This is a genomic window from Virgibacillus halotolerans, from assembly GCF_016908515.1.
Lineage (GTDB): Bacteria > Bacillota > Bacilli > Bacillales > Amphibacillaceae > Virgibacillus_M > Virgibacillus_M halotolerans.
On record NZ_JAFBEA010000004.1, the window covers coordinates 115,344 to 230,686 of the forward strand.

96 protein-coding genes and 1 pseudogene (1 of these 97 only partly in view) are annotated in these 115,343 nt (G+C 38.0%); 11 read left to right on the forward strand and 86 right to left on the reverse strand.

All coding sequences use genetic code 11. The features are described 5' to 3' along the window. Positions 1-4 precede the first annotated feature (4 nt). From lacD to JOC34_RS11815, 31 genes are all read right to left on the reverse strand, one after another. The gene (gene lacD, locus JOC34_RS11665) at positions 5-967 is read right to left on the reverse strand and encodes a tagatose-bisphosphate aldolase (protein WP_205136941.1); all 963 of its coding nucleotides are present in this window, start codon (positions 965-967) and stop codon (positions 5-7) included. A gap of 3 nt (positions 968-970) precedes the next feature. After that, positions 971-2,122: an N-acetylglucosamine-6-phosphate deacetylase gene (nagA, locus tag JOC34_RS11670; RefSeq protein WP_205136942.1), complete on the reverse strand. Its 1,152-nt coding sequence runs from the start codon at positions 2,120-2,122 to the stop codon at positions 971-973. A 14-nt stretch (positions 2,123-2,136) separates the two neighbouring features. Beyond that, the gene (locus tag JOC34_RS11675; protein WP_205136943.1) at positions 2,137-3,312 is read right to left on the reverse strand and encodes an SIS domain-containing protein; all 1,176 of its coding nucleotides are present in this window, start codon (positions 3,310-3,312) and stop codon (positions 2,137-2,139) included. Positions 3,313-3,394: 82 nt separating this feature from the next. Beyond that, the gene (locus tag JOC34_RS11680; protein WP_239544336.1) at positions 3,395-4,111 is read right to left on the reverse strand and encodes a GntR family transcriptional regulator; all 717 of its coding nucleotides are present in this window, start codon (positions 4,109-4,111) and stop codon (positions 3,395-3,397) included. A 282-nt stretch (positions 4,112-4,393) separates the two neighbouring features. Further along, positions 4,394-5,359 carry a formylglycine-generating enzyme family protein gene (locus tag JOC34_RS11685; RefSeq protein ID WP_205136944.1) on the reverse strand — a complete coding sequence of 322 codons (966 nt, stop codon included), beginning with the start codon at positions 5,357-5,359 and terminating at the stop codon, positions 4,394-4,396. 11 nt (positions 5,360-5,370) lie between these two features. Continuing rightward, entirely contained in the window at positions 5,371-6,231 is an 861-nt protein-coding gene (locus tag JOC34_RS11690) for an EamA family transporter (RefSeq protein ID WP_205136945.1), read from the reverse strand. Positions 6,232-6,285: 54 nt separating this feature from the next. Then, positions 6,286-7,746, reverse strand: coding sequence for an arylsulfatase (locus JOC34_RS11695; protein ID WP_205136946.1), 1,461 nt, complete (start codon positions 7,744-7,746; stop codon positions 6,286-6,288). 30 nt (positions 7,747-7,776) lie between these two features. Further along, positions 7,777-8,766 carry a LacI family DNA-binding transcriptional regulator gene (locus JOC34_RS11700; RefSeq protein WP_205136947.1) on the reverse strand — a complete coding sequence of 330 codons (990 nt, stop codon included), beginning with the start codon at positions 8,764-8,766 and terminating at the stop codon, positions 7,777-7,779. Between the two features lie 147 nt (positions 8,767-8,913). After that, positions 8,914-10,659 carry a glycoside hydrolase family 35 protein gene (locus tag JOC34_RS11705; RefSeq protein WP_205136948.1) on the reverse strand — a complete coding sequence of 582 codons (1,746 nt, stop codon included), beginning with the start codon at positions 10,657-10,659 and terminating at the stop codon, positions 8,914-8,916. Positions 10,660-10,672: 13 nt separating this feature from the next. Then, positions 10,673-11,935, reverse strand: coding sequence for a Gfo/Idh/MocA family protein (locus JOC34_RS11710; RefSeq protein ID WP_205136949.1), 1,263 nt, complete (start codon positions 11,933-11,935; stop codon positions 10,673-10,675). 35 nt (positions 11,936-11,970) lie between these two features. After that, positions 11,971-12,819, reverse strand: a complete 849-nt coding sequence (locus JOC34_RS11715) for a carbohydrate ABC transporter permease (protein WP_205136950.1) — start codon at positions 12,817-12,819, stop codon at positions 11,971-11,973. A gap of 15 nt (positions 12,820-12,834) precedes the next feature. Beyond that, positions 12,835-13,719 carry a carbohydrate ABC transporter permease gene (locus JOC34_RS11720; RefSeq protein WP_205136951.1) on the reverse strand — a complete coding sequence of 295 codons (885 nt, stop codon included), beginning with the start codon at positions 13,717-13,719 and terminating at the stop codon, positions 12,835-12,837. Between the two features lie 132 nt (positions 13,720-13,851). Then, positions 13,852-15,216, reverse strand: a complete 1,365-nt coding sequence (locus JOC34_RS11725) for a carbohydrate ABC transporter substrate-binding protein (protein ID WP_205136952.1) — start codon at positions 15,214-15,216, stop codon at positions 13,852-13,854. A gap of 76 nt (positions 15,217-15,292) precedes the next feature. Beyond that, entirely contained in the window at positions 15,293-16,216 is a 924-nt protein-coding gene (locus tag JOC34_RS11730; protein ID WP_205136953.1) for an ROK family protein, read from the reverse strand. Between the two features lie 340 nt (positions 16,217-16,556). Next, entirely contained in the window at positions 16,557-17,144 is a 588-nt protein-coding gene (locus JOC34_RS11735) for a CalY family protein (RefSeq protein ID WP_205136954.1), read from the reverse strand. Positions 17,145-17,241: 97 nt separating this feature from the next. Then, positions 17,242-21,354, reverse strand: a complete 4,113-nt coding sequence (locus tag JOC34_RS11740) for an endo-alpha-N-acetylgalactosaminidase family protein (RefSeq protein ID WP_338062672.1) — start codon at positions 21,352-21,354, stop codon at positions 17,242-17,244. Between the two features lie 839 nt (positions 21,355-22,193). Further along, positions 22,194-23,546 carry a glucose transporter GlcP gene (gene glcP / locus JOC34_RS11745; RefSeq protein ID WP_205136955.1) on the reverse strand — a complete coding sequence of 451 codons (1,353 nt, stop codon included), beginning with the start codon at positions 23,544-23,546 and terminating at the stop codon, positions 22,194-22,196. A gap of 279 nt (positions 23,547-23,825) precedes the next feature. Then, on the reverse strand, positions 23,826-24,584 hold the full coding sequence (locus tag JOC34_RS11750) for a sugar phosphate isomerase/epimerase family protein (protein WP_205136956.1): 759 nt from the start codon (positions 24,582-24,584) through the stop codon (positions 23,826-23,828). Positions 24,585-24,655: 71 nt separating this feature from the next. Beyond that, positions 24,656-25,624, reverse strand: coding sequence for a sugar phosphate isomerase/epimerase family protein (locus JOC34_RS11755; RefSeq protein WP_205136957.1), 969 nt, complete (start codon positions 25,622-25,624; stop codon positions 24,656-24,658). A gap of 191 nt (positions 25,625-25,815) precedes the next feature. Beyond that, positions 25,816-26,853 carry a Gfo/Idh/MocA family protein gene (locus JOC34_RS11760; protein ID WP_205136958.1) on the reverse strand — a complete coding sequence of 346 codons (1,038 nt, stop codon included), beginning with the start codon at positions 26,851-26,853 and terminating at the stop codon, positions 25,816-25,818. A 4-nt stretch (positions 26,854-26,857) separates the two neighbouring features. Beyond that, the gene (locus tag JOC34_RS11765) at positions 26,858-27,889 is read right to left on the reverse strand and encodes a Gfo/Idh/MocA family protein (RefSeq protein WP_205136959.1); all 1,032 of its coding nucleotides are present in this window, start codon (positions 27,887-27,889) and stop codon (positions 26,858-26,860) included. A 13-nt stretch (positions 27,890-27,902) separates the two neighbouring features. After that, positions 27,903-28,622 carry a ThuA domain-containing protein gene (locus tag JOC34_RS11770; RefSeq protein WP_205136960.1) on the reverse strand — a complete coding sequence of 240 codons (720 nt, stop codon included), beginning with the start codon at positions 28,620-28,622 and terminating at the stop codon, positions 27,903-27,905. Between the two features lie 28 nt (positions 28,623-28,650). Beyond that, positions 28,651-29,472, reverse strand: coding sequence for a carbohydrate ABC transporter permease (locus JOC34_RS11775; RefSeq protein ID WP_205136961.1), 822 nt, complete (start codon positions 29,470-29,472; stop codon positions 28,651-28,653). Positions 29,473-29,485: 13 nt separating this feature from the next. Next, a complete protein-coding gene (locus JOC34_RS11780) occupies positions 29,486-30,808 on the reverse strand; it encodes an ABC transporter permease subunit (protein ID WP_205136962.1) in 1,323 nt (440 codons plus the stop codon). 121 nt (positions 30,809-30,929) lie between these two features. Further along, the gene (locus JOC34_RS11785; RefSeq protein ID WP_205136963.1) at positions 30,930-32,237 is read right to left on the reverse strand and encodes an ABC transporter substrate-binding protein; all 1,308 of its coding nucleotides are present in this window, start codon (positions 32,235-32,237) and stop codon (positions 30,930-30,932) included. Between the two features lie 105 nt (positions 32,238-32,342). Continuing rightward, a complete protein-coding gene (locus tag JOC34_RS11790) occupies positions 32,343-33,095 on the reverse strand; it encodes an SDR family oxidoreductase (RefSeq protein ID WP_205136964.1) in 753 nt (250 codons plus the stop codon). A 14-nt stretch (positions 33,096-33,109) separates the two neighbouring features. Beyond that, positions 33,110-34,093 (reverse strand): LacI family DNA-binding transcriptional regulator, encoded by a 984-nt coding sequence (locus JOC34_RS11795; RefSeq protein ID WP_205136965.1) that lies wholly within the window; start codon positions 34,091-34,093, stop codon positions 33,110-33,112. A gap of 175 nt (positions 34,094-34,268) precedes the next feature. Further along, positions 34,269-35,570, reverse strand: a complete 1,302-nt coding sequence (gene melA, locus JOC34_RS11800; RefSeq protein ID WP_205136966.1) for an alpha-glucosidase/alpha-galactosidase — start codon at positions 35,568-35,570, stop codon at positions 34,269-34,271. 90 nt (positions 35,571-35,660) lie between these two features. Beyond that, on the reverse strand, positions 35,661-36,491 hold the full coding sequence (locus JOC34_RS11805; RefSeq protein ID WP_205136968.1) for a carbohydrate ABC transporter permease: 831 nt from the start codon (positions 36,489-36,491) through the stop codon (positions 35,661-35,663). Continuing rightward, positions 36,491-37,330 (reverse strand): carbohydrate ABC transporter permease, encoded by an 840-nt coding sequence (locus JOC34_RS11810; RefSeq protein WP_239544353.1) that lies wholly within the window; start codon positions 37,328-37,330, stop codon positions 36,491-36,493. Before JOC34_RS11810 ends, JOC34_RS11805 begins: the two co-directional genes overlap by 1 nt. 139 nt (positions 37,331-37,469) lie before the next feature. After that, a complete protein-coding gene (locus tag JOC34_RS11815) occupies positions 37,470-38,726 on the reverse strand; it encodes an ABC transporter substrate-binding protein (RefSeq protein ID WP_205136970.1) in 1,257 nt (418 codons plus the stop codon). Positions 38,727-38,911: 185 nt separating this feature from the next. Between JOC34_RS11815 and JOC34_RS11820 the strand changes: the two genes are divergently transcribed. After that, entirely contained in the window at positions 38,912-39,802 is an 891-nt protein-coding gene (locus JOC34_RS11820) for an AraC family transcriptional regulator (RefSeq protein ID WP_205136971.1), read from the forward strand. A gap of 89 nt (positions 39,803-39,891) precedes the next feature. On the opposite strand, the gene lacZ is transcribed toward JOC34_RS11820, so the two are convergent. The 6 genes from lacZ to JOC34_RS11850 form a co-directional block, all read right to left on the reverse strand. After that, positions 39,892-43,014: a beta-galactosidase, LacZ type gene (gene lacZ / locus JOC34_RS11825; RefSeq protein WP_205136972.1), complete on the reverse strand. Its 3,123-nt coding sequence runs from the start codon at positions 43,012-43,014 to the stop codon at positions 39,892-39,894. Between the two features lie 537 nt (positions 43,015-43,551). Continuing rightward, positions 43,552-44,376: a carbohydrate ABC transporter permease gene (locus JOC34_RS11830; protein ID WP_205136974.1), complete on the reverse strand. Its 825-nt coding sequence runs from the start codon at positions 44,374-44,376 to the stop codon at positions 43,552-43,554. Next, positions 44,369-45,244 carry a carbohydrate ABC transporter permease gene (locus JOC34_RS11835; protein ID WP_205136975.1) on the reverse strand — a complete coding sequence of 292 codons (876 nt, stop codon included), beginning with the start codon at positions 45,242-45,244 and terminating at the stop codon, positions 44,369-44,371. Before JOC34_RS11835 ends, JOC34_RS11830 begins: the two co-directional genes overlap by 8 nt. Before the next feature lie 45 nt (positions 45,245-45,289). Next, positions 45,290-46,567, reverse strand: a complete 1,278-nt coding sequence (locus JOC34_RS11840; RefSeq protein WP_205136976.1) for an ABC transporter substrate-binding protein — start codon at positions 46,565-46,567, stop codon at positions 45,290-45,292. Between the two features lie 143 nt (positions 46,568-46,710). Continuing rightward, entirely contained in the window at positions 46,711-48,495 is a 1,785-nt protein-coding gene (locus JOC34_RS11845) for a sensor histidine kinase (protein WP_205136978.1), read from the reverse strand. Positions 48,496-48,502: 7 nt separating this feature from the next. Further along, entirely contained in the window at positions 48,503-50,059 is a 1,557-nt protein-coding gene (locus JOC34_RS11850; RefSeq protein ID WP_205136979.1) for a response regulator transcription factor, read from the reverse strand. A gap of 288 nt (positions 50,060-50,347) precedes the next feature. Here JOC34_RS11850 and JOC34_RS11855 point away from each other — a divergent pair, with 288 nt between their 5' ends. Genes JOC34_RS11855 through JOC34_RS11870 form a run of 4 tightly spaced genes read left to right on the forward strand, consistent with a single transcriptional unit; the run spans position 50,348 to position 55,052 of the window. Beyond that, positions 50,348-51,529 (forward strand): galactokinase, encoded by a 1,182-nt coding sequence (locus JOC34_RS11855; protein WP_205136980.1) that lies wholly within the window; start codon positions 50,348-50,350, stop codon positions 51,527-51,529. Continuing rightward, positions 51,530-52,534: a UDP-glucose 4-epimerase GalE gene (gene galE / locus JOC34_RS11860; RefSeq protein WP_205136981.1), complete on the forward strand. Its 1,005-nt coding sequence runs from the start codon at positions 51,530-51,532 to the stop codon at positions 52,532-52,534. It begins immediately after the preceding gene. Further along, on the forward strand, positions 52,531-54,021 hold the full coding sequence (galT, locus tag JOC34_RS11865) for a UDP-glucose--hexose-1-phosphate uridylyltransferase (protein ID WP_205136983.1): 1,491 nt from the start codon (positions 52,531-52,533) through the stop codon (positions 54,019-54,021). The genes galE and galT overlap by 4 nt, the downstream gene beginning before the upstream one ends. Beyond that, positions 54,021-55,052: an aldose epimerase family protein gene (locus JOC34_RS11870; protein ID WP_205136984.1), complete on the forward strand. Its 1,032-nt coding sequence runs from the start codon at positions 54,021-54,023 to the stop codon at positions 55,050-55,052. Before galT ends, JOC34_RS11870 begins: the two co-directional genes overlap by 1 nt. Before the next feature lie 392 nt (positions 55,053-55,444). Here the strand turns inward: JOC34_RS11870 and JOC34_RS11875 are convergent, their stop codons facing one another. From JOC34_RS11875 to xylA, 4 genes are all read right to left on the reverse strand, one after another. Then, entirely contained in the window at positions 55,445-56,611 is a 1,167-nt protein-coding gene (locus JOC34_RS11875; RefSeq protein WP_205136985.1) for an ROK family transcriptional regulator, read from the reverse strand. Between the two features lie 191 nt (positions 56,612-56,802). After that, positions 56,803-58,137, reverse strand: a complete 1,335-nt coding sequence (locus tag JOC34_RS11880) for an MFS transporter (RefSeq protein ID WP_205136987.1) — start codon at positions 58,135-58,137, stop codon at positions 56,803-56,805. A 224-nt stretch (positions 58,138-58,361) separates the two neighbouring features. After that, positions 58,362-59,861: a xylulokinase gene (gene xylB, locus JOC34_RS11885; protein ID WP_205136988.1), complete on the reverse strand. Its 1,500-nt coding sequence runs from the start codon at positions 59,859-59,861 to the stop codon at positions 58,362-58,364. Positions 59,862-59,871: 10 nt separating this feature from the next. Continuing rightward, complete coding sequence (xylA, locus tag JOC34_RS11890) at positions 59,872-61,197, reverse strand: xylose isomerase (protein WP_205136989.1); 1,326 nt, start codon at positions 61,195-61,197, stop codon at positions 59,872-59,874. Between the two features lie 156 nt (positions 61,198-61,353). On the opposite strand from xylA, the gene JOC34_RS11895 reads away from it, so the two are divergent. After that, the gene (locus tag JOC34_RS11895) at positions 61,354-61,968 is read left to right on the forward strand and encodes a YesL family protein (protein WP_205136990.1); all 615 of its coding nucleotides are present in this window, start codon (positions 61,354-61,356) and stop codon (positions 61,966-61,968) included. 41 nt (positions 61,969-62,009) lie between these two features. Here JOC34_RS11895 and JOC34_RS11900 read toward each other — a convergent pair whose 3' ends face one another. The 3 genes from JOC34_RS11900 to JOC34_RS11910 all read right to left on the reverse strand — a co-directional run bounded on the left by JOC34_RS11900 (position 62,010) and on the right by JOC34_RS11910 (position 65,124). Then, the gene (locus tag JOC34_RS11900) at positions 62,010-62,831 is read right to left on the reverse strand and encodes a carbohydrate ABC transporter permease (protein WP_205136991.1); all 822 of its coding nucleotides are present in this window, start codon (positions 62,829-62,831) and stop codon (positions 62,010-62,012) included. Positions 62,832-62,845: 14 nt separating this feature from the next. Continuing rightward, a complete protein-coding gene (locus JOC34_RS11905) occupies positions 62,846-63,724 on the reverse strand; it encodes a carbohydrate ABC transporter permease (RefSeq protein WP_205136992.1) in 879 nt (292 codons plus the stop codon). A 101-nt stretch (positions 63,725-63,825) separates the two neighbouring features. Further along, on the reverse strand, positions 63,826-65,124 hold the full coding sequence (locus JOC34_RS11910) for an extracellular solute-binding protein (protein ID WP_205136993.1): 1,299 nt from the start codon (positions 65,122-65,124) through the stop codon (positions 63,826-63,828). A 155-nt stretch (positions 65,125-65,279) separates the two neighbouring features. Here JOC34_RS11910 and JOC34_RS11915 point away from each other — a divergent pair, with 155 nt between their 5' ends. The 3 genes from JOC34_RS11915 (at position 65,280) to xylE (ending at position 69,994) form a co-directional block, all read left to right on the forward strand. Then, positions 65,280-66,476: an ROK family transcriptional regulator gene (locus JOC34_RS11915; RefSeq protein WP_205136994.1), complete on the forward strand. Its 1,197-nt coding sequence runs from the start codon at positions 65,280-65,282 to the stop codon at positions 66,474-66,476. 224 nt (positions 66,477-66,700) lie between these two features. Next, positions 66,701-68,314, forward strand: a complete 1,614-nt coding sequence (locus JOC34_RS11920; RefSeq protein ID WP_205136995.1) for a glycoside hydrolase family 43 protein — start codon at positions 66,701-66,703, stop codon at positions 68,312-68,314. Between the two features lie 270 nt (positions 68,315-68,584). Continuing rightward, positions 68,585-69,994, forward strand: a complete 1,410-nt coding sequence (gene xylE / locus JOC34_RS11925; RefSeq protein WP_205137121.1) for a D-xylose transporter XylE — start codon at positions 68,585-68,587, stop codon at positions 69,992-69,994. Positions 69,995-70,256: 262 nt separating this feature from the next. Here the strand turns inward: xylE and JOC34_RS11930 are convergent, their stop codons facing one another. Next, entirely contained in the window at positions 70,257-70,934 is a 678-nt protein-coding gene (locus tag JOC34_RS11930) for an N-acetylmannosamine-6-phosphate 2-epimerase (RefSeq protein WP_205136996.1), read from the reverse strand. Positions 70,935-70,950: 16 nt separating this feature from the next. Beyond that, the gene (locus tag JOC34_RS11935; protein ID WP_205136997.1) at positions 70,951-72,501 is read right to left on the reverse strand and encodes a maltose/glucose-specific PTS transporter subunit IIC; all 1,551 of its coding nucleotides are present in this window, start codon (positions 72,499-72,501) and stop codon (positions 70,951-70,953) included. 111 nt (positions 72,502-72,612) lie between these two features. Here JOC34_RS11935 and JOC34_RS11940 point away from each other — a divergent pair, with 111 nt between their 5' ends. After that, positions 72,613-73,443 (forward strand): SIS domain-containing protein, encoded by an 831-nt coding sequence (locus JOC34_RS11940; protein WP_205136998.1) that lies wholly within the window; start codon positions 72,613-72,615, stop codon positions 73,441-73,443. Between the two features lie 231 nt (positions 73,444-73,674). Here JOC34_RS11940 and JOC34_RS11945 read toward each other — a convergent pair whose 3' ends face one another. The 27 genes and pseudogenes from JOC34_RS11945 to JOC34_RS12075 form a co-directional block, all read right to left on the reverse strand. Further along, the gene (locus JOC34_RS11945; protein WP_205136999.1) at positions 73,675-74,049 is read right to left on the reverse strand and encodes a hypothetical protein; all 375 of its coding nucleotides are present in this window, start codon (positions 74,047-74,049) and stop codon (positions 73,675-73,677) included. A 141-nt stretch (positions 74,050-74,190) separates the two neighbouring features. Beyond that, positions 74,191-75,891, reverse strand: a complete 1,701-nt coding sequence (locus JOC34_RS11950; RefSeq protein WP_205137000.1) for an ABC transporter permease — start codon at positions 75,889-75,891, stop codon at positions 74,191-74,193. Then, a complete protein-coding gene (locus JOC34_RS11955; protein WP_205137001.1) occupies positions 75,888-77,009 on the reverse strand; it encodes an ABC transporter ATP-binding protein in 1,122 nt (373 codons plus the stop codon). Before JOC34_RS11955 ends, JOC34_RS11950 begins: the two co-directional genes overlap by 4 nt. 14 nt (positions 77,010-77,023) lie before the next feature. Next, on the reverse strand, positions 77,024-78,052 hold the full coding sequence (locus tag JOC34_RS11960) for an ABC transporter substrate-binding protein (RefSeq protein ID WP_205137002.1): 1,029 nt from the start codon (positions 78,050-78,052) through the stop codon (positions 77,024-77,026). A 228-nt stretch (positions 78,053-78,280) separates the two neighbouring features. After that, a complete protein-coding gene (locus JOC34_RS11965; RefSeq protein WP_205137003.1) occupies positions 78,281-79,057 on the reverse strand; it encodes a sugar phosphate isomerase/epimerase family protein in 777 nt (258 codons plus the stop codon). 50 nt (positions 79,058-79,107) lie between these two features. Continuing rightward, positions 79,108-80,427 carry an MFS transporter gene (locus JOC34_RS11970; RefSeq protein WP_205137004.1) on the reverse strand — a complete coding sequence of 440 codons (1,320 nt, stop codon included), beginning with the start codon at positions 80,425-80,427 and terminating at the stop codon, positions 79,108-79,110. Positions 80,428-81,009: 582 nt separating this feature from the next. After that, positions 81,010-81,251: pseudogene (locus JOC34_RS11975) on the reverse strand (LUD domain-containing protein); the annotation flags it as partial. Between the two features lie 9 nt (positions 81,252-81,260). Beyond that, complete coding sequence (locus JOC34_RS11980) at positions 81,261-82,112, reverse strand: protein phosphatase 2C domain-containing protein (RefSeq protein ID WP_205137005.1); 852 nt, start codon at positions 82,110-82,112, stop codon at positions 81,261-81,263. Between the two features lie 54 nt (positions 82,113-82,166). Further along, a complete protein-coding gene (locus JOC34_RS11985) occupies positions 82,167-83,117 on the reverse strand; it encodes a sugar phosphate isomerase/epimerase family protein (protein ID WP_205137006.1) in 951 nt (316 codons plus the stop codon). Between the two features lie 61 nt (positions 83,118-83,178). Continuing rightward, positions 83,179-84,309 (reverse strand): ABC transporter ATP-binding protein, encoded by a 1,131-nt coding sequence (locus tag JOC34_RS11990; protein WP_205137007.1) that lies wholly within the window; start codon positions 84,307-84,309, stop codon positions 83,179-83,181. A 4-nt stretch (positions 84,310-84,313) separates the two neighbouring features. After that, positions 84,314-86,008 carry an ABC transporter permease gene (locus tag JOC34_RS11995; RefSeq protein WP_239544337.1) on the reverse strand — a complete coding sequence of 565 codons (1,695 nt, stop codon included), beginning with the start codon at positions 86,006-86,008 and terminating at the stop codon, positions 84,314-84,316. Positions 86,009-86,085: 77 nt separating this feature from the next. Further along, positions 86,086-87,123: an ABC transporter substrate-binding protein gene (locus tag JOC34_RS12000; protein WP_205137008.1), complete on the reverse strand. Its 1,038-nt coding sequence runs from the start codon at positions 87,121-87,123 to the stop codon at positions 86,086-86,088. Positions 87,124-87,222: 99 nt separating this feature from the next. Then, positions 87,223-88,227, reverse strand: coding sequence for a LacI family DNA-binding transcriptional regulator (locus JOC34_RS12005; RefSeq protein ID WP_205137009.1), 1,005 nt, complete (start codon positions 88,225-88,227; stop codon positions 87,223-87,225). Positions 88,228-88,780: 553 nt separating this feature from the next. Next, the gene (locus JOC34_RS12010; RefSeq protein WP_205137010.1) at positions 88,781-89,011 is read right to left on the reverse strand and encodes a phage holin; all 231 of its coding nucleotides are present in this window, start codon (positions 89,009-89,011) and stop codon (positions 88,781-88,783) included. A 13-nt stretch (positions 89,012-89,024) separates the two neighbouring features. Continuing rightward, complete coding sequence (locus tag JOC34_RS12015; RefSeq protein ID WP_205137011.1) at positions 89,025-89,327, reverse strand: hemolysin XhlA family protein; 303 nt, start codon at positions 89,325-89,327, stop codon at positions 89,025-89,027. 110 nt (positions 89,328-89,437) lie between these two features. After that, positions 89,438-90,523: a hypothetical protein gene (locus JOC34_RS12020; protein ID WP_205137012.1), complete on the reverse strand. Its 1,086-nt coding sequence runs from the start codon at positions 90,521-90,523 to the stop codon at positions 89,438-89,440. 46 nt (positions 90,524-90,569) lie between these two features. Next, positions 90,570-92,165 carry a right-handed parallel beta-helix repeat-containing protein gene (locus JOC34_RS12025; protein WP_205137013.1) on the reverse strand — a complete coding sequence of 532 codons (1,596 nt, stop codon included), beginning with the start codon at positions 92,163-92,165 and terminating at the stop codon, positions 90,570-90,572. Positions 92,166-92,308: 143 nt separating this feature from the next. After that, complete coding sequence (locus tag JOC34_RS12030; RefSeq protein ID WP_205137014.1) at positions 92,309-92,746, reverse strand: hypothetical protein; 438 nt, start codon at positions 92,744-92,746, stop codon at positions 92,309-92,311. After that, positions 92,743-93,060, reverse strand: a complete 318-nt coding sequence (locus JOC34_RS12035; protein ID WP_205137015.1) for a sigma factor-like helix-turn-helix DNA-binding protein — start codon at positions 93,058-93,060, stop codon at positions 92,743-92,745. Before JOC34_RS12035 ends, JOC34_RS12030 begins: the two co-directional genes overlap by 4 nt. Before the next feature lie 141 nt (positions 93,061-93,201). Continuing rightward, positions 93,202-93,840, reverse strand: a complete 639-nt coding sequence (locus tag JOC34_RS12040; protein WP_205137016.1) for an RNA polymerase sigma factor — start codon at positions 93,838-93,840, stop codon at positions 93,202-93,204. Between the two features lie 420 nt (positions 93,841-94,260). Next, on the reverse strand, positions 94,261-94,950 hold the full coding sequence (locus tag JOC34_RS12045; protein ID WP_205137123.1) for an MgtC/SapB family protein: 690 nt from the start codon (positions 94,948-94,950) through the stop codon (positions 94,261-94,263). A gap of 47 nt (positions 94,951-94,997) precedes the next feature. Beyond that, the gene (locus tag JOC34_RS12050) at positions 94,998-95,798 is read right to left on the reverse strand and encodes an HAD-IIA family hydrolase (protein WP_205137017.1); all 801 of its coding nucleotides are present in this window, start codon (positions 95,796-95,798) and stop codon (positions 94,998-95,000) included. 194 nt (positions 95,799-95,992) lie between these two features. Next, positions 95,993-96,727 (reverse strand): glycerophosphodiester phosphodiesterase, encoded by a 735-nt coding sequence (locus JOC34_RS12055; protein ID WP_205137018.1) that lies wholly within the window; start codon positions 96,725-96,727, stop codon positions 95,993-95,995. 36 nt (positions 96,728-96,763) lie between these two features. Continuing rightward, complete coding sequence (locus JOC34_RS12060; RefSeq protein WP_205137019.1) at positions 96,764-98,128, reverse strand: ABC transporter substrate-binding protein; 1,365 nt, start codon at positions 98,126-98,128, stop codon at positions 96,764-96,766. A gap of 105 nt (positions 98,129-98,233) precedes the next feature. After that, positions 98,234-99,043: a carbohydrate ABC transporter permease gene (locus JOC34_RS12065; RefSeq protein WP_205137020.1), complete on the reverse strand. Its 810-nt coding sequence runs from the start codon at positions 99,041-99,043 to the stop codon at positions 98,234-98,236. After that, the gene (locus JOC34_RS12070; RefSeq protein ID WP_205137021.1) at positions 99,043-99,936 is read right to left on the reverse strand and encodes a carbohydrate ABC transporter permease; all 894 of its coding nucleotides are present in this window, start codon (positions 99,934-99,936) and stop codon (positions 99,043-99,045) included. Before JOC34_RS12070 ends, JOC34_RS12065 begins: the two co-directional genes overlap by 1 nt. 511 nt (positions 99,937-100,447) lie before the next feature. Then, the gene (locus JOC34_RS12075; RefSeq protein ID WP_205137022.1) at positions 100,448-101,224 is read right to left on the reverse strand and encodes an endonuclease/exonuclease/phosphatase family protein; all 777 of its coding nucleotides are present in this window, start codon (positions 101,222-101,224) and stop codon (positions 100,448-100,450) included. 108 nt (positions 101,225-101,332) lie between these two features. Here JOC34_RS12075 and JOC34_RS12080 point away from each other — a divergent pair, with 108 nt between their 5' ends. Further along, positions 101,333-101,899, forward strand: a complete 567-nt coding sequence (locus JOC34_RS12080) for a glycerol-3-phosphate responsive antiterminator (protein ID WP_205137023.1) — start codon at positions 101,333-101,335, stop codon at positions 101,897-101,899. 110 nt (positions 101,900-102,009) lie between these two features. On the opposite strand, the gene JOC34_RS12085 is transcribed toward JOC34_RS12080, so the two are convergent. The 13 genes from JOC34_RS12085 to JOC34_RS12145 all read right to left on the reverse strand — a co-directional run. Beyond that, positions 102,010-103,308, reverse strand: a complete 1,299-nt coding sequence (locus JOC34_RS12085; RefSeq protein WP_205137024.1) for an ABC transporter substrate-binding protein — start codon at positions 103,306-103,308, stop codon at positions 102,010-102,012. Between the two features lie 137 nt (positions 103,309-103,445). Next, a complete protein-coding gene (locus JOC34_RS12090; protein ID WP_205137025.1) occupies positions 103,446-104,711 on the reverse strand; it encodes an ABC transporter substrate-binding protein in 1,266 nt (421 codons plus the stop codon). A gap of 54 nt (positions 104,712-104,765) precedes the next feature. Then, on the reverse strand, positions 104,766-106,058 hold the full coding sequence (locus JOC34_RS12095) for an ABC transporter substrate-binding protein (protein ID WP_205137026.1): 1,293 nt from the start codon (positions 106,056-106,058) through the stop codon (positions 104,766-104,768). Positions 106,059-106,106: 48 nt separating this feature from the next. Next, complete coding sequence (locus tag JOC34_RS12100) at positions 106,107-106,916, reverse strand: carbohydrate ABC transporter permease (RefSeq protein ID WP_205137027.1); 810 nt, start codon at positions 106,914-106,916, stop codon at positions 106,107-106,109. After that, positions 106,913-107,809 carry a carbohydrate ABC transporter permease gene (locus tag JOC34_RS12105; RefSeq protein ID WP_205137028.1) on the reverse strand — a complete coding sequence of 299 codons (897 nt, stop codon included), beginning with the start codon at positions 107,807-107,809 and terminating at the stop codon, positions 106,913-106,915. The genes JOC34_RS12100 and JOC34_RS12105 overlap by 4 nt, the downstream gene beginning before the upstream one ends. Before the next feature lie 50 nt (positions 107,810-107,859). Beyond that, positions 107,860-108,726, reverse strand: coding sequence for a fumarylacetoacetate hydrolase family protein (locus tag JOC34_RS12110; protein ID WP_205137029.1), 867 nt, complete (start codon positions 108,724-108,726; stop codon positions 107,860-107,862). A gap of 26 nt (positions 108,727-108,752) precedes the next feature. Further along, entirely contained in the window at positions 108,753-109,508 is a 756-nt protein-coding gene (locus tag JOC34_RS12115; protein WP_205137030.1) for an SDR family NAD(P)-dependent oxidoreductase, read from the reverse strand. 25 nt (positions 109,509-109,533) lie between these two features. Beyond that, entirely contained in the window at positions 109,534-110,703 is a 1,170-nt protein-coding gene (locus JOC34_RS12120; RefSeq protein WP_205137031.1) for a M20 family metallopeptidase, read from the reverse strand. A 19-nt stretch (positions 110,704-110,722) separates the two neighbouring features. Further along, positions 110,723-111,820 (reverse strand): Gfo/Idh/MocA family protein, encoded by a 1,098-nt coding sequence (locus JOC34_RS12125; protein WP_205137032.1) that lies wholly within the window; start codon positions 111,818-111,820, stop codon positions 110,723-110,725. A 13-nt stretch (positions 111,821-111,833) separates the two neighbouring features. Further along, entirely contained in the window at positions 111,834-112,985 is a 1,152-nt protein-coding gene (locus JOC34_RS12130) for a mandelate racemase/muconate lactonizing enzyme family protein (RefSeq protein WP_205137033.1), read from the reverse strand. Positions 112,986-113,014: 29 nt separating this feature from the next. After that, a complete protein-coding gene (locus tag JOC34_RS12135; RefSeq protein ID WP_239544339.1) occupies positions 113,015-114,304 on the reverse strand; it encodes an aspartate aminotransferase family protein in 1,290 nt (429 codons plus the stop codon). Between the two features lie 34 nt (positions 114,305-114,338). Beyond that, positions 114,339-115,100, reverse strand: a complete 762-nt coding sequence (locus tag JOC34_RS12140) for an IclR family transcriptional regulator (protein WP_205137035.1) — start codon at positions 115,098-115,100, stop codon at positions 114,339-114,341. Between the two features lie 91 nt (positions 115,101-115,191). After that, positions 115,192-115,343: the final stretch of an MBL fold metallo-hydrolase gene (locus JOC34_RS12145; protein WP_205137036.1), read on the reverse strand. Its footprint extends 718 nt past the window's final position; only the last 152 of its 870 coding nucleotides appear in the window; its start codon lies beyond the right edge, outside the window; its stop codon occupies positions 115,192-115,194.

Genomic DNA, 115,343 nt, shown 5'->3' on the forward strand with positions numbered 1-115,343 from the left:
TCAATCAATATCCACTATGCGAAGCAGTCTCTTTAAGTACATCATTTAACTCTGTAATATTGTTTTTACCTTCTTTCCGTAACCACTCTCCTGCTGCTTTTTCGCCTGCTTCTTTATACAAGTGTGCTGCGCCACTCCAAGTTGCTCTTCCGCATAAAACACCATGAAATGCTGCGTTAGCGTCTTTGGCGAATTGCAATGTCTCCTGAAATAATGCTGCGCTTACCCCAGCACTAAGGAAAATATATGGGATATCGCTCACATCGCTTTGTTCCTTGAAAAATACTGCCGCTTCTTCTTTTGAATGAACATGTTCACCTTCACCGTAACCTGCAACATAATTCATATTAACTGGCACTTCGACTTTTAATACATCTACTTTGAATCTTTCATCTGAAAAATGTTTCATAGATTCAATTACTTTATGTGGTTTTACTTTCGCATAATCCTTGCCCTTTGTATCCGGAATTTCTTCAGCATATGTTAATATCTCCAGGAAAAATGGAACATCCTCAGCAAGACATTCGGAGCCGATTCGTTCAACAAATACATCTTTTCGATCATTCACACCGCTATGATCATCGATATCATGATAAATTAATATTTTGATGCCATCTGCACCTTTTTCCACAAGTTTTTTTACAGACCAATCTGGAAGCAAGCTTGGAAAACGCCCCCTCTCAGTTGTGTCATAACCTGTTTTTTCATAAGCAACCAACAAGCCACAACTTTCATCCTTACTTTCAACTGCAGGCCAGCCATATTCAGGGTCCAGTAAAATAGCAGATGCATGGGGAGTTAAATTTTCTGATACCAATTTTTTAAACGATTCAATTTGTTCTTTGGATGTATCTTCTCCCATCATTCGTTTCAAAGCGCCCCTTTGATCAATCGCCAGTGCACTAAAATATCCCTGTTCATTCATTAATTTTTTTAACCTTTTCGTTTTCAATTCACTATTTCTCATGCTTCATCCCTCTTTCTCATACTTTATTTCCCCTGCAACAGCGGTTGTCTGCACTTCCAGGTCCTTATTCAGCACTACATAATCTGCTAGTTTCCCAGCCTTGATGCTACCTAAATCTGCATCTCTTCCAAGACTCACAGCAGGGGAAAGTGACCCACGATGCCACACTTCTGCTAACGACTTATCACTCCATACATGCAGATTTTTAACGCCATCAATTAATTTCAATGTACTCCCTGCAAGTGAGCCTGTTTCGGTTCGGGCTACACCACCCTGCATCACAACCGGGAATTCACCGAGATGATAATCCCCATCTGGCATTAATCCAGCCTGCATGCAATCCGTAATCAGCACGAGTTTGTCATCTTTGACATGGAGTGCAAGCTTGGCGATATCCGGATGGACATGATAACCATCGCAAATCAATTCTGCAAACGCACGTTTATCTGTGAGCGCAGCACCTGCAACACCTGGTTCACGGTGATGCAGTCCTGACATTCCATTGAATAAATGTACATAGTTCCGCGCACCAGCATCCACCGCAAGAATACAGCAGTCATGACTCGCATCCGTATGTGCAATGCTTGCCAACACACCCGTACTACTTACATAGCGAATAAATTCCTCCGAACCTGCTCTTTCGGGTGCCAGCGCAATTTTCACAATCATATTCCCGGCAAGTTCCTGCCAATGATCAAACTCCTGTCTACTTGGATCACGGAAGTAGTCCGGATTTTGCGCACCTTTATGCTTTTCCGTAAAATAAGGGCCTTCTAGAAAAATCCCTTCCGATTGCGCACCAGATAAGCCTTTTTCAACCGCTTCAACAACCGAGATAAGCGCCCGATCGAGTGCCTCCTTATCCGATGTCAATGTCGTTGGCAAAAATCGTGTCACTCCAAGTGATAGCAATACTTCCGACATAGCTTGAATACCATCTGGATCACCGTCCATGACATCGCTACCTTTGAGGCCATGAATATGTGTATCAAATAGTCCTGGCGCAATGGTGAAACCACTCCAATCCATGACTTTTGCATCGGGTGGCACGGTCTCCACAAAAGTACCGAAACGCCCGTTTTCCACACATAGATAGTCAGCAGTATTTTCTTCATTCTCCAGCAAAAATTGATCCGCTTTTATATAGTAATTCATATGCCAAGCTTCCTTTACCCTTCATATTCATGAATCGTAACGCCCTGCACAACCCGACTGATCGCCCCGGTTGGACTCGGATTATCTGGTGTTATACCCAGTTGTAATGACTTTTTCATTGCTAGCACTTGCGCGAAAATAATATATAAAAGTGCTAAACTGAAATCGCTTTGCAGTCTTTCTTCACTGTAATTTACCGGGATCGTCCAATCAGCAAGTTCCTCAACTGCTTCATCTTTTTTCTCCGTTAGCGCGATCACCTTCATACCGGAATCGCCTGCAGTCAATTCCCTTAAGATATCCAGATCATATTTTCTTGTGTACGGGTTCTCTGACATGAAAATAACGACAGCTGACTTTTCATTTAAGATGGACTTCGGACCATGTCTAAATCCTAATGAAGACTCATTTAATGCAACTACTTTTCCAGCTGTTAGTTCAAGCATTTTTAATGATGCTTCATGTGCTAACTGCGAAAGTGATCCTGAGCCTAGATAAACAATCCGATCAAAATCAAAAGTTAAAATATCATCAACCTGGTCTGCGACTGTTTCCACAAGTCTTTCCGCATTATCAATGACTTGTTTCGTTCCATCACCGGTAAATGGTTTTGTACTGAAAATTTGATGTGCTGCGATCATCATACAAGTGAAACTACTTGTCATCGCTAGTGATTTATCATTGGACTTTTCCGGCATTAATACCGTAATACTTTGATCATCATGCTGAATGTTTTGTGCCAGTTGCCCCTCTTTATTACAAGTGATCACCACCTGGTAAAAGTCCTTAATAAGTTTTTGTCCTAAAGCCACTGTAGCCAAGCTTTCTGGGCTATTTCCGGAACGTGCAAAGGAAACCATGATGGTTGGAACATCCGCGAATAAATATTCTGTTGGATTAGAAACGATATCAGTCGTTGCGATCGCTTCAAATTGTACTTTATCACTGTTTTGTCTATTCAATTCCGGTGCAAGCGTGTCACCGATAAATGCAGATGTTCCCGCCCCTGTAAGGATTACGCGTACTTGGTCATGCTTTGCATAAATAGATTCCACAAATTCATTTAATACTTCTTTCTGACTAAAAAGTGTTGTAACTAGTTCCTGCCAGACAGCTGGTTGGTGGTGAATTTCTCCTGCAGTATGTACTGCATTTTTTTCTTCTATTTCTTTTGTTGTTAAATGAAACATATGATATCCTCCTCGTGGTTATGTTGTCATAACCAGTTACTTTATTAAAAAACGCTATTCAACTTTCATTCAATAGCGTCTGTTACGTTAATTCAACCGTGTAATCAAACTTATCTCCACGTGCTACACTTACCGTATATTCAATCAAAAGTTCATCCTGGTATGCGTATCGTTTGATCAGCATCGCCGGGTGTTCTGCATACATCTTCAAGTGCACCGCTTCTTCTTCCCTTGTCATCGTTGCGGAAAAGCGTTCTATCGCTTTGGTTACGCCAACTGAATAGTCATCATAAAAAATGTCGTACATCGGTCTTTCCATTAAATCCGCTTTTGTTAAACCCGAAAAGACTTTTTTCGGTACATAAGAAGTCTCATACATAAGCGGTTCACCATCTGCAAGACGCAGACGGACAAATTGAAATACCTCATCATAAGGATGAAGCCCCATTTTATTGGCCAGTTGTTCCTCCACCGCTATTTCACGGAATGACAACACCTTTGTTGCTGGCTGCTTGCCCATTGCTTTCATTTCTTCGGTAAAACTGTAAAGCTTCACGAGATTTTGATTATATGATTTTGAAGCTACGAAAGTTCCCTTGCCATGCAGTTTGTAAATATAACCTTCCCGTTCCAATTCTTGTAATGCCTGCCTTATAGTTATGCGGCTTAATTCATATATATCACATAATTCTCGCTCAGATGGCAATTTCTCATTTTCAAGATACTGCTGTGTCTTTATCTTTTTAATCAAATCGTCCATCAATTGTAAATAAAGTGGGACCTTATTTTTTTTGTCCAAAAGTTATGATACACCTCCCCGGTGGTTATAACCAGTTAATTTTAGTATAGATGATCAATTTTAAAATGTAAAGGTATATTAAAGAAATACACAGGTGATTAAGAGTTTTGATAATGATCATCCATTATCGCTGAATGGGGACCATCCAACCGCTCACAATATCTATGTAGTTGCTGATTTTATTTTACCATATTGATTGTTAGGTTAATAGAATAAATGTTCGAATTATGAATAAGATCCTTGAATCTACGTTATTCTGTAAATTCAAGGATCTGCTGTCATTTATTGAGGATCCCGCACACAACGAAACCCAATATTTCCAGTAGAGCTATCGGGTGTATTTGAGGTACGGGCAGCTACTCTGTATCTATTACAGTAGGAATAATGGCACAAGTAAGACCCACCTCTTATTACACGAGCATCGCCCGTCTCCGGGCCCTTCGGATTATTACGCCCACCACGTCTGTGAATATTCTTACTAAACCAATCGCTACACCATTCCCAAACATTGCCGGACACATTATATAAACCAAAACCATTCACCGGAAAAGTTTTAGCTGGTGCTGTTCCTATATAACCATCATCTTCCGTATTGGTTTCGGGAAAGTTTCCCTGCCAAATATTACATTGATGCACGCCATCAGGTGTTAGTTCATCCCCCCATGGATACGTTTTCTGTTCCAATCCGCCCCGTGCAGCAAATTCCCATTCCGCTTCGGTGGGCAGTCGCTTCCCTGCCCAGTCACAATAGGCTTTAGCGTCATTCCAGGAAACATGGACAACCGGGTTATCCATCCGAGCTTCAATCGTGGAATCTGGTCCTTCCGGGTGATTCCAATCTGCCCCTTCAACCACCCACCACCACTCGTTTCCTTGTACCTTTTGCTTTACTTTGTCTGCCATTTTCTGGCTAACAAACTGGTAAAAGACAAATGACCAGCCATATTGCTCCGCTTCAGTTTTATAGCCAGTGGCATCGATAAAAGCTTTGAACTGTGCATTCGTTACTGTGTGCGTATCTATATAAAATGGATCTACTTTTATTTTTCGGATCGGCCCTTCCCCATCTGCGGGGAAACCTTCCTTCTGATTAGTTCCCATCATAAAATTCCCACCTGGTATGTAAACCATGTCTTCATATGAAAATGGCTTATCAGAAGCTTTCACATTTGCTTGAGTAGTTAACACCTCTTCTACAATGGTTGAGCGGCTTACCGTACAACAATGCAATTGCTTTGGTTCATTCATGCATATCCCCCCTAAGACAAGGCAACTGCGATAATACCAACTACCATAATCCCTGCCGCTATAATTCTACGTTTACCAAATCCTTCAGATAATAAAACGGTCCCCATAATCGCACCAAAGAGAATGCTTAATTCCCGCACTGGTGCCACATGGCTAACAGGTGTAAAAACCATCGTTGTCAAAATAAGGATATATGCAAGCGGGTTTAAAATCCCGACACCTATTGCTTCTTTTCGATGCTGCTTCCAATCGGATCGAACTGCTTTCCAATTACGTTTGGCAATCGGTGACAGTAACAATAATTGACCAATAATGCTTCCATAGTTGAGCAATAATGGTGGCACTAAAAATACATCCACGGCGCCTTTATCCAAGAGTGTATACCCAGCGATCATCACACCGACAAGTGCTCCATAGGCTAGTGGTATTATCGCATTTGATTGTGTAAAGATGTGGAGACCTCCAGTAATAATAAAGACACTTAAAACAATCAGGGCAATACCTGTTATCCCAAGCGGAGTTAGCCGCTCATCATATAGAAAAACTGCACTAATTGCCACCAGCATGGGACCAGTCCCCCTGGCTATTGGATAGATCAAGGAAAAGTCTCCTATACTATATCCCTTTTGCAAGGTCAATGAGTATACCAAATGAATAACAGCACTACCGGCAATCATACCAATTCCTATCCACCCAATATTAATCTCCTGGTAAATCAATACAAAAGTTACAAATGGTGCATAAATAATCGCACTGACAGCTGTATACAGCCATACAAAAGCAGTGCCGCCTTTTGACCGTTTCGCCAAATAGTTCCATGTTGCATGCATACAAGCTGAAATAATAATTAAACCAAATGCCAGTAACGACATGAAGAGAATCCTCCCACTGAAATGGTTCGCTGTTCCTTTTGTTCTTACATCAATTTATGGAAGAACGTGACGCATTGTTGGACGTACAGTTTGACCAACAATTAACTTTCTCCCGTCTGTGTATCCCTCTTCTCTCCCATTCAATTCTTTAATCAGTTGCTCTCTACGCACTTGAATGCATCGCTGCTGATCATCATTCTGAACAAGATTATACAACTCCTGGGGGTCCTTGTTTAAATCGAAAAATTGTTCTTCCCCCGTTTGCGAAAACCAAATATATTTCTCTTTCCCATCTGTAATATAGTGAAAGGAATCCTGGCCATATTCATGTTCCCCATGGATATACTCCCTCCACGAAACCTCTTTTTGGTTTTGAATCAATGGTAAAACACTACTGCCTTCAACCGTTTTTGGAATAGCTACATTTACTGCATCCAGCAATGTCGGCATAATATCTCTCAGCTCGACAACTTCCTCCACCATCGTATGCTTTTCTATATTCAAATGATTACCCGGATCAGAAATAATAAAAGGAACGTTAGCACTGCCTTCATAGGGAAGTGATTTCCTAAATAAGTGGTGATCACCAAGTAATTCCCCATGATCCGACACAAACAAAATAACTGTATCCTCATAAACACCATATTCCTGCATCGCATTCAGAAAGCGCCCGATTTGATGATCAATATGGGTAATTAACGCATAATAAGCTGCCTGCGCATGTTTCATTCGCTTCTTCGGAACAATTCCTCTATCTGTAACCGGGTTTAGACCCGCACGTTTTTCATCTTCTACATCTGCCCAATCCCCAATCGGCGGATTTGGTAAATCCAGATCACAGTACATATCGTAAAATACTTCCGGTGGATCAAACGGCGGATGCGGTTTGACAAATGACATGTTTAAAAAGAAAGGTTTGGTTGGATCCCTTCGTCTTAGAAAGTCAATCGATTGTGACGTTACCCAGTTTGTTGGGTGCAAAGCCTCTGGCAAATGCCATGGACGGGCAACTGTCGAAGCATTACAATCCAGTCCCAGATCGGTCAAATCCGCATGGGATCCACTTCTTTCTCTGAGCCACGGCAAATAATCATCCGTTTGCTCGAATGATTCGGCTGTTTTTGTATTAAACTTAAACCGGTTATAGTGCATATAGCCGTCATGCAGCATTACATTGTGGAAGCCACATAAATTCCTCGTTGGATACACATGCATTTTACCGATTGCTTGCGTATGATAACCTGCCTTTGCAAATTCACCGGCGATAGTATGTTCATAATCCCAAGGTATTTTATCCTCATATCCGACTCTCCCTGTCGACGTTTGCGACATGCCTGTCAGCACTGAAGCCCTCGCCGGGACACAAGAGGGGGTAGCAGCATACGCATTTTTAAATAAGGCACCCTCTCTTGCCAGTTGATCCAGGTTTGGCGTATCCACTGTTGGATGATCCATGATACTTAAGCAATCGGCACGCATTTGATCGACCATGATTAATAAGACATTCGGCTTCATCTTGCACAACTCCTTTAAGCAAATACCAGATTACTTTACACTCTTTCGAATAACAAGCTTCGTTGCAACAAACACCTTTTTCGCAATCTTCCTGCCTTCCAGTCTTTCCAGCAATGTATCAACTGCGGTTTCACCCATAATTTCTGTATATACTTTTATTGTGCTTAAGGACGGGTAAACATATTTGGAAATGGACATGTCATTAAGTCCAATCACACTTACTCGCTCTGGCACGGCAATATCTGCCTCATGCAAAGCACGTAGGCTACCGATGGCCATAACATCACTACTCGTAAATATTGCAGTCGGTAAATTGTCACCTAACTCTTCAATCGCCTGGGCCATCAAACGATAACCATCTTCTACTGAGAAAGGTCCAACATAAACAAAACGCTCATCGTAGAGGTTCTTTTCACGCATATAATTCACAAAAGTTTTTTCACGTAAATCCTCTAGTGGTTTTGTCTCCCCTTTAAAAATCTCTCTCCCCCCAATAAAGCCGATTTCTTCATGCCCCGTCGAAATGAAGTAATCAATGACACGTTTTGTCGCTCGCTCAAAATCAATCACGACTGCATCAAATTTATCGTCGTCCGGACTATAATCAACAAACACAACTGCTGGATTAATGGCCGTTAGTTCCCTCACCTGTTGATCACTGAACTTCCCAACCGCAATAATTCCTTCAATTTCATTCGGATCAATGTCATCGATATTATTAAAAAAGTAAATGTCAGGATTGATATCAAGCTGTTTACAACGAGCCTCAATCCCAAGTCTTATCGATAAATAATATAAATCGTTAAGTTCTTCCTTTTCTGTATACCAATGAACTACAGCAATCTTTTGTCCCGTATATCGATTGGTGGCCTTTTTACGATAAGACAATTCTTCCGCTGCTTCAAATACCTTTTTCTTCGTTTCATCTGCGACAGATAAACTCGCATCATAATTCAGGACCCGTGATACAGTTGCTGGTGATACACCCGCCTTCTGGGCAATATCTTTTATCGTTGCCACTCACAAGACCTCCTTTCTAAATGAAAAAATATATAAATGTTATCAAACAATTCCTGTTATTATCTTACCATTTATTGATAGGTCTGTAATGACAGACCTATCCTATATAGAAGGTAATAAAGGGCAGTAGAAATACCGCCCTTTTGCTTAACCTAACTTATGTGTATCTATCAAAGCAATTTCCGACTTGTTCGTGCCATGTAATTCGAAAATAATGACTTCATTTTTGCCCTTTTTCAATAATGGTCCAGGTAAATAGAGCGTTTCCTGTGGCCCGATTTCCCAGTAACGTCCCAGGTTAAAGCCATTGACAAAAACATTTCCTTTTACCCAGCCTGGTAATTCCACAAATGTGTCGCCTATTGCCTCAACTTCAAAGGAACCCCGATAAAACATCGGTTGGTCAAACGTTTGTTTAGCCGCCTTTTCAAAGGATAATTTCTCTAAATTGTCCATTGGTAATGAAAAAATGGTCCAATCAAATAAAAACTGCCGTTCAAACCGTACACCTTCAGTAATTCCCTTTGGATCATGCATCATTGGACCATAATTAATCCTTCCCATATTTTCCACAAGCAGATCAAGCTGGATCCCTTCCTCGGGTACTTCAATGATAATCGTATTATTTTCCCAGCGATCGATTACCCCTTTAAATTCCTGATTCACATAGACAAGTGCACGATCACGGACACCTTGTATGGTTAACGGGGCTTTTCCCAGTGGGCCTTTTATGAAAGTACGGTACAGTACAAAACCATAGTCTTGGCCCAGCTTTTCCATTGTTTCCGGATGTATTTTTTGCACAGGTTTGCTAATATTTTCCAAAGTGTCAAACAAGTTAACCGACTCCTGCATTTTAACAATGCCATAGTCCTTCTTAGGAATGGGGGCAGGTAAAACAAGTTCACCCAAATCCTTATGACTGGAAATGGCTTCCCTTACCGCATGAAACTTTGGTGTCAGATCACCCGTCTCACTTATTGGACAATCATAATCATAACTCGTAATTGTCGGTGCATATTGATCATCATAATTGGCACCATTATAAAAGCCAAAATTCGTGCCGCCATGAAACATATAAAAGTTAACAGAATCCCCATTCTTAAGCATTTGCGCAAATGTATCTGCTGCCTCCTGTGGATCACGTGTATGATGTTCCTCGCCCCAATGATCAAACCAGCCATTCCAATATTCCATGACAATATTCGGTGTGTTTGGGAAATGTTCCTGCAATTTCGCAAAAGATTCCTCTGGTTTTGAGCCAAAGTTTACGGTTGCTAAGACATTTTCAACGGTACCACCCTGAAGCATTAAATCTGTAGGGCCATCTGAGGTGAATAGCAGCACATCCATCCCCCTGTTCAACATCGCTTCTTTTATGTAATTTAAATAGTGCTTATCATTTCCATAGCTGCCATATTCATTTTCAATTTGCATCGCAATGATTGGTCCACCATTCGTTTGCAATAAAGGTTTTAGTCTTGCTAGTAATACATCATAATAGTGATCTACTTTTTGCAAATAAGTCTCATCGTATGACCGAATTTGCATATTGCGATCAGCTAGTAGCCAAGAAGGTAGACCACCAAATTCCCACTCTGCACAAATATACGGACTAGGGCGTGCAATAACATATAACCCTAATCGTTCTGCAATCCGGATAAATTCCTCTACATTGGCAATACCGCTAAAGTTAAATTTACCCTCTTTAGGTTCATGAAGATTCCAAGGGATATATATTTCAACACAGTTAAAACCACAAGCCTTTAATTTCAGCAAACGATCTTCCCAGTATTCCGGGACAATCCTGAAATAATGGATTGCACCAGAAATGAGTTGGATGGCTTTCCCATTCATTTGTAGTTCTTTCCCATGTACCGTTAATTTTGACATGATTTTATGCCTCCTATGCTTCTGCTTTTCTATTAAAATAACTATCAATATCAATTACCTTGCCTGAATTACGTCTAGAAGCTTCCGCAGCAAAAGCTAATAAATGACTTTCCAATGAAACAGCAGCAGAGGATTTGCTATCATCACCTTGATCGCTCCTGACTTCACGTAAAAAGTCTCTGACAATCGCTTCGTCACCACCGCCATGTCCGCTCTGCGGTTGATTTAAATGGGTCACCGTTTCATGTTTCGTTAGAAAGTCAAAAACCGATATCTCATTTTCATCCATTTTCCCTCTAATTTCTCCCTTTGTACCCATAATCTGTACGATTCTAGTTTGCTCTCTAGTGAATCCACACATGCTAAAGGTTGCTGTCGCACTATTTTCAAATTCCAGATTTACAACTTGGTGATCAACAACATTGTTATCTGAGCGATACACACACTTCCCGTAATCGGTTGTATTTAATGCATGGATAATTCCTTCTCGAGAATGGTCTGAAGTGAATTTCTTCGCCCAGCCTTTTCCTTCACCCAAATAATATCTGCCTGCATGAAACGGACATTCGTTTTCGATTGGGCAGCCATCCAAACAACGTAATGGGCCTCCCTCAGGGGCATTCGATTCCTTGAAATGCATCAGCGATCCGAATGAACTGACATGCTTACACCTTTGATTCATCAAATACATTAATATATCCATATCGTGGCAGGATTTTTGCAAAATCATTGGACTTGATTCATCACTATTGTTCCAATTCCCCCGAACAAAGCTATGTGACATGTGCATTATTTCCACATTCTCATTCAGCTGAATCGAAACAATATCGCCAATATCACCATCATCTATGATCTTTTTAATCGTTTGCCAAAATGGTGTATATCGTAGTACATGGCAAATAGTTAACAATTTTTGATGCCTTTTCGCCGTCTCCACCATCGAAATACATTCTTCAGGATCAGGTGACATCGGCTTTTCCAATAGTACATGGTAGCCATTTTCAATTGCTGCAATAGTAGGTTTATAATGTTCGCGATCTAGCGTACATACAAAGGCAACCTCTGCATCAATATTGTCCCGAAGCATCGCTTCCCATGATGCATAACACTGGTCATCTGTGAGCGCATGATTGCTGGCAAATGCTTCTCTCCTTTCCTTATTTAACTCAGCAACAGCGACAAATTCTAATTCATGTGGATAGTTATTGGCATAAGGGGCATAGGCTCTCGCCCCCCTATCACCTGCTCCAATTAATATAGCTTTCGTTTTTTTCAAGGTAAACTTCCCCTTTCAATATAGCTTCTAACATGTTATCCTTTCAATCCGCCCATAGACATACCTTCCGTCAGCTTCTTCTGTGTTAGTGCGTATAGTGTAACGGTTGGTATGAGCACGAGTACAAGCCCCGCAAATAACGCTCCCCAATCTGTAGCAAATCGTTGTACTTCCATTAAATTTGCCAGACCAACAGGAATCGTCTTCTTTTCATCACTTGATAATAAAACAAGCGCTAATGCATATTCATTCCAAAATGTGAAGAAGTTGAAGATAACAACTGTTAATATACCCGGTTTTGCAAGTGGAGCTATGATCGTTAACAAGGTACGGAAATAACCACAACCATCAATTGCTGCAGATTCTTCATATTCTTTTGGAATGGAGCGCATAAATCCTGTTAATAGATAAACAGAAAAAGGCAGCGCACCAGCAGCATAAACCACACTAAGCCACAAACGATTATCCAGCATTTCTAAGTTATTCATCATAAGAAACAAAGGAATCATAATATAGACAGGTTGAATAAATAGGCCAGCCATATAAAAGTTGTGCAGAAATCTTCTTCCTTTAAAATCAAATCGCGCCAAAACGTGTGCAGTTGGTACGACTAAAATAAGCAATATAACCATGGATAGCGCTGTAACCAGAAAGGAGTTTAATATATATTCACCCATACTCGCTTCTGTGAAAGCACGAATAAAGTTATCAAAGCGTAGCGCTGTAGGCAACGCCCATGGACTATCGAGTATTTCCTCATTGGATTTAAAGGAAGCAATTATGTTCCAGACAAGCGGATAAACAAATATGACTGTCGCTATTAATAAAATAATGCGCATGATCCACTTTGATTTTTTGCCATTTCCCTGATTATTTTTTGCCATTGTTATCCCTCCTGTCTATTCTGTTTCCTGTTCTGTCAATTTGTTACTAATAAATGCAAGGATAATCGCGATAACAAAGACGACTACTGCGATTGCCATTGCATAACCAAAGTTTGCATTTACAAAGGCCTGCTGATACATATACGTCAGCGCCACTTGTGAAGAATTATTGGGACCGCCGGACGTCATCACCGTAACAAGCACAAAACTGATATTCAATACACCATTAATACTAAAGATAATCGTAATCCGAATAATTTCCCACAGCATCGGGATGGTAATTTTAATAAACTGTTGAAAACCGGTTGCACCGTCAATCGAAGCGGCTTCATACAATTCTTTTGGAATGCTATCCATCCCGGCTAAATACATCACCATATAATAACCAACAGCCTGCCAGACCATCACTAAAGCAATTGCCCACAATACCGTGTTCTTATTTCCCAGCCATGTGAGGGCAAACTGATCTAAACCGATTGCTGTCATAATTTCATTCACAATTCCCATATTCGGATGATAAATAAACGCCCAAAGAATCCCGATAACAACAAAGGAAAGGATACTTGGAAAGAAGAAAATTGTCCGATATAAATGCTTTTCTTTCAATTCGCCAAATGAAAGCATCGAGGCAAAAATGAGTGATAATAACAACGTAATAACCGGTACAACCAACATTAGAAATCCAGTGTTCTTTAAAGACTTAAGAAATACATCATCTTTAAATAGTTCAATAAAGTTGGCAAAACCAACATATTCATCACCGCTGCCAAATCCGGAACTACTGAATAAAGATTTGAAGAATACTTGGGTAACCGGATAAACGATAAATATGGAAAAGATAATCAATGTCGGTAAAATACATAACAGTATGAACCCTTTTTGTCTGTTATCCTTCTTCATTTCATACACCTGCTTTTGTATCCCTGTCCATGTTTACATGGCAAGGTTTAATTGGAAAACTATGTAATACTTTTGAACAACATTAAAAAGAATCAACCCTAATCAGTGCATAGATTAGGGTCTGAACTTTTCTTACTCCATTTTTTCCTGTACTTGTTTATACACATCGTACATCTTATCTGCCCACTGTTCTGTCGTCATTTCTTTATTCATCACACTTGCCGCTTGATCAAATAAAGTATCCCTCGGTTCCACATTGACTCCTTTTGGTACGGGTGCAAAGTTTCCGGATATAGAATACATATCAGACTCTACTGCATTAAATACATTGTACGATGATTCTGATAGACTCTCTTCCACTAAATCTGACGCCCCATCTATAGCCATAGGGGCTTTAGTGATCTCCCCGTTTAATTTGATACTATCCTCTGTATACATAAATCTTAAAAATTCCTTTGCCAGCTCAGGATTATCTGCTTCAGCTGGAATATACATTTGTTCGATCGAATTCAGTGCAAGCTGCTGGTCTTCCCCATCAAAGTTTGGAATACCGAGGAAACCGAATTCAAATCCATCTTCCATTGGGGCACCTTCCATTTCGCCCTCAAACCAGCTGCCATTCGGAATAAACATGGCATCCCCTTTTACAAATGAAGTTTGTGACTGCATATGATCTAATCCGACAGTTCCATTCATTAATCCATTATCCGCTGAAGCAATTTTTTCAAAGATATCTAAAGCTTCAATCGCAATATCTGATTTCCAGAATTCCGGATCATAATTCAACATTTGGTCTAAAGCCTCTTCACCACCAAGGGAATATACTGCAGGGATCAAAATTTCTTCTAAGTACCCTGGATCTGTACCTTGGTAAGTAAATAGGGCACGGTCATTATCTTTCGCTGTATCATTTAAAGCAAAGAAATCATCCCATGTTTCTGGTGTTTCAATATCCTTTTCATCAAATAATGTCTTGTTGTACCAAAGTCCCATCACGTTATAGTTGTATGGCGCAAGGTAAACTTTGCCATCATCGTATGGAGACATATATACGGAATCCAATACACCTGGAAGTACTTTATCTTTCAATGGTTTATCATCATCCAATGCATCGCCTTCAAATACATCAGAAAGGTCGGTCAGTCCGTGTTCCTTAATTAATCCTTGTGTCACACCAGATGGATCTGTTTGGTTTAAATAAACCAAATCCGGTGGGTTTCCTGCAATAATTTCCGGGCGAATTAATTCACCAATATCCGGATTAGAAGTAATTGAAATTTCCGTGTCCGGATATTCCGCTTCAAATTTTTCCGCAAGTTGTTCCCAGTACTTACCGCCATATCCACCTTCAAAAACGGCAAGTTCTAATTCCCCTTCCAGCTTAGAATCTCCTTTATCCTTTGCCTCACCATCACTTTTTTTATCACCACCACAACCCGCTAATACCAAAGTTAAAACAGCTAATAATAATGTCATCTTGCTTACGAACGATTTCATATGACTCTTTTCCCCCTTTTTAAGTGAAATTCTGATGGATTACTGAGCTACTATTGTAATTATTGCACCTCCTTCACTATGATTGTAATAGTAAATTAGAGCCGCCCATTCCCTTTAGACCAGCTCCAACAATGCCTGAGTCCCCTTTTAATTTACTCCTTTGCATTCGTGCTAACGCATGCTTTTGCTCGGATATTACATAATGACTTACCTTTTCCCTTACTAAATCTAGTAAATAAGGATGATGATTCATCACGCCCCCACCAAAGATGATCTTATGTGGGTCTAACAAACAAATAATCGAATAGATGCCATGTGCCAAAGATTCTACTACTTCATTCATAACGCTCTGGGCATTCTCATTTCCATTTTCATATGCCTGGAATAAATCCCCTGTTTTTAAATAAGGTTGTTTTAAATCCTTTTGAGCACGCCGCTCGATAGATGGCCCAGAAGCAGTCTCCTCCAGTGTTTGCACGCCTTTTTTCGATGACTTAGAAAGTACAGGAAACAAACCTATCTCTCCTGCAAAACCGGCGCCACGTACAAATGAACCTTGCTGAATAATAGAACATGATATTCCTGTGCTGACGGTTACATAAACAAACGTAGCATCCTCGGATACATTAGAAATTTTCCATTCTGCAAAAGCCGCCATATATACATCATTATCAATCACGATATTTTCAATAGAAAAGTAGTCTCGTAATCTTTCAACAATCGGAAAGTTTCTCCATGGCAGGTTATTTTGAAATACCGCTACGCCCTTTTCACGATCCACTTTTCCAGGAACTCCAATTCCCATTCCTTCTATCATGCTTATATGCAAAGTTGCATTTGCCAAAACCTGTTCAATACTATTGACGACCTGCATAAACATCTGTTCTTTGTCCACTGTATTACTTGGCACTTCTACACGTTCTACAACATTTCCTTGTTCATTTATAATTACTGTTGCAATTTTGGTGCCACCAATATCAACACCCAATCCATATTTCATCCAGAGTCACCTCATTATATCTTTCTCAGCGCAGCCTATGTTTGCGCTTTCAACATCACACAAAAAAAACAATTAGTAAATATATTTAATAAAACATTTACTAATTGTTTTCTATGATACCATAGCCTTATTTATTTGTCTATAAAATTTTCAGTTATTACGATTAATTTTTTTAAAAATTTACTTACCTAGATTTATTGCCACTTCTTAATCAATGAATCAGCAGCATCCACAAGTGCGTTATAAGCCATTCCATTTTTTCATGTAATGCACCTCATCCATATTCATGTAGATATACGTAGAGAGAGAAAAAGTTTTTCTCTCTCTACTAATCTAGTATTTATTTTTCCCCACCTGTTGATTGTTCGGCATTGAAAGTCCACGCAAGTTCCAGCGAATCGCCTTGAAATTGGTTTTGGTCTTCATCACTATCTTTGAAATTAAATTTAACAACGAGATCATCCGACGAACCTGCTGGTAATCCCTTTTCCCCTATAGATGGATAAAATATATGCTCATTTACTGCTTCAGGGCTCATTTCTTTTAACTCAGCCAAAGTTGTCTTATAAATAACTTCATCTATCTTATCCGCATTATATAAAAATTCCACTTCGATATGTTCCCCAAAATCCGCTGTATTGTCACCCTTTGCATCGGTAACGTCATAATCTGTTTCTAGGAAGACCTTGTCAATATCCAATGAACCACCGTTCTGCAGTTCAAAATCACGAATGACGTAATCCCCTGGCTTAAGATCACCTACATCGATAATGGTTGTAGGTTCAACCGACAGATCCAATGTTCCTGCGGCAAATGTGTTGGTTGTTTCCTCACTGGAACTGAAGTAAGCATATGTTCCTCCGCCTATTAATGCTAACCCCAACGCTGCCGACATGACTCCCATACCAATTTGTTTTTTAATTCCCAATTGAATTCCTCCTTCATATATTTTCCTTATTTTTTATTTGTACTTCCCTGCAGCAGTTAATGCATTTCTAAGCAACAGGGAAGTTTCCAATTTCAAGCTATTGCCATTTCTCCATCAAGGTATCTGTACTTGACTTAAGAGATTGATAAGCCTTTTCAGAAATCAACGCTTTTTCTTGTTGTTGATCAAGCAAAAGCTCAAACCCTTTTAGATGCTTGACAACCTTTTTTGCTACATCCGTGTCCTCAAAACGGGTCACTGCCTCCAAGTGAACTTTCAAAGCATGTGCAGCGTCCCCATCAGTGAATTCTCCATCTGCTTCATACTGTTCAACGAGCGCTTTTATATCTGATGCGCTTGAAACAGGTTTGTCAGAAGATACCTTTTCAATACGCAGATTATCTAAAATAAACGTATTTTCTCCTGTATCTTCATCCAACTCCATGCCATCACTAAAGATCCCAATATAGGTTTGCCCGTTTTCTGCTCCAGTTACTTTAAATTCGGCCGTTTTTGTATCAGTAGATGCTGAAAGTGTTTCATTTTCAGTCAAACCATTGGCATCATCAATCTCTTTCACATCAATTTCCTTGTCTCCTGATATAAAGCGATAGGAGTCTGAAGTTGTTTGGTAATCAAAATTCACTATATATTTCTCGCCTGGCTCAAAATTAAAATGCTGTGGAATCGTCCGATATACTAGCCCACTATTTCCCGTATTCACTTTTACTGACCAGTTGCCATCAATCACATCATCAACCAATTTTTTGCCTGCCCAGCCTTTTTGTGTATAAGGCGCATGTAATTCAGACAAATGAATTCGGTTGTCTTCCACACCTTCTGTATTCCCAATAACAAATGGGTAAATACCCTGTACTACCGTTTCAAAATCTTGTTCAAATACCTCAGAAGACACCTCGTTTGTTAATGATTTTTGAACAATGCGCATATCATCAAATTTGGTGTCTCCTTCACCAGCTTTACGGCTAAGCGTTAATTTAGCTGTATCACTTTTGGCTGTAAAGCTTACTTGCATCCTTTGCATTTTACTATCGTAACCATCATTTGTAGCATGTGAATCCGCCTTAACATAGTTCTTTTGCAGGCTCCGTAAGGTGTAATTGCTTACTGTCTCTTCCCCATTTTCAATTTCTATGGAGGCTTTTTCATCACTATTGTTTTCAACATATACTTCTGCTACATAATCTTTTCCTGGTTCCAAATCCGTAAGGGGACGGGTAAATATTGTATCTTTTTCCGGACTATCCATATGCAAATAGTAATCCCCACTACTTAAATTACGTGCATCTTTTGTTTGATTTGTTCTATTAACCTTTACGGCTTTTTTATCTCCGTCAACTGTTGTATTCTCATCATCGATTGTGCCTGTATTGAATCCCGAGTCATGGATATGGCTATTCGTGCTCCAATCATCTATTTCTGAACCTTCGTTCTCATTTGCTGCAACAATATAAGGTGTAGCTGCTTCAGCTTTCAGTGTTATCTGGTTATCCTTTATGTCCACCTTTTGCATATCTGTTCTACCTTGATCTGTCAATTTGTATACATACACACTGGATGCATCTTCATATTCATCTGGCAGGGTCCAAGTTGATTCTCCACCTTCCAAATTCCAGTGATACAACTTTTCAGAATCAGGTGTTGGTGTGTCAAAATCCTGGTCTGTCCATGGAATTAAATACGTATGGCCATCAAGTACAACCTGACCATTCAGTGTAATGACGCGTTCCCTTGAATTGTCTTTTCTCGTTACGACAACTTTGTCATCATTACTGGGATCCTCCAATTTAATTTCCTTTTCCAAATTGGTTTTCGTAGCATCTCCGTCAGTCTTTTCCCAATTTGTTACATAATATTTTTGTAAAAACTTCGTAGGTAAATTGGTATCAAAAGTCATACGAGTAAAGGCATCAAAGTTCTTATCTGATTGCCATCCTTCAAATCCAGCTAATTCATAGCCACCAAGTAATGGATGATCTGCGGTTCCGCCTGCTTCAGGCCAATTCAATACCCAGGAATCTCTTTGGTGATTGCTTATAAAGCGAAGCACATCCGAATTAATTCCCTTACTTTCTGCTCCACCATAATTTTTATCTGTTGCCCAGTGCTGGAATGTTGAGCTGTTTGCCATGGATGTTCCAAATTCCGTTGACACGCGCCAATCTCTTTCGGCAAATTGTTCAGCTATCCGATTAGACTCCCATTGATCTTGATACCAAACGTCTAAGTAAACAAAGTCGAGGTCTGGTGCAGCGGATTTCAAATCATCCAATCGCTTCGCACGGGTTCCTGACGCCAAATCTTTTATTTTATCAATCGTGTAAGATTGGTCTAACCAACCCCAACCTAGTGAACCCGGATCTTCAATGAAGTCATCGTTAAAAGCATCTGCCTCCGGATAGGTTTCTTGTGCATTAATATGGACACCAAACTCGGAATTGTACTTATGTCCTTCCTCAATCAGTGTATTTAAATCTGCCGCTCCCCCCATACGATCACCAACATCTCCGTAATCGGGATGGGAACTATCATGCCCTTCATTTTGATATCCTTTTAAAAGTACAGCCTGACCTAATCCATCTGTTGCAAGGTTTACCTTTTTTACATTATCCAATGTTTTAAGGAATGGCTGCTGTGCCTGTGATCCAAAATTCATGGCGATACGCGTAGTTACATTGTTATTTACATCTTGCCAATCTGGAATGTCTTGCATAATGTCACGATAGGCAATTGCCCCGTCCTGCCAATCCACTTTGGCATCGTCATTTTCATCTTCAGCGATGGCAATTTTTACTTGTGGTTGATTTGACGATGGTTCAGACATAAATTCTCTCTGGTAAAATAGTTTGTTGGAACCTATTCCCAGTGCTTTATCTTCATTGTCATTTTCATAACGATTCGCGACTAAGTTACCATAACCATCCACTTCAGAACTGGACCATACACCTGCACTTAATTCGTCCGTTGATAAGAAAGCAGTATAATAATTCTTGGATGTCCCGATATCTTCCAGTGAGGAATCAACTGTTACATCCAGATCCCCTGGTTTGGTAACATCACTGCTAAGATTCGTTAATTTAGCATTTGCATCGGTTTGATCGGAATTAACTGAAATGAAATTCATGTCAGCCAATTCTACCGTTTCAATCGTCGCACTATCCGCATTCGCGATTTCTTCAAATTTATATATCGCTTTATTATCATCTACCTTCACTGAAACTTTAAAGGTTGCATCAAGTTTCTCATCTTCATCGGCGACCGTGAGTGTATAAAGTGCTTCACTATCGCTTACCTTTTTATACGCTACATCCGGGTAATATAGCATGTTGTTAACTTTCAAACCATAAATGGGTGTTTCCTGCCCGGATAGGACTTTATCGTCCACATTATATTCAATTATCCTTGGGAATACTTGATCAATAACCACATCCATATACCCCGAACTTAAAGTATCTTTTACTTCGGGGGTATCCGGTGGTTGTGGCGCAGTTATTTCTGTCACATCGACATTTGAAATCGTAATATTTGCAGCTCCACGACTCTTTTCAAGTCCAATTAAGCCTGCTGAATCTACTCCTTCTGGTTGTGTCCAGGATGCTATCTTTTCACCATCGATATATAGGGTTGCTGAATCTTCAATAAATTTAACGCGTAAATGATATGTTTCATTCGCTTTCAATGGCACACCTTTTGTGTTAGACGTCCATTTGTTTGCAGGACCGAATGTTTCACCGAAGTACTGATTGTTCTCATCCGCAGTACCTACATAAGTATATGAAGAAGCGTCTTGTACACGGTAGATAAAACCGAAACGATTCAAGTCAGTATCTGGCGTGATGTCGGCCTCAAAATTACCATTCTTTATTTTATCCATTTTATTGTAGATAACTTTATTTTTCCCTTTAGAAGTAACACCGAAAGTTACGGAACCATCATCATTATAAGTCAGAGAACCATCTCCCTCGGTTATTTCAAAATCTCCTTCCTCTAGACTATCATTGCTAATATCATTCATTTCTTTACCTTTGGAAACCTCTTTTTTCTCCTGGGACTCTTTTCCATCAGTCGAAGCGCTCTTCCCCGCTGCCTCGGCTTGGTAGGACTGTGCGAAATTTGTTACTATTACAGGTATTATGAGCATTATTGCAAAGAGTACAATAAATGTTCTTTTACTAAAATTTCTATTCACTACTCTAACCTCCTAATTAAATTTTCACACCAAATTAAAAGCATTTCTTAGCATTGTTACATCATATCCCCTCCTTAAATATCATTGTTTTTTTGAATCACATCATTTATTAATTACAGTTATATGAATGCGCTTGCAATTATGCTGTGAATCGTTTTCTTTTTAAAATTTATTATAAAGATTCTAGCTTACATCATTATTTAAAATATAGCGTGTGTTAATACGGGGGTGTATTTTGATTCTTTATATAATTGTAATGCTAACTACAGCAAATGGAAGTACTGGCAGTCGTGTTGTTATCATGGGGCGGTTCTCTATTGATGTCTATTACCAGCGTAAATTAACTTTATGCGCGTAATAATCAATGGACAATATTTTACAAATCTTTATAGTGAATATTTTAATAAAACATTTACTAATTTATTGCAATTTACCACACATAAACAATTGTGTCTATAGGGACTTTTTACTATATTCAAAAACCTATTTTAAATTAAAAATGTTATTTTCCATGCTATTAAACCTATCAATTAACTGAAACAATAGAGCTGATTGTAAATAAATTAGCTCTAAAATGGTCAATTTCCATCCAATTCTGGGCCACAATATGTATGGTTTCAGTGCGGAAAGTGCATCATTTCACCTGAAACAATGAGGCGTTTTAATATTTTATCTGACTTATTACTTGTTAAACTAGTCCCCCTTTTTTATGGGTCTTTAGCACAGTGTTATACTTAGTCTTATTGTTTTTTTATTTTTTTCTATTTCAACGCTAACAAAAAGAGAGCCAATTAAGACTCTCTTTTTTAATAAATCTATTAAATTACCGCATCTGACACTTATACTTCCTTCGCCGATGTCCGTTTCCTTAAATCCGCTTCAATCTCTTCCAGACTTCTGCCACGGGTTTCCGGCAGATATTTAATAACAAATATCATCGCAGCAATACCGACTGCAGCAAAGATCAGGAATACTTGTCCAATTCCCAGTGCATCTGACAACATTGGGAAGAATTGTGCAACGAGCAAGCTACCAATTGATAACGCCAGCGCGGCGATACCTGTTGCGGCTCCACGAGCACGCATTGGGAACAATTCGGGAAGCATTACCCATAAGACTGGGCCCCAAGTAAAAGCAAAGAAGATAATAAACATTGTCAAACAAGCGACAATAATCCATGCGCCAAAACTGGACTCCAGACCGATTGTCCAAATAAGCACTGCCATGATAAGCAAGGAGGCAACCATACCAATATTTCCGATTACCAGCAGTTTTTTACGATCAATTTTATCAATAACCATGATTGCGAAGATCGTAATAATCACATTCACTGCACCAATACCAACTGTTCCAAGGATTGCAGTAGAACTGCCTAGTCCTGCTTCATTAAAGATTGTCGGTGCGTAGTAAATAATCGCATTGATCCCAATTATTTGCTGTAACAAAGCAAACGTACACCCAATGATAAGCGTTGGTCGCAACCATGCGGACTTCAACACATTCCATGTGCTATCGGAAATGTCGTTAATCTCAATCATTTCCTGGATTTCTTTATCGATTTGTTCCGGGTTTCTCGTTAATTTCATTACTTTACGTGCTTCTTTTTCACTGCGATGTTCCAGCAGCCATCTTGGACTTTCCGGCATAAACAGTACACCGACCATTAGGATTAATGAAGGGACAACTGCTAAACCAACCATCCAACGCCATGCTTCTGCATCTGCAAAGGCATAGTTAACTAGATAGGAAGAAAGAATACCAATGGTAATCATCAATTGATTTAATGAACCCAGTGAGCCACGTTGTTCTGTCGGGGCCATCTCTGATAAGTATACCGGTACAATCGCCGTTGACCCACCAACAGCTAAACCAATAATTAATCGGCCAATTACAAGCATTTCCATATTCGGTGCAAATGCAAGAACAAGCGAGCCTACTACAAACACAATGGCTATCGCAAACACAAGCCTACGCCGTCCAAATTTATCGGATAGCGGTCCACTGAATCCCGAGCCAAAGATCGCTCCGAACAGCATCGAACTTACTACCAGTCCTTCTGTAAAGCTATTCAGGAGAATATCGTTTTTAATAAATAAAAGCGCACCCGAGATGACACCCATGTCGTACCCATAGAGCAAACCACCCAATGCTCCAAAGAAAAAGATCATCTTTTTGTTAATTTTACCATTCATGCCTTAACCCCTTCTTTCCTTAAGTATAATCACAGAATGCGTTTTCAATAAATTCATTTTTCCGTGATCCTTCTCATGATGTTTTTTGAAAAATAAAGATGAATAAAAATGTAAGCGTTTAGTTAATTAAATTAATTATCTAAGTATAGGGTAACATATTCATCCATTATTTGACCACCCTTTATTCTAAAATTAAATTTCCATAACAAAAGACCCTCCTATCCCCGGGATGGTTATTTTATTCAGGGAAAAGAAGGCCTTCTCATATGATGACCCAATTTATTTTGCAAGTTTTCTTTTTAAGTAATTAATGCTGATTTCTATACTTTCAAATGGTGTGCGCCGGCTGGCATCTTGTTCAACAACCCACCATTTTATGTCGTTACTATTGCCTTGTTCAAGGACAGCTTCAATATCCATTCCACCTGCTCCAAGCTCCGCGAAGAATTGTTCCTGATCTGTTGTCATATCCTTCAAATGCACAAGCGGCATTCTGTCTTGATATCTTTTTATCCAATCGACCGGGTTTTCATTTCTTTTAGCTAGCCAATAAATATCGAATTCTGCTTGGACATTTTCACGCTTGGTATCATCTAAAATTGCCTCGAGCGCCATCCTGCCATCTGCCAAACGATCGAGTTCGAAGTCATGGTTGTGATAGCAAAGTGTGAGCCCTGCTGCACGACACTTTTCTCCAACCTCATCCAGCAAGGTAATCAGTCCTTGATAGGCTGCTTCTGTCCGTGAATCTGGTGGCAAAAACGGGCAAACAATATAACTGCTTTCGAGTATTTTCTGATCCGCTATCACTTGATCTAAATTATTTTTCAAATCATCCAAGGGAACATGACTGGATGCCGCTTTGAGACCATATTCATCAAGTAATTGGCGTACTTCCTTAGCAGTTAGTCCACCATATCCAGCAAATTCCACCCCATCATAACCAAGTTCTGCCACCTTTTTTAAAGTGCCAGAAAAATCACGTGCGCTTTCTTCTCTTAAAGTGTACATTTGGACTGCTATCGGAATTTCCCTCATTATACATGCCCCGCTTCTATTTGAATTTCAAGCACGTTAAAGGCGCTAACATTTTTAGCGCCTTTAGGTTACTATGCCCACCACATATCTGCCGCAGAATCTTTGATATTTACTGCTTTTAAATTTTTCACCGCTTGGCTGAAACCTTCATCAATAGACATGATCGGATCCTCATGCTCAATGCTGACAACATAATCATAGCCATAGGTTCTGAGCGCGCTTATTATGTTGGACCACTCCTGTGAACTGTGTCCATATCCAACCGAACGGAATGTCCATGCACGTGTCTGTACATCAGCATATGGTTGCATATCTGTTAAGCCATACATGTTGACATTTTCCTGATCGATGTACGTATCCTTTGCATGGAAATGATGAATCGCATTCGCTTTCCCAAGAATTTTCACCGCGGCTACCGGATCAATGCCTTGCCACCACAAATGACTTGGATCCAAGTTGGCCCCAACAGCATCATTCGTTGCCTCTCGTAATTTAAGCATCGTATGTGGGGTGTGTACGAGAAAACCAGCATGCAACTCGATTCCGATTTTTACTCCATGCTCTTCCGCTAATTTACCTTGTTCCTTCCAATAGGGAATAAGTTTCTCTTCCCATTGCCATTTTAATATCTCGGAGTATTCCGTTGGCCATGGCGTTACAGGCCAATTTGGATACTTGGAATCTTCATGAGATCCCGGCGTTCCGGAAAAAGTGTTTACAACTGGTACATCCATTAATGATGCAAGTTTTATTGTTTTCACAAACGTATCATGTGCGTTTTTCGCTTGCGCTTTGTTCGGTGAAATCGGATTATCATGACAGCTAAAAGCACTGATTGTTAAACCACGTGCATGCACCTTTTCTAAGTATGCTTTTCGTTTGTCCTCACTTTCCAGCAACGCATCAATCGGACAGAAATTATTACCAGGATTTCCTCCTGTGCCGATTTCCACAGCGTCCAGCCCAGAGTCTTTCACATGATCAAGCATCTCTTCAAATGTTTTCCCTGCAAATAATACGGTAAATACACCTATTTTCATTAAAAATCACTCCTTGGATTGTTGTTGCGCGAGTTTCGCTTCTGGCCGCGCGAGTTCTGCATCCTGCCGCACGAGTTGCGCCTCCTGTCGCGCGAGTTGCGCCTTCTGACGAGCGAGTTCTGCCTCCTGACAAGCGAGTTGCGCCTCTGTCGCGCGAGTTCTGCTTCTGGCCGCGCGATGCCACGCACTTTCTACAGTCTTACGCTCCTACCTGTTTCGCTACTCGCATAAATTGCTTCAATAATGCGGCTTACTTCCAGTGCCTGCTCCGGCTTAACTACTAATTCCGCCTGGCCTAAGCAGCTGTCAACGAAATTTTCCGCTTGCAGCAGTCCTGCTGCTGTTTCATCATGTTCCGCTTTTGCTTCACTCTTTAAAAATGTGCCGTGGCGCGGTTGATAGAGCTCAAATGGGTAAACATTCAAGCCGCCATCCACACCGGATATGCTCAAGTGCATCTTGTCTTCCTTAATGTTTGCTGCCCAGGAACATTCCAATAACAGTGATGAACCATCGTCAAACGTAATATAGCCAGATACATGATCATCCACGTCAAAAGTTTCATGGTCGAACGTTCCCCAATCATTGATTTGGTTGGGCGTTTTACTTAAACGATTATAGGTTGTTCCCATTACTTCCACTGGCTTCGGATCGCCAAGCAACCATAGGGACAAGTCGATCAAATGACAGCCATAATCGATTAAGCTACCGCCACCTTGCAATTCTTTGTTGGTGAACACGCCCCAACCAGGAACTTTCCGCCTACGCAATGCCTGCACTCTCGTAACAAGTGGATCACCAATATCCCCTGCGTTAACGGTATGTTTTGCTACTCGCGCTGCATCCGTATGTCGGTAATGATATGCAATCGATAATAGTTTGCCAGATTTCCTTGATGCATCTAACATTGCTTCACATTCTTTAACCGTCATCGCCATTGGTTTTTCACATAATACATGAACACCTGCTTCAAGTGCAGCCATCGCTATTTCTGCATGGAATTTGTTTGGTGTGCAAATAATCACCGCATCGACTTCCGAGAATAATTCGTTGTAATCGGAAAATGCATGCGGAATCCGGTACGTTGCTGCAACTTCCTGTACGCGAACTTCATTGACATCACTTACAGCGGTAAGTGACACCTTTTCACCTAACTCCAACAATGCGGGGATATGTCTGTTTTGTGCGATTCCTCCAACACCAATAATTCCGATGCTTAACTGATCCATATTATCATCCTTCAATACTTGTAATTTGTTTCGTCTTGTCTGACTCCATTGCTGCTAGAATAACCTCTAGCGACTTCTTGCCTTCTTCTCCATCAATAAGCGGCTGTTTATTTTGCAATATACTCTCTACAAAGTGATCGATCACATGTGTATTCGTCTGTCCCCCATCTTCATTGGATTGAATTTTACCCAGTTCATACTTTACTGTTTCACCATTGGTATAATTGACGATCATCCCGTAGGTCGGGTCATCTTCCAATCTGATTATGCCCTTTTCACCATAGATGACCGTGGAATTGTCTTCTTTCGCATTGTACGCCCAGCTTGCAGCCAACGTCCCGATCACACCGCTTTTCGAACGCAAAATAAATACCGCATTGTCATCCACATCAGTATCATCTTTTGCACTGGTTTCAATAAAAGCAGCGACATTGGAAAATTCTTCACCTAGCAAATAGCGTAGTAAATCCGCCTTATGTACCCCGAGGTCTCCCATCGCACCAATAAAAGCTTCCTCCTTTTTGAAGAACCAGCTTTCTTTCCCTTCGGCACTCCATCCTTCTGGCCCACCATGACCAAAAGCAGTCCGGAAGCTATAAACTTTTCCTATTTCTCCTTCTGCAATTAGTTTTCTTGCTTTCGTATGCGAGGAGACAAAACGCTGATTATGACCAATCATCAATTTTTTATTATTTTCCGTTGCTGCTGCAATCATTTGCGCCGCTTCTTCGCGTGAAGTTGCCATCGGTTTTTCACATAAGACATGATTCCCAGCACGTAGCGCCGCAATGGAAACTGGTGCATGTAAGTAGTTCGGCAGACAGACACTGACAGCATCTATCTGTTCCGATGCCAGCAATTTTTCGTAACTCGTATATGCTTTCGCATGATATTTTCCTGCCGCTTCCTTCACTCTTTCCTCCACAATGTCACAAACAGCAACAATCTCTACATTTGGATTATTTTTGTATTCGACTAAATGACGATGCTGGGCAATACTTCCGCACCCTATCACTGCTACTTTTAACTTTGACATAAGCTTCTCTCCTTTACTTTTTCGAAATTTCCTCTAATGGTTTGGCATTGCCATATACAGGTGTTGGCGTATCAGCATTCGCTGCCCATTTCACGCCATTGCTGATGACTTGCTGTATTTGTTTATGATGATAGGTCGGGTACGTTTCATGACCTGGGCGGAAATAAAAGATCTTTCCCCTGCCACGTTTGAATGTCGCGCCACTACGGAACACTTCCCCACCTTCAAACCAGCTGACAAAAACCAGTTCATCTGGTGCCGGAATATCAAAATGCTCCCCGTACATTTCTTCTTTTTCCAGCTCGATATATTCGCCAATGCCTTCCGTGATCGGATGTGTGGGATCCACTACCCATAAACGTTCACGGTCATCTGCTTCCCGCCATTTCAAATCACAGCCGGTCCCCATCAACTTTTTAAAGACCTTAGAGAAATGCGCAGAATGTAATACGATTAAACCCATTCCATCTAGTACACGCTGTTTTACCTTTTCCGCGACCTCGTCTTGTACCTCATCATGTGCTTTGTGGCCCCACCAAACAAGGACATCCGTCTCATTTAGAACAGCATCTGTCAGTCCATGCTCCGGTTCGTCCAATGTCGCGGTTTGTGTCTCATACCCTGCCTCTTGTAAAAAGCCGGCAATCGTTTCATGAATACCATCCGGGTAAATTGCCGATACCTCGGTGTTTTCCAGTTCATGTCTATATTCGTTCCATACGGTTACTTTCATCGTGATCTCTCCCTATATTTATTTCGAACTATTCCTTCACAGAACCACTCGTTAATCCGGACACAATCCGACGTTGGAAAATCAGTACAAGAATAACAATTGGAATCGTCACAATGACCGTTGCTGCAGAAATATCTCCCCATGGGATAGAAAATTCACTCGTATACATTGAGATTCCCACTGGTACTGTACGCCAACTGTCATTACTATTAATTGTCAGGGCAAATAAATATTCATTCCATGCTGCGATAAATACGAGTATTCCTGTCGTAAATACCCCTGGTGCCGCCAAAGGGAAAATAATCTTTCGAAACGTTTGAAACGGGCTGGCGCCATCGAGTTTTGCTGATTCTTCCAACTCATACGGAATCTTTTGAAAGAACGTAGCCAAAATCCAAATTGACAATGGTAAACTGATTGTGATATATGGAATAACTAAGCCCAAATAGCTGTTGCGCAAACCAAGATCCGTCACGATATTAAACATTGGTGATAATATAGCGACTTGCGGAAACATGGACGAAGCTAGCACAATGCCAAGGATTAATCCTTTTCCTTTAATCGGCAGCCTGGTCAGTGCATAGGCTGCAAACGATGCAAATGCGACAGACAAAAGTGTTGTCACAATCGAAACAACAAAACTATTCAACATGTAGCGCAACAATGGCCGTTGGGTGAATGCCGCAACATAAGAGTCCAATGTTGGATTTTTGGTAAACCAATTAAAAGAGGAAAATATTTCCCCAACAGGTTTAATAGATGTTAAAAACACCCAAATAAACGGAAACATCACCAAAAAGACAAAGATGATCAAAAAGACGTAAAAGCCTATTCCTGCACGTTTATTCATTTTGGTATCCTCCTTATTTTGTTCGTCCAGCAAAGAGTTCTGAACCGATTAATTTAACATAGATAAAGCTGATCAAAGCTACACATAAAAAGACAATCACAGAAAGTGTGGATCCTTCTCCAAAGTTTTGCTGCGCAAACATTGTTTTATATGCGTAGACAGATATCGATTCTGTTGAATTTGCTGGTCCGCCGCCAGTTAAGACATAAATAAGATCGAATACACGAAAAGCATCTAGCGTTCTGAATAACAGTGCTACTAAAATAGATGACTTCAGTAGTGGTAATGTTATATTAAAAAATTGCTGGAACTTATTGGCGCCGTCAACATCAGATGCTTCATATAAGGATCCTGGTATCGTTTGTAAACCTGCTAAGATTAACAACGCCATATATGGCGTTGTTTTCCAGACATCCGCTAGTATGATAGAAAACAGTCCACCATCCCCTGTCGACAAGAGCCAGGAAGAACCCGGTATGATTTTTAATACATCCAAGTAATGCGCAACAATCCCCGATTGACCATCATATAAAAAGCCCCACATCATCGCTGCTACTGCAGTTGGAACTGCCCAGGGAATCAATACAGAAGCCCTGATCAAACCTCTTCCTTTAAATGTCCGATTGATCAATAAGGCGACTAATAAACCGAGAACCAATTCAAAAAAGACAGATATAACAGTGAAAAAGGTCGTATTTCCCAAGGACTGCCACATTCGTTTATCTTTAAAGTACTTCTTATAATTATCGAATCCAATAAAATTGGATTTAAGGATTGCTTCATTGGTTGACCCTAGTAAATCAGCAGTTTGTTGAAAATCAGCTTGTGCGTCTTTATCCCCGCTCGATTCAGCAATAGCAACCAAGTCTTGTTCATAAGACGACAAAGCCTTTCGATAATCTGCCGCAAAGTCATTATCCACTTTCTGATACTTCAGATCTGTATTATTTACAGGCTTATAACGCATTAAAAGCTTGTCGACCTTATCGACTTTTTCCTTAACTTGCTTGTCACTGATCAATTCACTATGATGTTTTTCTATCCCATCTTCTATCTCATGAATGGTCTGCTTATCCTGATCACCAACTGCAGTATCTGCTAATGCATCAAGCTGGCTTTCTATGAAAAAATAATTATCTACATAGGTTTCTAAATCAATATTGGCATCCATCATTTTTTCGGAACGTGTTGGATCATTCAGCCTGTAATCAAACATACTATTCCAGAACGACTGGGCAACAGGCCATAATATAACGACAAAAACCAAAAGAAGCGATGGCAACACAAAAGCATATCCTAGTTGTTTTTCATTTAACTGAAACCGGCGCTTTTTCACGGATGGTCCTCCTTTTACTAGTCTCGTAGTTTTAGAGCCCTATCATAACGAAAGGGATGAAAGGAAAGTGCAAGATGAGCAACTCCCCTCAACTTGCACAATCAATTTCCATAAAATAGATTTAGTCTTCCATTGCATCTTCTATTTTTGTTTGCATGTTGCCTGCTGCTTCTTCTGCTGTAATATCTCCAGTTAATGCTTTAGAAAGTTCAATTTGCATAATATCTGATATCTCCGGATATATCGGAGAAACAGGTCTTGGAATTGCATTTTCCAATACTTCTACAAAATCAGGTTCACTAAATGTAACGCCGGCATCTTGTACTTCTTCGTCATCATATAGATCCACTAATGTTGGTGCACTTCCACCGTCAACAGCTGTAATCTTTTGCCCTTCAGGTCCGGTCATAAACTTAACAAACTCCCAAGCCTCTTCCGGATGCTCGGAATAACGGTTAATCATCGACATCCAGCCACCAAGTGCTGACGCTGAACCATCATCACCAGCTGGAAGCGTCGTAAAACCAACGTTACCAGCTACTTTTGATTTATCTTCATCATTGGAAGATGCTTGCAGATAAGGCCAATTTCTAGCAAATACTGCATTCCCTTCAATGAATGCTGACTCTGTCTCAATTTCCGTAAAGTTTAAAATATTACTTGGGACAAAATCGGAACCGACAATTTCCTGCATTTTTTCAATTGCTTTCACTGTTTCCGGACTATCGACAACCACATTTTCATCTTCATCTAATACCGCTCCACCATAAGCACCGATATACTCAACCGCATTGGTGATCAGTCCTTCATATTGGGAAGCTTGCATCAAATAGCCAAATTCTGTATCCTTTTCGCCCTTAAGTTCATCCGCCTGTTCAATCAATTCATCCCATGTTTCTGGTGGATCATCAACAATATCTGTTCTGTAAAATAACACACCAGCATCGGTGAATTTAGGCATTGCCCATTGTTTCCCTTTAAAATTCCCTGCTTTAACCGTACCCTCGAAATAAGCATCCATATCAATATCATCCGCTTCAATGAAACGGTCTAAATCCAATGCATAATCTGCCTGGGCAAATTCAGCCGGCCAGATGACATCAGCGTCAAACACATCAATCTCAGCACTCTTCGCGCTGAATGCGGTTACATATTGATCATGTTGTTCGCCTGAATCAGAAGGCATCTCCTGAAACTCTATTTTAATGTTCGGGTGTTCTTTTTCAAATGCCTCCGCTAGTACTTCCGTTGCACCGGTCGTATCCACACCACGTGCATAAGTAAGGGTAACTTGTTCATCTGAATTTGAATCCGAATCGTCACTCTCTTTATCATTACCATCTGCTTCTGAATCCCCACTACAAGCCGCAAGTATAACTACTAACAAAAGAATCCAGAACCCGCCAAACAACTTTTTCTTGACCTTCATATTAATTCCTCCCCAAATAGTAGATGATGTAATCGTTTTCTGTAATCGATTACAATTATGATTATAATACATTTACTTTTTAAATACAATCTCTATTATTAATTTTTACTTTCTTAAAAATCCCCCTTCTGAATTTATCACCTGTCCTGTAACCCATCCCGCCTTGTCACTAGCAAGGAATCCAATCAATTTGGCTGCATCACTCGGCAGACCCATTCGCCCCATTAAAAAGTTTGGCGACAGTTCCTGTTTCACCGCCTCCGACATCCAACCGGTATCAGTTGGGCCCGGATTTACTGCGTTAACAGTTATACCAAGCGGTGCAAGTTCTGCAGATAGCGAAAGTGTGAAAGCAGCTATCGCCCCTTTCGTTGCGCCATAGGCTAATTCCCCAATCATTGGACCATGCGCCTGGCCGGAAGTTAGATTGATTATCCTACCGCTTGTTTGACCAATCTGCTTAAACCTTCTAGCAAACGCCACACTAAGCAAAAATGTTGCCCTCATGTTCACAGCATAATGACTATCCAAATCCTCGGCAGTTAGCTTTAAATAGCCGTCCCTTGTAGAATAGGCTGCATTATTGATCAGGATGGCTGGTTCACCTAATTGCTTTAAAACGGCTTCCAGCAAGTCAATATGTGCATTGGATTGCGATAAATCAACGCGCTCATGCGCACACTGAATACCGAACTCTTGTAGTTCTTTTTGAAAAGTATCCGGCCAATCCGGCAAAGCTTCCCAATAGGTAAAAAATATATTCACCCCTTCTGCTGCCAGCTCCCTGCACGTTGCTGCACCAATGCCAGCCGCATGACCAACACCGGTAACAATTGCAATTTGATCGATAATAAACACCCCCACGAATTATTTTATGTTGATTCACGGATAACCAATTCATGATCCAAAATAATACTGTCTGTTCTTTTGCCGCTAATTTTATTAATCAGCATTTGCGCTGACATACTTCCCATTTGATACATCGGTTGCGCAATCGTTGTTAAAGTTGGATATGTCATATTAGAAAAATTGATCTTATCAAACCCGATAACGGCAATATCCTCCGGTACATGCAATCCAGTCGCATTGATTTCCTTTAATGCGCCAATTGCCAGAATATCAGACACCGCAAAAACTGCTGTTGGCCGTATATCTTGATTCAGCAAGTTCTTCATCGCTAGTCGTCCACTATCAAATTCTAGGTTATCGGTGGTATACACCCAATCCGGATAACTTGATAATCCAGATTCCTTTAATGCTCGCTCGTAGCCTTGTTTTCGTTCGCGCGCATATAAAAACTTTTCATTCGAGTTAATCATCGCGATCTTCTTATGGCCAATTTTAATGAGATGCTTAACCGCATGATAGGCGGCCAGTTCATTATTGATCGTGACATAAGAGATAATCCCTTCCTCATCATATTCACTGCACTGAACGAGGGGATATTCCTTGGCAATTTCGGTCAGGTTTTTCCGATTTACGGTAGGATCCATTGAAATAATGCCATCAGCCAATTGATTCCTGATTAAATTAAAGTAAATTGCTTCGCGACTCGGATTCGAATCTGTTTGACACAATAGAATGTTATATCCTTGCTCGATCGCAGTATCTTCAATCCCATTAATTATTTCTGTATAAAAAGGGTTAGAAATACTAGGAATCAGTACGATCAGCAATTTACTTTCCGATTTACGTAAATTACGCCCCAGAATACTAGGCTCGTAGTTTAAATCTTGGATTGCCTCTTCCACTCTAAGTCTCGTCGCTTTGGCTACAATATCGGGATTATTTAAATACCGGGAAACGGTCGCCACCGAGACCTTCGCCTTTTGTGCTACTTCCTGGATCGTCGCCATATCTTCACTTCTTTCTTTCTTTCGTTACAGTGTAAACGATTACATTAATTATGATATAATGCTTATTGATAATTGTCAATATTACTTATGGGATGCGATGAAATTAATATACTTGTTTATAGTTATTAAAGAAATAATGAAGCCCATCATATATACAAATGGGCTTCATTATATTCTACTTATAAGCCGGCAACCAATCACCATGCGCTTCAATTAGATCGTCACATAACGAAACAATATCATCCATTGATAGTTCAGCTGATGTATGTGGATCTAACATGGCAGCTTGATAAATATGTTCCTTCTTCCTTGTCATAGCGGCTTCAATCGTCAGCATTTGCGTATTGATATTTGTTCGATTCAATGCTGCTAACTGTTCTGGGAGGTCTCCAATGTAAGTTGGAGCAATGCCACTTGCATCGACCAAACATGGTACTTCTACAACCGCATTTTTCGGAAGGTTACTGATTAAGCCACCGGTATTTAGCACATTACCGCCGATCTTAATCGGGTTATTCGTTTCCATCGCTTCCATGATGTATGATCCATATTCATGTGTACGTGTATGACTCAGATCTTTATCATGTACCATATCATCGCGCATTTTCTGCCAATCTTCTATCTGCTTGACACAACGACGTGGGTACTCATCCAAAGGAATGTTGAATCGATCGATTAAATCCGGATAATTCTTTTTAATAAAGTATGGATGATATTCCGCATTATGTTCCGATGATTCCGTTATATAATAGCCAAAGCGTTGCATCAATTCAAAACGAACCATATCATCATGTGTTGTCTTTTGTTTTTCCTTCGCCCGGCGTTTGATTTCCGGGTATAAATCTTCCCCATTTCGGTTCACTTCCAACAGCCATGCCATATGGTTAATACCAGCAATTTTGGACTGCACATTGTCGGTTGGCATATCCAGTGATTTTAATAAATCATCCGTACAAACTTGTACACTATGACAGAGACCAACAGTTTTAATGCCGCCATAACGGAGCATCGTTCCAGTTAACACTGCCATTGGGTTTGTGTAATTCAAAAACCAGGCATCCGGGCATACCTCCTGCATATCTTTGGCAAAGTCCATCATCACAGGGATCGTACGCAAGTTTCTAAATAACCCACCAATCCCAACCGTATCGGCAATCGTTTGACGTAGTCCATATTTTTTGGGTATCTCAAAGTCGGTAATCGTACTCGGATCATAACCACCAACTTGGATCGCATTAATTACATATTTCGCACCGCGTAATGCTTCTTTACGATCTGTATATGCTACAACTTTTACAGTGGATTTAAGGTTCTTCTTAATATTGTTTAACATCAACTCTGAATCTTTTAATCGCTCCTGATCGATGTCGAATAAAGCAAATTCAAAATCCTGTAAAGCTGGTACTGTCATACTGTCACCAAGAACGTTTTTTGCGAACACAGTGCTTCCCGCACCTAGGAATGTTATTTTTGACATGTAAATCTCCCCTTTTGTAGTTAATAAATTATCAGTATTTAATGAAAACCATTTTACCAATCCCTTTTGCAAAACTTACCCAGAAGCGTTTTACCCCTTCACAGATCCAGAGGCCAGCCCTTCAATAAAGAATTTTTGTAAGAACAGGAATAAGATAACCATTGGTAACATCGCAATAATTGCAGCAGAAGCCACCATATTTAAGTTATTGGCATTTTCTCCGAAGAAACTGGAAATCGTAACTGTCAATGTTTTTACTTCATCCGATTGTAAGAAGAAAATAGCGAATTGATAATCATTCCAAATGTACACACAGCAAATAATTAAAACAGTTGCAGTAATCGGCTTTAATAACGGAAAAATAATCTTAAAGAAAATACCGATCGTGCTAGCTCCATCTATACGTGCCGCTTCTTCCAATTCCTTTGGTATCGTCGAACGTATAAATCCCGCGTATAAAAAGATCGTTAATGGCATGAATGACGCTACGTTGTTTAACACAGCCACCGTACGCGTATTCATTAATCCGATATCAACAACGAGTTGATAAAGTGGAACAAGGGCTGTCAATGGCGGTATAACCATGATCGCAATAAAAAGAAAGTAAACATACTTATTCAATTTTGTTTGTCTTCTAGCTAAGGGATAAGCTGCCATAGACCCGAAAACAATGAGCAGAATAGCAGCACAAAATGTAATTATTCCTGAATTGATGAGTGCGTTTCCCATATTGGCCTCGTTCCATGCATCGGCAAAATTTCCAAGATCCCATTCAGTCGGGAACACCCATTTAGAACTATAGTCTCCCCTTACCTTTAAAGCAGTTGTAATTAAGATATAAAAGGGGACCGCATGTAACAACGAAATTACCAGTGCAAGCACGGTCAAGGATCGTTTTTTACTTTTACTAATGTAATCCATTACGCTTCCACCTCCTTACTCCTAAAGTAAATGAGCGCTGACAAACTTAGAATCAAAATGATGACCGCCATTAAAACACCCTGCGTAGCCGCATATCCTGCATCCTGTTTGTCGAAGTATAAACTATACATAAACGTGGACATGGACTGTGATGCATTTCCTGGTCCGCCATTGGTAAGTGATATAATCACATCGAACAATTTTAATCCACCGATAATATTCAGCACCATATTAATAGTTATCGAGGGTATTAATAGCGGCAAAGTGATATTTTTAAACCGTTGAAATGGCGTTGCACCATCAATTTGTGCTGCTTCATAATAATCCTTTGAAATACTTTGCAGTCCAGCAAGATAAATAATCATTGCAATTCCCACAAATTGGTACGTATTAACAAAAACGATCAGCCATGTATTTACGCTTGGATTTCCAAGTGCATTGACTTTATCAAAACCTAGGACCTGTAGAACATCATTTAATGCCCCACCTTGATAGCTAAAAAAGAAATACCAAATGTACCCCATAATCAGTGGACTGATAATTACCGGTAAATAGATAATGGTTCGAACAACTGACTTCATACGTATACTCTGATTAAGCAATAAGGCATACATTAAGCCGATAACATTTTGTAAAATGGTACTTCCCAGTCCATATAATAAGGTGTTTTTGACAATTAACCATGTATTAGAATCAAATAACATCCTTTTATATTGATCAAATCCTATATAACTATATGTCTGGGAAAAACCATTCCAATTTGTAAATGAAATCCGAATCCCATCCAAGAATGGATACACAATAAAAAAGCATACGATAATCAATGCTGGAAGATACATCCACCACAAAGAAGTAGTGAAGACCTTTTTTAAATTTAACCGTTTCTTTTCAACTGGAGCGGGATTATTTTCCGTTCGCTTACTTATTTCACTCACATTATCAACTCCATTTCTTATCAGCATTTTATTACTTCATCTCTTACTGATTTCTGAGGCGTATATATTCCTCAGCCATTGTTTTAGAAACTTCTTCAGGAGTTAATTGATCAGAAAGTAATTCCTGTGAAGTTGTTCCCATGACATCCCACATACCACTTGGCAAATAAACACGATCAAAATATGGTTCTACTTTAATATCTGCGTACTTTTCGAAGTAGTCTTGGTAATAATTATTTGCTTTAACATTCGTTAGCCCTGCTGGTAGCCTTGTTCCTTCAGCAACTTCTTTGGCAATTTCCGGCTGCGTGAGGAACTCAATAAACTTTTTGGCCTCTTCCTTATGTTGTGAATCCTTCCACATTGCGACTGTATGTCTCTCTCCACCTATCCAGATTTGCTTATCTCCCTTATGTATCGCCGGCATTGGTTGAATACCAATTTGAATGTCTGGGTTCAATTCTTCGATCATTGGCCCCAACTGTCCGCTTCCCCCAACAATAAAAGCAATTTTATTCTGAGCAATTAAATCATTCATTTCATATTGCTGCGCCGTTAAAATATCAATATTCAGTAATCCTTTATCCTGCATTTCCTTCATTTTCTTTGGTAAATACGTATAATTTGACCAATCTAATGTGCCATCTAATAACGCTTCCTCGTAATCGTGATCAGCATCAGTAATCAACAATGGTGTAGCAAACTGATCAAAGAATTGTGCAAGAGAGCTTTTTTTCGATCCAGGGAACCATAATGGTGTAACTTCCCCTCCACTTTTTTCTTTTACAGTTTCAAGTGCTTTCATAAAAGCATCAAATGTTTCGGGTGGCTCTATTCCATATTCATTTAACAGGTTTTCATTATATGCTAATCCATCTTTAGCTTGGTTTAATGGATAAGCATATACCTTACCATCATCATCTTTCAGTACTGGCTCCAATGCTGGATCTAGATTTTCTACCCAACCCATATCACTTAAATCTTCCACATATTCACCATAACGTTCTTTAGCCCACCCATGTGTATCAAATAGGTCAGGCATATCATTTGCAGCCATTTTTACACGCAACATACTTTCGTACTCACCAGCGGGATAATTTTCTTTGATTTCAATATCCGGATTTTCCGCTTCAAATTTCGCTACTACATTTTTCATCGATGCTTTTTCATCTTCTGTTGTAGCGGTAGAATAATAGACTAAACTTGTTCGATTATCATCTGATGACGTATTATCGGAGCAACCTGCGACGAGCAATGTCAGGATTGATAGGGTAATTAAAAGCATGTAATTTTTTTTCATTACTTTCCTCCTCTTTCTCTCTGAAATCGGAACCAATTTATTTCTTTTTTTAAATCAAGTAATTTGTTGCGAACTTAATGCCTATGATTTATTATCTTTCAATTAAGTTAAATAGCTAGTACAATCATGTTAAGCGGTATCATAATAATTTTCAATGGTAAATATTTAAGAAAGTAGGTAATATATTGCTAATCAATTATGATTATATAAAAGATGAATCATATGGATTTCGTTTCAAGGGAGGTCACCAACAACGTGTTGCAGGTCTTTACGTATTAGGAAAAGAAAAACAGAACAGTACCTCTTACAATTGGGATGGTTTAAACCGCAGCGAACAGGACATCGTTGTTTTTCAATATACCCTTAAGGGTGCTGGCAAAATTAGAATCGGACAACGTACACATGATTTACATCCTGGTGAAGCGTTCTTTATACACATTCCAAGTGATCACACGTATTATTTACCTGCCGAAAGTGATGGTTGGGAATTTATTTACATCACTTTGTTTGGCGATGAAGTTTATCGCTGCTATGAAACAATCACAAAAGAAATTGGGCATGTGTTTGAATTGGATGTCTATTCCCCACCAATTCAAACTATCCTCCATACATTGGAACAAGTAGCTCACCAACAATTGGATGATGCTTACAGCTCATCCGCTACTGCTTATGCGTTTTTAATGCAGTTGTATGCAGCTGTATTCCATACAGCCAAGGAAAAAGCATTACCGGCTGCTATTACGAAAGCCAGAGTTTTTATGGATAACAACTATGACAATCTTATTTCACTAGACGATATCGTTGCAGCATCAGGTCTTTCCAAGTATCATTTCACCAGATTATTTCATAAAGGAATGAATGCTACACCGATACAGTACTTAACGAAATTGAGAATAAATAAAGCGATGGAACTATTGAAAAATGAACAATTAACAGTGGAAGCTATTGCGTTAAAGGTGGGATTCTCTAACGGAAATTATTTCACAAAAGTTTTTCGTTCCTATCTTGGTGTCGCTCCTAGTACATATAGAAACAGTAAAATATTTAGCCCTGTTGATTATTTGATTAGTGATTAATCCACATGCACTTTTAGGTAAAAATACCACGAAGCAGACTTAACGCTTCGTGGTATCCTTATCAATACTTCTTTTAAAAGACGATACTACTATTTACGAAAGGGAACTAACTGAAAAGCATAATGGTATTCCTGGTCTGCATACAACGTAAACTCCTCATGCGTTTTCTGCCCCCAGCTATCATCACCACCAACGCCCATTTGCTTGCAATCTATACGTACTACGGTTTGATTGCTATCTGGAAGTTTGTAACCATGACTCGCTTCCTCAAGCTCAGATGGTGTATATGGCAGGGCACTCAATTCGACTGTAGGCTGACCAACTATTTTCAGTCCTTCCCCTGCTTTATTTGTTAAAGTTGCCCATCTTACAGCCGTTTTATTACCGCATTCCTGTGGTTTTAAATAAGGAACAAATTGATCTTTTACATTCCCGTTATAGATGCCAACTTTTGCTCCCTTTTCCCTATCTATATGATTTTCGTGCGGTCCTTTTCCATACCACGCTAGATTTTCGAATTGATCATCCATTGTAAACATCATACCAACTACTGGTATTTCTGGTAAATCTTCAGCAGGGATCAATCGATACTCCACAGTTATTGTACCTAATGGATTGATCGTATATCGAATCTCACAAATTGATTCATTACTCGTCGGCAACATATACTTTACAAAAACTACAATGCCTTCATCCGTGTTTTCAAAATGAAACTTCTCTAACATACGATTCTGTCCAGCTTCACGCCAAGTTGCACTTTGTTTATCGAGCTCACTGCCCCTATCATTATCTGTCATCGCTCTCCAATAATTGGGAGTCAGTGCACTTTTCAACATCTCTACACCTGCTGATCGATAGGATTTCAAATCCCCAGTTTCTTTGTTAAAAAGAATAAAAAAGTTGTCTCCGGTAACTTGTAATTCCTGTACATCATCTTGATGTTTCAGTTGTCTTGCCTCGATTTTATTACTTTCGCGTGAAGGATTTTGAAGCATAAACTGCTCAAACGCAATTTCATGACCTTCCTCTGCCCATCGTTTTGAATGTTTTAAATGCAAACTCACCGTTAGGATAAGCTCCCCCTTAGCAGCTGCTATATCAGAAGTCTTATATCCAAGTTGAACTGCTTCCGTTGATCCAGGTTTAATGTCTATCGTTTCCTTGCCTGTTAATAGACTTATTCCGTCTTCGGTAATATCCCACCTGCATTCATACTCACTTAAATTGGTAAATAAATTTTTGTTCCAAATGTTGATGATTCCTTTTTCAAGGTTATCGGACATAAATTCAACATTTTGATAGCATTTTTTCACTTCATAGATCTTGGGCGAAACCGCACCATCAGCAAAAATCAAACCATCACCAGAAAAGTTTCCATCATGTGGTGATTCACCAAAATCACCGCCATAAGCCAAAAACTCAATCCCGTCTTCTGTTTTCGTCAATAAAGCCTGATCGCGCCAGTCCCAAATAAACCCGCCTTGTAAGATCGGATATTTATCAAATAGCTCCGTATATTGATAAAGATTTCCATTTGAGTTACCCATCGCATGACTATATTCACAAATGATATATGGCTTTGCATTTTCATCAGCCCCGATCGCATATTGTTCAACCTCATGAGGAGGTATATACATCGTACTTTCAATATCTGACGCTTCTTCTGATGGTCTATAATGGAATACTCCCTCGTAATGTACCAATCGGGAAGGATCCTTTTCTTTAAAAAATTCATGCATTTTTAGAAAGTTGTCCCCTCCAAATGATTCGTTACCAAGCGACCAGATAATAATGGATGGATGGTTCTTATCACGTTGGAACATTGAATTACTACGATCTAATACATTCTCTGTCCATTCCGGTCTACTGCCTGGGACTGTATTTTCAAGCCCTTGTTGCGCATATGCCCAAGTCCCATGTGTTTCCAGGTTATTTTCATCAATAACGTATAATCCATATTCATCACATAGTTCATAAAACCTTGGATGATTTGGGTAATGAGATGTACGTACAGCGTTTACATTATGTTGCTTCATCAATTTAACATCATGTTCCATATCCTCGAAATCAATTGCTCTACCTTTAGACGCTGAAAATTCATGACGATTTACACCTTTAAATACGATACGTTCTCCATTGATCTTCATCAAGCCTTCCTGTATCTCGAACTTTCGAAATCCAACTTTACAACTTAGTGTTTCTACTACCCCACCATTTTCATCTAGTAAACTTATTACAAGTGTATATAAATTCGGATGTTCCGCACTCCATTTCTTTGGATTCTTGATGAACGCAGATCCCTTCACATCGGTAGTTTCTTTTTCGGAAACATCTAACGGTATAGTGATTGGGTTCTCCAATACTTTATCTTTATTTTCTTCATAAAGCATTGCCTCCAACCTCATTCCATTGCTTTCTTGTTTTAAATAATTCAGCACTTTTGCATCGACTCTTAATTCCGCGTCACCATATGTCTCATCAAGTTCTGTATTCACAAAAAAGTCCTGAATGTGGATGAGAGGGGTAGAATATAAATAAACATCCCGGAATATACCACTCATTCTCCAAAAATCCTGGTCCTCAAGCCAACTTGCGTCACTCCAACGATACACCTCAACAGCAAGTTTGTTTTCTCCATCTTTTAAATAAGGTGTTAAATCAAATTCAGCTGGTGTAAATGTATCCTCACTATAACCAACCAAATCACCATTCAGCCAAACATAAAATGCCGATTCAACTCCTTGAAAACTAATATACACTGGTTGTGACTTCCAATTCTCTGGTATTTGGAAATATCTTGTATACTGACCAACAGGGTTATATTTTGTTGGGGCAAAAGGAGCCTCGATATCTTCCGTATCTACCCATGGATAACGTGTATTTGTATATTGCGGATAATCATATCCTTCTAACTGCCAGTGGGCAGGTACTTTAATTTCCTCCCAGTTACTATTATCATAATCCATTTTATAAAAATCTAAATTTCTTTTCTCCGGATTTTCCGCGAACGAGAATTTCCAAGATCCATTTAAAGACTTTTGATAATCGGAAGCATCTCGTTTCCCCTTCAATGCTTCCTCCACGTCTTGATAAGGCATTGAAGTAGCATGTGCCTCAAGCCTGTTCAGCTGAAAAATCTCCGGATTATTATTCCACTCCGGATAGCCATTCTTTGGAGCATGATACTCATACTTTTTAAGTTGTTTAAACATCCATTATCCCTCTTTTTCTTTAATAATCTCTCTTTTTGTAAGCTTTATAGCTTTTTAATTTTCGTATTTGGTAGATCACCGCGATGTAACTTGTCCCCGCTACGGAAAATACACTACTCTAACCTGCTGTTTGGGAACAGTACTATATAGCTCACTCCCCCTATTATGATGGTTGGTTGTAGCGGTGGTCCGTTGACTCCTCTCACCCGGACTGGTAAAGCTATTACGAATGAAATATTTGTCATTTAATTCAGCTAAAACCCTGTTATTGGCAAACACTATTACCAGCAGCCCGTATACACGTAGACTCCTGGGGGAGCTAAGGCATCGGTGAGACCCCGCAGTGCGATAGCACAAGGAGGCTCATCAGCCGCCCCCGGAAAGCGAAGTGTATACGGGCTGCGGTCGACTAGGTATCTAATTTAATTATCTGCGCTACAAATCTAACATAGATAGGAGTTACGTCGCATTTTATAGACCTTGTGTCAAAATCAACATTCTTTTAGAAAAGATCGTCTCGATTAAATCAATAAAGACTTATTTAACAGAGCCCATCATGCCCTCTACAAAATGTTTTTGCATGAAGAAAAACACCAATGCCGTTGGTAATGTAGTGATAACAATAGCAGTCATGATAACACCATAGTCAGGAGAATACCCTGCTCCAAGATTCGAGATAAGCAATGGTATCGTTTGCTTATCTGGTGATTGCAATATTACCAAAGGCCACAAATAATTATTCCAGCTATTCATAAAAGTGATAATAGCTGCTGCAGCATACGTTGTTTTCATCGTAGGCATAAATATTCGAAAGAAGATCCCGAATTCTCCAAGTCCATCTATACGACCAGCCTCGATCATCTCTTTAGGAAACATCTTAGCACTTTGCCTAAAGAAAAAAATCAAGAAGGCTGTGGTTATAGTCGGTAAAAAAGCTGCTGCTAATGTGTCAATCCCAATAAAAGGCATAACTTGTGAAATACTTCCAAACATACGATATAAAGGAACCATTAATACCGCAAATGGAATCATCATAGATAACAGTAAAATGTTAAATATGATATCTTTCTTTTTACTTTTAAACATTTCAAAACCATAACCAGCTAATGATGCAATAAGTAGAGCAAGTACAGTTGTTACAAGCGCAATAATTCCCGAATTTACCATCGCAGGAACGATATCCACCGTCTGAAACAGATTTTTTATATTCTCTAAAAGCTGCGTTCCCGGCAACATACTTCCCCTTGTAACATCAATCGACTTATTCGTCATACTGATAAGCATCCATAAAAACGGGAAAATAGATATAATGGACGCAATCGTTAAGAAAACATAAGCAAATATCCTTTTAAACTTAGTCATTTTTATCACCTGCCACCCTGAATTGTAGCGCTGTAAATAGAATAATCAATATCACAATAACAAAGGAAACTGCTGTAGCATACCCGAAATCCGGAGTATATTTAAATGATAAGTTATAGATATACTGGGATATTGATGTTGTTGCGTTTCCCGGTCCTCCCCCAGTTATATTCATTATCTCGTCAAAAATTTGCAATGTACCAATTGTCGAAGTAATGGAGGTGAACAGGATAATTGGTTTTAGCATCGGTATTGTAATTCTCGTAAATACCTTAAATGCAGATGCTCCATCAATTCTCGCAGCTTCGTATATGGATTGATCCACATTTTGTAGAGCCGATAGGTAAAAAATCATGTTATACCCAGTCCAGCGCCATGTAATTGCAATGATGATCGTTACTTTCGCCCAAAACGGATCAGTCAACCATTCTATCGCTTCAGGAATAATAGAAAACTTAACTAGAAACTGATTGAGAACACCGTCAGTAGCGAATAGATATTTAAAAATAACGGAATATGCTACTAATGAAGTAATTACCGGTAAAAATATTGCTGTCCGAAAAAGCCCCTTGAATTTTAACTTTTTATCATTCAGTAATACGGACAAAAACAATCCCAACACAATCATGACAGGTACTTGTACGAGTAAATAAATAAAAGTATTGGTGATCGCTGTAATAAATGTAGGGTCATGAAATAAGCGTATATAATTATCGAAACCAACAAAACTTAAATTTGCACCAAGACCTGATTGAAAAGACAAAATTAAAGCCTGCGCCATTGGATAAAAATAAAACAACGTGATTACAACAGTAGCTATAGCAATAAAGAACCAACCCGTTGCGTTAATTTTCATTCTATTACTCATTTTTTCACTCCTTGCGCACCTTGAAATAGATATTATTTAACTAAATTATTTTAGTTGTGCATCAGCTTGTTGTTGCGCATCATTCATCACATCATCGATATCTTGTCCATCCAGATATTGTTGCATCTCAGCAATTAAAATATCTTCAATAGCATAAGTATGCATGCCGTAATTTACTCCGATGATGTCATCTACCCAGGTAGAAAAATCAGAAACAATCGCTTGGTCATTAAAGTACTCATCTTCTTTTTTGTACGCTTCGCCATCTGTTGCAGGAGTATAAGTACCAATTGCACCTACATCCGTAACAAGATCTTGGTAGAAGTCTTCATCAGACCCGAATGTACTTTCAAGGAATTCCGCTGCTTTTTCTTTCCCTGGTACATCTAACACATAGAGAGAACTGCCACCCAAGTTAGAAGCGTTGACTGCTTTAGGTACATCTAATTTAGGGATAGGCGCAACTGCCCAGTCTCCTGATTGGGACGCTTCCGCTTTAATGCTTGGTGTTATCCAATTCCCTTGCGCAACACTTACAACTTTCCCATCATTAAATCCTGCAAGCATTTGACTCCAATCAGAAGTAATAATCGCCAGATCTTCATCAAGTATCTCTTTATATACACGGAAAGCTTCTTTCAGCGCTTCATTTTCCGCAAGATTAGGCGTAACGCCATCATCTTCTAAATACCAGGATCCAGCAGTTTGGATCATCATACGTATGGTACCTAGATCATTCGGATCAAGCGTCATCATTGGTTTACCTATTTTCTTCTTTACATCCTTTCCGATCTCGATGAATTGGTCCCAGGTGATATTATTGAAATCATCCATCGTATATCCAGCCTCTTCGATGTAATCGGTTCGCAGATACAAACCAACCACTCCTGTGTCGAATGGTATCCCATAATGTTTTCCTTCAAAGCTTGTCGGTTCAATTTTATAATCTGAGAAGTCATCTATATTAAAGTGATCTGACAGATCATAAAAGGCATCCGGATATGCTTGTAAGAAGCTCTGGGCCCGATAATCCTCAATTAATACAATATTTGGCATGCCCTTCATTGTTCCTGAACTAAGACCGGTGTTTAGTTTTTGCACAATATCATCCTGTGCGTTTTCAATAATTTTCAGGTTAAATTCTTTGTCTTCTGCTGCGTAGGTTTCTTCACCAAGTTCAAGTGCTGCTATATTAAACTTCGGATCCCAAGCCCATGCAGTTATTTCATCATTGTCACCGCTTTCGGATGTTTCATCAGATCCTGATGAACAAGCTGAAAGCAATACAATACCAGCTAATAACAAAATAATTATTTTCTTCATGTCATTTCCCTCCCATTTATTGTAAGCGCTTGCCTATAATTAAAAGACTAACATAGAAAAAAACAAACCCGTTATAATAATTGTTATAACGAGTTTGTACTATTCTTATTTCTTAATATATATAATTATCTAAGATTGTCTTTTTATTGGGTTTTTGTAAAATTATTCGGTTTAATGATAGGCAATCTGATTTTCACAGTAGTTCCTTCACCTAAATGACTGGATAATTCAACCCCATAACCCTCTCCGTACAATAGCTTTATTCGCTCATTCACATTATGAATCCCTATCCCACTAAAGAGATGTCGATTCTTTTTGTTATGCTGTATGATCCGACGCTCATTCATTTCCATACCATCACCATTATCAACTATCTCACAAACTAAATCATCTTCCCTTTCTGCAATAAGTAAATGGATGTGCCCAGACTCCTTTTTATTAAAGGCATGAAAAAATGCATTCTCCATAAAAGGCTGGATAATGAGTTTAGGTAAACCGTGGTTCAAACATTCAGGGGCAATAAAATAGTTTACTTTTATTCGGTCGCCATAACGCCCTTGATTAATAAATACGTAATGCCTCATATTCTCTAATTCCTGTTCTACTGTTATAATTTCATTCGGATTACCAACCGTATTTTCTAATAAAGATACTAAGGCATAAATCGTATCAGCTGACTTTTCTTTGTTTCCCTGCTGAACCATGATATTGATAGATGTTAGCGTATTATATAAGAAATGCGGATTAATTTGTTGCTGTAGCGCAGATAACTCAGCTTCCCTTTGCTTCTTTTGTGTTTCTATCAATTGATTTACATAATCATGCAATTCATCAAGCATGTAATTAAAAGTAGTTGCTAATTGTTTCGTTTCGTCATTCCCATCCACAGTTACATATTGGTCAAAATCGTTTTTTGCCATGTTGGATATTTGTGATACCAGCAATTTTAATGACTTTGTTAATCTTCCTGTTATAAAAAATACAGCCACTACTGCTACTGATACAATAAGTAAACTAATCATAACAATTGATTTCGTATCAATTAGGTTGTTCATTACTAAATCTTTGTCAATCAAATTAACAAGGTAAAAGTCCATAATCGGAATATGTTGAGAGATAACTATTTTCTTTTTCCCAAAGACTTCGAGACTATTATAATTAGATTTATCCTCTTCTTTCTCCTTAGCATACTGAAGTAAGTCCATTTCTTTATGACCAATGAGGTCCTTCTGATTACTCGACGCAACCCGGCCAGACTGATCAATGATAACGACATCATTTCCTGCACTTGTATAACGATCATAAAACCTATTCAGTTCATTTTCCTGAATTGAAATATACAACAGACCATATATACTTTCCGTTTCCCGATCATACAATGGCTTTGATGCAATGATATGGCTCGTCTTCGTATCAAGATTCAAGGGATCATATTGAAACATTATTTTTTTGGGGTCCCTATACGTATTTTCAGTAATAGCACTTTCTTGCAGCAATTCTTTCGATATTGGCCAATTAACATAATTAGTTGAGAACGACCTTCCATTTTCCCCCACTAGAAACATGTTTATTCCAGGAATATCAATATTGGATGTAATTGATGTCATTTGTTCGTTAATATTGTAATATGCTTTGGCATCTGTCTTTGCATCAAAATCCTTTTCTGTTAAAAATGCTTTGATCTTATCACTTTGCTGTACTTCATGAAAGGACATACTAATAACATCAGTAAACGTTTCGAAATTTGTGTTTATTTGATTGATAATTTTGTTATTCGTGATGCTAAAAGTGTCTATAAACAATTTTTCTGATACACGAAATGTATTTAACGTAATTAAAACAGAAACAAGTACAATACTGACAACCATAACAATAAACATTTTTACAAATAAGCCGTTGTTTTTAAACCGATTTAATCCTTTTATCATCTTTTTCTTATTTCCTGCCCATTAAATTTCTTCGATAACTACTTGGAGACATGCCTGTTCTCTTTTTAAATACCTTACAAAAATAGCTATGGTCCGCATATCCTGTCATACCACTTATTTCTGAAATGGATATCTTATTTTCCCTCAGGTATTCTTTTGCCTTTTCAATCCTTACCCTATTTAGATATTCATTATATCCCTCCTGGTAATGTGTACTAAAATAGGAGGATAAGTAGGAAGGATTAAAATGAAAATGATTCGCTACTTCCTTTAATTTCAAAGGCTCCGAATAATGTTGATCAATATAATCGATTAACTTTTCGAAATTACTTCTTTTGTTGTCGTTCGCTTTTAACATTATAATTTCATTTATCTCATCTAAAAAGTTGTATAAACACGCTTCCGCTTCCTTGACATGGACCGAATCATTGATAGATGTAAAATAATCATATTTCTTTTTATCCAATTTTTCATTATCATAATTCAGATTTCCAAGTAAGACAGTAATGTTGAAAATAATATTTCCGAGAAAGGACTTATATTCATCTTCAGTTTTTGTAATATGCGATGATAAATAGGATACATGTCCTTTTAAATAATCGAAGGCATCATCAAAATCCTCATGTTTAAAGACTTCTATAAAACGATTTAAATTAAATGTTTCTTTCTCAGTTATAGAGGAAAAATCATCAAAGAACAAAACTGATTTATCCGGGAAATAAAAGCGATAACTTCTTAATTGCAGTAATTTATCTTGATAGTTTTGTTTGGTTTCACGAATGGAATCATATGGCTTATTTAAAGTAAGAAAAATCCCCGGAATTTTATCTGATAAGCACCTGGTGACTTGCTCGACCACATGCTTTATTCTCAACATTTCAGTTTTTTTAAAGTTCAGGAGGAAAACAGCTTCTTTTTCATTAAAAATAACAGGATGGAAGATCGTTTCATCAAAGTATAGTCCAAGTGTCTCATCAATGTCCTTCTTTACTTGCGTATAACTTGTTCGGCCTTTTTGCACAATGGCAATATCTAGTAAACAAAAGGTGTTTTCAGGAAAAGCTGTGTTTACAATCCTTTCATCGTAATCTACCTCATTTCCCCACATCATACGATCTAAAATAAAGGTAATAGCGTTTGTGTTGCCTTCCACTTCACTAGAAAAATGAAAGTTTGGAATATTATTCGCTGCCTTTTTCAGGGTCTTTAGAAGCGCTTCCCCTTCTAATTTAGGCTTTAATATATAGTCAGATACACCGTTTTGAAATGTAGATCGCACATAATCAAAATTGCTGAAACTACTTAGCACAATCACTTGAATTTCTGGATATTTTTCTCTAATAACTCCAGTCAACGCTTCTCCATCCATGATTGGCATGACGATATCAGTAATAACAATATGCGGGCGTGACTTCTCAATAAGTTGCAGTGCTTCATTACCGTTTGAAGCTTCCCCTACAATTTGAAAACCCGCTTGCTCCCAATTAATATAATGCTTGATTCCCTGTCTGATAAGTAATTCGTCATCAATAATTACAACCTCACAAAGTGCCTGTTTCAACATAAGTATTCTCCCTCCGCACTACATCTAAATAGACAATTTTATTTATACTATTTTTCTGATTTCATATATAACTTTACATAGAGATCGCTTTTTTGTATATAAAATACTATAAAAGGCGAACAATCGTTACTCAGATTCGCAATACCTTTTTTTAATTTATTCATTAATCCTTTGTTGAGTATTTCAATAAATTATAGTACACTAGACTTAATTAAATTAATTAATTAACTATCTTTTAAGCATAATCATGTAAGCGTTCCACAATAATCATAAACACAGGAGGTTCCTATGACAAATCCAAATTTAACAACTGTTTTCAAAGAAACATTCGACACAACCGAGACCCCCCATTTGTTTTTTGCCCCTGGGCGGATCAACCTTATTGGCGAACATACAGATTATAATGGTGGGCATGTCTTCCCTGCTTCCATTTCCTTTGGAACATATGCCGTTGCAACGAAAAGAACCGATCAAAAATTACGCTTTTATTCGATGAACTTTTCGGAGTCCGGGGTTATAACATGTGATCTTGCCGACCTAGCCTATAACGAAGCAGATAAATGGGCAAACTATCCGAAAGGAATGATTCAATATATACGGGGAGCCGGCCACAAGATAGATGCTGGCGCAGATATTTTATTTTATGGAGACATTCCAAATGGCGCTGGTCTCTCCTCTTCTGCTTCCATTGAGATGGTAACAGGTGTACTTTTAGAAAATCTATTTGACCTGGATATCAATCGGATTGACATGGTCCAACTCGGTCAGCAGGTAGAAAATAAATACATCGGTGTCAACAGTGGAATTATGGACCAGTTCGCAATAGGTATGGGGAAACAGGATCATGCAATACTATTAAACTGTCAGACACTGGACTATCATTATGCACCGGTCAAATTGGATAATCATGTTATTATGATTATCAATACGAACAAACAGCGCACACTGGCTGGATCAAAATATAACGAACGACGTCAGCAATGTGAGCAAGCGCTGGCAGACTTACAAACAGCGTTATCTATCCAAAGCCTCGGCGATTTATCAAAGGAACAATTTGACCAGCATAAACAGCTGATCAAAGGTGTTAGCAATCAAAAACGTGCAAAACATGCCATCTATGAAAATGCCCGAACCTTGGAAGCACTGGAAAAGTTACAACAAGGTGATCTGAAAGCATTTGGCAACTTAATGAATGAATCCCATCAATCTCTACAGCATGATTATGAAGTTACCGGCATGGAACTTGATACACTTGTCGCAGCTGCCTGGGATCAGCCTGGCGTTATCGGCGCCCGTATGACCGGAGCCGGATTTGGCGGTTGTGCGATTGCTATTGTTGAGAAAGAGCTTGTGGAAGATTTCAAGCAAAATGTGTACCGCATTTATACTGAAAAAGTTGGCTATGAGGCAACTTTTTATACAGCAATGATCGGTGACGGTGCGAAAGAGACGACAGAAGGAGTGTTATAAATGAGTGTATTGGTTTTAGGTGGAGCAGGATATATTGGCTCTCATGCGGTTTATCAATTAATCGATCAAGGGGAAAATGTTGTTGTGATTGATAGTTTAGAGACAGGACACAAACAAGCGGTCCATCCGAATGCCACATTTTATGAAGGAGACATCCGCAACATTGACTTTTTACGAGGCGTTTTTCAAAAAGAATCAATCGCGTCGGTCGTTCATTTTGCGGCAAATTCTCTTGTTGGTGAATCAATGGAAGACCCACTCAAATATTTTGATAACAATGTGTATGGTACACAAGTTTTACTTCGAGTGATGGTAGAGCACGATGTGAAAAGCATTGTATTCTCGTCTACAGCAGCAACTTACGGGGAACCTGAAGCTGTACCGATTACAGAAACCATGCCAACTAATCCAGCCAATGCGTATGGTGAAACGAAGCTGACCATGGAAAAACTGATGAAATGGACAGAACAAGCGCATGGTATCAAATATGTTTCTTTACGATATTTCAATGTTGCAGGTGCGAGAGAAACGGGAGAAATTGGCGAGGATCATCGACCGGAAACACACCTCGTTCCGATTATTTTACAGGCGGCACTTGGTCAGCGCTCCCATATTACTATTTTCGGAGAGGATTACGATACAGCAGATGGTACTTGTGTCCGTGACTATGTTCATGTAGAAGACTTGATCCAAGCACATCTTTTAGCCTTGGATTATTTAAATGGCGGTGGTAAAAGCGATATTTTCAACCTAGGTAGTAATCAAGGTTTTTCTGTCAAAGAAATGATTGATACCGCACGACAAGTTACCGGAAAAGAAATCCCTGTGATGCCAGGTGACAGACGAGCTGGTGATCCAAGTGTACTGATTGCAAGTTCGGAAAAGGCAAAAAACATATTGGGATGGCAACCTGCTCGTACCTCGATTACGAAGATCATGGAAGATGCATGGCATTGGCATGTTGCACGCCCAAATGGCTATGTAGAAGGAGCTGACAACAAATGATTTATCAGCATATTGCAGAACTGATTCAGCAAGCGACTGAAGCGGAATTGATTGAAGAACGAGATCATATTTACGCCCGGAACCAGGTGATGAACTTGTTAGCGCTGAAATCTTTTCCTGAGCAGGTCAATACTGTCACTGATGATACGATTCCCAACCTACTTGAAAAAATTGTTGCTTATGCAGTGAAAAACGATGTGATCGAGGATATCTTCGATGACAAAGAAATGCTTACAGCAAACATCATGAACTGCTTTGTTGCCCGCCCTTCTGTTGTAAATGATCTATTCAATAAGAAATATGAGCAATCACCGGAAGCAGCAACGGAATATTTTTATGAGTTAAGTAAAAACAGTAACTATATTCAGATGAACCGCATCCGGAAAAACATTCATTTTAAAGCGGACACGGCCTATGGAGAGCTGGACATCACGATTAATTTATCCAAGCCGGAAAAAGATCCCGAGCAAATCAAGCGAGAACGTGAAATAAAAGAAACAGTTGCGTATCCGAAATGTCTGCTTTGTGTCGAAAATGAAGGTTACGCGGGACGGACTGGTCATCCGCCTAGAGCTAATCACCGCATGATTCAGGTGCCATTGCTGAATGAAAATTGGTACTTACAATATTCGCCATATGTCTATTATAACGAACACAGTATCTTGCTCGCGGAAGAACACCGTGATATGAAGATTGATAAAGATGCATTTGAACGATTGCTGACTTTCACAGAAAAATTCCCGCATTATTTTATTGGATCGAATGCCGATTTACCAATCGTTGGGGGATCTATTTTAAGTCATGATCATTATCAAGCTGGACATTATGAATTTGCAATGACCCATGCAAAAGATGCTTTTACTTTTAAACTTGAAAAATTTGCAGCTGTTTCTGCTTCTGTTTTGAAATGGCCGCTATCTGTCATCCGTCTTCACGGTCTTAAAAAAGATCAATTGCTCCAGGCTGCAGATTATATTCTACAAACATGGAAGCAATATTCTAATGAAAATGCAAATATCCAAGCATTTTCTGGCGATACACCACACAACACAGTCACGCCAATTGCGCGCATGCGAGGCGGTATATATGAGCTTGATCTTGTGCTGCGTAATAATCGTACTTCAGAAGAACACCCGATGGGAATCTTTCATCCGCATGCTGATGTACATCACATTAAGAAAGAAAACATTGGACTCATTGAAGTGATGGGGCTGGCTGTTTTACCTGCTAGGTTGAAAGATGAGCTTGCAGGTATTAAACAATATTTACTTGGTAAGGCAAGTGAAGTAGCAGCATACCATCAGGAGTGGGCAGATCAGATAAAAGATGAATATGGAACACTGTCCGATGCCGTTAAAGTAGATGCTATTTTAGAAAAAGAATTAGGTAAAAAGTTCGCCCGTGTGCTTGAGGACGCAGGTGTATTTAAAGAAGAAGATGCATTCAAACGATTTATACAAACTTTAAATGGGCAGGTGGACGTTTGATGAATATAAACGAACAATCTATCTTGGGAAGATGGAAAGAATTTACATTAACTAATGATCATGGTATGTCTGTCAGTATGCTCGACTTTGGCGGTATCATTACAAAGATTTGCGTCCCCGATCGTGAAGGCAACGTAGAAAATGTGGTTTTGGGGTATAAAGACTATAAACATTACGAAGACAACCCTAACTTCTTTGGTGCACTGATTGGGCGCGTTGGTGGTAGAATTCAAGATGCTTCATTTGAAATCGACGGAATAAAGTACCCATTAGAAACAAATGATGGTGACAACCATCTCCACGGTGGATCCAGCGGATTTCATCATGTGATTTGGGATGCGCAATCCTTTCAAACAGATAACACAGTTGGTCTAATGCTCACGCATACGAGTCTTGATGGAGCAGGCGGCTATCCAGGAAATGTGGAGGTCGCGGTTACGTATACATTGAATAACGATAATGAATTAATCTTAGATTACGCGGCAAAAACTGATAAATCCACACCATTAACAATGACAAATCATAGCTATTTTAATTTAAGTGGTGATTTGAAAGATACGGTTCAGCATCACAATGTAACAATGAATAGCTCCTATTTTGTTGAGCTAGACCACGCACTCATTCCAACCGGTAGAAAATTAGATGTTTCGAATACAACATTCGACTTTCGTAATGGCCGTATGCTTCAGGATGGATTTGTAACAGACTCTGAACAACATCTAATTGCTGATCATGGCTATGACCATTACTTTATTTTCGATAATGAAGGAAAAGTTGTTGTGTATGAAGAGAATGCTGGTAGAAGGTTAACGGTCAGAACTGAACAACCTGGCATGGTAATGTATACAGCCAACGGTTTAGCTGATCGATTGGAATTAGCTGAAGGTTTATCCCGAAAACATCTGGGCGTCTGTTTCGAAACGCAGAGTTCTCCAGCATCATTACACAATGATGGATTCCCAAGTGTTATGTTAAAAGCTGAGGATACCTATAACAAGCGTACTATATTTTCTTTTGATGTGGAGAAATAAACATTATTATTTTATCAATATTTCCCGGGAAATGATGAAATTTCCCGATCTCAAAATTAGAAAAGCGTACTTGCTGACAATAAATGCAGCTTGTACGCTTTTTGTATTATAACGTATGTTCAAAAAGGAAGATTAAAAAGACCAACTACTTCTGAGTGCTGACACTAGCGCGTAGATAGTTCGAAGCAGCGAAGTTGAGTTTTTCGGAACGGACTTGAACAGGATGTACTGACTTCTACATTGTCCACACACAGGGATGAATTTAGTAGAAATTCCTTGGCCGTGAACACAGGAATGCTTCTCAGAATTCACCTCGCACGTAAGCAAACCATAACTTTCAGATATACGATGGATCACTTTTATCGTTTTTTTGAACAACCTCTTATATCAATCTATAACGGATCAAATAAATCTACCAATAATAAAGAAACAGCTCCCAATAATGTCGCATCGTCGCCAAGATTTGTTATCGCTACCTCTGTCCGCTTTGCTACTGGGGTTAAGACGCGTTGATCAATCGTTTGTTTGACAGCTGGGAGGATAAACTTCTTACTCTTTGTAACTCCCCCGCCTAAAACGATCTTCTCCGGATTAATGAGATGTATTAAATTCGTTAATCCAACACCGAGCATCTCACCTGTTTCTTGCAGGATTTTAATATATGCTTCATCGCCCGCAAGCGCATGTTGAAATACATCTTTTCCTGTCAGCATTTCAGTTGCTCCATTTATTTCTTTTCGAGCTCTTCCTGCGATAGCTTTTCCCGTTGCAAATGTCTGCAGGCAACCTCGATTACCACATTCGCAAACATCACCATGAATATCAATTGTCATATGCCCCAGTTCACCAGCTATATCCTGCGATCCATGATATAGCTTCCCTTTTATCACGACGCCCGCTCCAACACCACGACCAAGGTTGACCGCAACCATACTCTCCAACTCACCATGTCCACCAAACCATGATTCTCCCAATGCCATTGCCCTCGCATCATTTTCAACCTGAACAATCAAGTTAAATTCTGCTTCTAGCTCCATTTTAATCGGAATATTTGTTAGACCTAAGTTTGGAGCAATAAGTGAAATTCCTGCTTCAACCTCAACAACACCATGCATCGCCACACCAATCCCAATCAATTTATCCTTACTTACTGAGGAAGACCGCATTACCTGATGAATACTTTCTTTCATAATAGCAATAAATTGTTCATTGGTTATCGGCTTGTTAATTTTACTGGCGGTCCGTTCTATCACTTCACCAGATAAATCGGTTAATATACATGCCACACTTTCAGGACCGGCATCGACACCAATCACATAAAATGCAGTCTGATCGATTAGCAGCATCGTCGGTTTTCGCCCCCCTTGAGAAGCACCGAGTTCGCTCTCTCTTACAATCCCCTGCACAATCAGCTCTTTTACAATACTGCTGACTGTTGGTGGGGTCAATGTTGTTTCCTTGGCAATTTGTGCCCTGGAAATGGGTTCTGATGTACGAATTTTGTTTAAAATGATCGATTTATTAACCGATTTCATTTGTTGGAATGTGCCTCGTTGCATGGTATGTCCTCCGTTCGAGTGTTCTATAATACCTTTATTATAACATAGTTAATTAAGTTAATTTATATGGAATACGTATGGAGTGTGCCTACGATCCCAAGATTAGCGCAATATCTCGGATCGTAACCACTACCGTCCGGTTCGGTACTACTACTGTAAGCGAACCCATGCTGTCAGCAAACTCGCCCAACTCATCCCTCAGTAATTACGATACGACGAACTTTCCCTAGGACAAATATATATGCAAGTGCACCGATTAAAGCGACAATGGATACGAAGGCCAATGCAGGCGTATAAGACCCTGTTGTACTAATAATCAATCCAACAATAAGTGGTGATAATGCACCGCCAATATTTGCAACAAAATAAAGGGAAGCGCTTGTCAGCCCCACCATACCTTTTGGTGCAATATCTGCGAGTAGCGCGCCGGTAACGGTGGACGCCATTCCTTGCCCCAAGAAGGCAATGGCCATAAAGAAGATCACAAGGTTTGGTGACATCGTAAAATTACCACCCAAGATTAGTCCTGAAAGCAATAAGCCTGCAATAATCGGCAACTTTCGTGCGATGGCTGTAGAAAAGCCACGTTCTAGCATCCAATCGGAACATCTACCACCAATTAAAGTACCTAAAATGGCTACCATATAAGGGATACTCGCGTATAATCCGGTTTCTAGCATTGTCATCCCTTTTTCATTAATCAGATAGGATGGGAACCATGTCATAAAGAAGAACAAAGTCGTCTGAATGGAAAATTGACCGATAAACATGCCCCATATCTGACGATGCTTCAGTAGCTGTCCCAACCGTTCCCAAGTGAAGGGGTGCTTTTCCTCTGTACCGATCATGCCGCCGCCATCTTTAATATAGTCAAATTCTTTTTGTGTGATTGTTTGATGGTCTTTCGGGTTTCGGTAATATTTATGCCATATCACACCGATAATCAGACCAACAACTCCTGCTGCATAAAAGAGTGCTCTCCAGCTAAATGCGACAATTATCCAGGTAAATACGGGGGTCAAAAATGCCAACCCGATATATTGTGTACCAGTATAAATACCAACTGCTGTAGCTCGTTCCTTCTTTGGAAACCATTCGGACACAGTCCACGCATTTGTCGGAATGGATGGGGATTCAGATGAACCAAGCCCGATCCGGTAAATTAATAATGATGTTACATTTTTTGCTGTCCCAACAAAGAAAGTGAACAATGACCAACCAATAATAGATACAGTATACACCTTTCTCGGGCCAAAACGATCCAAAAAGTAGCCACTGAAAAGCATGGTAAATGTGTAGGCCCAACCAAAGATTGAAAACACAACTCCCATCATAGCAGCATTAATGTGCAAGTCTGCCTGAATGCTTGGCGCAGCAAGGGAAATAATTGCGCGGTCAATATAGTTAATACAAGTAACTAACGAAATCAGAAAAAGAATGAACCAACGGGTATTCCGCCTTTTCTTTATTGCCTGTCCACTCGTTGGTGGTTCTGGAATCGCATCGACATTTTTCAGTAAACCCATCTGTACTTCCCTCCTGTTAGTAAATGCCAATATTTCATATAATTGTGATTATACATGACACTGGGCTTTCAAGTAAGCCTTTATCAACATTTTTTAACTAACTTAAAAAACGGCACAAATAGCAATCAAGTCTGAATGGTTGTGTGGCAATAGAAAAGACGTGAGCTCCAAATGGCTCACGTCTTTTGACGCACTAATGTAATACATAGAACTGGTGCACCCTACTATTTACGAAAGGCAAGTAATCCTTCACTTAATTGTTTTGTAGAATGATATACACTTTTATACATTTCAAATAACTGTTTATACATGCTGACATTCTCTTCATTCGGCAAAAATTCCTTATCAACATGCAAAAATTCATCCGCACATTTCCGCAGTGAATCAAACCAGCCACAACCATATGCTGCAAGCATTGCCGCTCCCATACCTGGTCCCTGCTCACTCGATAGCTTCACAATTTTCGCATCAAATATATCAGCTTGCATTTGCAGCCAATCTTCATTCTTCGTTCCACCACCAGTAGAAACAATCGTGTCTATGACTTTCCCATTTTCGCGGAAAATTTCTATGGATTCGTTCAACGAAAATGTAATACCCTCCATCACAGCCCGAACAAAATCTTTTCTTTCGTGCGAGCCGTCCATTCCAATAAAACTTGCCCGAATCGCTGCATCTGCATGTGGCGTTCTTTCTCCCACTAAATAAGGCGTAAAGAGTAATCCATTAGATCCAACGGGAACGCCTCCCACTTCAGCGACCAATTTTTCAAAGGATTCCTCTTTAGCTAAGACTTCTTTAAACCAACTTAGGCTGTAACCCGCTGCTAACGTAACCCCCATTGTATAATATGCATTTGGTGCACCATGATTAAAGTAGTGTACTTTTCCTGCAAAGTCTTTATCATTGCTTGATTCATAGGACAGAACAACACCAGATGTTCCAATGCTGCAAAGCGTTTTTCCATCTTCTAAAATGCCTGAACCAATGGCACCACACGCATTATCCGCTCCGCCTGCAAAAACAAGTGTTGTCTGAGCAAGCCCTGTTTTCTCCGCAATTTCTAAAGTGACTTCACCTACTTCATCATGTGAAGCTATTAATTCGGGGCAAAGATTAACATCAATGTCCAGTAAGTAACAGATTTCTTTGCTCCATGATTTCTCACTGACATTTAACAATAGTGTTCCCGCAGCATCAGAATACTCCATCTGTAATTTGCCTGTCAGTTTATAACGCAAATAATCTTTTGGCAATACAAATTTATGTGCCTTTGCATATATATTTGGTTCATGTTCTTTTACCCAAAGTAATTTTGGCAATGTAAACCCTTCTAATGCTGGGTTCTTCGTAATGTCCAGCAAACGAGATTCTCCAACCCGATCGTAAATTTGCTGACATTGTTCGGTTGTACGTGTGTCATTCCAAAGAATCGCATTTCGCAATACTTCATCATGCTCATCCAATAAAACAAGTCCGTGCATTTGTCCCGAAAAGCTAATTCCTTCGATATCTTTTGGATCTTGATCAAAATCTTTCATCAGATCAGACAATCCCGCAACCGTTTGATCCACCCAAACTTTTGGATCCTGTTCACTATATCCTGTCTTATCCTGGATTAATGGGTAGGGTTTTGCTATTTCCTGAACAACGTCACCCGCTTGATTTACGAGTAATAGTTTAACGGCACTCGTACCTAAATCAACACCAATTACGTATTTCATAACTGCACCTCTATTCCCCCGCAAAAGCATTTAATAAATACTGATTTAGCGTTGCTTTGATCTTTTCCAATCGACCGGATTGATGTTGAATTTCAGTTAATCCTAAAGCATGCGCTTCAAGCTTATGGAAATCCGCTTTCCCTTGGACGATATCCAATCCAACGCCTTCTGTATAGCTTTGGTAACGATCATCTACAATGTTTTCAAGCACTTTATCATCCACCAGCTTTTGCGCCACTTTCAAACCGATTGCAAAGCTATCCATTCCAGCAATATGTGCATGGAATAAGTCATCCAGCTTAAATGATCCTCTTCTTACCTTCGCATCGAAGTTTAATCCACCCCGGCCGAGTCCACCATTCTTAATAATTTCATACATTGCTAGTGTTGTAGCATGTAAATCAGTCGGGAACTCATCCGTATCCCAACCTAATAATGGATCACCCTGGTTCGCATCAACTGAACCGAGCATATTATGGATACGTGCATAACGTAATTCGTGTTCAAACGTGTGGCCTGCTAGTGTTGCATGATTTGCTTCAATATTAAATTTAAAATGATCCTGCAGATCATAGTTTTGTAAGAATGCAAAACCAGTAGCTACGTCAAAATCATATTGGTGTGTCGTTGGTTCTTTCGGTTTTGGTTCAATTAAGAATTGCGCATCAAACCCGATTTCCTTTGCATAGTCAACAGCCATATGGAAGAAACGTCCTAAATTATCCATTTCCAATTTCATATCTGTGTTTAGCAGTGTTTCATATCCTTCACGGCCACCCCAGAATACATAGTTCTCCGCACCTAACTCTTTTCCAATTTCCAAACCTTTTTTCACTTTCGCTGCAGAATATGCAAAGATATCTGCATTATTTGATGAAGCTGCACCATGAATAAAACGTGGATGTGTGAAATTGTTTGCCGTATTCCAAAGTAATTTTGTTTTACTATCTTTCATATATTCTTTAATCATATCCACGATCGTATCCAGATTTTGATTTGTTTCTTTTAAATTACTTCCTTCTGGAGCGATATCGACATCATGGAAACAGAAAAATGGTACATTCAATTTTTCAAAGAATTCAAAAGCAGCTTCTACCCGTGCTTTCGCTAAATCCATACCCGTAAATTTATCCCATGGGCGCTCCATTGTTGCAGCGCCAAACGGATCTGAACCATCCATTGTAAACGAATGCCAATAAGCAACACCAAATCGTAGGGTCTCCTCCATCGTTTTGCCAGCAATTTTTTCTTCTGGATTGTAAAATTTAAATGCAAATGGATTCGTTGATGTAGCACCCTCGTAATTGATTTTGTTTATGTTGTTGAAATAAGTCATTGTAAAACCTCCTAATAGATATGTAACTGCTTACATTATATCAAACCTTTCTTAGTTTGTCTATTGGATGAACAAAGTTTTTATAATTGATTTCTTGTGGTAAACTTGTATTATTCTCATTAAACACAATCGTTTTCAAAGACAGGAGATAAATCTATGAACAGTTCCCTATACAAAACTTTAGAATGGACTACACGTTTTGCCTACATAAATCTGCTTTGGATCTTTTTTACGATCATTGGTGGAGTCCTTCTCGGATTTTTCCCTGCTACTACCGCTATGTTTGCAATCATCCGTGACTGGCTGAAAGGAAATAACGAGGGCCCCCTTTTTACTACCTTTTGGCAATACTATAAAAGAGAGTTTTGGAAAAGCAATCGATTGGGCGCTTTTATTGCATTCATAGCTGGATTTATTACAATTGATATATTTTTCATAAGTACTAATTCGAATGAAGTTTTAACTTGGACATATATTCCATTGTTTGCATTCATGTTTTTATTTATTTTGTTTCTTTTTTATGTATTTCCGGTCTTTGTACATTACGATCTCAAGGTTATTCAACTGATTAAAAATGCTTTTTTGATCATGTTAGTGCATCCGATCAACAGCTTTATTATTATATTATGTCTTATTTCCTGTTATTACATTATGAAGTTACTTCCTGCTTTAGCATTTATATTCGGCGGCAGCATTTATGCTTTTATCACTATGTGGATAGCTCTAAATGCCTTTTACAAAGTACAAAATAAACAAAAAGAAAACAAGTAGCAAGAAGTCGCTTCCAGTTAATAAACGGAAGCGACTTTATATTAACCTTTTACTGCACTAGAGGAAATCCCTTCCACAACTTTATTACTAAAGAATATGAAAGCAATCAAGATTGGTAAGACACTAATAATTAATGTCGCCCCAATTGCGCCCCAATCCGTCATATACTGTCCAATAAAATTCTGAATACCTACTGTTAATGTTTTATATTTATCCGAACTGATAAATGTATTAACAAATACAAATTCATTCCAGTTATAAATCATATTAATGATCACTGTTGTTGACATTACTGGCATGGTCATTGGCAAAATGATTCGGAAAAACATTCGATGAATGGAACAACCATCAATAATTGCTGCTTCTTCTATTTCCCGCGGTAACGTGTAATAAAACCCAAGTAGAATCATCATCGTGATTGGCAAATTATAAGCCGTATACGTAATAACAATTGACCAAGGATTGTCAATTAAATTTACATTTAGAAACATACTAAACAATGGAATGATCGCGGAATGTATTGGTATCATCAAACCAACCATGAATAAACCTAGCACTGGCCCACTTAACTTCCATCGCATTCTTGTAATGGCGAAAGTAGCCATACTTGCTAATAAAACAGTAAAAATAATCGCTACACCTGTAATCCAAATACTATTCCAAAAGTAGCCACCTATTCCACCTTCCCAGACCTTTACATAATTCTCCCATCTGAATTCCGATGGTAATGCAAAAGGGGATCCAGTAAAGATTTCACTATTATCTTTCAGCGAAAAAAGGAATAGCCAAATGATCGGGAATATCTGAAAGACTGCTACTATCCCTAGACAAAAATAGAGTAAAATATAACCGATGCGCCCCATAGTATGAACCTCCTTTAGTATTGAATTTCTTCTTTAGTAGCTGTGGCTTTCCTTACAATTACAGTTACAATTAAAGTGATGATCAGTAATAAGAAACCGATAGCACTTCCATAGCCAAAATCGTTGCTCGCAAAGGCAAGTTTATACATATAAGATGCCATAACTTCACTAGCACCATTCGGTCCGCCACCAGTCATTACATAAATCAAGTCAAAGTATTTCAATGAACCAACAATGGCTAAGACAATTGTTACTTTTACGACTCCCATAATCAAGGGCAATTTAATTTTATAAGCAATTTGAAATGGTGTAGCACCATCAATTCTAGCAGCCTCTATTAATGACTCTGGTATGTTTTTTAATGCGGCATAATAGATCAAAATATAGAAACCTGCATATTGCCATAAAATCGGAATGAATATTGCATATAAAACAATCGAAGGTTCTGCCAACCATGCAGGTGGATTCTCAACTCCTAGTCCTAACAAAATACTATTTAACATTCCGTTAGATGGGTTGAATATTTTAATCCAAAGCTGCGCTATCGCAACGGAGGACAAAAGCATTGGAATCAAATATATTTTTCTTAATATGTCGGATCCTTTTATTTTCGAAGCTAATATAATTGAAATAGCTAAATAGATTACTAGACTTAATGTTGAAAACAGCGCCAGTAAAAAGGAATGAAATGCACTTTCCCAAAACTTGGCATCCTGAATCGCATTGATATAATTCTCCAATCCAATAAACTCCATAGCGCCAATTCCATCCCACTTCATCAAACCATAATAGGCAGAGAGGATTAATGGAATAAATATAAGTACTGAAATTAATAGGAGTCCAGGAAGAACGTACAATGCAATTATCCACTTGTTAGACATTACCTTATTCATAATATTCAACTCCATTTACTGTGAAGGTAGAAGAGGACAATCCGGCGTTCAGGATGTGTCCCCTTCTTTTTTTGTGAACAAAATTGATTGCGATAAATCCTCTATTCTTCTGTTGAGAGTGCATCCTCATGTTCTTTCGCGAAATCCTCAGGTGTCGAATCTTCACCAAAAAGAGATTGAATCATATCTAAATGTACTTGCGCTACATCTGCACTCATTTGAACATCAGCAAATAAAGTAATATTACTTGCCGCATTTAGGTCATCCAAAACATCTACATACATTTGTGGCAGATCCAATGATTCACCATCCACTTTTGTAGCAGGGATAACCCCAGCATCTGTTACAGACTTTTCTCCCCACTCCTGTACAAAGAATGATGCAAAATCTTTGGCTTCATCTTTTACATCTGAATCTTCTGCAACAAATAATCCAACTCCAGGTCCACCAACGAAACTGTTCATATCTCCCTTATCATCTACTGTAGGAAAGTTAAAATAATCAACAGAGTCCCTAAATTCCTGGGGTACATCCTCGTTAGTTGTATAGTTAGGTAAATCCCATGTAGCGATCAAATACATTGCTGCCTGCTCGCTCATGAACATGCTTTTTGCTTCTTCATCCGATAATCCATTGAAGCCTTTTACAAATGCATCCATATCGACAAGATTCTGTACCTTTTCTGCCGCTTCTATTAAGGCTGGATCTTCAAATGACCCAGATCTATCAATGGCATTATTTAATACCTCGACCCCTCCGATTCTATCCGCTAGATACATATACCAAAGTGAACCTGTCCAACGATCTTTATTGCCAAGAGCGATTGGAGCAACTCCATTATCATTTAAAGTTTTCACTACCTTTTCCAATTCCTCAAATGTTTCTGGTTCTTTCAAATCGTATTCATCAAAAATTGCTTTATTGTAAAATACAGTTGCAATATTTAACTCAAGCGGTAAACCATACGTGTCTCCATCAATTTCATATGCTTCCGCAGTTCCAGATACAAAACTGTCTTTTAAATCTTCTTCAAGAATGTCATCTAAAGTAGCAAATTTATCACCGTTGACATAAGGCTCTAAAAACCCAGCAGCCCATGTCATCCCTACATCAGGTAATTCATTTGAGGTAGACAGTACTTTTAATTTGTCCTTATACTGCTCATTACTCAATACTTCAAGATCAATTTTGACGTCTGGGTTTTCCTCTTCAAAATCCATAATGATATCGCTTACAATTTTGTTATGCTGTTTAGAACTTCCCTCCGGCCATAAATGCATAAATTCTACTGTTTTCTTGCCATCTTTGTTTGCATTATCATCACTTGAAGAACAGCCAGCAACTAGTAGAACAGAAGCAAAAGTTACAAACATAGTCGCAAACGCTTTCTTAATTTTCATATTTAAACCCCCATTTTTTGATTTTAAACCTTTCTTGCTCTCTCAATTTTTAGAATACCAAACAAAACATCGTTTGTCTAGTGGATGAACAAAGTTTATATTTGTGTAATAAAATGATACACTAGACAAAAAGAGAGAAAGAGCTGACCATTACTATGAAAACATTGCAAACGTGGAACCAGCATGTTGTAAAAAAAGAGAATAAATCTTTAGTACTTGAAACAATTATTCGAACCTCCCCTATTTCTCGAGCAAAAGTTGCAAGTTTAACTGGGTTGAATAAAGGAACCGTTTCTTCTTTGGTAAGCGAATTATTAGATGAAAAGTTAATTAATGACTCCGGTCCAGGAAAATCCAGTGGTGGAAGAAGGCCGCTAATATTACACTTCAATAAAACTGCCGGCTTCTCTATTGGTATTGATCTGGGGGTTAACTATATTCTTGGCGTTCTAACTGACCTCGAAGGTAATAACATACAGGAAAAAACCGTGTACTTTACTAATTTATCCTATGAAGAAATTAGTAAAAAACTATTTTCCACTATTGATTATTTGTTTGAGCGTTCGCCTACAAGTGCATATGGTATCGTAGGTATTGGAATAGGCGTTCCAGGCACCGTAAGTAAAGATGGGGAAATTTTGCTCGCACCCAATCTTGATTGGAAAAATATTAATTTAAAAGCTATTTTACAAAAGAAATATAACCTGCCAGTCATTATTGAAAATGAAGCAAATGCCGGAGCCCACGGAGAAAAGCGTTTTGGGGTAGGTAAAGACTTTGATAATATTGTCTATGTCAGTGTTGGTATGGGTATTGGCGTCGGGCTTATACTGAATGGGAATATATATAAAGGAAACAATGGATTCTCCGGGGAATTGGGACACATGACGATTGAAGTCAATGGACTTAAATGCCGATGTGGAAATGAAGGTTGCTGGGAACTTTATGCTTCCGAGCAAGCTTTGCTTAAAAATGCATTGCAGCAAGGTATCACCACTTCTCCTAATAAGGAGATCTCCTTTGAGAGTTTATACAAACTTGCAGAGAATGGTGATAAAGAAACAATAAAACTGTTCGAGCAAATTGGCGATTATTTAGGTGTAGGAATTAATAACATCATTAATACTTTTAATCCACAACAAGTAATCATCGGTAACCGAATTGCTTCAGCACAAAAGTGGATTCAGGAACCATTAAAAAAACGCATGATCAATCAAACCCTTTGGTTCCAGCAAAGAGATTTACAAATTGACTTTTCAGAGCTATCCACTCACTCTGCTGCATTAGGTGTTGCGGCATATGTTATTGAGGCTTTTTTTAAAAATGATACTCAACCTAAAAATGCTATATGATACAGTTTCCCAAATAAACCTATCCCTCTATATCATAGAGAAAGATAGAGGGATAACACGGGTAAAGGATAACTTTATTTGCCAAAACGGTAAAATAGTGTACGATTGTTTTTGAAAACTTTTTTCCCTCCCTCTATAAGCTATAGAATATAACAAGTTTTTTGTAAGCGCATTCCATAGAATGAAAAAGCTAAACTAAAATACTGTAATAAAGGTGGATAAAAATGACAACAATTCAAAATCCAATATTAACAGGTTTCAATCCGGATCCAAGCATCTGCCGTGTCGATGAAGATTATTATATTGCTGTTTCTACTTTCGAATGGTTTCCAGGTGTAGGTATATATCATTCCAAAGATTTAAAAAATTGGCGGCTTATCTCCAGACCCCTTAATCGTCTTAGCCAGTTAAACATGATGGGAAATCCTGATTCTGGTGGGGTATGGGCACCACAGCTTTCTTATAATGATGGGAAATTCTGGTTAATATACACTGATGTGAAAGTTGTAAACGGTCAATGGAAAGATTGCCATAACTATCTTGCCACTTGTAATACTATAAACGGAGAATGGTCTGACCCTGTCTACCTGAACAGTTCAGGATTTGATCCGTCTCTATTTCATGAGGAAGACGGAAAAAAATATTTAGTTAATATGCTTTGGGACCATCGTGTTGGAAATCATAATTTTTATGGCATCGTCCTTCAGGAATACGATCAGCAGCAGCAAAAACTAGTTGGGAAATCCGAAGTTATTTTTAAAGGAACAGACATAAAATTGACGGAAGCACCTCATCTATATCATTGGAATGATTATTATTATTTATTGACAGCTGAGGGCGGGACAAAATATGAACATACAGCAACTATTGCACGCTCTAAAAATCTAAGAGGGCCTTACGAAGTTCACCCGGAAAACCCGCTTATTTCATCGTGGTCGAATCCACGAAACCCACTCCAAAAAGCCGGACATGCCTCCATCGTACAGACACATACAGACGAGTGGTTCTTGGTGCACTTAACAGGCAGACCATTGCCAAAAGAGGATCAGCCGGTTTTAAGTAATAGAGGATATTGTCCGCTTGGAAGGGAAACAGCTATCCAGCGTCTGGAATGGAAAGATGACTGGCCGTATGTTGTAGGGGGCAACCAGCCTTCGTTCGAAATAGACGGGCCAAACATTGATGAAGTAATATGGGATAAAGATTTTGATGAAAAAGATGACTTCGATTCAAAGAAACTCAATCATCATTTCCAATCATTACGAATACCCTTAGGTGAGGATATTGTCTCACTTAAAGATAACCCTGGTCATTTGCGAATTTATGGAAAAGAATCGTTAACATCAAAGTTTACACAGGCACACATAGCTAGACGATGGCAACATTTTAATTTCACCGCTGAAACAAAGGTGTCCTTTAATCCGAATACCTTCCAACAAGGTGCAGGGTTAGTTAACTACTATAATACACAAAACTGGACTGCGCTTCATATAACATGGAATGAAGTAAATGGAAGAATCTTGGATTTAATAACCTGTGACAACTTCTCATTTGAGCAACCATTGAAGGGACAGGAAATCATTGTTCCAGAACATGTTGACTATGTTCACTTGCGTGTTGATGTAAAAACGAATATTTATCAATATTCTTATTCATTTGATGGGAAAAAATGGACAACTATTCCGATTGAATTGTATTCTTATAAGCTGTCAGATGACTATATACATGGTGGCGGGTTTTTTACAGGCGCATTTGTAGGGATGCAATGCCAGGACACTTCAGGGCAAAATCTACATGCTGATTTTGATTACTTTATTTATAAAGAAATTAAAAAGTAAATTATTAAGGGGCTTATACACACAAACTTTCTATTTATAGTTTGTGTGTTTTGTTGTTCTTATTCTCAAAAAACTTAGTTCATTCAATAGACAAACTAAGTTTAAGGTTGTATACTATTTTTAGGTTTGAAAGCGCTGACTTAAAATAATGACTGATAGGAGGATAAAGTCAAGTTTAAACAATAGCGTTTGTTTTAAGAGCGCTTATGATCTAATCTTTTAGATGTAAACGCATTCCTATTGTATCTCTTAAACTTGTCTTTCAAAGTTATGCAACAAAAACAAAATTCGTTTTATATTATTGCTATAACATTCGTAGCTACACTTGGAGGTTTACTCTTTGGTTATGACACTGCCGTCATCTCCGGTGCCGAAAAATCAATCGAAGCTTATCTGATCACCGAATTAGGCTTAGGTTCCTTAGTACACGGAGCTACTATTTCCAGTGCTTTAATAGGATGTATTATTGGAGGTATTGTATCTGGTTTTTTCTCATCTAAATTCGGAAGGAAACACTCACTAATTATTGCTTCCATACTTTTTTTACTATCAGCATTGGGATCAGCTTATCCTGAATTTTTATTTTTCACCAAAGGAGAACCTACAATTGCACTGCTGATTACTTTCAACTTTTATCGTATTATTGGTGGAATTGGGGTTGGTTTAGCTTCGGCAGTTGTTCCCGTGTATATTGGTGAAATTGCACCTGCAAATATTCGTGGACGCTTGGTATCATTTAATCAATTCGCCATTATATTTGGTATGCTAGTCGTTTATTTTGTTAACTGGGGGATTGCTAACGGACAAACACTAGAATGGATTAATGATATTGGATGGAGACTCATGTTTGCATCTGAAGCTATTCCTGCTTTATTGTTCTGTCTGTTTTTATTTTTTGTACCCGAAACACCTCGATACTTAGCGTTAAACGAACAAGACAACAAAGCACTTGCGATTTTAACAAAAATTAACGGTCCAAAAATTGCAAAAAATATTTTAGAAGAAATTAAGCAAACGGTTACTGTTTCTTCTGGAAAACTATTATCATTTGGCAAGACAGTCATTGTAATAGGCATACTTTTATCTGTTTTTCAACAATTTGTCGGTATAAACGTTGCTCTTTATTATGCACCACGAATTTTTGAAAGTATGGGCGCAGCTAAAGATGCCTCGATGCTTCAGACAATTGTGATGGGATTAGTAAATGTCGTCTTTACTGTTATCGCAATACTAACTGTAGATAAATTGGGACGTAAACCTTTACTGATTACTGGATCCATTGGAATGGCTATCGGTATGTTTGGTGTAGCCGGTATGGCCTTTGCAAATATTATTGGCATAGGGACTTTAATTTTTATCATTATATTTACAGCATCATTTATGATGTCCTGGGGCCCAATTTGTTGGGTATTAATTTCTGAAATATTTCCTTATAAAATTCGTGGGCAGGCTGTAGCAATTGCTGTGGCTGCACAATGGGCTGCCAACTATTTCATTTCATCAACATATCCAATGATGATGGAATTTAGCGGTGGATTAACATATGGTTTCTATGGCGCTATGAGTGTCCTTTCAGCATTGTTCGTTTGGAAATTTGTTCCGGAAACAAAGGGGAAATCACTGGAGGAAATGGAACATATCTGGAAAAAGACATCTAGTGAACAGCATCAGATCATATGAGTTTGTTAGTTTATAAAGCGTATAGTCGGAACATTAAATACCAATTTAACCCCCTTTTTGTTGCATTTACAAAAAGGGGGTATAATTTCACTTTTTAGATTAGAATGTGTATGTAAATCAACATACATCACTTAACATCGACTTCACTACCTATATCCACAGCACTTATAATAATTGGCGTGCTCGTTTTCCTTAACGTAATCCAAATCAACTTCGATTAATGACTGTCCAACAGATACTGTAAATGTAACTGCAACATTTTTTACACGCAATTTTTAATTTCATGAACAAATTTACTTGTGATATCTTTAGGTCTTGTGATTGCTCCACCAACAACAGCAGTATATACACCCAATTCAAACACTCTTTTCAGCATCGCTGGGGTTGCCACATTTCCTTCTGCAATAACTGGTGTTTGGAGTGTCTTAACTACTTCCTTTAAAAATACAAAATCATCATCATGCAATTTTTTTCCTTTTGTATAACTGGTATAGCCATGCAAGGTTGTTCCAATATAATCAAACCCTAACTTTTCAGCAGTTACTGCCTCTTCAATCGTTGAGATGTCTGCCATTAACTCTACTTTCGGTGCATTTTTTCTCGCATAATCAACCAATTCCGCTAACGATTTTTCCGGTCTCGAACTAATCGTAGCATCCAGGGCAATCACTTCACATCCACTTTCAATCAACTCATCCAATTCCTTGGTTGTCGCGGTTATATAAACTTCTGAATTGGGATAGTTTCTTTTCACAATCCCAATTACAGGAAGGTCTATTTCTCTTTTTATTGCAAGGATATCGGCTTTTGAATTCGCCCTAATTCCTTTAGCACCACCCTGGTACGCAGCTAACGCCATTTTACTCATAATAAATGAGGAATGAAGTGGTTCATCCTCCAAAGCTTGACAAGATACAATTAAATTACTTGGTAAATACATATTTTCCAACTCCTAGTTAATCTTCTAACACTTCTTCTATTTCATTTTTAATTACAGAAACCTGTGGCCCATAAACAACTTGCACACCGTCACCTTTAATAATAACGCCCTTACTTCCCGTTTTTGACAAGGCCTCTTTGTTGACGGCCTCTCCATCTTTAACTGTTACACGTAATCGAGTTGCACAGTTATCAACATCCACAAGATTATCTTCGCCACCAAGCGCTTCAATGATTGCAAATGGACGCCCTTCTTTCGAACCAGTTTCCGCTTGATTCACTGTAGGTCCGGTAGCTTGTTCATCTTCTCGACCAGGGGTTTTTAAATTAAACCGCTTAATAAGGAATGAGAAGGTAAAGAAATATAGGAAGAACCAAATAATACCTATTGGAATGACATAAATCCAATTCGTTTTAGATTGTCCCTGCAATATTCCAAACAAGATGAAATCAATGAAACCGCCAGAAAATGTTTGGCCAATCGTAATTTGAAAAATATGAGCCAACATAAATGCAAATCCGTCAAAGACAGCATGTACGGCATAAAGCACCGGAGCAATAAATAAGAAAGAGAATTCTAATGGCTCGGTAATTCCTGTTAAGAAAGAAGTTAGTGCAGCTGAAAGCATTAATCCACCAACCACTTTTTTATTTTTAGGTTTTGCTGTCCGGTAAATAGCGTAGGCAGCACCGAGTAGCCCAAACATCATTGTAATAAAGCGACCAGACATAAATCGGGAAGTGCCTGCAAAGAATTTTCCCGTTTCCGGATCGCCCAATTGAGCAAAGAATATATTTTGCGTACCTTGTACCATATGACCGGCAATTTCCATTGACCCACCTAAGCCAGTTTGCCAAAAAGGTAAATAGAAAATATGGTGTAAGCCAAATGGCCCTAACATACGTAGAATAAAGCCATAGAAAAACGTTCCAATGTATCCTGTTGCATTAACGATATCACCAATACTGAAAATAACGTTTTGGAATATTGGCCAGATAAAATACATGATAACTCCTAAAATAATTGCAGCGAATGAGGTTACAATTGGTACAAAACGTGAGCCACCAAAGAATCCCAGAAACTGTGGTAATTCAATCTTATTAAAACGATTATGTAAGATTCCAGCCATTATCCCAACGACAATTCCACCAAACACACCTGATTCTAATGACTGTATACCCAAGGTTACCCCCTGACCAACAGTGGATAAATTATCTGTTGCTAAATTATCCGTAATAATTAAAATGGCATTTATCGTAGCATTCATAACTAAATAACCGATTAAAGCAGCTAAACTAGCTGTTCCTTTATCAGATCTCGCCATGCCAATGGCAACCCCTACTGCAAAAATAACCGGTAGGTTCGCAAATACAATGTCACCCGCAGCACTCATTACCGTAAAAATCGCCTGTAACCAGGCATAGTCTAGTATCGGATAGGCACTTACCGTATTTGGATTGGAAAGCGCACCACCAATGCCAAGCAATAACCCTGCCGCAGGTAAAATAGCAATCGGTAACATGAACGATTTACCGAATTGTTGAGCTTTTCCGAAAAAGTTTTTCATAGATTTCACCCTCAAAGAAAATTATTTTCTCTTATACTAACAAACGCTTTCAATTGTGTCAATATTATATTTTAAAACCCTTACATAAAATGGTATGATGAATCAGAAGAAGTGAATGTAGCACCTGGAAAGGAAAATGAACGGATGAATTTTGAAAATAGAATTCAAAAATTTAACTCTCTATTAACGGAGAACGACAGGAAGATAATTAAGTATCTCTTAGCAAATAAAGATACCATTTTAAACAAAACAATAGTCGACTTATCGGAAGCAATTCATGTATCCCCTGCAAGTATAACTAGGTTTTGCAAAAAGGTTGATTTCAATTCATTTCAGGAAATGAAATTTCACTTAGGGGGGCGACCTACTGAATTAAACAAAGCTGATGATACGCTCGATACCATTTACAACTACTACCAATCCATCATAAAGTCAACACAACAATTTATTAGTGAAGAGCAAACAACTAGAATTGTTTCTCTTATATTAAATGCCAAAAAGGTAGTCTTTTGTGGAATTGGAAACTCTGGTCTAATCGCAAATGAGTTTAACAGTAGAATCGAACGCATGGGGATTAACTCTAACTCCATCACTGACACACACGCTATGCTTATGAAAACATCTCTATTAGGCGAAAGTGACTTATTAATATGCTTCTCTAATACAGGAAAAACAAAAAGTGTTATTGATTCAGCAAAACTGGCACAGGAGAATCACGTACCAACCGTGGTAGTTACCAACTATGATGATACTTTATTAACCAAATTTGCAAACGAAGTGGTCTTAATTTCCAGTTATAAATATATTGATGATGAAAAATTTGTCAACTCACAATTACCTGGATTGTTTTTTTTGGATTTACTAATTTATAAGTTGTTAAGCAATGACAAGTTAATGATAAACTACCAAAAGACATTAAAGGCAATTAATGAACATAGTTAAGAAATAATTGTATTAATTATATCAAGTAGGCCCAAATGGAGAAACTTCATTCAGTGGGATTTTCTTTTCTCCCACTGAATGTTAGTTAAACCAATCGGGCTTGTATGGGCAGTAAAACTGCGATAAATTAGATTCTAAAAAAATAGAGCATTCCTAGGAATGCTCTACTAAAAATAATGTATTTATATGTGAAGAACGTTTACAAAAAAGGTTCATCCCTTTTATTATGGTTTACTGAACAACAATCGTTTCCAAGTCCACCATCTTATCCCAATCTGTAATTTGCTCAACGGAAAGGTTAAGCAATAGTACAGTGTCATGCCCGCCACCAGATTCAATCCATGATTTAATACCTTCTTTAGAATTCGGCTTTGGTTCCCACATTACATTTGCCACTGGTAAATGATGTGTTTCATTCTTTGATGAAACAGCTTTTATAGCATTTACGAGCGGATGATAATGCGTTCCTAAATCTACCACGCTAACCATAACGCCTTCTCTTGCTACGGCATCAAAAACAAGGCGCGCCGGATCTTCTTTATCACCAATACCATCAATTATTGACCATGGAACTTCCTTATTGTGTTGCCTTGCTAAGTGTAGCAATTGTTTCTATAATGACTTTGTTCCCCTAAACCATATTTTTGCTAGAGAAAATATATGCTAATAACTCCGGCAACTTTATCTTGATAGTTAACCTCCTTTATATCTTTTAAACCGTTTTTATCAACTACCATTTCACAGAATTTAAGATTGTTTACGTGTAAACCAATTAGCTATTCCTTGTAAAACGAGTACTAAAACAACTAGAATAATTGACATAGCTGCGGCAGAGTAATATTCTGCCCTTAATATATTTTGAAAAATAGCCAAACTCATTGGAGCCCATTCGGCGGGAGCCATTAATATTGATATACTTGTCTCTTTTATGACGGTAATAAAAACTAATATCGATCCCGCTGCAATACCTGGAAGCATTAAGGGTCCTATAATTGTAATTGCGGCAGTTAATGTAGATGCACCAAGATTTACAGCTGCTTCTTCTATATCCGCCTTTATTGATCTCATGGTTCCTACTGTTGATCTCACCATATAAGGCAGTCTCCTGATAGAGTAAGCGATAATTAATATTACCGCAGTTCCTGTTAATTGTAATGGAGCAGCATTAAAAGTTTGTATTAACGCAATACCAAATGCAATACCTGGAACAATTAATGGAATTGTTGTCATAAAATCTAATGTGCTTGATTTTTGCCTTACTACAAAATAAGATACAAAAGTAGCTACAATAATACTTAATATAAGCGCACCTAGTGCTAGTACGACACTATTTTGTATATTGCCAAGTGAAGAAGTGAAAATTGTTTTATAATGGGCTAATGTGTAGCCTGTGGGTAGTGGATCTTTTCCCCATGTAGTGGCTATAGATTGTATGAAAACCGTAATCATAGCTAATAATGGAACTAGAACAACTAGGCCCGAAAAGACAGATAACGAGACAGTTAACAGTTTATTGTCATTTAACTTTACTTGTTTAGGCTTCCCTGAAACTGAGTCATAGTTCTTTCCTTTAGAGAAGAGATGTTGCAGCCAGAATACGAAGCCTGCAACCGCTATCATAATTACAGTCAGTATAGCTGCTCCACCCCAATTAAAGAATCCAGATATTTCCCGATAAGCCGATACAACTAATAGATTTAAATCCGTGGGAGCTAATATAATTGGTGTTCCAAAGTCAGAAAAACTAACCGCAAAAATTACCAATGCAGTAGAAAGCATTCCTGGAATGACTAATGGAAACGTAACTGTTATAAAAGTAAGCCAGCTTTTTGCTCCCATATTTCTAGAGGCTTCCTCTAAAGATACATCACTTATTTTAAAAGCAGCAACCATTGGCCACAGCGCATATGGAAAAAAGAAAAATATCTGTACAATTGCTATCCCTGTAAAAGAGTATGGGTCAAGTAAAAGTCCATCCCCTCCCATTGATTGATATATATAGGTGGCCCATCCAGACCTTCCAAACATGATAATGAACGCATAACCTGAGATAAAGGTCGGTACGATAAGCGGAATAGTACATAATGCACTAATTGTCTTTTTAAAAGGCATTTTCGTCCTGGCTATTCCATAAGAAATGGGTACACAAATAAGTAATACTACGATAGATACAATAAAGGAGAGAAATAAACTATTTAACAACGCATCCAAATAATTACTGTTTGAAAACACAGCCCTAAAGTTATCAAGTGTTGAGCTTTTAAATTGAGCTATCGTTGTTTGTAGCGTGTCTAAACTTATCAATGAACCGAATAAATTGATCGGCTCATCTGTGAAACTTACTAAAAATACCGAAATCAGCGGGATGATCAAAAACATAATGAAAAATAAGTAGATCAGAAATTTAACAATACCGATGCCGGTTAGACTTTTTTTAAATCGCTTCATATGAGTAACACCCTTTCAGGAGATACACCCAATTTCACTTTAGCACCCTCTTGCAAAATATTATTCCCTGATTCATATGTCGTATCTGCAACTAAATTATATTCCCCAACGGTTATGTCATATCTTACAATCGAACCTAGATAAGTAGAAAGTTTAACTTCCCCCTCAAAGTAATTATCATAATCCTGCGAATTCTTATCTAATACAATGATACTCTCTGGTCTAATAACAATTTGAACATCCTTCTTATCAACATCTGAGGTAGATTTAACCTGTTGGTCCCCAACTTCTACAAACGAAATACCATTTTCTTTACGTATTATATTCCCCGATAAAATATTAGATGTTCCGACAAAATCTGCAATAAACGGTGTTTGAGGATTGCTATATAAATCGGTAGGTGTTCCTATCTGGAGTATTTCCCCATCTTTCATTACCGCTACACGATCTGCCATGCTCATTGCTTCTTCTTGATCATGCGTTACGAAGATCGTAGTTATCTTCAGTTCTTGCTGAATTTTACGGATTGTGTTTCTCATAGTATGTCTAAGTTTTTGATCAAGGTTGGACAATGGTTCATCCATTAATAACACTTCAGGTTCCATTACTAATGCTCTTGCTAATGCCACGCGTTGTTGTTGTCCACCTGAAAGCTCACTAGTAAGCTTAGTAGCATGGTCCGCTAACTCTACATATTCAAGGATATTCATTACCTTATCTTCGATTGCTTTAGAATATTTTACAAGTTTACTATTTAGCATTCTTGTATAAACACCTATTTTTTTAATTGGATTGCTTGCTTTTAGTTGTTTTATATTCAAACTATAGGCAACGTTATCAAAAACATTCATATGTGGAAATAGGGCATAACTTTGGAAAACCATTCCACAGTTTCTCTTATTGGGTTCTACCTCATTAACCACTTTACCTCCAATTTTAATTTTTCCAGTAGTTGGTTGTTCAAAACCTGCAATGCATCTCATTGTAGTAGTTTTCCCACAACCTGACGGACCTAAGAGGGCAAAGAATTCACCCTCTTTAATATCCAACTCTATATTTTGAAGTACAGTTACACCTGAAAAGTCCTTCGTTAGTTGTTCTATTACAACTGCCCCCATAATATCAACTTCCTTTATTGTATTTTAGTATCCCATTCATCTCTTATTCGATCATAGTTTTCGTTTACCCAATCTATATCTAAATCAACCGCGTGATCTTTTATATTGTCTAGTGATAATGGCGTTTCCGATTCGACATCTGGATTGATAGGAATATGGTACCAGCTTGCTAAAATTTCTTGCGCGTCTTCAGTAAGCATAAAGTCCATGAATTTCTTACCGCCCTCTGGATTAGGACCATCTTTAATCAATGTAGCTGGATTAACTAATATTGGTGTTTTGTCTGGTACAATAAAGTCTACAGTTTCACCGTTATTTTGGTGTTCATAAGCCATAAAATCAAAACCGATAGCTATATGTGCTTCGCCCATGGCAGCTGCTTTTGTTGGACCAGATCCTGAGTCAGGTACGGAATTCGCTTGGTCATTTAACTTTTGGAAATACTCCCACCCCGCTTCTTCACCATTCTCCATCATATAGCTTAAAACCATTAAAGTAGAAGTTCCTGATGCAGCTGGATTAGGAAATTGTATTTTTCCTTCCCATTTAGGATCTAACAAATCATCCCATGTTTTTGGTGCTTCCTCCTCAGATACTAATTCAGTATTGTAAGCAAACCCAAGCACAAACATCTCTGTACCAACATAATAATCATCTTCATGTTTAAGCTTGATACCATCTTCAACTACTTCCCAATCTTCAGCACTTTCTGGTATATATGGTTCCATAATACCTTTATCAATGGATGCTTCGAATGGAAGTAATCCGCCTCCACCATACCAAACATCCGCCTGTGGATTTCCTTTCTCAGCCATCATTTTATTAACTAAGACGTTTGTACCTGCATAATCTACGTTAACTTTAATCCCATTTACTTCTTCAAACTTTTTCGCGAGTTCTTTCGACAGGTCAGGTGTCTCAGGTGAATATAATGTAATACTTTTTCCATTACTATCGCCTGAGGAATCCTCGCCTGCACAGGCACTAAGTAAGAACATACTAATTATTAAAAGAGCTACAGTAACTGATAGAGATTTCTTCATTTTTATTCCTCCCTTTCCTATTAATCGAATAACAGAAAACAAAAAAGAGATGACCTAATTAGCCCTTGTAAAAGGGTTAAATTCATCTCTTCTCTTATTCTCCTAGAGATATTCAATTACATAGAATTATAGCAAACGCTTTCATCTAAGTAAAGGGATTATTTAAACTTTTCCTATAAATATGTTTAAATGAATTATCTTCCTATCTCCTCCTTTGTCAAAAAAAGTTTAACTACTATGATGCTTACTTTTTGCAAAATCACACAAGATTTCATTTAGTGAATATTTATAAGGATTAAGTTCATATATAACTGGACCCTGATAATCTATTTCCTTTAATGAGTCAAATAAATCAGCAGCCACATTTTCTCCTTCACCAGGTATTAAATGTAAATCTGATTGTCCGTCGTTATCGGAATAATGAATAGATCCTAGTAGTTTATTTAACCTTGTAATAGTTTCTTTAAGTGACTCGTTCATTACGGCTAAGTGTCCAGTATCTAAGCACGCTTTTACATTTGTTTCCCGAACTAAATTGATCCATTCCTCTACATTAGAAGCAACAACATGCGTATAATTTAATTTGTCTGGAATCAAGTTTTCTAGTAGCAAATCAACATTGTTAGCCCTAGCTACTTCATTCAAATCTCGTAATCTATCTTTCACTCTTGTAAGTGCTTCTCCGCGTTCCTCAGATGACCAAGCAAAGCCACCATGAATTACAGCATGTTCTCCCCCAGCCCCCGCTATTTTTTGTATCCATTCTTTGTTAATAGATAGCATTCTTTCTTTCACTACATCGTCTGGTGCTGCTAAATTTAAATCATGAAAAGGTAAATGAATTCCTATTCTAAGTTCACATTCTTTCGCATAATTTAAATAATCATTTGCTCTAATATGTTCCGCCCAGATTTCAACACCATCAAAACCAACCTCTTTTATTCTTTTGAAATCTGCTATTTCCCCCTGTTGACCTATTGCCCAAAGACTTAACCACTTTTCCATTTCTATTCTCCTTTTTGATTATATAAATAGTTTCCTTATTCCATTAAGTGTTATTGATTAATTTCTTCTAAATTTCTACCCTTTGTTTCTGGAGCCAGGCTTATTGAGATAATTAGACCGATAAGCCCAATTGTTGCAAAGAAGCCTAATGCAACATTGTTTCCCCACCATGCTACAAAATTCGGAAAAACAAGTACTCCTAGAATAGAACCTATCCTACTTACAGATGTTGCAAAACCAGCAGCTCCTGCCCTTATACTTGTAGGAAAAAGCTCTGTTGGATAAACAAAGTTAAGTATTCCTCCACCCATATTAGAAAACAATACGGCAACACTAAATAAAATAACTAGAAATACCAATGTTGGGTTAGGGTTTATCGCTAATAGTATAAGTGCGATTGTTAAACCTGTGAAAGATGTAATAATCAAGGGTCTTCTTCCCCAGTTGTCAACTAGATTCATCCCAATTAATGCACCTATTAAACCAAGTACACTAACGATAGATGATGCAATAAACGTCATTTGCAGTGAACCACCAGTAAAAGCTGCCAAAAGCGTTGGTGTATACATGGATATACCATAATATGCTACTGCATAGCAAAACCAGAATCCACAAACAAAAAATGTACGTTTGAATAACTTTTTAGAAAAAAGATAACTGATTTTTGGCTTTGGTTCTAAATCAGGATCTATCAATACGGAATGACCTGTTAGATTATACATAATTTCCTGGGCTTCCTTTTCCCTACCTTTAGAAACTAGCCATCTAGGTGATTCCGGAAGGCCTATTCTAAAGATAAATATGATTATTGCGAATACCGCTCCCAATAATATCATATACCTCCAAGCATTATCACCAAGCGGGAGCAAGATAATCCCTGATAGGTAAGCCACAACTGCCCCAACAAACCACATCATCCCTAAAAATGTACCTTGCTTTCCTCGGTTTTTACTCGAACTAAATTCAGAAACAAGCGTAGCGGAAATTGGGTAATCGGCCCCTATTCCAATACCAAGTAAAAACCGAAAAAGAATTAATTGAAAGATTGTTTGAGAAAAGGCTGATAAAGCAGCGAAAATAACAAAAGCTAAAAGATCAACAATATACATTGCCTTACGCCCGAATTTATCAGTCAAACTTCCTAACCATGACGCCCCTATAAAAGATCCTATTATTGCAGAAGCAACAATTAAGCTTTGTTGGCCAGCACTTACATCCCACTGTGTTAATATCAACGGCATAGCAACTGCTATAATAGTTAAATCGAAGCCATCAAGAAAAGTCCCGCCTGCCGATACAATCGACATCTTCCGTTGAAATCTTTTTAGTTTTTTTGGATCTAAAGGTGTATCTAAATGTTCAAAGCTCATAATTTATTCCTCCCTTTGGTAGAAGCTCGATTATTAAAAACCATGATAGAATAGAGCTAAAAACAAAAACCCCTTAAAAAGATCAATGAAACGCACATACAATAATTGTATGAGTTTTCACCAAACTCTTTAGGGGTTCTCTTATTCTCCACCCAATATTTAATTTTCCTTACCAAACTGCAAAAGAAATCGTTTTCATTATAAGTGTATTTTATAGAATAGATATATGATTGTCAACACTTCTATCAAAATTTAAATCTAGAGATTCAATTACAGTCAACAAAGTAGCTACACCAGTATTCACTTCTTTGTTTGAAAATGAGATTAAATTCTTTTCCATTTACCTGCGTTTCATACCTTTAATAATGAGAGTATTTTATATGCGATAACTTGCAAATTGCTGAAGTACCGATAGTTTTACTTGTATTTGTATATGACTTATTTAATTTTTTATTGATGTATTTTATATTAGTTACCTTACCTTGCTTAATCAGCATAAATAAGGAGCATGAGATCATGATTTCTAAAAAAACAGAAATGTTAATATCCCATACTCCTATTTTGCTGAACCATCCCTTTTAACTATTTATCTTCTACCACAATATAAACAACCTTAACCGGTCCATGCACTCCAACAACAATATCCATTTCAATATCCGCACTGTTACTAGGGCCCGACATGATATTAATTTAATACATGAAGCAATGTCTTTCCCATCTGCAACCTGCTCATGGATCTTCTTCGTAGCTTGAGTCATTCGCGGTACAATTGATGATTTAGCTACAATAGCGATATAAGTCGTTGGCAGCAGGCTGACCGAACGAGCTCCAATCTAAATTTTTATATGCATAATTGATTTGTCATCACTCTTTTTTAATCTTGGAAAACGTAAACAATCGGGATCATTTTGTTCCAAAGCATTTAAATAATCAACATAACCATTTATACCTACTAAAAATGTTTGTCGTACAATAGTTTCTATTGTATCGATTGATTTTTCCCGACCCCTTTCTTCATGCATAAATAATCCATCAGAGAAAATAATTATCTGTTTTAAATTCATTTGATTTATTTTGCCACTTTCAAAAAAAAGATCAGCTTCTGCACTTCCATCTAACACAGAATATCCTTGCAGCGTATTGATATTTTCTTTGTTTTTCCTAATCAATGGTTCTATTTTTTTACGAATTTCTTCATATTGATCAAATCCTTCATCGACTGCGATAGACCACTTTTCTTTCGTCTGATCATCGAAGAAGGAAATTTGATCCCTGGTCAATAATCTATAGGAACCATCCTCGTAAATGGCGACAATCATACAATCACCGGATTGGACATATTCAATATGCGTTTTACCTATCCTTATTAAGGCTACGCCAGTTGTCCATAAATGGTCTTTTAATGATCTATTAATTCCTTGATTACTCATTTCTTGTCCTAAAGTATTATTTGCTTGAATCAAAAGTTCTTCAAGCGTATTACTACGGGATTTGTTAATTCCCTCAAAAAAGCTCTTAACAATTTGTGATGCAAGCCTTCCACCTGTTTCACCTTTGTTGGATCTGTAGGGAACCAATGATGTCGCTCCATCTGCAACTCCGTAAATTCTTTCTTTTTCATTGATAATCAATGCATCTTCATTCCACTCATTTGATCCTTGCACACTAACAGATTCAACTTTCATTCATTTCCCCCACTTTATTGAACCATTTTGGGTTATTCATTTAAATAAGCGAGTTTAATTTATTTTTAATGCCTGTATTTTTTTGGTCATTAACTGGTAGCTATCTTCTATCTGCTGTTCAGAACAATTCCCCTTTAACTCATAAACTTTTAGTGGTACAGCATCAATCACTTCTAAGAATGAATCAAAAGTTACATTATCTCCACTATGAATATAAGGGCAATAATGGTCTACTAAATCAATCGTTTCATGGATATGTACACCTAATATTTTGTCTTTCATCTGCTGAACTTCATTAACATTATCATATAATCCCATACTTTCCATAATCATGCCATGGCCAACATCGTACCATAAATAGACTGGAGAGCCTTTAAGATTATCAATAATTTGGTCCGCTTCTTTCAATGTCGGAATTTGGTAGCACCTTGCACGGGTTTCGATTCCAATTTTAACATTTATATTTTTTTTAACGATAAAGTCAGCAGCTTCTTCCAGACTATCTTGAATTCTTTTTGTATATATCGGCGCCAACTCATTGCGCCGATGTAACATTTCATTCCATAAACTTTGATATTCCTTTGAATCTTTCCCTTTTTCTCTCCATATGTTCTTTAATTCTGTATCAATATTGTAAGAAAAAGGAACTTCCCCCGGGTGTACAACAACGCCTTTAGCTCCCAATCGATCTGCATATTCAATACTATTTATTAAGAGATCCACTGCTTTTTTGCGTTTTTCTACATCATCAAAGCCTAGCATTGGAGTGTCTGTCCCATAATCTTTATCTTCATAAAAAGGAAAAACATTATGGACACTGGATACTTTGATTTCTCCTTTATCAATCATTGGTGTAATCGATTTTAACATTTCTTCAGGCACATTATAATTTAATTCGACTTGACCAAAACCTAGCTCTTTTATTTCATTAATCATTTCTCTCCCGTTGGTATGTCTCTTTGTATTCCAAGATGTTGAAAAGGAATACCCCTTTTTATATTCCATTAAATTTTCCTCCCACTATCATGAAGTCAAACTACCCTACTTCTAAATTATTATCTATCTACTACCTTTCATTATTATTCTCATCATAATTCTTATCGTATGGTAGTATTCCAATTGTGTCTTTTCTTATATCTAACGTGATTTGATCATCTTGTTTATAAACACCATTACTTATATGATTATAATCTTCAAATGTAATACGCTGCTGTCCTATTTGTATTTCATACTCAACGAAGGAACCAAAATAAATCGCCTTTAATACCTTTCCTTGGTATCGGCCATTCTCATTTACATACCAAAACTCAGGTCTAGCCATACAATGTACTATGTTATCCCTTTTAAAATTATGATCATCTTTATTATCCACATGCATCGTATACCCTTCAAAATCCAATGTAATTATGCCGTTATCTATCGATTTAACTGTCGCTTTTAAAAAGTTTGCTTTCCCCATAAAATTAGCTACAAATTGACTGATGGGTTTTTTATAGATTTCGGTAGGCGTTCCGACTTGTTCAATGTTTCCATTATTCATAATAACAACCTTATCCGAAATAGCCATCGCCTCCGTTTGATCATGTGTAACATAAAGACTGGTTATATTTAAATTCTGTTGTATTTTTCTGAGTTCTTCTCGCATATAAACCCTTAACTTTGCATCTAAATTAGATAATGGTTCATCAAATAATAGAACTTTAGGCTCTGTCACAACTGCTCTTGCAACAGCTACTCGTTGTTGTTGCCCACCGGATAAATGGGATGGTTGCCGGTCGATTAATTCATCTAATTGCATTAGCTCAATAACACTTTTTACCTTTTTATTCACTTCATTTCTTTTTAGACCTTTTATTTTTAAACCATAGGCAATATTCTCGTACACCGTTAAGTGTGGGAATAAAGCATAACTTTGAAACACCATTCCTGTATCTCTTTTGTTAGCAGGTAGATTTGTAACATTTTCATTTCCGATGACTATAGCCCCATCTGTAGGTTGTTCAAATCCTGCTAACATTCTTAACGTAGTTGTCTTCCCACATCCCGACGGTCCCAATAAAGTTACTAATTCACCAGCTTTAATTTCTAAATCAATATGATTAACAGCAGTCTGTTCTTCTGATCCTGCGTTTGCCGGGAATACTTTTAACAAGTCATTCAGTTGTACTGGCAAAGATTTTATCTCTACTATAGACATATTTTTACTTCCTCCTTTTTGCTGGTCCAAGTTTATTAACCACAAGTTGCAAAATACCTATTGCTATCAATACAATAATGATTAAAATCATCACATATGCAGCTGCAGCTCCCATACGACTACCTTCTACTTGCGATAAAATTGATACTGTTATTAAATTCCAATGTACAGATACTAAAAAGATAACTGCACTAATTGAAGTCATTGACTTGACGAAAGAATATACAAGTCCCGAGAATAATGCAGAACGCATTAAGGGTAGAGAAACTTTAAAGAAAGTCTGTATTCCATTAGCTCCCAAATTTGTTGATGCCTCCTCTATAGAAGGATCAACTTGTCTCAAACTATTAGTACCTGCTTCAATTCCAGTTGTAATATTACGAACAGTAAACGTAATAATTAATATGAAAGCAGTTCCCGTGAGAGCCAATGGTTTCTCATTAAAGGCTAAGATAAAACCTATACCTACAACAGTACCTGGCACAGCAAATGGGAGCATCGTTGATAACTCCAGTAATTTCTTTCCAATGAATTGTTTCCGTATAATTAAATAGGCAATAATCATTCCTAATATGGCTGTAATTGGTGTTGATATTGTTGCAAGTAACAAGGAATTTTTTATAGAATCAAAGCCTAATGTAAAGACGTATTTGAAATTATCTAATGTAAACGTGTGATCAATACCCCATACTTTTACTAATGACCCAAAAGCTACTGAGCCATAAAACAAGAGAATAGTTCCTGTTGCTAATATACATAAAACGAAAAGTGGGTAGACAATATACTTCTCATTTATTTTTATCGTAGATTGGCTTGGCTTACCCGTCACAGTTACATAAGATTTTTTACTAAGCCAATATTTTTGAATAAGAAAAGCGGTAAATGCTGGAATTAACAAAGCTAGGGCAAAAAAGGCACCTGAGCTTAGATTGTACATACCAATGATTTGTAAGTAAGCCTGAACTGCTAAAGTCTCGTAATCTCCCGCTATAATCATCGGATTTCCAAAATCTTCGATAGATTTAATAAATACTAACAGTAATGCACTAAATACACCCGGTAATGCTAATGGAAATGTAATTGTTTTAAATACTTTCCATCTAGATGCTCCCATATTAAGTGCTGCATCTTCTAAGGACGGATCGATGGACTCCAGAACCCCCCTTAAATTCATGTAAGCTATTGGAAAAAATGCTAAAGTTTGAATAAATATCAGACTACCCATACCATATATATTTGAATTCGCTAAATGAAATATCCCATTTGAAATCGCACCATTTTTTCCAAATAATAGAATCATTGAAAGTGCAATAACAAAAGGTGGAGAAATGATCGGTAATAGTGCCATCAAATGAAAAAACTTTTTCCCTCTCATTTCTGTTCTTGTTATTGCGAATGCAAATAAAAATCCAACTGCTGTCCCTAAAACTGCTGATATAATGCCTAAGCGAATACTGTTCCATAAAGCTCTTAGAAATGCATGGTTTGTTATCATTTCTTTAAGATTAGAAAGACTAAATCCCTCTTCTCCTGATATTGCTATCTTTAGCACTTGAAATATTGGATAGACTGCAAAGACAAAGAAGAATATTAAGATTAATAGTATAAGTGTTAACAGAAAAGGCTGTTTCGTTAATTGTTTAATCTGCTTCCCCTGCATTTTTAGGCTTTTTTTTATTCCTATACGTATTGCTGTCATAAATATTTAACACCCTTCCTTTACAGAAGAAGGAGAATAACTTAATTCCTCCTTCTACAATTTGAGATATTAGTTAATTATTGCGCTTCATCCTCACTTCCGATTTCTTCCTCAAACTTATTTGTTATTTCTTTTCGTACTTCTCCAGCCCAAACAGCATCATACTCAATTAAATTAAGTTCATCCAATGGTGTTGCTCCTTTAGGGATCTCAGCATCCTCATTGACTGGAAGACGATAGTATCCACCTTTTGAATATGTTTCCTGTCCTTCTTTACTAACAGTCCAATCAATAAATGTTTTTGCATTTTCTAATTCTTCTTTCGGTCCATCTTTAATAATCGCCGCAGATCCAACCTCGTAACCTGTCCCGTCTTCTGGATATGAAATCGTAATGGGATATCCTTCTTCCATGGGAGCTAAAATTTGTTGCGCGAAGCCAATTCCTACAGCTACTTCTCCTAATCCAGCATCCCTTGCAGGTGCCGCACCAGATTGTGTATATTGTCTAATGTTTTTATCTAAACTTTTAAGATAGTCGAACGCCTCGTCCTCTCCTTTTAACTGAATAAGTGTAGCTAAAACAGTATAGGCTGTTCCTGCTGACGCAGGATGGGCAACGCTTACATTATCGGCGTATTCTGGTTTTAATAGATCGTCCCAACTAGTTGGTGGTTCAAGTCCGTTATCCTCTAACCATTCAGAATTAGAAGCAAAACCTAACGCTCCTACATATACAGGTGTCCAATCCCAGTCACTATCTGTATATTCCTCTGGAATGAGATCCGCATTTTCAGGTTTATAGCTTTCCAATAATTCAAGCTCAGATGCTGCGATTAATGTATCAGATGGACTACCGTACCAAACAGATCCTTGAGGATTTCCTTGCTCAGCCTGTGCCCTTGCCAATATTTGACCAGCTGATAGCCGTACAAAGTTTACTTTAATTCCAGTTTCTTTTTCAAATTCATCAAAGTAATATAAAGCCTCTTGTTCAGGTAATGCTGTGTATACTGTAAGTTCATCTGATTTTGATTTACCTGCTTCGGAACCGCAAGCAGTCATTGCAAGACTTAAAATAACCATTGAAATAATCAATCCTAACTTTTTAGCCATCTAATCACTCCTACAATTTTTTAATAAAAACAGCTTTTTATAATATACTGTTATTTCTTGCCATCTACGGAAGAACCATTAATACTCATTTCAATATAATTACATCGGGATCTGTCGACAAGACTTCCTCACAATAAGGGGTGTATCTAAAACCTCTGATTTGGGAATATATTCATCATCCTTCAACATATTTAGCAGCATGCTAGCTGCCTTTTTACCCAAATCTTTCCATGGTTGGGACATAGTAGTTAAATTAATCCAATGTAGCCTGGATAATTCTAAGTCTCCAAAACCGAGTATGCTTAGTTCATCTGGCACTTTTATTCCCCGCTGTTCTAACCTTTCCAATGCCCCTATTGCTAATTGATCGCTAGCTGCAAAGATTGCAGTTACATTAGGGGCTTTTTTTACTAGTCTTTCTAAAGCCATTGCACCTTGTTCCATAGAATTCTCTTCCGTATTTTCTATTTGATAGGTATCCACCCCTTTCTTATTTTGAGTATCCAGAAAACCTCTTTGTCTTTCCCTACCTGCAAAGGCATATTCAGGCATACTGATAAAACCAATGTTTTCATGACCTAGTGAATATAAATAATTCATAGCAGTACAGGCACCTTTATAGTTATCTACGTCTATAAAAGGAACATTTAAACCTGAAGGCGGGCGACGTCTAAGGAATACTACTGGTATACCAATTTGCTTTAACCATTCGATCATATCCCTATCAACATAGTCAGGTGTAACTATTAATCCATCTATTTTTCTTTCCACAGAACTGATAAGAAATTTTTTTTCCTTTTCAGGTTTTCTGCTTGAATTCCCATATATTATTTGATAACCTGCTCCCGAAAAAAATTCCTCCACATCGTTTGCAATTGAAGAAAAGTATAAATCTGTTATATCCGGAACCATCAGTCCGATAGTAAATGTCTTTTTTTGAATTAAACCCCTGGCTAATGCATTGGGTGTATATTTGAGTCGCTTTATCGTTTTCAATACTTTTTGCTTTGTATCAAAACTAACTTCAGGATGATCATTTATTGCTCTGGAAACAGTTGAGACAGATATATTAAGTTCTTCCGCAATGTTTTTAATTGTAACCATATAAAATTATCTCCTTTTCGTTTTCCGGGAACGTTCCCGGAAAAAGTATAAAAAAACAAAGCGCTTTTTTTCATTACCGTTAGCGCTATCATTTTGGGACAAAAGTACATTAATAAGTAGTTTACTTCAAACTTTCACTTTTGTTAAAAAACATAAGTTGCCAATTTCATAAGTTTGTTGATCAAACAAACTCAAACTTGATTATTTTTCATTATAAATGATAACGCTTAATATATCAATCACTTTTTGATTATTTTATAAATTTGTTAAAAACTGAATGTACATTATTGCTATGAATTCAGTAGTCTTATATGGTGTACCTAATTCTGCATGGTAACTTGGCGGTCCAACTCGTATTCATCGGATCACTCACCATTCAATTCACCAAGTCTCTATACACAGGATAGTGATTAATTATAACAGTAAGAATAGAAATCATGAGTTATCTTTTTAAAGAAATGATAACTCATGCTCTATTCTCTGAAAACCATCTTCTCACTTAACTGGTATGGTACATCATTCAACTTTTAGCACCTTTCCCTAATCTATCAACTCACTTCATCCCCTTCTCCACCAAAAACTCCTCATTATATTGCGCTGTTTTGGTCACATTATTATTTTTCCACCATGCCCATAGAGATACAATCACAGTCAAGAAAGTAGTTACTCCGGCATACACTTCTTCGTTTGAAAACGGGATTGGGTTTAAACCAAATATGGTTAGCACAAGGTTTATTAGGGCAACAATCAATGCAGCTGTTCTTGCTATTGTAGCTTTATCCATCATTCTTCCCTCCCTATAAAATTCTGCCTAGAGCTAGTGCAATAAAAGCGGTGACAATACCTGTCGTTACAGCGGATATGATTGCTTGCGCTATTTTCCTTTTTATCCACTTTGTGTCTTCTTTTATATCATTTAATGTTTCATTAATAGTAGATATCTCCTTATCATGAAGTAAATTTTTAACCTTTAAATTTTCAATTGCATCATGCATATCCGCCTGATCGGCCTTGAGCTGGGGGAGCTCCTTCATAATTTGTGCATGCGCATTTTTAATTTCCGTAATATCCTTTTCCATTGATTCCATCCAAGTGTTCATGTCGCCACCCCTTTATGACATATTGGACATCTTCTGGATAATAGAGTGACGGAGTTATTTATCTTTAAATGCCCGCCACTCACCTTTTATTTATCAATAGCCTCTGATACTTAGTATGGTAGCTTAATATTATTTACAATATGCTTACCAAATTGTTGTGTTTTTACTTTCGAAACAAATTTATTTGTGCACTTCGATGATTCTTCTTTATCTATCGTTGAGAACCTTAATACGCCAATACGATCAAGTGGATAACTGCAATCATGAACATACAAATCTGCGCCTGATTCGTAGAGTACATACAAGTTGTCCCCTTTTCTGGCAAGTGTTTCCACCAATGGCGGAAGCACCATCGTTTTCGTTTGATTGACACCATCTAGAAACCACAGCGGGACATATTGATCTGCGAAGTTCACATAAGTGTGTGGCTCTTCTTTCAGTGGATTCTTATAAATATATAAATGGCTGTCTGCCGTCCTCCCGTAGGACTGGCTTAATATGATCTTGTCATCTGTAACAGCAATATCTTGTATTCTATATGGAATCGATAGAATATAATCCGGTACATATACGCCATCACCGTTTGTAGGTTTATCTGTTGGAATCAACCCGGTATCTGGATCTAATTGATAACCAGTAATCCATCCTTGATGTGTGACATTATTTCGGTTTTTCAAGTGATGGCTTTCTCTCGTTTCATAAGATCCACTAAAAGCAAATTCTCCTACCCAAAGAACTCCCTCATTCACCTTTGTAAAAGAACCGCGTGCTTCTGTTGGAATAAAGGCTTCAAAGGAAACTGCGGATTCTGTTTCTGAATTATATACTTTTTCTAATGGCATGTAATAGAGTCTGTGACTGGATGAAACAAATAGATATTTGTTACTTACAGTTACACCTCCGGCATGCTCTGTATATGGCGTACCATCCATATTGTTTAAGTGCAGCGTTTTAACAAGTTTATCTGTCTTTGCATCAACGATTGTGATGACACTTGGATTATCACTCACTCGATAATAAGAAACAATGAACCAATCTTTTTCTTGCAAATAGGTAAATCCTTGAGGAACAAGGTCCTGATGCAAACCTGGTATAACAAATCCTGGTTCACTTAATTTAAAATAGGACTCATATTGAAGCTGTTTTTCCCTGTTTACATGCACGTTTTCTTGTGTAATACGTTCTGTTTCAGCCATTGATACTGCCCCCTAATCGTTTAATAGTTAATGAAAATAATACCGCTTATCCTTCCAGATCAACACCTACGAGAGAATTTGATGTATCCAGCAGTGGCAAATCAGCAAAGTTATTTCCTGTCCGAACCAATTTAGTCACTGTCCTTGTAATACGTAATCCCTCTGTTGCCTCCTCATCCGGATCCTGATAGCAAACATTATTCGTTAACGAGACACGCGCCACATTATTTGTAATACGAATATGTTGTGCGTCTAACACATGCTTTCTATTGGCATTTAAGATATTATTGTTGGAAACGACCACCATACTCACTTTATCCGTTACATTTATGCCACTATGGTCAATATTTTTCAATTGGTTTCCTGCAATGGTTACCTGTTCAACAGCATCTTTCATTACAATACCTTCTGATTTAATGTCACGTAGAATGTTACTTTCTACTGTGAACAGTTGGCCATTAGAACCAGAAATGCCGTAACTGTTAATGGCAGAAATATTATTACCGGTAACATTGACCTTTTCTGCGTTGTTCATATAAATTCCCCCACTGTTGCCTGCTGCATGTGAAATAATATTTCCTGTTACAGTTACATCCATAATTGTTCCATTAGCGTCTTGACCGCTGATACTAATACCAGGTGAATAAGACAGTCCACCCCATATGCTGTTATTCGATATAACATACTGTTCACACGGCTGACTTTGATTCGTCTGATTACCTTGATCATCTTTTGTATCCTGGGGTTTCGATAATAATGGTGGATATATACCCACCGCTCCTCCACAATTAATAAAACTGTTGTTTGCGACAACGACACGCTTCCAACTGTAAGATCGAATCGCTTGTAGTGATATATCTTCCATCATATTGTCTGTAATGATAATATCCTCATGCCATCTTCCAATCGTGGCTGAATGAGAACCAATCGCGCGTCCCCAAGGACCTTCTGTCGCTGATTTCCCAAAATAACATTTCGTAATGGTAATTTTTTTGCATGGTGTATAGTCATACGCACCAAAAGGAGGGAAAACACCTTCTTCCCGAGCAAGGTCAATTTGGATCGCTTCCGAAAACTCCCTGCCTCCCGGATCTTTAAAACCTAAAAATTTACAATTAGAAACCGTTACATTCCTAGATGAATTAATTTCAATCGCGTGGCTGCCAGGAACGTTCTTTATGGTTAAATCACGAATCGAAATATATTTACCATGGCCAATTGAAAAAGCGATTGCTTGTCCATATTCAGCAGCGTTTTGATCCCAAACACCACCAGATATTTCAATATTTTCTTCTCCCTCATAACCGTAATAATTTTTATCACGATCACCGTTCATGATTAAATAACCTTCATGATCGCGAATGATTCGGGCATTCGGATTTACACGCAATGCCGTATTTGAATAAATACTTAAGTGCTCAGAAATAAGATAAGTGCCATCAGGGATGATAACTACTGCACCATTGGCTGATAACTTCGCCTGATCCAATGCTGCTTGTATTGCCTCTGCATCTGATGACTCTCCGTCCCCTACTGCCCCGAAATCTTTCACATTGTGATAAGGATATTCAGCACCTTCTCCCTTGTCCTTACAACACATAAAGTTAAAATCAACTTTTTCCCCAATCACTTCAAACCCCATTTTAATTCCTCCCTCTGTATATTTAGTAACGTTTTATCAGGAACGATCCATTTGCACCTTTCATCTCCCCTTCAAGTGGATCATGATCTTTTCCTTACTTTATAGCTCAGCTGGCAATAGATTTAACAAGTAATAGGAGATAATTAGTTAGGATAACGATAAATGGCTTGCCTCCCGTGATAGCTTTTCCCCTTGCTATCGGCATGATATAATGCACGATGACCAATCAATACGCCAGTCCCTATGTTCAGATCATGGTTGAAAACCTCACTTGATAGTCTTCTTTTGTATTGAGAGTCACTCATCATTGGATATTCCACCCGCGACATCTTGTCTGGATGGTTATCCGTCAGCTCTTCACGAAGCAGTAGTGTCCCTAGCGCTTCTAATGAGCGATTGTTCATTCGTTTGCCTGTTTCTGATACGTATTTATCCGTGATCATCTTTATTGTCGCAATTAGTTCTTTCCGGGAGATAGACGCGGCATCAAGGTATAATTGGTTAATTAATCTATTTATAATCTCTTTGTCATTTCCCTTAAAACTTATTTCATCAATACATATCCGACTTTCTTTCGTCATTTTGTTCCACATCCTTTATTTGACCAAACTTCATACACGCTCGCTATTTTTCTTATCCCTGCTTTAACCGCCATTTCAATTGCTTGTTGCGATATATCTAAGATTGCTCCAGCTTCCCTTTGTGTCAGGTCTGCTGTATATACCAAACGAAGCACTTCCCGCTGTTTGTTCGTTAAGTTCGCCTGTTTTATCGCTGTTTCTAAATCCGTTAACAGTACAATAGCGCCATAATCCCCCATATATTGTTTTGCCTGAAACGCGTGAAATTGTTGGAGTAAAACCTTTATATGAAGAACATGCTTGTTTACTGTCAAAACATCACCCCTCTTCATGGAGATATAACAAGTTATTAATTAAAAATTCAGCATTTTTATGTTTTAGTAGTACTTTAGTTTTACATAACCTTCCATTGACATATTGACACTACTTTCGTATAATGCTTAAAGATCTTAAAATTACGATATCTGCCTTGTCGGCACTGTGAAATAGTCTGTAATATCACCACTTTGATTGGCGTTAAAGTAGGTCGATATTTTCCTAATACGACGTTGCACAGTTTGATTATCTATCCCTAAGCGCTTGGCAGCATCTAAAAAAGAGTTAGAAACCGAATAAGCTATCAGTGCTTCGCGGCATTTCTCATTAGCTTGTTCGTATAATGTTGCGATCAGTTGGCGCTGATCGCATTCTTTTATTAAATAATCTATCATCTCTTGCTCAGCATCTGCAGTAACCGATTGGATATACATATTCTCGAAAATATCAACGTGTTGCCCATTTTCATCAACATAGTAATTAAATTGAACCTTCAGCTTCTGATTTTTCCTGTAAATATCGATGCACGCTCGCTTGATTTCCCGAGAAATTTGATGCAAGAAGTCTCCTTTTTGTCTATCGTATCTATTGGATACATCATAAATTTTCCAATAGACCACACCTTCTACATCTTGCCTGTCCAACCCATACTTCCTTGACATCCCATTAATTTGTTTCTGGTTAAATTCCCTGCAGCATTCCATAATTTCCCTGAAATTCTCATTACTTGAAGTCTTTTGATAGGTGACTACTAAACTATTCAATTTTGATTTACACATTGTTATCCTCCTGTTTTTCCTATTTACTTCTATTAACGTAATTGGAATAGTAGGTTGCGTACTTTCTTAACAATTTGTAAACAGTTATGTGTCATTTCGAGATAAAACGGTGTCGTTTGCTTGGAAACAGGTACTTTAAAAGACCGATGTTCTAAAAAGTTATACTTACCTATTACTATAAATAAGCCTTTTTCTGGGATGTGCATGGAGTAGTTGTGGTTAAATCAAGATGGAATAACTACGAGGTTTTAATTTATAATTAATAAAAATTATTCGATATATTCAGTATAATTTCGTCTTACACTTTTTACAATACTTCCCAAAAAAATCACCCTTTTGCATTAAAATACAAAAGGGTGATTTTTACGCTTATTCAATTGGGGAGATAGCCGTGATATTTTGGCCTAAAACATAATACCATCAACCACTTATCTCAACAGTATTAACTTTATCTATTTTCGTGATTGCATGATAAACATCGGATGTTCTTCTTTCATAATTAACCCTTACATTTAAAGCAATTAAATAAGAGCCTTCCTTTAAATCCTTAATACGTGTATTTTTCACTTCCATATCCATTTTCTCTATTTTAGTGATAACTTCCTCAATATCCTCGCGGTTACGTAAATTGACTCTTAATGATAGCTCTTTCGAACGTAGACTCCGTATGCCCATTCGTTTAATTAAAGATGGAATTAACTCCACACTGACCAATAATAGTGAAACGCCTGCGATGGCTTCAATATAAAATCCAGCACCTGTTGCAATACCGATGCCAGCAGCTCCCCAAATCATGGCTGCAGTCGTTAAGCCGGTAATTGTATCATCTTCTCTCCTTAAAATAACACCCGCACCTAAAAAGCCGATGCCGGAAACGATTTGCGCGGCTAGTCGTAGGGGATCCATTTGAATCAGAATATAATCTGAGTTAGGGAATAAATAGGCAGACTGGATAGAGACAATGGTTAATAAACAACTGACAATCGCTATGACCAAACTTGTTTTTAGCCCTAAAGGTTTTCTTTTGAATTCACGTTCAAGACCAATAGCCAACCCCAAAACGGCTGAAATAACAAGTCTCAGCAGCATTTCCCAATCAAACATCTCCATGATTGCTCCCATGATTAAGTTCCCCTTTCCAACTTCACAAAATGCCCTTAGGAATATTGACTTCCTTTATTTAGATAAATGATATCTTTAATACTATCCATGGTATATGTTGGTTGATCATGAGATTCATTCACCATGGTCTTTTTTGTAATCCCTGTTAAAACAAGGATGGTTTTTAGGCCATTCTCGTTTCCCATACGGATATCCGTTTCAAGTCGGTCGCCTACCATGTAGCATTCCTCTGGTTTTAACTTCAAAACTTCATGAACAATAAACTGAGCGGTGAAATCGGATGGTTTTCCAATCACATAATCAATCGGTTGGCCTGTAGCACCTTCGACAGCTCCAATTATTGCCCCACAATCTGGTACCTGACCACCATAAACTGGGCAAGTTCGATCAGGGTTTGTAGCTACAATCGTTGCCTTATTTTTGAACCATGCTTGATACGCAATATTTAACTTTTCATAAGTAAATTGCCGGTCCCAGCTCAGTACCACAAAATTTGCTTGATCTGGGTCGGTCGTCGTTCGAATGTTTTCATTGCTTAGCTCTTCAAAGAGCGGATCTTCACCAACTACAAAGACAGCATCATCCTTTGTAAGCCGTTCTTTTAAATACTTAGCTGTTATGTAATTAGAGTTAATGATTTCATTTACTTTCACATCAATACCTAACTTCTTTAACTTTATCATGTAATCATTCCGGGTGGAAATTGGTTTGTTGGTTAAGAATACCACCTTATCTCCATTATCTCGTAAATGTTTAATCGTTTCAACTGCTCCACTAATTAATTGGTCGCCTAAATAAACCGTTCCATCTAAATCAAAAATATATCCCCTGGTCATTTTTACTACCTCCTTGATCAACGTCTATTTATGGAACTTCATATTCCTAATCGGACTAAAAAAACAAGCTATTTAAAAGCCTGCTGGACAGACTTTTAAATAGCTTGGGTTTTCTCCTCGTCTCTTTCCCATGCAATTTTATGTTTTTATAATGAACATCGAATCTAGAATCTTTCCATTATATATTGTTATGATCATTTTGAAGTAAATAGACCAGATTGTTTGTAAGCTAGTGGTTTATTTGTTACCACCCCATCTACTCCCATATGCTTGTATTTCTCCCCAACCGTTACGTCGTCTACCGTATACGCAAAAACTTTGTAATTTCGTTGATGCGCTTCCTTAAGCATTTCTTCCGTGATGTAAAAATAATTTGGATGGATGCTGTATGGATCAATACCACTATTATCGATATAATCGAATAGGTTTATCAGATTCATGTGGAAAATAAATCCAATTTTGATATGTTTATCTAAATCAGCAACCTTTTTCAAACTATGGTGATCAAAGGAAGAGATCCATACACGATCATTAAAATCGTATTTATACACAAGCCGAAGCATCTCCTCCTCGATATTTCCCTGTATGACTGGGCCATTTTTAATCTCAATGTTAACCGTTACATCACTTTCTTGTAAAAATACCAAGACTTCTTCCAATGTCGGAATACGTTCTCCTACAAATTCATCCCCATACCAGGAACCGAAATCATATTGCTTCAGTTCCTCCAAGGTCAATTCGTGTATATATCCAGTGCCGTTACTTGTTCTGTTAATCTTCGCATCATGACAAATAACTGGTACGCCATCCTTCGATAAACGCACGTCAAGCTCAATACTATCGACATTTACCTCAACAGCCTTTTTAAAAGCTGCCAGTGTGTTTTCCGGACAATAACCGGATGCCCCTCGATGTGCAACAATTTTCATAAGCAACCCTTCTTTCTCCATCTATTAATTTACTCATTAATTTCCTGTTATCTTTTCGTATTTTTCAATCGCCTTTGTTGTTTTATCTGCTGCATCTGTTAAAGCTTCTTGTGGATCGGCGCTTCCATCGTAAAGTCTTTCAATCTGATCCTCAATCGTTTGTCGCATTTCTGGAATAATACCAATTGCAGCTCCTCCTGTTTCAGGTATCGGTTCCGTTGCCTCCAACTGTTCTACTGGAGTCTTTAATTGTGGCGTTTCTTCATATGCATCTATTAATATTTGCTCATCTCTGGCATCACTGCGTATTGGGAAATAGCCAGTATTTACGGACCAAAACGCCTGATTTTCAGCAGTCGAAAGAAACTTCAAAAACTCCCAAGCTGCTTCTTGTGCTTCCTCTGATTGATTTGCCATGATCCAGTGTGAATTTCCTCCAATTTGGGCACCCTTTGGTTCCACACCATCTGGATGCGGCAAAAATGCTGTACCTACTTCAAAATCAGAATCTGCAACATAATCTGCAATATGGGCAGAAGATTGCATTGTAATTGCTACTTCGCCAGTTTTAAAGGCCGAACCATAGTCATCCAAATCACGTCCATAGTTTGCATTCAAATCCTTCTCATGTAAATCCTTTAGCCAGTTCATAATGTTTAATCCTGCTTCACTGTCAAATGCAGCTGCGGTCGCTCTTTCACCCTTGCGCCCATTATCATTATTTACCACTAACTCGCCTTGATTGGCCATTAATTCCTCAAACAGCCAACCATAAATTGGGAAGGAAAAACCATAACGTTCAATCTTATCCCCATCTTTAACGGTTAATTTTTTTGATGCTGCTTCTATCTCACTATACGATTGAGGCGGATCATCCGGATTCAATCCTACTTCTTCAAATGCGTCTTTGTTATAATACATAATCGCATTTGAAGTACTAAATGGCATCGAATATATTTTATCGTCAAATGTATAGTAATCTATCGTGGCATCTTCAAACATACTCGTATCATAGTCTTCCTCATCCATAAAATTTTGAACAGGTACAATGTCCGCCGTGTCGATCATTTCTCTATTTCCTGTACCAAATAACTGAACAATAGATGGTGCTTCCTTCGTCCCCTCTACCTGTTTTAGTTTATTTAATGCCTCGTCATATGAACCTTGATACAAACTATTAATTTCAATTTCATCTTGACTATCATTAAAGTTATCTACCAATTCCTGTAATGCTTCACCCGCATCACCACCAATAGCGTTCCAGTAGTCAAGAGCAATTTTTCCATCCTTCGTAACATCTTCTTTTTGCTCTGATTTTTTCTCTTTTGAGCCACACGCCGCCAACGAAAATACCATTATCAGGACGATAAGAGCCATTCCCAGCATTTTGAAACGGTTCATTTTCTCCACTCCCCTTAAAATATTTTTCTAGCTATAAATCAGAAACTATTGGTTTTCAGCATAACCCTCCCCGTTTCACAGACGTATATATTATCATTCATGTTGTTACCCTTTCAGTGACCCGGAAGTTAATCCTTTTTGTAGCATCTTCTGACCCAGGAATATAATTAATAACGTCGGTAAAATAACGAGTACCACTGCAGCCATTATCATCGGCCAGTTATTGGATGTTTCTTCTGCACGCATCATTTTCAACCCTACTTGAACGGTTCGTACACTATTATCGTTTGTAACGAGTAGCGGCCATAGATATTCGTTCCATGATGTCAAGAATGTATATATTCCCAGTGTCGCTAACATCGGCACGGAAACAGGGAGTACCATCCTTAAGTAAAAGCGAAAATGTCCACAGCCATCCATTTCTGCCGCTTCCTGCAATTCCTTTGGGATGGTCATAAATGATTGCCTTAACAAAAATATTCCAAAGGCACCTGCGAATTTCGGAATGACCAATCCTGTAAAGGAGTTCAGCCATCCTAAATCTCTTACTGTCGCAAAATTGGGGATAATGGTTGCTTCCCAAGGTATCATCATCGTTGCAATGACTAAAAAGAATACAATATTAATCCCTCTGAACGGTAGGAACACAAATGCATATGCTGTCAAACTACAGATAATCACCATACCAATTGTAATAAGCCCTGCTTGAATTAAACTATTCATTAAAAACTTAACAATTGGAACAGCTGTTGCAGCAGCAACATAATTATCAAAGTGTAATGAAGATGGTAACAATGACCCTGAAAATACATCTTTTGAATCCATAAAACTAATGGATACTGCGTAAAGAATCGGCCCCAAAACGACAATAGAAGCTAATATCAAGAAGGTATATACAAGTATTTTTTTTAACATTATTGATAATGCACCTTCCTTTCGCCGACTTTAAACTGAATCAGTGTAGCAATTAAAATGATGACAAATAATATCATAGCTTGTGCACTAGCATAGCCTACAGCATGGTTAACGAACGCATCTTTATAAATAGAGTACACAATTAGATTCGTCGAACCGGCGGGTCCCCCTTTTGTCATAATATCGATCTGACCAAATGACTGAAAAGAGTTAATAACGCCAATAATAATGACAAAGAACAAGGTGGGTGACAACATGGGGACTGTGATTTTACGAAATCGTTGGAAGTAGTTGGCACCATCGATTTTAGAACTCTCGTACAAATCCTCTGAAATATTTTGTAGCCCACCGAGTAAAATGATGAAATTAAACCCTAGGTGCATCCAAATGGTTGTAATAGATATAGAGATAAGTGCAAAACTTTTATCTGTGACCCAGCCAACACCTGACATTCCAAATATATCCATTACGTTATTCACTAACCCAATACTAGGATTAAACAAGAACAACCAAATCACGGCAGCTGCTGCCGATGAAACACCCAGCGTTGACGAGAATGCTACTTTAAAAAATTGTGATCCTCGTAATTTTTCGTTTGCTAGCACAGCTAAAAACAATGATATAAGTATCGTGGGTATAACTGTATATAAGACAAATAAAAAGCTATTCTTAAAGCTTAATAGAAACTCTTTCGAATGAAATAAATCAGTATAATTTTCAATTCCATTGAAGAAAATCGCGTCCCCTCTTGTATCTGTTATGAAGAAGCTTAGATACAATGTTTTAAACATTGGATAGAAAAGAAAAACAGAAAATACAATGAGCGCGGGCAGTAAATACCATATTCCTACGGGAAATTTTGACTTCTTTTTATTTATAGATGTTTTTGCCATGAATAACACACCCCTTTAAATTGCTATACTTGTACTTTTAAGTATCGTATTCCTCTAAATGAATAAAATACCTAAACCTTTTTCTTAATTTAGTTTCCACATGCTACGCTACTCTTGTCTTTGATCATTCGGAATATCCTTTAGACTTTCTATTACGACCTAATAACCCTGCTATGCCAAATTTAAGAGGCTTCAGTAGCTCCTATTTAAACATAAACTTAGCTTCATTAATTAAAATTAACAAATATTTAACTGATTTTACAGAAAAATCACAAAGATAATACATAACTTGTTCTTGGTGTTACTTCAAACACAAAGAACCCCAAAAAGCCATTGGAAAGAAATATAAATTGCATATTCCTCCAAAACACTTTAAGGGGTTCTCTTCGTCTCCACCCAATATTCAATTTATGAAGCATGAATGTAGTTGAATGATACCGCTTTCAATTGCTGTTAATTACACTATACAACACATCATATCTATAGTCAATCCAAAATTGAATATTCTTTTTTAAAACACACAATCTGCAATTACAGGAAAATGATCGCTAGGAAAAACCCCTCCTGGACAGTCGGTTACGATCTTTATACGGTTTACCACAATCCTTTCCTTCACTAAGATCCAATCGATACGCTGGTCCCCACCATCTTGGTAGATGAAATCATTTTTTGTTCCATTCGTTTGATTGATATGTTCTTGTGCCAAATCCCATGTGTCCGTAAATAAGCCTTCCTTCGTCAACATATGAAATGGTATTGTCTTTATATCTGTATTAAAGTCCCCCGTTAAAAATACCGGAATATTTGGTTCCAATTCTTTTACTTTCTCACAAATTAAGCCCGTAGCCTTTATTCGCGCCACCTCAGAAATATAATCCAAGTGGGTATTCAAATGATAAAATATTTTTCCACTATGTTTATCTGCGAATTTTGCCCATGTTACCATACGTGGCAGCTTGTTCCCAAAGGACATAGAGCCAATCAAACGCGGCGTATCTGAGAGCCAAAAGTGATCATATGCAAGTAATGTTATTCGATCTCTTTTATAAAAAATAGCCATGTAATCATCATTACTTCCACCAAGTCGTCCTAGACCAATCCAATCATAATCAGGTAACAAGTGCAACAGATCTTGAATTTGCGTATATAAACACTCCTGTGTGCCAATCACGTCTGGGTCTTCCCTGTCTATTACTGAACGAATTAGATATTTTCTTTTATTCCAATCGTTCGCTGGATCATTGTCAATATGTAACATGTTGTACGTCATTATTTTTAAAGCACTCATATGAATTCACCTCTTCTCTGTTAATCATAACACCATTAACTTAAGTTTCTCAACATTGTAAACTATGATATAATTAATATCAAATTAGATTTTGAAAGTAGGGTTTACATGACTAAAATAACTGACATGGTTCAATCCCAAGTTATTGCATCTATTAAAAAGGAAGCGGATATTGAAAAAGCTATTCAATCTGACGCCAATATCACTTTCCTTCTCGCAGGAAATTTAATTACAACAAAAGATTATATAGATCGATTAAAAGCAGTAAATAAAATTACGTTTGTGCATATCGATTTTATCGAAGGCCTGTCAAATACACCAAGTGCAATTAAATATATAGCGAAAATGTGGAAACCTGACGGCATCATTACAACGAAAAGTGGTTTAATAAAATACGCGAATGAAGCAGGATTAATGACCATTCAACGCATTTTTCTTATTGATCGAAATGGACTAAAAAAAGGGATTGATATAGCACATAAGTGTAAACCTCATGCAATTGAAGTACTTCCAGGAATCATGCCTACGATCATAGATGATCTGACAAAACAAACCCACCTACCAATTATTGCTGGTGGTCTAGTAAGTAAAAAGGATGAAATACTTAATGGATTAGAAGCCGGGGCATTAGCTATTTCTACAGGAGATCCGAAGTTGTGGAACTTGGGGTTATAAAACCTTAATAGTATAATAATCTACCTATACAACAGCATCAACTATTGTATAGGTAGAAGAAATATTTAACTGGTACACCGATAAACCCATATTTTTATTTTACATGATATTTATTCCTGCAAAATGCTGTTTATTTTTCCCTCCGCTTCGTCCAATACATCTTCCACACTTTTTCCCTGGATAAGATTTTCGATCGATTGTTCAATTTGCTCGGATATTTCCATTTTATCTATTGATGGGCCTGCAGTTGCCTCTGTTGGCTTCGTATTATTTAAGGCATCATATGCTTTTTTAAACTGTTCATGTTCATTATAAACCTCTTTTAGCGGTGATATTTCAGCCGCTTCTGGCGTGACTGGCACATACCCTGTTGATGCGGCCCATTCTGATTGTACTGCTGGGCTAACCATATACTTAATAAATTCCCAGCCAGCATTCTGTTCTTCATCAGTGCCTTGATTTGATATCCACAGTTGACCACTTGCTTGGTTTACACCTGTCCATTCTTCTCCTTCTGGTACAGGTAAAGGAGCTGTTTGAAATTCAAAATCAAGCGTATCGAGCCATATACCTGTTACCGCGGAGGAATCCAAATACATCGCTAATTCCCCTGAGGAAAAAGCGAGTTGTGTATTGGACCATGTTCTTCCATAATTACCGAAAGTCCCCGCCTTATTCATCCCATCTATCCAATTATAAATGTCATTACCAGTTGGTGAATTTAAAAACGTCTCTGTTGGTACTTCACCTGAACGTCCATTATCATTATTAAATACCAATTCATCTTGTATCGCAAAAAGGTTATAAATAAATGATGTATTAATCGGAATAGAAAATCCCTGTACTTCCTCTGACGTTAAAGATTTTGCTGCTGCTTCGATTTCACTGAATGTTTCGGGTGGATTATCTGGGTCTAATCCAGCTTCTTCAAATAATTCAACACTATAAAACAGCAATGGAACGAAAATGTTAAATGGCATTGAATTTAATTTGCCATCTAAGGAGTGATTTTTCACTACGGATTCATTCAGTTTTGAAAGGTCAAAATCACTATCCGTTTCAATCATTTCTTCTATTGGTGTAATGTAACCACTTTGGCTATAATAGGCTGTATCCCTATAGTAAGATGCGTCTGCCCCCATAAATACAGTGGGTGCTGATTTCGTCGATCCTACTGTACTCATTTGCTGTTGCACATTATCTTGAAACGATGCTTTGACCTCGATAGAATCGGATTGTTCATTAAAGTCCTTAATTATCCCTTCTAGTGTCAGCGCATTGTCTCCATCTAAACCATGCCAGAATTCAACAACAACTTTCCCATCCCCAGTTTTCTCCGTTACTTTAGCATTACTGCATCCGAACAAAACAAGACCTAAAACGATTATCAACACCAGAACTTTTCTCAACTTACTCAGCCCCTTTTATATTTAGACTTTTAGTCTATTAAAATAATGTTCGTTTAGAAAGGCCAATCCTAACTGTTAGGTCTTTATTGTTTCGCATTTTTTAATTTCAAACGGATCATTTTGTTCCTAATTAGCGATTACTCCTGTAATATACTATTTATTTTTTCTTCCGCCTCATTCAATACATCTTCCACATTTTTACCCTGTATCAGGTCTTCAAAGGATTGTGCAATTTGCTCGGACACTTCCACCTTTCCTAATGATGGACCTGCAGTAGTTTCTGTTGGTTCTGTATTATTCAGCGCATCATATGCTTCTTTGAACTGTTCATGTTCACTATAGACTTCTTTTAAAGGAGAAACTTCTGCTGCTTCTGGCGTAACGGGAACATATCCTGTTGATGCAGCCCATTCAGATTGTACTTCCGGACTTACTAAATATTTAATGAATTCCCAGCCAGCTGTTTGTTCTTCATCGGTAGCTTGGTTTGATAACCACAGTTGCGAACCACCTTGGTTTACACCAGTCCATTCTTTACCATCTGGCACCGGCATAGGAGCTGTTTGGAAATCAAAATCAAGTGTATCGAGCCATATTCCTGTTACCGCGGAGGATTCTAAATACATCCCCAATTCACCTGACGAGAAGGCTAATTGTGTATTTGACCATGTCCTGCCATAGTTTCCAAAGGTACCCGCCTTATTCATATCATCTATCCACGTGTAAATATCTTTACCCGCAGTTGAATTTAAAAGCGTTTCTGTGGGATCTGCACCTGTTCGCCCATTATCATTATTAAATACCAATTCATCTTGTATCGCAAAGAGATTATAAATAAACGACGTGTCAATAGGAATTGCAAATCCATGTACATCCTTTGATGTTAAGGTTTGTGCAGTCTTTTCAACTTCACTAAATGTTTCAGGTGGGTTATCGGGATCTAATCCAGCCTCCTCAAATAATTCGACATTATAAAATAACAAAGGTACAAAGACATTAAATGGCATAGCATTTAATTTCCCATCCAGGGAATGGTTTTCTACTACTGCTTCATTCAGATCTGAAATATCAAATTCACTATCTGCTTCTATCATCTCTTCTATAGGTGTTATATAACTACTTTGACTATAATAAGCTGTGTCTCCCCCCATGAACACAGTAGGTGCTGAATTTGTCGATCCTACCGTACGCATCTGCTGCTGCACATTATCCTGAAATGAAGGTTTTATCTTTACTGAATCAGATTGTTTGTTGAACTTTTTTATAATACTATCCAAAGTCTCGGCATTATCACCATCTAAATTATGCCAAAACGCTACGACTGTTTTTCCATCTTCGGTTTTGGCTGTCTCTTTTGAATTACTACATCCCAGCAACACCAGACCCATAATGATTATTAACATTAGCGCTTTCTTCAATGTAATCAGTCCCTTTTGTAAGACTTTTAAATTTAACCATTACTCCTGTAACAAATCATTTATTTTTTCTTCTACATCATTTAATACATTTTCCACTTTATCGCCTTGAACAAGATTTTCCAAAGATTGAGCAATTTGTTCCGTTACTTCTAGCTGTTCAATAGATGGCCCTGCCGTAGCATCCGAAGGTTCAGTTTCTTGTAAAACATCATATCCAACTTTTAACTGTTCATTTTCATTATATGCCTCTTTTAAAGGGGAAATTTCTGCAGATTCTGGTGTAACTGGAACATATCCTGTTGATGCAGCCCATTCAGATTGTACTTCTGGACTTACCATAAACTTAATAAATTCCCACCCAGCTTCTTGTTCTTCCTCTGTGGCTTGGTTCGATAACCAAAGCTCTGACCCTCCTTGGTTTTCACCTACCCACTCTACATCATCCGGGATAGGAAATGGCGCTGCTTTAAGTTTAAAATCAAGTGTATCAAGCCATATCCCAGTAACCGCTGAGGAATCTAAATACATTGCTAATTCTCCGGAGGAAAAGGCTAATTGTGTATTGGACCAGGTCCTTCCATAATTTCCAAATGTTCCAGCCTCATTCATGTCACTAATCCAGTTGTAAATTTCCTTACCAACGGGAGAATTCAAATAGGTTTCAGTAGGCGCTTCACCAGATCGGCCATTGTCATTGTTATACATTAATTCATCTTGTACAGCAAAAAAATTAGTGATAAAAGATGAATCAAGTGGTATTGAAAAACCTTTCATATTTTCACCAGTCGTTAATGTCTCGGCATCTGCTTGAATCTCGCCAAAAGTTTGTGGCGGATCATTTGGATCCAGCCCTGCTTGTTCAAATAGATCCGCATTATAAAACATTAACTGTACGGAAACATTAAATGGCATGGAATTCAATTTCCCATCAATAGAATGATTCTCAACCACAGCTTCATTCAATGATGAGATATCGAATTCACTATCTTCTTCCATTAATGCTTCTATAGAAGTAACATAATCACTTTGACTATAATAGGCAGTTTCCCGTCCTTGCCCCATAAAGACTACGGGTGCAGAATTTGTTTTACCTACTGTACGCATTTGCTGCTGCACATTATCTTGAAACGATGCTTTAACCTCAACTGAATCGGATTGTTCATTAAAATGCTTGATTATTCCATCCAGCGTCTGGCCATTATCCCCATCAAGACTATGCCAAAACTCAACAACTACTTTTCCTTCCTCTGTTTTTGTTGTTTCACTGGTTTTACTGCTACAGCCTGTCATCGCGAGACCTAATACAACAAATAACACAAACAACTTTCTCACTTAACCCATCCTTTCATTATTAAATACTGTCTAATTAAAAACTATTTTTCATCCTTTAATCGATCCTGAGAGTAATCCTTTCCTAATATATTTTAATCCAAAGAAAAGAATCAACAATGTCGGAACGAGGGCGATAATTGCTCCAGCCATAACGATTGGCCAGTTATTTGATGCCTGAGAGCTTACCAACATTTTTAAACCAATTTGGATAGGGCGAACGCTATCATCACTAGTCATAATAAGCGGCCACAAATAACTGTTCCAAGAACTAATGAAAGCAAATATACTTAGCGCACCTAAAGTTGCTTTTGATAAAGGCAATGCAAAGGATAAATAATATCGAAAGTAGGAACACCCATCCATTTGTGCCGCATCCCACAATTCCTTGGGCATTGTCAAAAAATGTTGTCTAAGCAGGAAGACGCCAAAAGGTGTTACCAACGTTGGAACAATTAAAGCCTGATAGGTGTCTAACCATCCTAAATTTATTATTGTTACATGGTTAGGTATAATGGTTGATTCAAAAGGAATAAGCATTGTGCTTAATAAAAGTATAAATAAAAAGTTTTTCCCCTTAAAAGGAATAAAAACGAAAGCAAAGGCCGCTAAACTGCACAGTATGATTTGCCCAATCATTACAGATGTCGCGATCAATAAACTATTACCCAAGAATTGAAGTAATGGTATTCGCTCTGCAGCTTCTTTATATGCATCAAAACTTGGCTTTGATGGTAATAAAGCAGCATTATTTATATCACTCGCAGACATAAAACTGACGGATATAGCATAGAGAATTGGTGCAAACATAATAAATGCACTAACGGAAAGTAGTATATAAAAGATGATTTTCTTCATCATTGATAATGAACTCTCCCTTCCCCAGCTTTAAATTGAATTAACGTGACGACCAAAGTAATAATAAATAACGCAACCGCCTGTGCACTTGCAAATCCATAATTGCCATATATAAATGATTCTCTATAAATAGAATAGACAATGAGATTTGTTGCCTCACTCGGACCACCCTCAGTCAGAATGTGGATCTGTCCAAAGGACTGAAAAGCATTGATAAAGTTTATAATGGTTACAAAAAATAAAATGGGACTTAGCAACGGAATCGTAATCTTAAATAAACGTGTCCAATATCCCGCGCCATCTACTGTAGCGCTCTCATATAAGTCAACCGATATATTTTGTAATCCACCTAATAAAAGAATAAAGTTTAAACTGAGCCCCATCCAAACAGTTGCCAGTGCTACTGAGAACAGCGCCCAATCTGGAGAGGTCAACCAACCAATACTTGGTATCCCAAAAAACCCCAGCATATTATTTATTGTTCCAAGTGTGGGATGAAAGAAAAACAGCAATATTGCCGAGCTTGCAGCACCGGATATTCCTAATTGTGAAGAAAAAATCATTTGAAAAAACTTCGTACCCTTTAATTTTTCATTTGCAATTACGGCTAAGAATAATGAAAGAATAATCGTAATTGGCACTGTATAGAGCACAAATATAAAAGATACTTTAATACTATTTAAAAATGATGCTGAACTAAATAATGCAAGGTAATGCTTCAACCCAACGAAGTGATCAACAACACCCCCATCTAAAACATCAGATAAGCTAAATTGAATCGTTTTTATAATAGGATAAAACAGGAACACCCCTAATAGTAAGAATGTAGGGAGTAAATAACTCAGCCCCATACCAAATAATTTTATTTCCTTGCCTATATTACTTTTAGTTTTCATCGACTCTTCACCTCTTTTGTCTATATTAAAATAAATGCGCGCTAATTAATCTAATGTTCGGATATTGTAGTCATCAGTTTTCCTAGTCCCTCTAATTCAACTACCATTTCATCTCCATGTTTCAACCAGTTTTTTTCAGATTCTTGTGCGCCTAAAATGACGCCTTCGGGGGTTCCTGTTAAAATAATGTCCCCAGGTACAAGTGTCATATAATGAGATATATAACTGATGATTTCATCGCAATGAAATATCATATCCTTTGTGTTGGATTTTTGGCGAATTTCCCCATTAACAGTGCAACTTATTTCTAATTGATTTGGATTGTCAATCTCGTCGGACGTTACTAAATAAGGGCCAATTGGGCAAAATCCATCTAAGCTCTTTCCAAGCAGCCACTGATTAGACCTAAATTGAAGATCTCGTGCTGATAAATCATTAGCAGCACAATACCCAAACACATGGTCAAGTGCCTTTTCTTGTGACACTTCTTTTGCCTCTTGACCGATAACAATAGCCAATTCCGCTTCATAATCAACCTGCTCAGAATCACGTGGAAGTGTTATAACATCTTTGTGACCTGCAAGTGAATTATTATACTTATTAAACAAAATAGGAGATGTAGGGACTTCACTATTTGATTCCGCTGCATGTTTCCGATAATTTAACCCTACACACACTATTTTACTGGGGGCTATGACACATGGCCCCAAATTGAGTTTGTCTTCTTCTAGAAATTCACATGCCTCTTCTCCTTTGAGTACCTTCTCCTTCAACTCTATAAGCTCGCTCAATCCATTTTCAATTATGGTTTGTGAATCAATAATATCCGGCATTGCAGCTGTTACATTTAAAATTCCTTTTTCAGTTTTTATTCCTAAGTTATTTCCATTTTCTGTTCTTATCGTTACCAAATTCATTACAGTTCTCCTCCCTCTTACACCATTTAAAATTCACTTGCATTGGCAAGATGCCCACCATCAATAACCAATGTTGTACCAGTTATATAAGAGGCCGCATCTGACGCTAGAAAAAAAACGCCGTTTGCAACTTCTAGGACAGTTCCCATACGTTTCATTGGCGTTTTATCTGTTATATTTAGAGATCCTTCTTGTTGTTTTAATTCACGATCCAATGGTGTTTCAATAAACCCGGGTGCAACAGCATTCACTCTAATACCATATCTGGCCAGCTCCACTGCCATCGATTGTGTTAACAGGTTAATACCTGCTTTGGATGTATTATAATGCGCTAACTTTGAACTACCCGAAAGCCCATTTTTAGAGGTAATATTTACAATTGAACCCGCGATGTCCTTCGCTATCATTTTTTTGGAGACGATCTGACTTAACACAAATGTTGCACGTAAATTAATATCCATTATCAGATCCCAATTAGATATAGATATATCTACAAAGGATTCACGCAAAGCCAAGCCAGCATTGTTAATTAATACATCCAACCCATCCCAGTAATCCCATGACTGTTCAATAGCTAAGCGAAGCTCCTTTTCTTGGGCTATATCACATACTATAGCGTGTGCTATTCCTTTTTTCGATTTCAACTGAATTATTGTATCCTTCAAGTTTTTTTCATCTTTATCCAGCAGAATAACACGAGCGCCTTCTTCCAAAAATTTTTCTGCGATACCTCTTCCAATTCCACTTGCTGCTCCCGTAACCAAGACACGCTTATGATTCATTTTCATCCCCCCCAATAACAACTTCCTAAAATTTGATTCCTAAATATTCATGAATAAGTTGCAAATAAACATTTATCGTCTGTTTTAATTCACTGATTTCTACATATTCTGTTTCACTATGTGCTCTACTTTGATCAGGGCCGTAGCAAATAGCAGGTATATTCATACCTTTAACAAAAATCCCAGCATCTGTAACAAGTTTTTTACCAACTAACGGCAACGCTATTCCTCTGGTTTGCTTTACTGACTTCTGAAGTGCTTTGACAAGATCATGCGCTTTATCGATTCGATAACCGTCTCTCACTTTTTTCATTTCCAGAGAAATACTTACCCCATACTTAGATGCCAATTCATTTAATATCTGTCTCATTTGATCTTCCACTTCGTCGTAAGATTCTTCTGGGCCATATCTTCTAACACCTTCTAGAAATGCTTTATTGGGCATTTGATTATAGAAGTTTCCGCTTTGTACATTGCCAATAAAATAAGAAGCATTACCAATATCCTCTATCTGCTTACGCTTAAGGGACTCATTTTCCTTTTCTAACGATTGAATAACCGCTGCTAGTACTGAAATTGGATGTGGTGTGCCATCGAGCGTAAATAATTGGTGACTTGGCTCCCCTTCTCTCTCGATCCTTATATTAAAGGTAGCCGAACCCAATTGTGCAACTGTGCAATCATAGGTTGCGCCCTCCATAACAACCACAGCATCGGCATTCAAATCCAGCTGCTCCGTCAAAGCAGTTAAATCCTCTCCACGCCCCCCTGGACTTTCATGCATACTGTTTGCAATAATAATAATTTCTCCATCTATTTCTAACTCGGCCTGTTTGAGGACTCTTGCGACTTCCAAAATACTGGCCAGAGAACCTTTCATATCACATGTTCCTCTTCCATATATTTTGTTTCCCTCTACATGTGGAGGAGTATGCCCCAATGTTATTACATCCATATGACCATTAAAAATGATCGTTTTTCCGTTAGGATTTGTATTTCCTTGATATCTTGCAACAATCGTAGGGTTATTTGGAATAAACTCATACACTTGAACAGTGAATCCCGAGTTCTCTAATAAAAGTTCATATTGATTGGCTATTTCTACTGTATTACCAGCAGTATTCTGAACCTCAACTAGTTTCAATGTTTCATTAATTACACGTTCCAAATTAACAAGTTTAAATAAATTTTCCATGATTTCCCCTCTCCATTGATTACCATGTATGAACATCCGGAACTTCTATAGGTGTTCCACCATTACGAATTGATTCTTCCGACAGTATACCTGGTAACGTAAATTCTAACGCCTTATAAATATCGATTTTAACTGGCTTATTTTCACGAATACATTGGACAAATTCTTTAACCATAAAGTAATCTGCCCCCCAATGGTGGGATCCTTTTGCTTCCTCAGGAAAATGGATCAATTCAGGAGGAAGGAAATCAGCATAAAAGTCTGATAGTGACATCCATTTTTCACTGGACGCTGCATAATCTTTCAACCATACCCTGTGTTCCTCTCCTGGAACCCTAGGTGATTCATAGCATCCTTTTGTTCCTTGTAAGCTATAATAACCCATGTTATGTGGTCTATTCGATACCATATCTAATCGTATATTGATCAAGGCGCCCTTTTCTGTTCTACATAACATCAATGTGCTATCATCGTTTTCATATTCTGGCACAGTATGTGAACCAGAACCTAGGCAATTCACATATTTAACACGATCGTTAAACCAATCTAAAGTAGGACCAAGGCTATGTGTTGCATACACACTTCCACGTTTCGTAGTAATTTCCTTTCTTCTCCAGGTAGCTTCACCATGCTTATCATAATGAAGATAAGTTACATTATGCAGATATTCACCCTCCGCAAAATAAATCTTGCCAAACACACCAGCTTCAACCATGTTACGAACAGCAACATTTTCTCTTATATAACAGTAGTTTTCTGCCATCATATACTGTGCATTGCTTTTTTTGGCGGCTTGCAGTAATGCCCGGCAATCTTCCACGGTAGTCGCGGCCGTAACTTCAGAAAGAACGTGTATATTCTTGTTTAGCGCTAATATTGCCTGTTGTGCATGCATCTGTATTGGCGACGCAATCACGACAACATCAATATCACAATTTAATAGATCCTCATACTTTGTGAACGCATGCATTACTGGGTGTTCTTTACAAAAGCGATCAACAGCCTCTTTATCCGGATCCATAACCGCTACGACCTCTGCATCATTAAGCTTACCGAAGTCTTCAAAAAAGTGTTTGCCGCGATTTGTTCCCGCAATACCAATCTTTAACTTATCCATACCATATCTCCCCTTAGTTTTCGATAGATTGTCTTTTTTCCCATCCGTCAGAGAAGAGAGGTAAAAAATTATTGGAGTTATATGGATGTTGCTTCACCACATCGAGATTTAATTCCGCTCCCCATCCCGGACGATCACTTACTGTAATATAACCATCCTCCACTTCAATTGGATGGTTTAACAATTGCTGTGTCCAATCAACATTAAAGTCATCAAAGACTTCATGTAGATAAAAGTTAGGTGTTGCTGTATTTAAATGTGCACATACTAGCGAACAAAGCGGCCCTTGTGCACTATGAGGTGCAGTTACGCCGTTATTTGCATGCGTCATCGCAGCAACTTGTTTCGCTGATGTTATACCTAAATATTGCGGTTCTAGTTGGATGATATGAACTGCATTATGTGCTAACAATTCCGAAAACTGTTCGCGACAATAGTAATCTTCCCCACAAGCGATTGGCACTGGGCTACGTTTAGCAACTTCTACCATCGAAGATATCTTCTGTGGTGGCACCGGCGCCTCGAACCAAGTTGGATGATAAGGAAGCATCGCTTCTGCAAACTGTAATGCAGTATGCACACTAAATCGATTGTGTCCTTCTATTAAAATATCAACATTCTGTCCCACCGCCTCCCTTACAGCAGCAATATTTTCAATCGCATAATGAAAATCCGGACGATCAACGACGCGCCAAGCGGAGCCAAATGGATCAAATTTCAGCGCTGTATATCCTTTATCAATAACTTTCTTCGCATTTTCATAAAAGTTATCTGGTGTACTTGCTGTCCGATACCAGCCATTAGCATAAGCTCGCAATTTAGGATGACACTTTCCACCAAGTAGTTTATAAACAGGAACCCCTAAAGCTTTTCCTTTAATATCCCAGCAAGCGTATTCTATACCAGAAAGAGCAGCTCCTTGAATTTGCCCACCATCTGAAAAGTAATCACGGAATAAGCTTAATGAAATATTTTCAACATCAAAAGGATCTTTTCCAATTACTAATCTTTTTAACTCATGAACTGCAGCCTCGGTCGTCTTTGCAAAACCATTTAATGTAGCTTCTCCCAATCCAGTTATCCCTTCATCTGTTTCCACCTGTGTAAACACCCAGTTTTTCCAGTTGTTTCCTACAATAAATGTTTTAACATCAGTAATCTTCAAGTCATTCACGCTCCATCCTATTCATTAGATTAGTATAGTTCTCGTAAAACGAAGTCTATCGCTTCCAAAGTTTGATCAATGATTTCATCTGTATGGCTATAACTAATATGATTTCTCTTTAAATTCATTGGCATTTTAAATATTCCCTTTTCCAATAGCTTCTTACGGTAGGCAACATACATTTCTCCGTCGTTTTGCTTTAAATCGCCATAATTTCTAGGTAACGTATCCATGAAATATGTTGTCCATACAGAACCAAAACCGGTTACGATTGCATTTATACCTAGACGTTTATGAATATCTTGTATTCCAGTTCTCATTTTGTCACCTAAGCGAAAAATATGGTCATGTACCGGTTCTTTTTCCATCATTTCAATTGTAGCTAATGATGCAGCAGTTCCTACGGCATGCCCATTGTAAGTTCCGGCAAACCAAACATCACCGCCCGGTTGCGTGTTATAACGAGCCATATATTTTTTCTTACCCGCCACAGCCGCCATTGGATAACCATTTGCCATTGCTTTCCCCAACGTCGTAAGGTCTGGTGTTACATTGCATATCTTTTGATAGCCTCCCATACCGTGACGAAATCCCGTAATCACTTCATCAAATATAAGTAGTGCATGATAGTCATTACAAAGCTTTCTTAATCCCTGTAAAAAGCCATCATCGGGCAGAACACAACCGATGTTATGGGGTATCGGCTCAACAATAATAGCTGCTACTTCACCATTATTCTGTTTCAAGGTCTGTTCTACATCTTCAAGGTCATTAAATCTACATACGAGCGTATTATCGATTGCCTCCTCTAGCATCCCTGCAGACCCCGGATCTCTTTTGCCAATTTTATCCCAATCACTGAGCATGTTACGTGCTACATAATCGTGCCAGCCATGATAACAACCCTGGAATTTAATTAACTTAGGACTATCAGTAACCGCGCGCGCTAATCTAATTGCATGATACGTAGCTTCTGAACCGGAATTGCAAAATAATACTTGTTCTGACGACGGAACATACTCACATATTTTCTTTGCTAACGCTATCTCTAGATCTGTCGTTCCTACACCAAATAAATCGGTACGTTCTATTGCTTCAATAACTTTTTGATTAACGTAAGTATAGTTATGGCCTAATACGAACGGGCCAAAAGCTGCTTGATAATCAATGTACCTATTCCCCTCAACATCAGTAATGTATGGTCCGCTAGCCTCTTTGAAAATGAGATGGGGTTCTACATTTCTAATTGACGTATGCACCCCGCCTGGAGAATAAATATTTGCTTCTTCATACATCTTAGCGTTTTTATTTTTGGTCATCATGATAACCTCCTATGATTTATATGTTTCATCATTAAATTGAACCGAGACTTTTCGATATGGAATGTGCGGTCTCTTGCACCCTTTTGATCAAAGTCTCACTCGTTTCCAATTGCAGCATCGAAGTATGGCCAGCAATACTTACTGCACCAACAACCTCACCATCCGCCCCACTAAATACTGGAACGCCAATGCACCGAACACCTATCTCACCTTCTTCATCCTCTAATGCATATCCTTTTTCCTTTATGGTTTTTAAAGATTGTTTAAACTCCCTGTTATCCGTGATCGTATTTGCAGTATGTCTGGTTAACTTTTTTTCGGCCAAGATCTTATCCACCACATCTTCTTCTAAGTGTGCAGCAATTGCTTTACCCAAGCCGGCAATATGAAATTCAGATCTCAAGCCAGGAAATGTGGAGAACTTAATAAACGAATCTGGCTCTTCTTTTGCAACATATAATAATTCCCCTTCATCTAGGACACCTAAATGAACGGTATATCCTGTATCTTTCATTAAATTTTCAATGTATGGTTGAGCAACTTTTACAATATCTACTTTAGATATATAAGACATTCCTAATTCATAAAGTTTCACACCGATTTCATATTCACCTCCTTTATTTTTCTTAACAATGTCGTATGACTCTAGTACACTCAATATCGTAAAAACAGTTGCTTTAGATAATTCCAGATGTTTGTGTATCTCGGTAACCGTATTTTTTCTTTGGCCTGTAGCAATTAAATTTAATATCGCTATAGACTTCTCTAACGCAGGGACGCTATATTTTTTCATTCTTTACGTCACCCTTCCTTTTCCAGCTATAATATTGTCAATTAATTTTGTTAGTTAAATGAGTATATATCTGATCGTTTCCCTTTTCATTTTAGCCTTCTGTTAAATAGAGGAATCGCTCACCCGGAGACATTATTTTAAACTTTTGGTTTGGGTAATGTTCATAAATGTAATGCACAAAATATGCTGGGTTTTCCGTATTTGACTGAAATAGGTCATAATGAGCCGGTATGATAAGATCAA

What these genes read in the sequence shown, in the direction of transcription:
- lacD (WP_205136941.1), bottom strand. Translation starts at nt 967, where the DNA reads ATGAGAAATAGTGAATTGAAAACGAAAAGGTTAAAAAAATTAATGAAT.
- nagA (WP_205136942.1), bottom strand. Translation starts at nt 2,122, where the DNA reads ATGAATTACTATATAAAAGCGGATCAATTTTTGCTGGAGAATGAAGAA.
- JOC34_RS11675 (WP_205136943.1), bottom strand. Translation starts at nt 3,312, where the DNA reads ATGTTTCATTTAACAACAAAAGAAATAGAAGAAAAAAATGCAGTACAT.
- JOC34_RS11685 (WP_205136944.1), bottom strand. Translation starts at nt 5,359, where the DNA reads ATGAATGAACCAAAGCAATTGCATTGTTGTACGGTAAGCCGCTCAACC.
- JOC34_RS11690 (WP_205136945.1), bottom strand. Translation starts at nt 6,231, where the DNA reads ATGTCGTTACTGGCATTTGGTTTAATTATTATTTCAGCTTGTATGCAT.
- JOC34_RS11695 (WP_205136946.1), bottom strand. Translation starts at nt 7,746, where the DNA reads ATGAAGCCGAATGTCTTATTAATCATGGTCGATCAAATGCGTGCCGAT.
- JOC34_RS11705 (WP_205136948.1), bottom strand. Translation starts at nt 10,659, where the DNA reads ATGTCAAAATTAACGGTACATGGGAAAGAACTACAAATGAATGGGAAA.
- JOC34_RS11715 (WP_205136950.1), bottom strand. Translation starts at nt 12,819, where the DNA reads ATGGCAAAAAATAATCAGGGAAATGGCAAAAAATCAAAGTGGATCATG.
- JOC34_RS11720 (WP_205136951.1), bottom strand. Translation starts at nt 13,719, where the DNA reads ATGAAGAAGGATAACAGACAAAAAGGGTTCATACTGTTATGTATTTTA.
- JOC34_RS11725 (WP_205136952.1), bottom strand. Translation starts at nt 15,216, where the DNA reads ATGAAATCGTTCGTAAGCAAGATGACATTATTATTAGCTGTTTTAACT.
- JOC34_RS11730 (WP_205136953.1), bottom strand. Translation starts at nt 16,216, where the DNA reads ATGAAATATGGATTGGGTGTTGATATTGGTGGCACCAAAATTGCAACA.
- glcP (WP_205136955.1), bottom strand. Translation starts at nt 23,546, where the DNA reads ATGAATGGTAAAATTAACAAAAAGATGATCTTTTTCTTTGGAGCATTG.
- JOC34_RS11750 (WP_205136956.1), bottom strand. Translation starts at nt 24,584, where the DNA reads ATGAGGGAAATTCCGATAGCAGTCCAAATGTACACTTTAAGAGAAGAA.
- JOC34_RS11755 (WP_205136957.1), bottom strand. Translation starts at nt 25,624, where the DNA reads ATGAAAATAGGTGTATTTACCGTATTATTTGCAGGGAAAACATTTGAA.
- JOC34_RS11760 (WP_205136958.1), bottom strand. Translation starts at nt 26,853, where the DNA reads ATGGATCAGTTAAGCATCGGAATTATTGGTGTTGGAGGAATCGCACAA.
- JOC34_RS11765 (WP_205136959.1), bottom strand. Translation starts at nt 27,889, where the DNA reads ATGTCAAAGTTAAAAGTAGCAGTGATAGGGTGCGGAAGTATTGCCCAG.
- JOC34_RS11770 (WP_205136960.1), bottom strand. Translation starts at nt 28,622, where the DNA reads ATGAAAGTAACCGTATGGAACGAATATAGACATGAACTGGAAAACACC.
- JOC34_RS11775 (WP_205136961.1), bottom strand. Translation starts at nt 29,472, where the DNA reads ATGAATAAACGTGCAGGAATAGGCTTTTACGTCTTTTTGATCATCTTT.
- JOC34_RS11785 (WP_205136963.1), bottom strand. Translation starts at nt 32,237, where the DNA reads ATGAAGGTCAAGAAAAAGTTGTTTGGCGGGTTCTGGATTCTTTTGTTA.
- JOC34_RS11795 (WP_205136965.1), bottom strand. Translation starts at nt 34,093, where the DNA reads ATGGCGACGATCCAGGAAGTAGCACAAAAGGCGAAGGTCTCGGTGGCG.
- melA (WP_205136966.1), bottom strand. Translation starts at nt 35,570, where the DNA reads ATGTCAAAAATAACATTCCTAGGTGCGGGAAGCACTGTGTTCGCAAAA.
- JOC34_RS11805 (WP_205136968.1), bottom strand. Translation starts at nt 36,491, where the DNA reads ATGGATTACATTAGTAAAAGTAAAAAACGATCCTTGACCGTGCTTGCA.
- JOC34_RS11810 (WP_239544353.1), bottom strand. Translation starts at nt 37,330, where the DNA reads ATGTATCTTCCAGCATTGATTATCGTATGCTTTTTTATTGTGTATCCA.
- JOC34_RS11815 (WP_205136970.1), bottom strand. Translation starts at nt 38,726, where the DNA reads ATGAAAAAAAATTACATGCTTTTAATTACCCTATCAATCCTGACATTG.
- lacZ (WP_205136972.1), bottom strand. Translation starts at nt 43,014, where the DNA reads ATGTTTAAACAACTTAAAAAGTATGAGTATCATGCTCCAAAGAATGGC.
- JOC34_RS11830 (WP_205136974.1), bottom strand. Translation starts at nt 44,376, where the DNA reads ATGACTAAGTTTAAAAGGATATTTGCTTATGTTTTCTTAACGATTGCG.
- JOC34_RS11835 (WP_205136975.1), bottom strand. Translation starts at nt 45,244, where the DNA reads ATGAGTAATAGAATGAAAATTAACGCAACGGGTTGGTTCTTTATTGCT.
- JOC34_RS11840 (WP_205136976.1), bottom strand. Translation starts at nt 46,567, where the DNA reads ATGAAGAAAATAATTATTTTGTTATTAGCTGGTATTGTATTGCTTTCA.
- JOC34_RS11845 (WP_205136978.1), bottom strand. Translation starts at nt 48,495, where the DNA reads ATGATAAAAGGATTAAATCGGTTTAAAAACAACGGCTTATTTGTAAAA.
- JOC34_RS11850 (WP_205136979.1), bottom strand. Translation starts at nt 50,059, where the DNA reads ATGTTGAAACAGGCACTTTGTGAGGTTGTAATTATTGATGACGAATTA.
- JOC34_RS11855 (WP_205136980.1), top strand. Translation starts at nt 50,348, where the DNA reads ATGACAAATCCAAATTTAACAACTGTTTTCAAAGAAACATTCGACACA.
- galE (WP_205136981.1), top strand. Translation starts at nt 51,530, where the DNA reads ATGAGTGTATTGGTTTTAGGTGGAGCAGGATATATTGGCTCTCATGCG.
- galT (WP_205136983.1), top strand. Translation starts at nt 52,531, where the DNA reads ATGATTTATCAGCATATTGCAGAACTGATTCAGCAAGCGACTGAAGCG.
- JOC34_RS11870 (WP_205136984.1), top strand. Translation starts at nt 54,021, where the DNA reads ATGAATATAAACGAACAATCTATCTTGGGAAGATGGAAAGAATTTACA.
- JOC34_RS11875 (WP_205136985.1), bottom strand. Translation starts at nt 56,611, where the DNA reads ATGCAACGAGGCACATTCCAACAAATGAAATCGGTTAATAAATCGATC.
- JOC34_RS11880 (WP_205136987.1), bottom strand. Translation starts at nt 58,137, where the DNA reads ATGGGTTTACTGAAAAATGTCGATGCGATTCCAGAACCACCAACGAGT.
- xylB (WP_205136988.1), bottom strand. Translation starts at nt 59,861, where the DNA reads ATGAAATACGTAATTGGTGTTGATTTAGGTACGAGTGCCGTTAAACTA.
- xylA (WP_205136989.1), bottom strand. Translation starts at nt 61,197, where the DNA reads ATGACTTATTTCAACAACATAAACAAAATCAATTACGAGGGTGCTACA.
- JOC34_RS11895 (WP_205136990.1), top strand. Translation starts at nt 61,354, where the DNA reads ATGAACAGTTCCCTATACAAAACTTTAGAATGGACTACACGTTTTGCC.
- JOC34_RS11900 (WP_205136991.1), bottom strand. Translation starts at nt 62,831, where the DNA reads ATGGGGCGCATCGGTTATATTTTACTCTATTTTTGTCTAGGGATAGTA.
- JOC34_RS11905 (WP_205136992.1), bottom strand. Translation starts at nt 63,724, where the DNA reads ATGAATAAGGTAATGTCTAACAAGTGGATAATTGCATTGTACGTTCTT.
- JOC34_RS11910 (WP_205136993.1), bottom strand. Translation starts at nt 65,124, where the DNA reads ATGAAAATTAAGAAAGCGTTTGCGACTATGTTTGTAACTTTTGCTTCT.
- JOC34_RS11915 (WP_205136994.1), top strand. Translation starts at nt 65,280, where the DNA reads ATGAAAACATTGCAAACGTGGAACCAGCATGTTGTAAAAAAAGAGAAT.
- JOC34_RS11920 (WP_205136995.1), top strand. Translation starts at nt 66,701, where the DNA reads ATGACAACAATTCAAAATCCAATATTAACAGGTTTCAATCCGGATCCA.
- xylE (WP_205137121.1), top strand. Translation starts at nt 68,585, where the DNA reads ATGCAACAAAAACAAAATTCGTTTTATATTATTGCTATAACATTCGTA.
- JOC34_RS11930 (WP_205136996.1), bottom strand. Translation starts at nt 70,934, where the DNA reads ATGTATTTACCAAGTAATTTAATTGTATCTTGTCAAGCTTTGGAGGAT.
- JOC34_RS11935 (WP_205136997.1), bottom strand. Translation starts at nt 72,501, where the DNA reads ATGAAAAACTTTTTCGGAAAAGCTCAACAATTCGGTAAATCGTTCATG.
- JOC34_RS11950 (WP_205137000.1), bottom strand. Translation starts at nt 75,891, where the DNA reads ATGAAGCGATTTAAAAAAAGTCTAACCGGCATCGGTATTGTTAAATTT.
- JOC34_RS11955 (WP_205137001.1), bottom strand. Translation starts at nt 77,009, where the DNA reads ATGGGGGCAGTTGTAATAGAACAACTAACGAAGGACTTTTCAGGTGTA.
- JOC34_RS11960 (WP_205137002.1), bottom strand. Translation starts at nt 78,052, where the DNA reads ATGAAGAAATCTCTATCAGTTACTGTAGCTCTTTTAATAATTAGTATG.
- JOC34_RS11965 (WP_205137003.1), bottom strand. Translation starts at nt 79,057, where the DNA reads ATGGAAAAGTGGTTAAGTCTTTGGGCAATAGGTCAACAGGGGGAAATA.
- JOC34_RS11970 (WP_205137004.1), bottom strand. Translation starts at nt 80,427, where the DNA reads ATGAGCTTTGAACATTTAGATACACCTTTAGATCCAAAAAAACTAAAA.
- JOC34_RS11980 (WP_205137005.1), bottom strand. Translation starts at nt 82,112, where the DNA reads ATGAAAGTTGAATCTGTTAGTGTGCAAGGATCAAATGAGTGGAATGAA.
- JOC34_RS11985 (WP_205137006.1), bottom strand. Translation starts at nt 83,117, where the DNA reads ATGGAATATAAAAAGGGGTATTCCTTTTCAACATCTTGGAATACAAAG.
- JOC34_RS11990 (WP_205137007.1), bottom strand. Translation starts at nt 84,309, where the DNA reads ATGTCTATAGTAGAGATAAAATCTTTGCCAGTACAACTGAATGACTTG.
- JOC34_RS11995 (WP_239544337.1), bottom strand. Translation starts at nt 86,008, where the DNA reads ATGACAGCAATACGTATAGGAATAAAAAAAAGCCTAAAAATGCAGGGG.
- JOC34_RS12000 (WP_205137008.1), bottom strand. Translation starts at nt 87,123, where the DNA reads ATGGCTAAAAAGTTAGGATTGATTATTTCAATGGTTATTTTAAGTCTT.
- JOC34_RS12005 (WP_205137009.1), bottom strand. Translation starts at nt 88,227, where the DNA reads ATGGTTACAATTAAAAACATTGCGGAAGAACTTAATATATCTGTCTCA.
- JOC34_RS12010 (WP_205137010.1), bottom strand. Translation starts at nt 89,011, where the DNA reads ATGGATAAAGCTACAATAGCAAGAACAGCTGCATTGATTGTTGCCCTA.
- JOC34_RS12015 (WP_205137011.1), bottom strand. Translation starts at nt 89,327, where the DNA reads ATGAACACTTGGATGGAATCAATGGAAAAGGATATTACGGAAATTAAA.
- JOC34_RS12020 (WP_205137012.1), bottom strand. Translation starts at nt 90,523, where the DNA reads ATGGCTGAAACAGAACGTATTACACAAGAAAACGTGCATGTAAACAGG.
- JOC34_RS12025 (WP_205137013.1), bottom strand. Translation starts at nt 92,165, where the DNA reads ATGGGGTTTGAAGTGATTGGGGAAAAAGTTGATTTTAACTTTATGTGT.
- JOC34_RS12030 (WP_205137014.1), bottom strand. Translation starts at nt 92,746, where the DNA reads ATGACGAAAGAAAGTCGGATATGTATTGATGAAATAAGTTTTAAGGGA.
- JOC34_RS12040 (WP_205137016.1), bottom strand. Translation starts at nt 93,840, where the DNA reads ATGTGTAAATCAAAATTGAATAGTTTAGTAGTCACCTATCAAAAGACT.
- JOC34_RS12045 (WP_205137123.1), bottom strand. Translation starts at nt 94,950, where the DNA reads ATGGAGATGTTTGATTGGGAAATGCTGCTGAGACTTGTTATTTCAGCC.
- JOC34_RS12050 (WP_205137017.1), bottom strand. Translation starts at nt 95,798, where the DNA reads ATGACCAGGGGATATATTTTTGATTTAGATGGAACGGTTTATTTAGGC.
- JOC34_RS12055 (WP_205137018.1), bottom strand. Translation starts at nt 96,727, where the DNA reads ATGAAAATTGTTGCACATCGAGGGGCATCCGGTTATTGTCCGGAAAAC.
- JOC34_RS12060 (WP_205137019.1), bottom strand. Translation starts at nt 98,128, where the DNA reads ATGAACCGTTTCAAAATGCTGGGAATGGCTCTTATCGTCCTGATAATG.
- JOC34_RS12065 (WP_205137020.1), bottom strand. Translation starts at nt 99,043, where the DNA reads ATGTTAAAAAAAATACTTGTATATACCTTCTTGATATTAGCTTCTATT.
- JOC34_RS12070 (WP_205137021.1), bottom strand. Translation starts at nt 99,936, where the DNA reads ATGGCAAAAACATCTATAAATAAAAAGAAGTCAAAATTTCCCGTAGGA.
- JOC34_RS12075 (WP_205137022.1), bottom strand. Translation starts at nt 101,224, where the DNA reads ATGAGTGCTTTAAAAATAATGACGTACAACATGTTACATATTGACAAT.
- JOC34_RS12080 (WP_205137023.1), top strand. Translation starts at nt 101,333, where the DNA reads ATGACTAAAATAACTGACATGGTTCAATCCCAAGTTATTGCATCTATT.
- JOC34_RS12090 (WP_205137025.1), bottom strand. Translation starts at nt 104,711, where the DNA reads ATGTTAATAATCATTATGGGTCTGGTGTTGCTGGGATGTAGTAATTCA.
- JOC34_RS12100 (WP_205137027.1), bottom strand. Translation starts at nt 106,916, where the DNA reads ATGATGAAGAAAATCATCTTTTATATACTACTTTCCGTTAGTGCATTT.
- JOC34_RS12105 (WP_205137028.1), bottom strand. Translation starts at nt 107,809, where the DNA reads ATGAAAACTAAAAGTAATATAGGCAAGGAAATAAAATTATTTGGTATG.
- JOC34_RS12110 (WP_205137029.1), bottom strand. Translation starts at nt 108,726, where the DNA reads ATGAATTTGGTAACGATAAGAACAGAAAATGGAAATAACTTAGGAATA.
- JOC34_RS12115 (WP_205137030.1), bottom strand. Translation starts at nt 109,508, where the DNA reads ATGAATCATAAGCGTGTCTTGGTTACGGGAGCAGCAAGTGGAATTGGA.
- JOC34_RS12120 (WP_205137031.1), bottom strand. Translation starts at nt 110,703, where the DNA reads ATGGAAAATTTATTTAAACTTGTTAATTTGGAACGTGTAATTAATGAA.
- JOC34_RS12125 (WP_205137032.1), bottom strand. Translation starts at nt 111,820, where the DNA reads ATGGATAAGTTAAAGATTGGTATTGCGGGAACAAATCGCGGCAAACAC.
- JOC34_RS12135 (WP_239544339.1), bottom strand. Translation starts at nt 114,304, where the DNA reads ATGACCAAAAATAAAAACGCTAAGATGTATGAAGAAGCAAATATTTAT.
- JOC34_RS12140 (WP_205137035.1), bottom strand. Translation starts at nt 115,100, where the DNA reads ATGAAAAAATATAGCGTCCCTGCGTTAGAGAAGTCTATAGCGATATTA.